At 41.8% G+C, this 111,161-nt stretch carries 105 protein-coding genes and 5 tRNA genes; 41 read left to right on the top strand and 69 right to left on the bottom strand.

Translation table 11 applies throughout. From position 1 onward, the window contains the following. The 20 genes from LS71_RS07155 to LS71_RS07060 form a co-directional block, all read right to left on the bottom strand. The coding region (locus LS71_RS07155) for a PDC sensor domain-containing protein (RefSeq protein ID WP_138109877.1) at window positions 1-1,521 on the bottom strand (1,521 nt) is incomplete at its 3' end. A gap of 174 nt (window positions 1,522-1,695) precedes the next feature. Then, on the bottom strand, window positions 1,696-2,364 hold the full coding sequence (locus LS71_RS07150; protein WP_052058160.1) for an RBBP9/YdeN family alpha/beta hydrolase: 669 nt from the start codon (window positions 2,362-2,364) through the stop codon (window positions 1,696-1,698). Between the two features lie 53 nt (window positions 2,365-2,417). Then, window positions 2,418-3,344, bottom strand: a complete 927-nt coding sequence (locus LS71_RS07145) for a PLP-dependent cysteine synthase family protein (protein WP_034356379.1) — start codon at window positions 3,342-3,344, stop codon at window positions 2,418-2,420. Window position 3,345: 1 nt separating this feature from the next. Beyond that, a complete protein-coding gene (locus LS71_RS07140) occupies window positions 3,346-4,497 on the bottom strand; it encodes a trans-sulfuration enzyme family protein (protein ID WP_034356382.1) in 1,152 nt (383 codons plus the stop codon). A gap of 9 nt (window positions 4,498-4,506) precedes the next feature. Beyond that, window positions 4,507-5,280, bottom strand: a complete 774-nt coding sequence (locus LS71_RS07135) for a hypothetical protein (RefSeq protein WP_034356385.1) — start codon at window positions 5,278-5,280, stop codon at window positions 4,507-4,509. 41 nt (window positions 5,281-5,321) lie between these two features. Next, complete coding sequence (locus tag LS71_RS07130; RefSeq protein ID WP_034356388.1) at window positions 5,322-7,073, bottom strand: hypothetical protein; 1,752 nt, start codon at window positions 7,071-7,073, stop codon at window positions 5,322-5,324. Continuing rightward, window positions 7,070-7,609 carry a HyaD/HybD family hydrogenase maturation endopeptidase gene (locus LS71_RS07125; protein ID WP_034356391.1) on the bottom strand — a complete coding sequence of 180 codons (540 nt, stop codon included), beginning with the start codon at window positions 7,607-7,609 and terminating at the stop codon, window positions 7,070-7,072. The genes LS71_RS07130 and LS71_RS07125 overlap by 4 nt, the downstream gene beginning before the upstream one ends. A 4-nt stretch (window positions 7,610-7,613) precedes the next feature. Next, window positions 7,614-8,372, bottom strand: a complete 759-nt coding sequence (gene cybH / locus LS71_RS07120) for a Ni/Fe-hydrogenase, b-type cytochrome subunit (protein ID WP_034356394.1) — start codon at window positions 8,370-8,372, stop codon at window positions 7,614-7,616. Between the two features lie 12 nt (window positions 8,373-8,384). After that, window positions 8,385-10,115, bottom strand: a complete 1,731-nt coding sequence (locus tag LS71_RS07115) for a nickel-dependent hydrogenase large subunit (RefSeq protein ID WP_034356397.1) — start codon at window positions 10,113-10,115, stop codon at window positions 8,385-8,387. Between the two features lie 9 nt (window positions 10,116-10,124). Continuing rightward, a complete protein-coding gene (locus LS71_RS07110; RefSeq protein WP_034356399.1) occupies window positions 10,125-11,291 on the bottom strand; it encodes a hydrogenase small subunit in 1,167 nt (388 codons plus the stop codon). A gap of 336 nt (window positions 11,292-11,627) precedes the next feature. Beyond that, on the bottom strand, window positions 11,628-13,232 hold the full coding sequence (locus LS71_RS07105) for a phosphoethanolamine transferase (protein ID WP_052058110.1): 1,605 nt from the start codon (window positions 13,230-13,232) through the stop codon (window positions 11,628-11,630). Between the two features lie 59 nt (window positions 13,233-13,291). After that, window positions 13,292-13,609 (bottom strand): thioredoxin, encoded by a 318-nt coding sequence (gene trxA, locus LS71_RS07100; RefSeq protein WP_034355846.1) that lies wholly within the window; start codon window positions 13,607-13,609, stop codon window positions 13,292-13,294. 232 nt (window positions 13,610-13,841) lie between these two features. Next, entirely contained in the window at window positions 13,842-14,135 is a 294-nt protein-coding gene (locus LS71_RS07095; RefSeq protein WP_034355852.1) for a DMT family transporter, read from the bottom strand. A gap of 67 nt (window positions 14,136-14,202) precedes the next feature. Beyond that, entirely contained in the window at window positions 14,203-14,559 is a 357-nt protein-coding gene (locus LS71_RS07090) for a DMT family transporter (protein WP_034355843.1), read from the bottom strand. Beyond that, complete coding sequence (gene lgt, locus LS71_RS07085; RefSeq protein ID WP_081946282.1) at window positions 14,559-15,482, bottom strand: prolipoprotein diacylglyceryl transferase; 924 nt, start codon at window positions 15,480-15,482, stop codon at window positions 14,559-14,561. The genes LS71_RS07090 and lgt overlap by 1 nt, the downstream gene beginning before the upstream one ends. Next, complete coding sequence (locus tag LS71_RS07080; RefSeq protein WP_034355840.1) at window positions 15,483-15,803, bottom strand: hypothetical protein; 321 nt, start codon at window positions 15,801-15,803, stop codon at window positions 15,483-15,485. A 107-nt stretch (window positions 15,804-15,910) separates the two neighbouring features. Beyond that, complete coding sequence (locus LS71_RS07075; RefSeq protein ID WP_034355837.1) at window positions 15,911-16,408, bottom strand: hypothetical protein; 498 nt, start codon at window positions 16,406-16,408, stop codon at window positions 15,911-15,913. Then, complete coding sequence (locus LS71_RS07070; RefSeq protein WP_034355833.1) at window positions 16,383-17,981, bottom strand: methyl-accepting chemotaxis protein; 1,599 nt, start codon at window positions 17,979-17,981, stop codon at window positions 16,383-16,385. Before LS71_RS07070 ends, LS71_RS07075 begins: the two co-directional genes overlap by 26 nt. Before the next feature lie 34 nt (window positions 17,982-18,015). After that, window positions 18,016-18,606, bottom strand: a complete 591-nt coding sequence (ruvA, locus tag LS71_RS07065; RefSeq protein WP_034355830.1) for a Holliday junction branch migration protein RuvA — start codon at window positions 18,604-18,606, stop codon at window positions 18,016-18,018. An 85-nt stretch (window positions 18,607-18,691) separates the two neighbouring features. Then, a complete protein-coding gene (locus LS71_RS07060) occupies window positions 18,692-20,536 on the bottom strand; it encodes a hypothetical protein (protein WP_034355828.1) in 1,845 nt (614 codons plus the stop codon). Between the two features lie 73 nt (window positions 20,537-20,609). Between LS71_RS07060 and murJ the strand changes: the two genes are divergently transcribed. Both murJ and cysS read left to right on the top strand, forming a co-directional pair. Beyond that, a complete protein-coding gene (gene murJ, locus LS71_RS07055) occupies window positions 20,610-22,094 on the top strand; it encodes a murein biosynthesis integral membrane protein MurJ (RefSeq protein WP_034355826.1) in 1,485 nt (494 codons plus the stop codon). Continuing rightward, on the top strand, window positions 22,094-23,560 hold the full coding sequence (gene cysS, locus LS71_RS07050; RefSeq protein ID WP_194145678.1) for a cysteine--tRNA ligase: 1,467 nt from the start codon (window positions 22,094-22,096) through the stop codon (window positions 23,558-23,560). The genes murJ and cysS overlap by 1 nt, the downstream gene beginning before the upstream one ends. 168 nt (window positions 23,561-23,728) lie before the next feature. Here the strand turns inward: cysS and LS71_RS07045 are convergent, their stop codons facing one another. The 8 genes from LS71_RS07045 to LS71_RS07010 form a co-directional block, all read right to left on the bottom strand. Then, a complete protein-coding gene (locus LS71_RS07045; RefSeq protein WP_034355822.1) occupies window positions 23,729-25,066 on the bottom strand; it encodes an outer membrane family protein in 1,338 nt (445 codons plus the stop codon). 173 nt (window positions 25,067-25,239) lie between these two features. Next, the gene (locus LS71_RS07040; RefSeq protein ID WP_034355818.1) at window positions 25,240-26,481 is read right to left on the bottom strand and encodes an Opr family porin; all 1,242 of its coding nucleotides are present in this window, start codon (window positions 26,479-26,481) and stop codon (window positions 25,240-25,242) included. A gap of 2 nt (window positions 26,482-26,483) precedes the next feature. Next, window positions 26,484-27,311 carry a pantoate--beta-alanine ligase gene (panC, locus tag LS71_RS07035; protein ID WP_034355816.1) on the bottom strand — a complete coding sequence of 276 codons (828 nt, stop codon included), beginning with the start codon at window positions 27,309-27,311 and terminating at the stop codon, window positions 26,484-26,486. Next, window positions 27,312-28,010: an orotidine-5'-phosphate decarboxylase gene (gene pyrF / locus LS71_RS07030; RefSeq protein WP_034355813.1), complete on the bottom strand. Its 699-nt coding sequence runs from the start codon at window positions 28,008-28,010 to the stop codon at window positions 27,312-27,314. Continuing rightward, window positions 28,011-28,451 (bottom strand): transcription antitermination factor NusB, encoded by a 441-nt coding sequence (nusB, locus tag LS71_RS07025; RefSeq protein ID WP_034355809.1) that lies wholly within the window; start codon window positions 28,449-28,451, stop codon window positions 28,011-28,013. 6 nt (window positions 28,452-28,457) lie between these two features. After that, on the bottom strand, window positions 28,458-28,928 hold the full coding sequence (ribH, locus tag LS71_RS07020; RefSeq protein WP_034355807.1) for a 6,7-dimethyl-8-ribityllumazine synthase: 471 nt from the start codon (window positions 28,926-28,928) through the stop codon (window positions 28,458-28,460). A gap of 169 nt (window positions 28,929-29,097) precedes the next feature. Next, on the bottom strand, window positions 29,098-29,901 hold the full coding sequence (gene kdsA, locus LS71_RS07015) for a 3-deoxy-8-phosphooctulonate synthase (RefSeq protein ID WP_034355804.1): 804 nt from the start codon (window positions 29,899-29,901) through the stop codon (window positions 29,098-29,100). A 9-nt stretch (window positions 29,902-29,910) separates the two neighbouring features. Then, entirely contained in the window at window positions 29,911-30,555 is a 645-nt protein-coding gene (locus LS71_RS07010) for a carbonic anhydrase (protein ID WP_034355801.1), read from the bottom strand. A 148-nt stretch (window positions 30,556-30,703) separates the two neighbouring features. Here LS71_RS07010 and LS71_RS07005 point away from each other — a divergent pair, with 148 nt between their 5' ends. Further along, a complete protein-coding gene (locus tag LS71_RS07005) occupies window positions 30,704-31,387 on the top strand; it encodes a DedA family protein (protein ID WP_034355798.1) in 684 nt (227 codons plus the stop codon). Between the two features lie 39 nt (window positions 31,388-31,426). Here the strand turns inward: LS71_RS07005 and LS71_RS07000 are convergent, their stop codons facing one another. Together LS71_RS07000 and LS71_RS06995 are read right to left on the bottom strand one after the other, a co-directional pair. Continuing rightward, window positions 31,427-32,041 carry an ankyrin repeat domain-containing protein gene (locus LS71_RS07000; protein ID WP_238700374.1) on the bottom strand — a complete coding sequence of 205 codons (615 nt, stop codon included), beginning with the start codon at window positions 32,039-32,041 and terminating at the stop codon, window positions 31,427-31,429. Between the two features lie 73 nt (window positions 32,042-32,114). Then, entirely contained in the window at window positions 32,115-33,599 is a 1,485-nt protein-coding gene (locus LS71_RS06995) for a catalase (protein ID WP_138109875.1), read from the bottom strand. Between the two features lie 189 nt (window positions 33,600-33,788). On the opposite strand from LS71_RS06995, the gene ribA reads away from it, so the two are divergent. The 8 genes from ribA (at window position 33,789) to LS71_RS06955 (ending at window position 39,378) form a co-directional block, all read left to right on the top strand. Beyond that, the gene (gene ribA, locus LS71_RS06990) at window positions 33,789-34,373 is read left to right on the top strand and encodes a GTP cyclohydrolase II (protein ID WP_034355486.1); all 585 of its coding nucleotides are present in this window, start codon (window positions 33,789-33,791) and stop codon (window positions 34,371-34,373) included. A 97-nt stretch (window positions 34,374-34,470) separates the two neighbouring features. Continuing rightward, window positions 34,471-35,709 (top strand): molybdopterin molybdotransferase MoeA, encoded by a 1,239-nt coding sequence (locus LS71_RS06985; RefSeq protein ID WP_034355489.1) that lies wholly within the window; start codon window positions 34,471-34,473, stop codon window positions 35,707-35,709. Between the two features lie 43 nt (window positions 35,710-35,752). Further along, window positions 35,753-35,977, top strand: coding sequence for a MoaD/ThiS family protein (locus LS71_RS06980; protein WP_034355492.1), 225 nt, complete (start codon window positions 35,753-35,755; stop codon window positions 35,975-35,977). Then, window positions 35,977-36,426 carry a molybdopterin synthase catalytic subunit gene (locus tag LS71_RS06975; protein WP_034355496.1) on the top strand — a complete coding sequence of 150 codons (450 nt, stop codon included), beginning with the start codon at window positions 35,977-35,979 and terminating at the stop codon, window positions 36,424-36,426. The genes LS71_RS06980 and LS71_RS06975 overlap by 1 nt, the downstream gene beginning before the upstream one ends. Beyond that, entirely contained in the window at window positions 36,413-36,964 is a 552-nt protein-coding gene (gene mobB / locus LS71_RS06970) for a molybdopterin-guanine dinucleotide biosynthesis protein B (protein ID WP_034355500.1), read from the top strand. Before LS71_RS06975 ends, mobB begins: the two co-directional genes overlap by 14 nt. Before the next feature lie 11 nt (window positions 36,965-36,975). After that, a complete protein-coding gene (mog, locus tag LS71_RS06965; protein ID WP_034355503.1) occupies window positions 36,976-37,506 on the top strand; it encodes a molybdopterin adenylyltransferase in 531 nt (176 codons plus the stop codon). Between the two features lie 38 nt (window positions 37,507-37,544). Beyond that, the gene (gene moaC, locus LS71_RS06960; protein ID WP_034355506.1) at window positions 37,545-38,039 is read left to right on the top strand and encodes a cyclic pyranopterin monophosphate synthase MoaC; all 495 of its coding nucleotides are present in this window, start codon (window positions 37,545-37,547) and stop codon (window positions 38,037-38,039) included. Beyond that, complete coding sequence (locus LS71_RS06955; RefSeq protein ID WP_138109873.1) at window positions 38,032-39,378, top strand: DNA recombination protein RmuC; 1,347 nt, start codon at window positions 38,032-38,034, stop codon at window positions 39,376-39,378. Before moaC ends, LS71_RS06955 begins: the two co-directional genes overlap by 8 nt. 24 nt (window positions 39,379-39,402) lie before the next feature. Here LS71_RS06955 and LS71_RS06950 read toward each other — a convergent pair whose 3' ends face one another. After that, window positions 39,403-39,864, bottom strand: a complete 462-nt coding sequence (locus LS71_RS06950) for an acyl-CoA thioesterase (protein WP_034355510.1) — start codon at window positions 39,862-39,864, stop codon at window positions 39,403-39,405. 258 nt (window positions 39,865-40,122) lie between these two features. On the opposite strand from LS71_RS06950, the gene LS71_RS06945 reads away from it, so the two are divergent. The 12 genes from LS71_RS06945 to LS71_RS06890 all read left to right on the top strand — a co-directional run bounded on the left by LS71_RS06945 (window position 40,123) and on the right by LS71_RS06890 (window position 53,735). After that, a complete protein-coding gene (locus tag LS71_RS06945) occupies window positions 40,123-41,646 on the top strand; it encodes a flagellin A (protein WP_034355513.1) in 1,524 nt (507 codons plus the stop codon). A gap of 243 nt (window positions 41,647-41,889) precedes the next feature. Further along, window positions 41,890-44,100: a ferrous iron transport protein B gene (gene feoB / locus LS71_RS06940; RefSeq protein ID WP_034355515.1), complete on the top strand. Its 2,211-nt coding sequence runs from the start codon at window positions 41,890-41,892 to the stop codon at window positions 44,098-44,100. Window positions 44,101-44,457: 357 nt separating this feature from the next. Further along, window positions 44,458-45,963, top strand: coding sequence for a Na+/H+ antiporter NhaA (gene nhaA, locus LS71_RS06935; RefSeq protein ID WP_034355518.1), 1,506 nt, complete (start codon window positions 44,458-44,460; stop codon window positions 45,961-45,963). Between the two features lie 16 nt (window positions 45,964-45,979). Then, a complete protein-coding gene (nhaA, locus tag LS71_RS06930) occupies window positions 45,980-47,299 on the top strand; it encodes a sodium/proton antiporter NhaA (protein WP_052058089.1) in 1,320 nt (439 codons plus the stop codon). A gap of 48 nt (window positions 47,300-47,347) precedes the next feature. Beyond that, window positions 47,348-47,656 (top strand): preprotein translocase subunit YajC, encoded by a 309-nt coding sequence (gene yajC / locus LS71_RS06925; RefSeq protein ID WP_034355522.1) that lies wholly within the window; start codon window positions 47,348-47,350, stop codon window positions 47,654-47,656. Between the two features lie 2 nt (window positions 47,657-47,658). Continuing rightward, window positions 47,659-49,425: a protein translocase subunit SecD gene (gene secD, locus LS71_RS06920; protein WP_034355524.1), complete on the top strand. Its 1,767-nt coding sequence runs from the start codon at window positions 47,659-47,661 to the stop codon at window positions 49,423-49,425. A gap of 11 nt (window positions 49,426-49,436) precedes the next feature. Further along, entirely contained in the window at window positions 49,437-50,408 is a 972-nt protein-coding gene (gene secF / locus LS71_RS06915; protein ID WP_034355527.1) for a protein translocase subunit SecF, read from the top strand. A gap of 11 nt (window positions 50,409-50,419) precedes the next feature. Beyond that, window positions 50,420-50,761 carry a DUF6394 family protein gene (locus tag LS71_RS06910; protein WP_034355530.1) on the top strand — a complete coding sequence of 114 codons (342 nt, stop codon included), beginning with the start codon at window positions 50,420-50,422 and terminating at the stop codon, window positions 50,759-50,761. Between the two features lie 10 nt (window positions 50,762-50,771). Continuing rightward, complete coding sequence (locus LS71_RS06905; RefSeq protein WP_034355533.1) at window positions 50,772-51,458, top strand: hypothetical protein; 687 nt, start codon at window positions 50,772-50,774, stop codon at window positions 51,456-51,458. A gap of 19 nt (window positions 51,459-51,477) precedes the next feature. Further along, complete coding sequence (locus LS71_RS06900; RefSeq protein ID WP_034355537.1) at window positions 51,478-53,520, top strand: hypothetical protein; 2,043 nt, start codon at window positions 51,478-51,480, stop codon at window positions 53,518-53,520. Between the two features lie 52 nt (window positions 53,521-53,572). After that, window positions 53,573-53,650: transfer RNA gene (locus LS71_RS06895), tRNA-Pro, on the top strand. Between the two features lie 8 nt (window positions 53,651-53,658). After that, a tRNA-His gene (locus LS71_RS06890) sits at window positions 53,659-53,735 on the top strand. 1 nt (window position 53,736) lies between these two features. On the opposite strand, the gene LS71_RS06885 is transcribed toward LS71_RS06890, so the two are convergent. Together LS71_RS06885 and thiC are read right to left on the bottom strand one after the other, a co-directional pair. Then, entirely contained in the window at window positions 53,737-54,036 is a 300-nt protein-coding gene (locus LS71_RS06885; RefSeq protein WP_034355540.1) for a YciI family protein, read from the bottom strand. Window positions 54,037-54,337: 301 nt separating this feature from the next. Next, window positions 54,338-55,702 (bottom strand): phosphomethylpyrimidine synthase ThiC, encoded by a 1,365-nt coding sequence (thiC, locus tag LS71_RS06880; protein ID WP_034355967.1) that lies wholly within the window; start codon window positions 55,700-55,702, stop codon window positions 54,338-54,340. Between the two features lie 182 nt (window positions 55,703-55,884). Here thiC and LS71_RS06875 point away from each other — a divergent pair, with 182 nt between their 5' ends. The 3 genes from LS71_RS06875 to LS71_RS06865 are packed head-to-tail and all read left to right on the top strand — an operon-like array spanning window position 55,885 to window position 58,534. Further along, window positions 55,885-57,117 (top strand): bifunctional 2-C-methyl-D-erythritol 4-phosphate cytidylyltransferase/2-C-methyl-D-erythritol 2,4-cyclodiphosphate synthase, encoded by a 1,233-nt coding sequence (locus tag LS71_RS06875; RefSeq protein WP_275050994.1) that lies wholly within the window; start codon window positions 55,885-55,887, stop codon window positions 57,115-57,117. Window positions 57,118-57,147: 30 nt separating this feature from the next. Continuing rightward, the gene (locus LS71_RS06870) at window positions 57,148-58,053 is read left to right on the top strand and encodes a response regulator (protein WP_034355964.1); all 906 of its coding nucleotides are present in this window, start codon (window positions 57,148-57,150) and stop codon (window positions 58,051-58,053) included. 1 nt (window position 58,054) lies between these two features. Beyond that, window positions 58,055-58,534, top strand: a complete 480-nt coding sequence (locus tag LS71_RS06865; RefSeq protein WP_034355961.1) for a phosphatidylglycerophosphatase A family protein — start codon at window positions 58,055-58,057, stop codon at window positions 58,532-58,534. 163 nt (window positions 58,535-58,697) lie between these two features. Here LS71_RS06865 and LS71_RS06860 read toward each other — a convergent pair whose 3' ends face one another. The 15 genes from LS71_RS06860 to LS71_RS06790 all read right to left on the bottom strand — a co-directional run bounded on the left by LS71_RS06860 (window position 58,698) and on the right by LS71_RS06790 (window position 70,154). Then, window positions 58,698-59,648 (bottom strand): class I SAM-dependent methyltransferase, encoded by a 951-nt coding sequence (locus LS71_RS06860; protein ID WP_081946287.1) that lies wholly within the window; start codon window positions 59,646-59,648, stop codon window positions 58,698-58,700. A 46-nt stretch (window positions 59,649-59,694) separates the two neighbouring features. After that, the gene (locus LS71_RS06855; RefSeq protein ID WP_238700373.1) at window positions 59,695-60,534 is read right to left on the bottom strand and encodes a class I SAM-dependent methyltransferase; all 840 of its coding nucleotides are present in this window, start codon (window positions 60,532-60,534) and stop codon (window positions 59,695-59,697) included. A 124-nt stretch (window positions 60,535-60,658) separates the two neighbouring features. Further along, window positions 60,659-61,663, bottom strand: a complete 1,005-nt coding sequence (locus LS71_RS06850) for a polysaccharide deacetylase family protein (RefSeq protein ID WP_034355958.1) — start codon at window positions 61,661-61,663, stop codon at window positions 60,659-60,661. A 123-nt stretch (window positions 61,664-61,786) separates the two neighbouring features. After that, window positions 61,787-62,557, bottom strand: a complete 771-nt coding sequence (locus LS71_RS09715) for a hypothetical protein (RefSeq protein ID WP_034355955.1) — start codon at window positions 62,555-62,557, stop codon at window positions 61,787-61,789. Between the two features lie 66 nt (window positions 62,558-62,623). Next, a complete protein-coding gene (locus LS71_RS06840) occupies window positions 62,624-63,124 on the bottom strand; it encodes a methyltransferase type 11 (protein WP_238700372.1) in 501 nt (166 codons plus the stop codon). A 25-nt stretch (window positions 63,125-63,149) separates the two neighbouring features. Then, window positions 63,150-63,491, bottom strand: a complete 342-nt coding sequence (locus LS71_RS06835; RefSeq protein ID WP_052058123.1) for a class I SAM-dependent methyltransferase — start codon at window positions 63,489-63,491, stop codon at window positions 63,150-63,152. 17 nt (window positions 63,492-63,508) lie between these two features. Beyond that, window positions 63,509-64,492 carry a dTDP-glucose 4,6-dehydratase gene (gene rfbB / locus LS71_RS06830; protein WP_034355950.1) on the bottom strand — a complete coding sequence of 328 codons (984 nt, stop codon included), beginning with the start codon at window positions 64,490-64,492 and terminating at the stop codon, window positions 63,509-63,511. Continuing rightward, window positions 64,489-65,364, bottom strand: coding sequence for a glucose-1-phosphate thymidylyltransferase RfbA (rfbA, locus tag LS71_RS06825; RefSeq protein WP_034355947.1), 876 nt, complete (start codon window positions 65,362-65,364; stop codon window positions 64,489-64,491). The genes rfbB and rfbA overlap by 4 nt, the downstream gene beginning before the upstream one ends. Continuing rightward, complete coding sequence (locus LS71_RS06820; RefSeq protein ID WP_034355976.1) at window positions 65,361-66,452, bottom strand: DegT/DnrJ/EryC1/StrS family aminotransferase; 1,092 nt, start codon at window positions 66,450-66,452, stop codon at window positions 65,361-65,363. The genes rfbA and LS71_RS06820 overlap by 4 nt, the downstream gene beginning before the upstream one ends. 5 nt (window positions 66,453-66,457) lie before the next feature. Continuing rightward, window positions 66,458-66,820: a sugar 3,4-ketoisomerase gene (locus LS71_RS06815; protein WP_034355944.1), complete on the bottom strand. Its 363-nt coding sequence runs from the start codon at window positions 66,818-66,820 to the stop codon at window positions 66,458-66,460. Then, window positions 66,820-67,737, bottom strand: a complete 918-nt coding sequence (locus LS71_RS06810) for a hypothetical protein (RefSeq protein ID WP_034355941.1) — start codon at window positions 67,735-67,737, stop codon at window positions 66,820-66,822. Before LS71_RS06810 ends, LS71_RS06815 begins: the two co-directional genes overlap by 1 nt. Then, window positions 67,738-69,732, bottom strand: coding sequence for a glycosyltransferase (locus LS71_RS06805; protein ID WP_069723519.1), 1,995 nt, complete (start codon window positions 69,730-69,732; stop codon window positions 67,738-67,740). It abuts the gene before it with no gap. 53 nt (window positions 69,733-69,785) lie between these two features. Further along, a tRNA-Arg gene (locus LS71_RS06800) sits at window positions 69,786-69,862 on the bottom strand. Between the two features lie 111 nt (window positions 69,863-69,973). Next, window positions 69,974-70,051: transfer RNA gene (locus LS71_RS06795), tRNA-Met, on the bottom strand. Window positions 70,052-70,079: 28 nt separating this feature from the next. Further along, a tRNA-Gln gene (locus LS71_RS06790) sits at window positions 70,080-70,154 on the bottom strand. Window positions 70,155-70,442: 288 nt separating this feature from the next. On the opposite strand from LS71_RS06790, the gene LS71_RS06785 reads away from it, so the two are divergent. From LS71_RS06785 to glf, 8 genes are all read left to right on the top strand, one after another. Beyond that, window positions 70,443-70,883: a Dps family protein gene (locus tag LS71_RS06785; protein WP_034355936.1), complete on the top strand. Its 441-nt coding sequence runs from the start codon at window positions 70,443-70,445 to the stop codon at window positions 70,881-70,883. A 191-nt stretch (window positions 70,884-71,074) separates the two neighbouring features. Beyond that, window positions 71,075-72,196: a bifunctional 3,4-dihydroxy-2-butanone 4-phosphate synthase/GTP cyclohydrolase II gene (locus LS71_RS06780; RefSeq protein ID WP_034355932.1), complete on the top strand. Its 1,122-nt coding sequence runs from the start codon at window positions 71,075-71,077 to the stop codon at window positions 72,194-72,196. Window positions 72,197-72,303: 107 nt separating this feature from the next. Beyond that, a complete protein-coding gene (locus tag LS71_RS06775; protein WP_034355929.1) occupies window positions 72,304-72,495 on the top strand; it encodes a hypothetical protein in 192 nt (63 codons plus the stop codon). After that, on the top strand, window positions 72,464-73,594 hold the full coding sequence (locus LS71_RS06770; RefSeq protein WP_238700376.1) for a DUF4422 domain-containing protein: 1,131 nt from the start codon (window positions 72,464-72,466) through the stop codon (window positions 73,592-73,594). Before LS71_RS06775 ends, LS71_RS06770 begins: the two co-directional genes overlap by 32 nt. Continuing rightward, on the top strand, window positions 73,494-74,414 hold the full coding sequence (locus LS71_RS06765; protein WP_034356493.1) for a DUF4422 domain-containing protein: 921 nt from the start codon (window positions 73,494-73,496) through the stop codon (window positions 74,412-74,414). Before LS71_RS06770 ends, LS71_RS06765 begins: the two co-directional genes overlap by 101 nt. Continuing rightward, window positions 74,415-75,914 (top strand): O-antigen ligase family protein, encoded by a 1,500-nt coding sequence (locus LS71_RS06760; protein ID WP_034356490.1) that lies wholly within the window; start codon window positions 74,415-74,417, stop codon window positions 75,912-75,914. After that, on the top strand, window positions 75,911-77,059 hold the full coding sequence (locus LS71_RS06755) for a glycosyltransferase family 2 protein (protein ID WP_052058174.1): 1,149 nt from the start codon (window positions 75,911-75,913) through the stop codon (window positions 77,057-77,059). Before LS71_RS06760 ends, LS71_RS06755 begins: the two co-directional genes overlap by 4 nt. A 181-nt stretch (window positions 77,060-77,240) precedes the next feature. Then, window positions 77,241-78,341, top strand: coding sequence for a UDP-galactopyranose mutase (gene glf, locus LS71_RS06750; protein WP_034356488.1), 1,101 nt, complete (start codon window positions 77,241-77,243; stop codon window positions 78,339-78,341). 336 nt (window positions 78,342-78,677) lie between these two features. Here the strand turns inward: glf and LS71_RS06745 are convergent, their stop codons facing one another. The 10 genes from LS71_RS06745 to LS71_RS06705 form a co-directional block, all read right to left on the bottom strand. Next, window positions 78,678-79,481 carry a HesA/MoeB/ThiF family protein gene (locus LS71_RS06745; protein ID WP_034356496.1) on the bottom strand — a complete coding sequence of 268 codons (804 nt, stop codon included), beginning with the start codon at window positions 79,479-79,481 and terminating at the stop codon, window positions 78,678-78,680. A gap of 67 nt (window positions 79,482-79,548) precedes the next feature. After that, window positions 79,549-81,912, bottom strand: coding sequence for a DUF7494 domain-containing protein (locus LS71_RS06740; protein ID WP_238700371.1), 2,364 nt, complete (start codon window positions 81,910-81,912; stop codon window positions 79,549-79,551). A 145-nt stretch (window positions 81,913-82,057) separates the two neighbouring features. After that, window positions 82,058-82,912, bottom strand: a complete 855-nt coding sequence (locus tag LS71_RS06735) for a hypothetical protein (protein WP_034356482.1) — start codon at window positions 82,910-82,912, stop codon at window positions 82,058-82,060. 48 nt (window positions 82,913-82,960) lie between these two features. Then, the gene (locus tag LS71_RS06730) at window positions 82,961-83,677 is read right to left on the bottom strand and encodes a YebC/PmpR family DNA-binding transcriptional regulator (RefSeq protein WP_034356479.1); all 717 of its coding nucleotides are present in this window, start codon (window positions 83,675-83,677) and stop codon (window positions 82,961-82,963) included. A 437-nt stretch (window positions 83,678-84,114) separates the two neighbouring features. Further along, complete coding sequence (locus LS71_RS06725; RefSeq protein WP_275050995.1) at window positions 84,115-86,262, bottom strand: TonB-dependent receptor domain-containing protein; 2,148 nt, start codon at window positions 86,260-86,262, stop codon at window positions 84,115-84,117. Between the two features lie 103 nt (window positions 86,263-86,365). Continuing rightward, complete coding sequence (locus tag LS71_RS09825) at window positions 86,366-86,488, bottom strand: hypothetical protein (protein ID WP_275050993.1); 123 nt, start codon at window positions 86,486-86,488, stop codon at window positions 86,366-86,368. Between the two features lie 260 nt (window positions 86,489-86,748). Continuing rightward, a complete protein-coding gene (locus tag LS71_RS06720; RefSeq protein WP_034355365.1) occupies window positions 86,749-88,986 on the bottom strand; it encodes a flagellar hook-basal body complex protein in 2,238 nt (745 codons plus the stop codon). Next, window positions 88,983-89,804: a flagellar hook assembly protein FlgD gene (flgD, locus tag LS71_RS06715; protein ID WP_034355370.1), complete on the bottom strand. Its 822-nt coding sequence runs from the start codon at window positions 89,802-89,804 to the stop codon at window positions 88,983-88,985. Before flgD ends, LS71_RS06720 begins: the two co-directional genes overlap by 4 nt. A gap of 27 nt (window positions 89,805-89,831) precedes the next feature. Beyond that, entirely contained in the window at window positions 89,832-90,584 is a 753-nt protein-coding gene (gene fliK, locus LS71_RS06710; protein ID WP_052058073.1) for a flagellar hook-length control protein FliK, read from the bottom strand. A 493-nt stretch (window positions 90,585-91,077) separates the two neighbouring features. After that, on the bottom strand, window positions 91,078-92,040 hold the full coding sequence (locus tag LS71_RS06705; protein ID WP_034355372.1) for a hypothetical protein: 963 nt from the start codon (window positions 92,038-92,040) through the stop codon (window positions 91,078-91,080). A gap of 137 nt (window positions 92,041-92,177) precedes the next feature. Between LS71_RS06705 and LS71_RS06700 the strand changes: the two genes are divergently transcribed. Next, window positions 92,178-92,750: a phosphatase PAP2 family protein gene (locus LS71_RS06700; RefSeq protein ID WP_138109869.1), complete on the top strand. Its 573-nt coding sequence runs from the start codon at window positions 92,178-92,180 to the stop codon at window positions 92,748-92,750. Between the two features lie 42 nt (window positions 92,751-92,792). Here LS71_RS06700 and LS71_RS06695 read toward each other — a convergent pair whose 3' ends face one another. From LS71_RS06695 to LS71_RS06650, 10 genes are all read right to left on the bottom strand, one after another. Then, window positions 92,793-94,130, bottom strand: a complete 1,338-nt coding sequence (locus LS71_RS06695) for a 2-hydroxyacyl-CoA dehydratase (RefSeq protein ID WP_081946278.1) — start codon at window positions 94,128-94,130, stop codon at window positions 92,793-92,795. 21 nt (window positions 94,131-94,151) lie between these two features. Further along, window positions 94,152-97,181 (bottom strand): acyl-CoA dehydratase activase, encoded by a 3,030-nt coding sequence (locus LS71_RS06690; RefSeq protein WP_034355378.1) that lies wholly within the window; start codon window positions 97,179-97,181, stop codon window positions 94,152-94,154. A 92-nt stretch (window positions 97,182-97,273) separates the two neighbouring features. Further along, window positions 97,274-97,924, bottom strand: coding sequence for a hypothetical protein (locus LS71_RS06685; protein WP_034355381.1), 651 nt, complete (start codon window positions 97,922-97,924; stop codon window positions 97,274-97,276). 14 nt (window positions 97,925-97,938) lie between these two features. After that, window positions 97,939-98,511, bottom strand: coding sequence for a D-sedoheptulose 7-phosphate isomerase (gmhA, locus tag LS71_RS06680; protein WP_034355384.1), 573 nt, complete (start codon window positions 98,509-98,511; stop codon window positions 97,939-97,941). Continuing rightward, entirely contained in the window at window positions 98,508-99,959 is a 1,452-nt protein-coding gene (rfaE1, locus tag LS71_RS06675; protein WP_034355386.1) for a D-glycero-beta-D-manno-heptose-7-phosphate kinase, read from the bottom strand. The genes gmhA and rfaE1 overlap by 4 nt, the downstream gene beginning before the upstream one ends. Continuing rightward, window positions 99,947-100,954 (bottom strand): ADP-glyceromanno-heptose 6-epimerase, encoded by a 1,008-nt coding sequence (gene rfaD, locus LS71_RS06670; RefSeq protein ID WP_034355392.1) that lies wholly within the window; start codon window positions 100,952-100,954, stop codon window positions 99,947-99,949. The genes rfaE1 and rfaD overlap by 13 nt, the downstream gene beginning before the upstream one ends. 20 nt (window positions 100,955-100,974) lie before the next feature. Beyond that, on the bottom strand, window positions 100,975-101,511 hold the full coding sequence (gene gmhB / locus LS71_RS06665) for a D-glycero-beta-D-manno-heptose 1,7-bisphosphate 7-phosphatase (protein WP_034355395.1): 537 nt from the start codon (window positions 101,509-101,511) through the stop codon (window positions 100,975-100,977). Between the two features lie 10 nt (window positions 101,512-101,521). After that, window positions 101,522-102,268 (bottom strand): sulfite exporter TauE/SafE family protein, encoded by a 747-nt coding sequence (locus LS71_RS06660; RefSeq protein ID WP_034355398.1) that lies wholly within the window; start codon window positions 102,266-102,268, stop codon window positions 101,522-101,524. Beyond that, a complete protein-coding gene (locus LS71_RS06655; RefSeq protein ID WP_034355401.1) occupies window positions 102,268-103,197 on the bottom strand; it encodes a ribose-phosphate pyrophosphokinase in 930 nt (309 codons plus the stop codon). Before LS71_RS06655 ends, LS71_RS06660 begins: the two co-directional genes overlap by 1 nt. Before the next feature lie 92 nt (window positions 103,198-103,289). Continuing rightward, window positions 103,290-104,081 (bottom strand): hypothetical protein, encoded by a 792-nt coding sequence (locus LS71_RS06650; protein WP_138109867.1) that lies wholly within the window; start codon window positions 104,079-104,081, stop codon window positions 103,290-103,292. A 91-nt stretch (window positions 104,082-104,172) separates the two neighbouring features. Between LS71_RS06650 and der the strand changes: the two genes are divergently transcribed. After that, the gene (gene der, locus LS71_RS06645) at window positions 104,173-105,576 is read left to right on the top strand and encodes a ribosome biogenesis GTPase Der (protein WP_034355404.1); all 1,404 of its coding nucleotides are present in this window, start codon (window positions 104,173-104,175) and stop codon (window positions 105,574-105,576) included. 50 nt (window positions 105,577-105,626) lie between these two features. Here der and dcd read toward each other — a convergent pair whose 3' ends face one another. Continuing rightward, window positions 105,627-106,193, bottom strand: a complete 567-nt coding sequence (gene dcd, locus LS71_RS06640) for a dCTP deaminase (protein WP_034355407.1) — start codon at window positions 106,191-106,193, stop codon at window positions 105,627-105,629. 88 nt (window positions 106,194-106,281) lie between these two features. On the opposite strand from dcd, the gene accB reads away from it, so the two are divergent. From accB to LS71_RS06615, 5 genes are all read left to right on the top strand, one after another. Then, window positions 106,282-106,755 (top strand): acetyl-CoA carboxylase biotin carboxyl carrier protein, encoded by a 474-nt coding sequence (accB, locus tag LS71_RS06635; RefSeq protein WP_034355410.1) that lies wholly within the window; start codon window positions 106,282-106,284, stop codon window positions 106,753-106,755. 9 nt (window positions 106,756-106,764) lie between these two features. Beyond that, window positions 106,765-108,129: an acetyl-CoA carboxylase biotin carboxylase subunit gene (locus tag LS71_RS06630; protein ID WP_034355413.1), complete on the top strand. Its 1,365-nt coding sequence runs from the start codon at window positions 106,765-106,767 to the stop codon at window positions 108,127-108,129. Between the two features lie 51 nt (window positions 108,130-108,180). Continuing rightward, window positions 108,181-108,945 carry a flagellin N-terminal helical domain-containing protein gene (locus tag LS71_RS06625; protein WP_034355416.1) on the top strand — a complete coding sequence of 255 codons (765 nt, stop codon included), beginning with the start codon at window positions 108,181-108,183 and terminating at the stop codon, window positions 108,943-108,945. A 23-nt stretch (window positions 108,946-108,968) separates the two neighbouring features. Next, complete coding sequence (pseC, locus tag LS71_RS06620) at window positions 108,969-110,150, top strand: UDP-4-amino-4,6-dideoxy-N-acetyl-beta-L-altrosamine transaminase (protein WP_034355419.1); 1,182 nt, start codon at window positions 108,969-108,971, stop codon at window positions 110,148-110,150. Window positions 110,151-110,225: 75 nt separating this feature from the next. Next, window positions 110,226-111,161, top strand: a 936-nt coding sequence (locus tag LS71_RS06615) for a cache domain-containing protein (RefSeq protein ID WP_194145677.1), incomplete at its 3' end; no start/stop codon positions are given.

Below are 111,161 nucleotides of genomic sequence, written 5' to 3'. Positions count from 1 at the left end.
TTCTAAGCTACTGGCTTGTGCATTAGTTAAGTTAGTGAGATTATTTACAGCTTCTTGGAGTGTTTTTGCTTCAGTGCTTAAAGTATTAGCAAAGCTAGCGGAAGTCTTTAGCATTTCGCGGATTTCTTTACCTAGCGAGTTTGTGACCTCTTCTACGCGCCCGCTAGCATTTTTCACCGATGTGCTAAAATCAAGCTTTATATAGCTATCAAACACACGATTAAGCTCATGCAAGTCCCTGCCTATCGCAGTGCAAAGTAGCTCTAGCAATTCATTTACAGAATCTTTTAAGCGATTTAGGCTTGGATTGCTCCCAGTTAGCTCGATACGCAGTGTCGCACTCCCAGCCTTTGCCGCATCGATTGCTTTTAGAGAATCTGCTACCAGCGCATTATCCTGCTCTATATGCTTTTTAGTGCGCTCAATATTGCGATTTATCGCATCTGCCATATCGCCGATTTCATCTTTGCTATTTATGATTAGCGCCTTTGGGGCGTCTTTTACTTCATAGTTTAGATACTTAAAAAAGCCCAAAAGCAGCGTCTTTATCTGCCCCACCGGCGAAATTAGCTTTTTGATAAATAAATATAGCACCGCCGCACCAATGATTAGCGCGATAATCGCCACAAATGACGCACTCAAAAGATTATCATCTAGCGCGTCAGTGTAGTCGTGCGTCTCCGCAGTAGCCACTATCGTCCAGCCAAAAGGCATTTGCTTATAGTAGCCTATTTTTGGCACGCCATTCATCTCATACTCGACCTTGCCCTCTTTTGACTTCGCAAGTGCGGCATTTATCGCCTGCTCGATAGGCGTCGTATTTGTGCCATCGATATTTACTAGCTTTTTATCCTCATGTGAAAAAATATGCCCTTTTTCATCAGTGATGAAGATTCCCATACTTGGCAGCTGCTTTCGCTTATTCGCATTTAGGCGGCTTTGAAACTCATCTACATCAATGTCAAACGCCAGCACGCCCACAAATTTCCCATTTTCTATTAGCGGCATAGTCGCAGTACTCACCGCCATACCATCTGTTGCCCCGCCCACAGCCTTATACACGCTAACCACGATTTCACCAGCTTTGCCACTTTGCTTTGTTTTCACATACCATTCGCGCGTGCGAAAATCTACACTTGGCTTATCCCATTCATTTAGTTTTTCATTATTATTGCCTGGCATTATGACGCCGCCATCTTCGTAAGCCACGAAAATTAGCGGATAATTAGTGATTTCCATCGCAGTCTTTAGCAGGGCGCGCTGTGCTAGGATATTATCATGCGAAATGTTTAAAAGATTTTTTGCGATTGCTTGCAGGTGCGATTTTGCCTCGATATTCATAGTGATATTTATCGTATTGTAAGAAGCATCAAGCCCACCTTGCTGAATGCCGGTATAAAGGTCGTTTATCTCATGGCTATTTTGCCTGTAATTGAAGTAGCTAACAGAGCCTATGATTATCACAAATATCGCCGTTACACACGCCACGAGCTTGCTGCCAAGTGAAAGCGACTTAAACATATTTTCTCCTTCCCTTTGTGTTTCAAAGATTTGATTTGCATTTCCCCAACGCGAATTTTACACCAATTAAACTTTTATTATGTTTATTTGGTATAAAAATTTATTACTTTTTGATTATAGTGAAACACTAAGCGCGTAAGAAGGAGTGCGGCTTATATAGAATCTAGCCAGATTCTATATAAGCTTGTCTTTAGTAAATAAATGTTGTAGTATAAAAAGCACCAAGGGCATTTGTGTTATGCCATCTTTATCCATAAAATGCTTACCATTTGGTGTTTGTATAAAAGTGGCATTTAATATTTTAGCTAGATTCTCACTTAAATTGGTAGGCACGATTTCATCATCTCTTGCAGAGATTACAAGCCTGTTTTGCACTATGTGGGTAAGCTTTTTCATATCAAGTTTAGGCTTTGTAAAGCTATCAAGCTGCGGCAAGATACGTAAAGATTCATAAAAGCCGCTCACCAGTATCACACCGCCGACTTTCGCATTTTTAGAATCTAGACTTGCCAAATATCTTAAAATACTAATACAGCCCAAAGAATGCCCCACAAAATAGGTATTTTCGCCCACCACATTAGCCTCATTTCTAAGCGTTTCTAGCCATTGCTCTAGGCTTGGATTCTCGCTATTTGGCATATTAAGAATTTTAACGCTCACATTTTTATCTTTTTGCAATGCATTTTTAAGCCAATTAAACCAATGCTTATCCGCACTTGCACCAAAACCATGCACAATATATACTTGCTTTGTCATATTCGCTCCTTGCTTATGTGGCACATCTTTAGCATAAATATGCGCAAACAACACACAGACTCCCAAAAATGCTAGTATCCCTCTCATTACCCCTCCTTTTAAGATATTAAAGCGCCATTATATAAAAATTTGCCTCTACATTAAATTAAGTTGCGGCTAAAATAGCGGCTTAAGCTATCGGCAAATAGTGTAACAATTAGGCTATTTTGCGTTGTTTGGGCTAGTTTGAGGCAGGCTTGCAGGCATGCTCCTGATGAAATGCCACATAGCAATCCCTCTTTGCGCGCCAAGATTCTCACACCCTCATAAGCCTCCTCATCGCTTATTTTTTGCACGCTACTAACTAGCGACATATCCATAGTGTGTGGGATAAAGTTATTGCCAATCCCCTCAATATGCGCACAGCCCTCTATACCTCCGCCGATGATTGAACCAACAGGGTCGCATAGCACGCCTTGAATAGCACTATCTTGCTCTTTTAAATAATGCATAATGCCGCTAAAGCTCCCTCCACTACCCGCACCGCACACAAAAAAATCAAAAATATGCTCCCTATGCCCTTTGAGCGTTTGCATATCATTATAAATCTCCACTGCTGTGGTGAGATAATGCGCGTTTGGATTTTGTGGATTCTCAAATTGATTAAGGCTTAAAGCATTTGGCGTGCGTGCTAATAGCTCCTTTGCTTTATCAATCGCGCCTTGCATACCTAGCTCTTTAGGCGTGTGGATAATCTCCGCACCAAGCGCGCGCATAAGCACTTGCTTTTCGATTGAGAATTTATCTGGCACCACGAGCAAAGCCTTGCAGCCAAAGTGTTGAGCGACAAAGGCAATGCCTAGTCCCATATTTCCGGCAGTAGCTTCAATGATTATAGAATCTGGCGTGAGTTTGCCCGCACTTTTAAGCGTTTCAAGAATATGCAGAGCCACTCTGTCTTTAACGCCACCAGCGGGATTAAAGCTTTCAAGTTTAGCAAAAATGCGATTATTGTTTGGGATTACAATGTGAGAAAGCTCTACAAGCGGTGTGTGTCCAATAAGCTCAAGGCTTGAATGGTAGAGCATATCATACCTTTGCGCGCTCTATTGCCTGATTTAAATCATCAAGCAAATCTTTGGCATATTCAATGCCCACAGATAAGCGAATGAGATTTTCATTTATGCCCATAGCCTCGCGCGTTTGCTTGGGGATTGAAGCATGTGTCATAGACGCAGGGTGGCAAAGTAGCGATTCTACACCGCCTAGACTTTCGGCTAAAACGATGAGCTTAGTGGATTTAAAAAAGATTCTATAATCATAATTTGCCTTAAGCTCAAAGCTTAGCATTCCCCCTCCACCGCGTGCTTGGCTGCTATGAAGGGTATAATTTTTATCATCTTTTAATCCCGGGTAATGCACCTTTGCTATGGCATTGTGCTCACTTAGCGCTTGAGCTAAAAACAATGCATTTTCACAATGCCGCTCTAAGCGCACACCAAGCGTTTTTATCCCGCGTATGAGTAGGAAGCTATCAAAGGGCGCAAGCACACCGCCAATGCTATTTTGCAAAAATCCCACTCGCTCGCCCAAATCATCATCATTTACCACCACAAGCCCAGCTACAAGGTCGCTATGCCCGCCTAAATACTTAGTGGCTGAATGGACAACAATATCGATGCCAAAGCTCAAGGGCTTTTGCAGATATGGCGTCATAAAGGTATTATCCACTATGCTTAAAATGCCTTTTTGCTTGCAGATGCGAGCTACTTCTGCTAGTGGCGTAACGCTTAAAAGCGGATTTGCCGGCGTTTCTACAAATACAGCCTTAACTTCTTTCGTGATAGCCTGCTCTAGGGCGTTTAAATCGCTTGTATCCACAATTTTATAGCTAATATTAAAATGCGAAAACACTTTGTCTAAGATTCTAAAAGTGCCGCCATAGACATTATTTGAGATAATAATGCAATCCCCACTCTTAAAAAGGCTCAAAATCGTGCCAATAGCTGCCATACCAGAGGCAAAGGCAAAGCCATATTTGCCCCCCTCACATTGTGCGATAAGGCTCTCAATCCCATCTCGTGTGGGATTTTTCGTGCGGGAATATTCATAGCCCAAATGTTCGCCCAAGCCTTTTTGTGCGTAGGTGGAGGTTTGATAAATAGGCACATTCACAGCGCCTGTGCGCGCATCTGTAGTATCGCCGCCGTGTATGAGGAGCGTATCAAAAGAGCTTTTCATCATCTTTCCTTATTTACAAATATATTTTGTTTCTAAGGTAAGTGTGAGATTCTGTGCAGCGGGGATTGGTAGCTGTGAGCTTTCAGCTAGGCTATTAAGCGCACGCGCGTCTTTAGCATACAGAGGTGGTCTTAGGCTTGGCGTGTCTTTGATTTGCGCAATGGAGCATTTTTTCCTAAGCATTTTGCTGTATTGTATGCTTGCTTCTTGAATATCTTTTAGTGCATCTTGAAATGCTAGATTTTGTGCTTCTTTGAGGGCTTCTGGTGAAATAACATTTTGAACTTGAGGGATAAGAAAGGCAAGATAAGTGTTTTTATTCACCTTTTTTTCAATGGCTGCAATGAGGTTATCATAGTCTTTTTTGCGCTCATCTTGCACATTGCAGCGAATATCAAAATGCAAAGTATAGCCCAGTGTATCGCCCTGTGCGCCCTCTTTGTATTGAGATACGGGATTTAGCCCATACTCACCACCCTCACAGAATCCACTCTTTTTAGCTAGCAGCACAATATCATTAAGCGTATCTTTAATATCTTCTTTCACGCTAGATTCTATCTCGCCAATTTTGCGCAAGGCATTGCTTTCTTGAATGCGAATGGCACTTTTGTAAGCATTTGGCATAACACTTTGAGAGGTGGAAAACTGCTTATAAAGGCAGGTTGCAGATTCTGGACATTGCTCATTATTTAGTGCTACTGCCTCATCACTCCCACAAGCACTCATTATTAACGCCGCAGCCACACATACCGCGCCATTTTTTATAAAATGTAAAGCTTTCATCGCACAATCCTTTCAAAAAACTTGATTATAATCATTTTAAGTTAGTAATCAATAAACCCATCTTTTGGCAAAATAAGGTGAATATCTTTTGGCAAATAGCCCAAGGTTCTATCCAAAAAAATATGCGAAGAGAGCATATCGCCTAGTAAAAGCACATTGGTAAGGCTAAGATTTGTCTTTGTGTCCCTAATGAGCGTGGCAACAAACTCACTAAGAGAATCTAAAATGCCATAGGCTAGTATTTCATCTTCCATATCCGCGCATTTAAAGCTAAGGCAGGAGCGAAAAATACGATTATAATCAAGCATAATAGCATTATCTTTCCTCAAAAGTTTATAATCAATGCGCGGTCCTCTCTCGCGTACAAAAGCATTAGCACGGGCAAAAAGTGCGTTTTTATCCTGTATAGGGCTAAAACCTAGCACAAAAGAGGCTACATCAAGCACATCTGTAAGATTATGCGAAATATGCGATGTCAAAGGCAAAGCAAGGATAGATTCTAAAAGTTTGGGAGAATGCTTGCTAAAGCTCTCTATAAGGTCGCTACCGCTTTTATAGGAATGCTTAATATCCTGCACAATAAGATGGGCATTACGCTCAAAAGTAATATCTAGTAGCGCGCGCAATGTTTGGTTATGGCTAATGGCGAACACACTAGGGTGGCGCGTGCTAAGATAAATAAGCAAATATCGCTCTAGTCCTTGCGTGTGAGCTTCAAGCAGGGATTGCAGAGTATTATTTGGGCTGATATATGTATCAATAATTGTGCCATTTTGAGAGATATTTAGAATCTGCGTGCTAGGTGCGGAAGAGTGGCAAAAGTTAAAATCACTTTGCCCTTGCGTTGGGGAGAGAAAAAAATAGCTTATATCATCTTGTAATAAAAGTGCGCCAATAATGGCAAGGGGCATATCATAGGGCAGCCCAACGCGCACAAGTGCTTGCTCATCTAAGGGAAAATGTTTTTGGAATACTTCCTTTGGCATGAGTTTTGCGTAAGGCTTCTCAAAGGTGGCAAGCACATCAACTTGGCTTTGATGAGTGCGAAAAAATGTCTTTAAAGAGGCAATATCACAAAGCAGCGTGGTATGTGTGTTTTCAAGCGGAGCAAGAGAGAGCAAAAATGTGCCGCGCTGTGTGCAAAAAGGGACAGATTCTGTATTTTTTAACCTTTGCACAATGCGGGTAAAATAATCTTTCTCTGGCAAAGCAAGTGGCTTATGCGGGCTAAAATTTGGGGGATTGAGCGCGCTAAAAGACGCACTTTTAGGATTTAGAATCTGGCGCGTTTGCATAGCGGTGTAGTAGTAAGTTTTTGGTGTCTCAAATGATGAAAGTGTGGTCTTAGAATCTACCAAAGTAGCATTGTGAGGCACATTTAGATGAGTAAGAGATAGGGCAAATATGTCTTTTAAAGTTAGTCTATGGAGTGAAGGCATTTGAGATAGGGCAGTAAAAAATGCCTGTGGGAGCGTGATAGGCGATAAATCACGGAAGCAAAAATACAGCGAAAGTGGTAGATTCTGTGCGAGTGTGTTGGCAAATTTGACAATCACTTCTGTTTGGGTGGGTGTATCTTTATATACTGCAAATGCGCTAGGAATGGTAGCTTGCTGGCAATAATTTTCATAAGAAGCAAGCAAGGAGGGCATATCAGGGACAAAGCAATGCGTGTAATCCTCATAAGTGCAGAAAAACACCTCCAAATCAAGCGTTTTTGCCTCTAGGGCTAAGATATAGAGAAAAAATGGCGCATCTTCACTGGTGTTTGAGAATTTAAAATCATAAATCATTCATATCCTCTAAAAGAGCCATTTGCCACCTCTTGCAAGTCCCTATTATCAACCCTTTGGGCGTTAATGCCATTTTCTTGTAAAAATGTTAATGCAAGCCTCTCCATAGTTTTTGCACCCTCTTTCACTGCATCTGATAGCGTAAAAGCAGTATCTTCGCCTATCACTTCAGGGATAATGCCAATGATTTTAACAGGCGGTAAATCGCCATTTATAGCAGCTAAGCGCAGTGTTTGGAGCATTTCAACTTCATGCGCGCTGCCCGCCCAAGTAATAATGCGCGGAACATTATCAAAATCAAAATAATATACTTCGCCAATTTGAGCGTTATCCACGCTCACACAATCTAAAATAAGCACTTTGTCATAGGAGGTAATAAGCGGGATAAGCATCGTAGCAAGCGTGCCTCCATCGACAAACTCTACTTCATTTTCCCCGCTAAAAGTGTAGTTGAGTTTAAGAAAGTTAGACAAATGCACGCCAATGCCCTCATCGCCAAAGAGGATATTGCCAATGCCAAGCACTAAGATTTTCACAATACTAAATTTTCACTTCATCAGTATAGCGCATACCGCTTACGATAGAATCTACGCCGCCATTTGGGTATTTAATCGAATTCCACACTGCGAGATAAATATGCACAGGGATAAAAATGACAAATGCCCAAGTGATGATATGGTGCAGACTGCGCACATTTGAAAGTCCCCCGCACAGCACTTCAAACCAAGTAAAGCAAGCGCGCAAAATCCCGCCTAGCCCATCATCATAGACATTATAATATAGCACAACGCCAGTAAGGGAGATAAGCAGCACCAAAATGCCCAAAAAGAAGTAGGTAACAAACTGCAAAGGATTGTATGCGCCATTAATGTGGGGGTGATTACCCATAAAAATATAGGCTTTCACTTGAGCTATCCATACTTTTGGCTGCAGCACTTGTGCGAAAGAAATGCGCTCTGGCAAGGATTTTTTATCAAAAAAGAAAAGATAGATTCTAAAAAATGAAATAGCAATCAGCACAAAGCCCATAACCACATGCACATTGCGAATATAAGCTTGCAAGTAGGAATTGCTCACAGCCCCCACATCGCGCTCTATCACCACTTCACCTAGAATCTTGCCTTGCAATGTAGTTTGCACCATATCTGGGTTAGCTGTGATGAAAGGATAGGCGATATAAAATCCTGTGGCAATGAGTGTAAAAATACATAGCGCCCTAAGCCAATGAAATAAGCGCGTGAGTCCCGAAAACTCCTCGTGCATATGGAGTTCTTTTTTAAACATCTCAACTTTATTCATAGTTTATGTCCTTTAGCGGATTCTAGCAAATGATGGCTCTACTTTATATTGACTAAGCTCATTGCCCTTTGTGTCCATTACATGCACCGCGCACGCAATGCAAGGGTCAAATGAGTGAATATGGCGAATAATTTCTAAAGGCTGTGTGATGTCTTTTACTTGCGTGCCAATAAGGCTCATCTCATAAGGTCCTCTCTGTCCCTTAGCATCGCGTGGTCCGGCATTCCAAGTGGAGGGTACAACAGCTTGATAATTTTCAACCACACCATTTTTAATGCGTATCCAATGGCTTAGCATACCACGCGGCACATTGCCAATAAAGCGTCCTTTGTATTCTTTGTTTTTATCAATGCTATAAGGCGCGCAGGTGCTTTTATCACCAGAGGCGATGTTATCTTTAAGCGCATTAAAGGCTTTAATACCATTATCAGCCACGACTTTGCATTCAATAGCGCGTGCAGCAGTTCTGCCAAGCGTGCTAAAAAGCGCTTCTTTTGGCAAACCTGTGAGTGAGAGAAATTCATTGACTACTTTCACAATGTAGGGATTTCCGCTCGCATAGCCCACCACCACGCTTGCTAGCGGTCCTACTTCCATAGGCGTGCCATCATATCGCGGAGATTTAATCCACGAATATTTGCCGCTTTCATCAACAATTTTAGAATCTACAGGCTTGCCATCAGGTCCAATGGTTTGTGCGTCTTTGAAGCCTGTGTATTGCGGATTTGTCTTACCATCATAGGGGTGCAATGGCTCATTATCGGCATACCAAGAGTGCGTTGCCTCCTCTGTGATTTTACTTTCATCAATTTCATATACCTTGCTCAAATCGCCATCGCGCACGATGCCGCTGCTAAATAAAAACTCTTCAACCCCCACTTGCATTTCTTTGAAGCTAATAAAATTTTTAACCCCGCAGCCTTTCAATACAGAATCTTCATTTTTATACGCTTCTGCTGCCATGACAATATCTGCCCAATACGCGCGATTAACAAAATCAGCCACCTCTTTATATTTAGTGAGCCACTCGCCTAGTCTGCTCGGGTCTAAAATATCCATAATCGAAGTTACGCCACCGACGGTTAGGCTCTGTGGGTGGGGGTTTTTCGCACCAAAAATAGCCATCATTTGAGCAATAGTGCGCTGCACCTCAAGCAGTTTAAGATAATGCGAAAGCACGATGAGGTTTTGCTCCGCATTAAAGCGATAGGCTTTACTTCCCCAATACGCATTTGCAAATGGTCCAAGCGCACCTTGTTTGACAAAAGTAGCCACTTTATCTTGCACTACTTTTAAATCTGCCTCACCTGCACAAATGGGATTTTTAGTATATTTAAACGCAAGTTTTGCAGCCTTAGCGCAGTCTGCTTGTAGTGCCGAAGTAATATCGCACCAATCAAGCCCGTGCAAAGTATAAAAATGCACAGCGTGGTCATGCAAGAAAAGCGATATATTCATTAAAGTACGCGTGAGAATGGCATTTAAAGGAGGCTTAATGCCTAGTGCGTCCTCCACAGCGACAATACCTGCTTTATAATGCGAATATGTGCAAACGCCGCAGATTCTTTGCACCAAAAACCCCGCATCGCGCGGGTCGCGATTTTTTACAATGACTTCTATCCCACGCCACAGCGTCGAGCTAGAAAAAGCATCAGTAATTACATTATTTTCATCAACAATCACTTCAATGCGCAAATGCCCCTCAATCCTTGTAATTGGGTCTACAATAATTCGCTTTGTCATATTTCCCCCTTATTTTGCTTCTTTTGTAGAGCTAATAATAGCATGCGCGGCAATGCCCACAGCCGCAGCACCAAGCACGACAGCACCGATAGTATCAGCAGTTTTATCTGCACCCATTCCATTAAAGCTTGTGGTAAAAAGTTTATTGCCAATGGGTTCTTCAAAAGGATTCATCGTATCCCAAAAGTTTGGCTCACTGCAGCCTATACAGCCATGCCCTGCTTGAATAGGCCAGCTTGTGTGTTGATTAAATCTTAGTTTTGAGCAGTTATTAAAAGTGTAGGGTCCCTTGCAGCCCACTTTATAGAGGCAATAGCCCTTTTGCGCGTTTTCATCGCCAAAATGCTCCACAAACTGCCCCGCGTCAAATCGCCCTCTACGCTCGCATAAATCGTGGATTCTTAGTCCATAAGCCCATGTGGGGCGATTATAGGCATCAAGTGTGGGAAGTGAGCCAAAAAGGATAAAATGCAGCACATTGCCTACGATATTTTTTTCACTCGGTGGGCAGCCCGGGACATTAATCACATTGCGATTAGTGATTTGGCTTAGAGGCACGGCATTTGTGGGGTTAGGATAGGCTGCTTGTATGCCGCCAAAGCTTGAGCAAGTGCCAATGGCAAAAATGGCTTTTGCGTGCTTTGAGGCAATCCTTGCTTCTTCAGCGCCGGTGCGTCCATGCCCGCCAATGGTGAGATAAAACTCGCTACTACCTTTAGGAATGCCGCCCTCGACTAAAAGGATATATTCGCCTGCGTATTTTTCAATGGCGCTATCAAGGTTGTGTTCAGCTTGCCAGCCTGATGCAGCCATAACGGTTTCATGGTATTCAAGGCTAATATAATCAAAGATAAGAGAATCTATGCTAGGCGCGTCACTGCGCAACAAACTCTCGCTACAGCCTGTGCATTCCGCCATGTGTAACCACACCACTGGCAAGCGGTTTGCTACTTCAGCAGCACGCGCAGTAAGCGGAGCAAAAGTTGCCGGCAAGGCTAGGGCAGTAGTCATCATACCCGACCATTTCATAAAGTCACGGCGCGAAAAGCCCTTAGATTCTAATGCCTCAAAAAGATTTTTGTTTGCGTTGTGTGCGGGGAGCTTCTCTAGCTCATCTAGCCTTTGTGTGGCTTTGCGAAACAACTCTTCATGCGCACCCTCTATATTTATATTCATAATTTTTCCTTTGTTGTCTTTTTGTTTAAGCGTGTGCAATTTTACATAAATTTTGAGAATTTGCTCAAAAAGCAATGTGAAATTTTATAGAAAAGTAAAGTTTCATTAAACAAAAGTTACTAAAAGTTATAAAATACTTAAATATTTTGAGAATCTAATATATTTTTATATATAGCCGGATTTATAGAATCTAACCTTAAAAAACAAGTTGATAAGCTGCGTAAGCAGATTATAACTTTATACTTTAGGCGCAAATGTGAGCTTTGCTTGCATTTGCAAGATGCGCGCGGCTTTTTGTTAAAAAAAGCAACAGCGCGGATTTATAGAATCTAGATTCTATCTTAATATATCAAGTTGGCTATCATAAGCCTGTGTTTGAATGCCTAGCAAATGAAGTAAGGTATGGAACACATAATCATGGCTAAACTCATGCTCGATATTAGCGCGTGCTGTGCGCGGCTCTTGTTCCCATTGGGGGCTAAACCACATAATTGAGGGAATATGCTTTTGGTGCGTGGGCGCAAGCACATAGCCTAGCCCTCCATGCATATACTGCCCTAGCTCGCCTAAACTCTCGCCATGGTCGCTTACATACCATAGCATTGAGCGCATATTTGCCTTTTGCAAAGATTCTATCATTTGAGATAAGACATAATCCCCATACACAAGCGAATTATCATAAGCGTTAGTAATTTCCTCCAACGTGCATTTGGATAGTTCTTTTTGTCGGCACACAGGGGTAAATATTTCAAATGCTAAAGGATAGCGATTAGCATATAATGCCCCATGGCTGCCATATTCGTGAATAACTACAAAAGTAGGGCGCTTATTTCTAGAGGCATCGTGAATAATGCGCTCAATATCAGGGAGCATTGCGCCATCAAGGCTATCAGCAGGATATAAAATCTTATGAGTAATATTTCTATCGCAGCCCCCTACGCACTTCCCGCCGTTATTACCCAAATACCACACATCATAGCCCACACTTTGGGCGATATCTAAAATATTATTCACATAAAGCGAAAGATTGCGGTGTGTGTAGCTCTCACGCGTGTAATGTGTGAGCATACATGGCACAGAAATGGCAGTAATCACGCCGCAAGAATAAAATTCCTTAAAGCTTATTACATCTAAATATTTTGTGTAAGCATTAGTGTCTCTAGTGTAGCCATTTAGCGAGAAATTTGCACTCCTTGCGCTTTCTCCAATCACAAATAGCACAATTTGGGGCTGCGCATTATAAGAGAGATGTGCATCTTGGGCAATGAGTGTATGGGTAAAATGCCTCTCCTTTGAATGCTGCACATACAGGATAAGTGAGCGAATGGGCGCTATGGGATTTGGCATATTTGAGAGGCTTTTTTGCGTCTTAAACACAAAGGTAATATCTTTGCCATAAAGGACATAGCTAGCACCCACAAGTGCGCCTAAAAGCACAAGGGCTATAATTTTTTGGCGAAAAGCCCTAATCAAAGGAGGCTTTGTAAGCTTTATCACGCTAAGTAGCGCGCAGGGTAGCACTCCAAACCCTAGCACATAGCCTACAAGCCCAAAGCCTATCATCTCTAAAGCCTCATTAGTGTGCGTTTCAAACACACTTTGTATAATATCCTCATCTATGACAACACCCATAGAATCCATATAGAATCCACACACGCTGCATACAAGAAATACCGCACCAATCACGAATTTAACGCTTATGCGTAGGCTCAATATCTCAAGAGCTAGTGCGATGATAAATGTATGTATCGCCCAGCCTAGCCCTACAAGGTAAGCAAAGCCCACTTGCACAGCCTGCGCATTAAAGGTCGTAAAAAATGTGTGATTAAATGCAAAGATAATATAAAGGCTGCTAAGGAAAATAACAAAATGATAGTTAAAAGTGGTGTGCTTAAAAAATGCAGAAATACGCCTAAAAGTGGAGGAGAGAAGTAATAGCATAAAATTTATAGAATCTATTTTTTTATAGAATCTGCCCCGCACACGCAAGGCAGAAAGATTTATAAAATGGCATCAAGCTTTTGGCGGATAGCCTGCTCTGGCAATGCACCTGTTACTTGGTCTTTAATCTCACCATCTTTCATAAAAAGGATAGTGGGGATATTTCTAATACCAAATCGCTTTGAGATTTCGCCCTCATTATCGACATTGACTTTGCAAATTTTTGCTTTGCCTTGATACTCCTCTGCAAGCTTATCGATTACTGGAGAAAGCATTTTGCAAGGATTACACCAAGGCGCCCAAAAATCCACCAACGCCACACCGCTAGCAATTTCAGCATCAAAATTATCATTGCTCAATTCTAAGTATTTAGCCATAACAACTCCTTATTCTTAAAATTAGTTTAAATCCTGCCACCCTCCCCAAGCAGAAGCCCTACAGATAGGGACAATCGGAGGTCTTGTAGGCTTGCTAAAGCATTGGTAGCAGAATCTAAAATGTGCCATTATACATTGCATTATTCAACAATAATTTACTTTCTATACTTTTTGCCGTGCGGGATTTGCCCTAAAACTCGCTCATTGCTCCTAAAGCGAGCTTAAAGCGTATCTACCAATTCAGCAAAATAACTGCGCAGACGACCATAGCAATGCCGATGTAGCCCAAAATCCCTAGATTTTCCTTAAATAAAATATAGCCGCCAAGTGTCGTGCCAATAATCCCCACCGCGCCCCAAGTAGCATACGCCACACTTAATGGCAGTGCGTGTAGGGCTAAAGCTAGCGCGCTAAAGGCTATCCATACCATTACCACGCATGCAAGCGCGTAGCCTTTATGCGTAAAGCTATTTGATTTTTTTAGTAATAAATTTGCCACAATATCAAGTAGCGCAGCAAGAAGGATAAAAAAGAGTGCTGCCTCCTTACTATAAAGCCAGTCTGCGCGTAGCCATTGTGTGAGCCAATCCACTTTATGCCTTTGTGTCTTTGGAGTGGTTTTTAAGCTCTGCGACATTAATGAGCATAATGCCACAAAGTGATAGCACAATGCCTAGCTGCTCTTGAATGGAGAGGCTTTCGCCAAAGTAAAATACGCCAATGCCCACCACACAGAGCATACCTAGTACTTCCCAAATGGCGTATGCCACGCTGATTGAAAGCCTCTTTAGCGAAATTGCCATAAAATAATAAGACACCACTAGCAAGGCATACATACACATAAGACCAAAGATTTTATCCCCTCCGCTGCTTGCTTTCATAAAGCTTGTGGCTAGCACTTCTGTTAAAATGGCAAATGTTAAAAATATATAGGCTCTTGTAAGGCTCATCATTTTCTCCTTGCTCTGTGAGATTTGCGCGCGGGCTTTGGGCGGGATTGTTTGATTATAGAATCTGGGTTAGATTCTATAATGCAGGGCTTTTGGCATCTAATGAGTATAAATAAAAGCACACTTATGCCCATCATCACAAGGCTTAAGATTTGCCCCATTGATAATCCAAAGCTAAAATAGCCCATCTGCACATCAGCTTCCCTAAAATACTCACAAATAAAGCGTGCCAAAGCATATAAAAAGCCATAGGCTACAAGCAGGCTTCCTGCACGCTTAGCGTAGCGCATAAGACACATAAGAATGATAAAGACCACTATCCCCTCGCTAAAAGCCTCAAAAAGCTGGCTTGGGTAGCGCAACTGCCCATTAACCAATATACCAATACTATGCGCAAAGCCCTCACCCTCAATGGTGCGCCCAAAAAGCTCGTGGTTAAAAAAATTCCCCAAACGCCCAAAAACATATCCTAGCGGAATAGACACAGCCGATAAATCCATAAAAATCCAAAATGGCTGTTTTTTGATATAGCAAAACAAAATAGCTGCTATCACAAAGCCGCTCACCGCACCATGATAGCTAATCCCGCTAATGCCCACAAACACGCCATCAACATAGGGATTAAACATCTCCCAAGGGCGTGAGAGATACTCAAGGCGCTGGGGTGAATAAATCAGCACATAGCCGATACGCCCGCCCAAAATCACGCCAATTTCTACCCAAATAAAAAAGCTATCAAGTAGCTCCTGCGTGATAGGAAAGCGTTTATTATTGTATTTTACAAAGGCTTTGGCGATTAAAAGCGCAATAATCATCGCACTCACATACATAATCCCATACCAATGCACATTAATGCCAAATATGCTAAAGGCTATGGGGTCAATGTAATCATAGATTCTATTCCATACGCTATAACCCTCCATTTAAGCCTCCATAATCTTAATTTTAAATTCATCAACCATATCAATTTCCTCAAAAAACATAAACAAACGCAAGTCATCAACGACAATTTCTATTTTAATTTTATCCACGCTTCTTAGCTTAAACAAAAAACCTAGCACATACGAATTGATAGGATAGGCTTGCACAAAGTAGATTCTAAGCACGCTATCGGCACTGGATAGAATCTGTGGCAGGAGGTTCTCAAGCTCAAGTTTAAAGCTTAAAAATGAATCATAAGTCTTTAGTTTTCCCGTGCTGCGCACCATTTGTAAATCATTAATCGTTTCAATATTAAGCGCCATTTCAATCCTTAAGAAAAAATAAAGTAATCATTATATAACAAAATTCTTACGCTATAGAATCTAGCCAAACTCGCTTTGTAAAAGGTAGCAGCGTGGTATGATAGAATCTAGCCTCGCATAGGGATTTGCAGTATGAGCGAGGCTTTTTTGCTTCTAGGCTTTATAGAGTGATGTGTGTTTGCGCCCATAAGGCTTATAATAGTTTTACCTCGCCCACCTAGCATAGGCACATAGGGCGAGTAATGATAGCAGGGCTTAAAAGGATAGACAAAGCTTATATACGCCCTTTTTGCGCACAGATGTAGATGACAAGTGATGCTATGCCTCTGCGCGCGCTTAGAGTGGGATTTTATATTAAATTTTGCGCTAGATTCTATATTTGTGCGATGTGTATGCGTGTTTGAGTAAAGCTGCATTTTAGTCATACGCATAAAATTATGCTCAATAATGTTGCTTAAAGCCTCAAAGGCAATAATCCCCACTCTATCGTGCAATGTAGGCGTGAAGTGAGATTCTATCCACGCAATGGCTCTATCAATCTCCCCAAACTCCGCTCTAAAAGTCGCACTATAACGCCTTTTAGGTCTTAAATTTCGTAATGGCATTATCAAGCTCTTGGGCTTTTTGCGACATATTATTCACCGCTTGTTGAATCTTATGCCCAACACTTTGCGTTGATTGCGAGGATTTGGCAATATCATTCATCATCTGCGCTAGCTCTTTGGTGCTTTGGGCTATGGAAGTGCTAATTTGTTTGAGCTGAATAGAATTTTGCTTTGTAAGTGTGAGTTTATCATGCGTATTATGCGCCTCATCAATGAGCGGCGTGGTTTTTTCGGTAATATGCACCATTTCTTGGGCAGTATCTTTAATCGTGCTGCCCATATCCTCAATGCTTTGTGTTACAAGATTGACATTTGCAGCAATTTCGTTGAGGCTTTTTTGCGTGCGTTCAGCTAACTTTCGCACCTCATCTGCCACCACGGCAAAGCCACGCCCATGCTCGCCTGCGCGCGCAGCTTCAATGGCGGCATTGAGCGCTAGCAAATTTGTCTGGTCGGCAATGTCGCTAATAATGGACAGCACAGATTTAATCTGCTCGGCATGCTCGGTAAGCTCGCCCACATGCTCTAAAATATCCTGTTCTTTTTGCGCAGAAGCGGTGATGAGTGCTATTGAATCTTTAAGGTTTTTTACAAACTCATCAAGTGTGGTTTCTGTCTGCTCTATGTCATTTGTAGTCGCATTTGCTGTTTGCTCTGCGGTATCAAGATTTTTACTCACATCTTGCGCGAGTAGATTTACTCTATCAACTAGCTCAAATTGCTCATCAGAATTTTTTGAAAGCACATTTGACATATCTAATAATCCTGTGCAAGTGTGCGTATTCTCCTCACTCACGCGTTTGCTTGTGATAATGGTTTCTTGGATAGTTTGGATAAATTGATTAACATAATTTGAGGTAATGCCCACTTCATCATTGCTTTTAATTGCAATGCGCTTTGTTAAATCCCCACTGCCGCCCTCTGTTAGGTCTCGAGCCATATTACGCAGGCGATTAAGCGGCTTTACTAGCTCTTTTTCAAAAAAGATATAAAGTCCTAAGAGTGCCAAAATCCCCGCTATTAGCATCGTTAAAAGCAAATAATCCTCGCTTTGATTAATCTGCTCATAAAATCCTTCTGTAGAAATTTGCAGCTCTAGCACGCCTAGTGCGTCTCCTACTTTTACTTTACCATCTTGATGACACGCCATACAGCTTTCATCAGCAATTAAGGGCTTGCGGAAAAGCACGCTATGCCCATCTTTGTCATGAAGTTCTGTGAGTTGGGATTGTTTATCATTAAAAATCTGCTGTATTTCTGGTCTTTGACTTACTTTATCTGGCATACTAAATAAATCAATGACACTTTGTGATTTGTGGATTTCTAGTTTTAATACACCTGCTATCTTGCTCGCATCAGCTAGTCCCGCATCAATCATCTCACGCACGCCCATATTCATACTCATACGCACGGTTTGAAATATAGAATCTCCAAGCATTTGCGCGCTTCTCTTACCCTCTTTGACTGCCATATTTTCATAGCCCATGGAGATGATTTGATAGAGTATGCTAAAGCCTATGACGATAAATATGGATAGTGTAAAAAGTACTTTTGAACGAAATGTCTGCAGCATTTGCCCTCCTTGAAGTGAGATTCTAAGCTAGATTCTATGCGAGCTTTTTTAAGGCTTGCTTGACCATATCTGAAACATTTGATGCCTCAATGCCCTCAAGCACCCTTTGAATTTCGCTACCCTTAAAGCCTAATGATTGCAGGGCGAGCGCCGCTTCATCTTTAAGGGTGTTTTGCGCAGATAAATTACCCTCTTGCGTTTGAATGAGCTTAGCAAAAAAGCCCGCGACATCAACCATAATTTTCCCCGCCCCCTTGGCGCCAATGCCCGGTACTTTTTTAAGCGCATCAATATCTTTATCGGCAATGATTTTAGCAAAGTGACTTGGCGTGTATGTGGAGAGAATGGCTAGAGCTACCTTTGGTCCCACACCGCTAATTTTAATGAGCCGCTCAAATGTCTGCTTTTCTATCTCCTCACAGAATCCAAAGAGCAAATGCGCATCTTCGCGCACTATCTGCGCGCAAATGATAGAGATATGCCTTTGAGTATCCCCATTGATTTGGGCTTTAAGATGTGAAGTGGCATTGAGCGACATTTGCACGCCATAGACTACGCCATTTACATCCAGTTCAATATACATTGGCTCTAATTTTTGCACCCTGCCTTTTAGCCCAACTATCATACACTCTCCTTTAATGCTTGGCTTAAATGATTTTGCTCACAGATTCTGCAGATTTTGTGGCTAGATTCTATCATTTGAGATTTTGTCACTCACGCTCCTGCTTTATGAGTTTTAGCTCCTCTTTATCAATGGCGATATCTACCTCCTCGCCATCGCTAAGTAGCATAATATCCCTGCCCTCTGGGAAAAATCGCTCATAAATTACTTCATTATCCTGCTGCCACGCTGTATCTGCAGTGATTTTGGCATCTTGAGTTTGTCTATCTAGCACTTCAAGGTGATTGCTTAAGCCTTTTGTCTGCTCCTGCAAGGCTACTAGAGCTTCTTTAAGATATTTTGTGCGCCGCAGTAAAATGACATATTGCGCCACGCTATCAGTGATATTGCGCTCATTTGGCTTATTATTTTTCTTATTTTCCTCCATAATGATTTTAATTTTTTCCACAACGGGCTTTGTTTTACGCACACGTGCTAAATCTTTATTGAGCGCGGAGAGGAGTTTATTCATTTTTTGTAGATTCTGTTCAACCTGTGCATTGACTAGCTGCACTTCCTCTTGAGCCTTCAAAGAAGCGCGCGATGAGATAAGAAAGCGATTTTCACCCCCGCTCATACTTTTAATGTGCAACAGCTCGGAGAGCGCGATTTTAGTATGAGAATGTAGGGCATTAATATTAATCTGCCTTGCTTTAATGCTCCCTCCATTTGCCTGCTCTACAAACACTTCCTCTCCATCGACATCGCCAAGCTCTAAGCGATTAATGCGAATTTTACTGCCAATAGCTGTGCCTTTATGTATATCGATATTTATCTCATTTGCCCTTACACTCGCACTTTGGTGTGTTTGCCCATTGATTTCAGCCTTATTGGCAATTACTTGCGCGTTTTCAGCCACACTGCCATAGATTTTAACTTCTGCTGCCTCAAGCGTAACGCTCGCTCCTATGGCATCTTGATTTGGGTCAGCGCAAGTTACTTCCACGATAAAGCCTTTTTTATCCCCGCCAAGCAGTGAGCCATTTTTGCGCAAGCTCACTTCAGGGAAATTAAAATCCACAATAGTGCGCAGCTCGCTCTCACTCATCGCCACATAGCCATCTTGCAGCGCGTAATACTCCACACTATCTGCTTTATCCTCTTTTCTAAATTCACTATCTTTAAAGCGTATTTTTATTTCTTCTGGTGCACTTTCTTGCTTTTTGACATGAATGTATTCGCCTTTTAGGTTGCGCCCGCTTTTGCCCGCTTGAGCCTTTAGTTCTAAGCCCACTAAATCCCCGCTTTTTGCCGCATAAGAGGCAAAATCTACTTTGAGTGCGTGAGAGCCATTCCAATCCTCTTGTAAGATAAATTTAAACTTTGCTTGCATTTCAGGGATAAATCCGCTTGCTTTGGCAATAACGATATGTTGGCTAGATTCTATCTTGCCTTGTATATTAAGGTGGGCAAAAAGCTCTTTTAGCGCCTCAATTTCTTGCTTTGTATCCTCGCCAAAGAGGCGTATGATAATATTTTGGCACGCTTTTAGGCGCGTGATTTGCGCATAAAGTTCATTAAAAAATGCCTCATCATTGCGCACTTCCAAGCCTTTTTTGAGTTCCAAACTTAGCTCATAGCATTCTTTGTCCATTTTCAGGGCAAGAAATGGCGCTAAATCATCATCTTTTAGCCCGCGCAGCATAATGTCATAGGCTTGCTTTAATTCAAAATCATTTTTATTGTATTCCGCATCATCGCCTAGAATCTTTATGCACTCCTCATCTGGTAAAAGGCTAAAATCTTTCTTTTTCTCACCGCGATACAGGGTGCTTACCTGCAATATATCAAAGCTTATCATATCCTCAGTGAGCGCATAAATATCAGCTATTTTTCTTATTTCAGTATTTACATCAGTGCAGCCTTTAACGGATATAGGCTCGAAAAACTGCATATAAACCCCCGCAATCAAGTTTGTCTATTCAGGCTATAATTTTACACTTTCAATCTTTAAAAAGGCAAAAAGTTTGATTAAAAAAGCATTTTTAACAAATAGTAGCGGCATTTTACTCTCTCGTATCGCTGGTTTGGTGCGTGATTTATGCACAGCAAAGATTTTAGGCGCTGGAGTGTATAGTGACATTTTCTTTGCCGCTTTTAAGCTGCCAAATCTCTTTCGCCGTGTTTTTGGAGAGGGCGCTTTTACGCAAAGCTTTTTGCCAAATTTTATTCATAGCCGCAGGAAGGGTATGTTTGCGCTTATCACATTTATGATTTTTGCTACATTTATTTTTGTGCTATCTTTGCTGGTTGTGTGCTTTAGTGGGTTTTTTACTAAACTTTTAGCCTATGGCTTTGATGATAAGACAATAGAGTTAGCAAAGCCCATTGTGGTGATTAATTTTTGGTATTTAGAGCTGGTGTTTATTGTCACTTTTCTCTCCTCGCTTTTGCAGTATAAAAATTGCTTTTGGGTGAATGCCTACAACACTGCTTTGCTCAATATAGCCATGATTAGCGCGCTTTTATTAGCCCATGATGCAGATTCTATGCAGGTAGTGTATATGCTAAGCTATGGTGTGATTTGTGGGGGCATAGCACAGATTTTACTGCATTTTTATCCGCTGTATCATTTAGGGCTTTTCAAGCTTTTGTGTGTGGGTGCAATTGAGCTATGGCAGTGGCTTTGCACCAAAGAGCCAGACATAAAATTAAGGCGCAAAATTGCACAAATTAAAGATGATGTAAAATCTTTTTTTAAGCAATTTTTCCCCGCTATGCTCGGTAGCTCCACAGCGCAGCTAGCTACTTTTACGGATACGCTTTTAGCCTCTTTTTTGATTGAGGGAAGCATTAGCGCGCTGTATTATGCAAATAGAATCTTCCAATTCCCGCTAGCCATTTTTGCCATAGCCATTTCTACTGCACTTTTTCCGCTTGTAGCAAAGGCTATTAAGAATAAGCAGCCCGCCCAAGCCCTAAATGCGCTTAAAAAATCATTTTGGTTTTTGCTGCTTATCCTTTGTATGTGCGTGCTTGGCGGTGTTATGCTAAGTGAGGAAATTATTAGCCTTTTATTTGAATGGGGGAATTTTAGCGCGCAAAATACGCTTGTTGTCGCAGGTGTGTTTAGCGCATATATGATTGGGCTTGTACCTTTTGGACTAAGCAAGATTTTTGCCCTGTGGCTGTATTCTCATCAAATGCAGGGCAGGGCGGCAAAGATTTCAGCCATATCGCTGCTATGTGGGATTGGCTTTTCGCTTATTTTAATGCACCCTTTTGGGGCTATGGGATTAGCATTATCTGGGAGTTTGAGCGGCTTTGTTTTATTTATACTCACTATTAAATCATTTGGTTTCAAGCAATTCTTAGATATAATCAATAATAAAAAAGCATGGCTAGCCCTTATACTTATCCTTAGCGTTGAAATCCTGCTGCTATGGTATCTTAAGCCTTATATTAAAGCCTTTGTGAATGCTTTTCATCTTTTTGTAAGGAGCATTGTATGATTACCCTTTTTGATAGTATCAAAAAGCAAAAACTCCCCTTTAGCCCTATATGCGAAAATCAAGTGAGAATCTATGTCTGCGGACCCACAGTGTATGATGATGCGCATCTAGGGCATGCACGCAGCTCCATAGCCTTTGATTTATGGCGGCGACTTTTTTTGTTCTTAGATTTTAAAGTGATTTTTGTGAAAAATTTTACTGACATTGATGATAAAATCATCAAAAAATCACTCCAAACAAACACAGATGTGGAAACTTTGAGCAAGCATTATATAGAATCTTATCTCAAAGATATGCACGCACTTGGCGTGCTGCGCGCTGATATTGAGCCAAAAGCCACAGATAATCTCCCCCAAATTTGCACCATGATAGAATCTTTACTTGACAAAGGCTATGCTTATGCAGGCGAGCATAGCGATATTTATCTTAGCATAGCTAAAGATAGCCTATATGGCAGCATTTCACAGCGCACAGAATCTAGCCCTGCTCATAGCCGCATTCAAAACGCGCAAGATAAGCTTGAGGATAAGGATTTTGCGCTATGGAAAGGATATAAAGGCAAGGAGGATATAGCCTATGATAGCCCATTTGGCAAGGGTCGCCCGGGCTGGCATATTGAGTGTTCTGCGATGATTGAGCAGCATCTTGCCTATAAGGATAAGGATTTTGGCATTGATATTCACGCAGGTGGCGCGGATTTAATATTCCCCCATCATGAGAATGAAGCCTCGCAAACGCGCTGCGCCACTGGGAGGGAGCTTGCAAAATATTGGCTGCACAATGGTTTTGTCAATATCAATGGCGAAAAAATGAGCAAAAGTCTAGGCAATAGTTTTTTCATTAAAGACGCGCTTAAAATATATGATGGAGAGATTTTGCGTAATTACTTGCTAGGCGTGCATTACCGCTTAGCGCTCAATTTTAACGAAGAAGATTTGGTACAGAGTAAAAAAAGGCTTGATAAGATTTATCGCTTAAAAAAGCGCGTGGCAGATGCCCCGCTGCTAGATTCTATACACGATACGCCACCTCATGCGCTCTCTCACTTAGCGCATCTTAAGCAGTTGGCTCTAAAATCTCAACCACACTTTTTGCAGGCTTTTTTGGAGGCATTGAGCGATGATTATAATATTTCAAAGGCTTTAAGTATTGTTGAAGAAATGCTCTCGCACAGTAATGATGCCCTTACCAAAACTCCCAAAGATGAATCCCTAAAAGTCGCCATTAGGGCAAATATTGCGTGTATTGAATTCTTGCTAGGGCTTGGCGTGAAAGACGCGCAGAGTTATTTTCAGCTAGGCTTAAGCGAGCAGGCAAAGCAGGAGATAGAATCTAAGATTTTAGAGCGCCAGAGAGCAAAGGCGAATAAAGATTACGCGCTAGCAGATAGGCTGCGCGATGAACTTAAGGCGGAGGGCATTGAGATTATGGACACTCCGCAAGGCACGACTTGGGAGAAGGTGTAGATTCTATATTTTAAAATTTGCTAGCCTTGCTTTTTAAATTCTATGTATTTACAGAATCTGCGCATGCTTGTTTCTTTAGATTCTACAAATTTATAGAATCTAGAAGCATTACAAGAAACGCAATAGCGAGGCAAAAATAGAAATTATAGAATCTAGATTCTATAACCCCTAAAAGCTATGACTTATGTAAAAGAACACATGTGAGCGGTCGTCTGTGCGATTTTTGGTTAGCCCATTAGTTGCATTTGCGCCTTCGCCTAAAGTATTGCTCCCATAATACCCAGCGAGCGGATTATAGCCTGCCTTAGTGGTATCGCTTAGCCATTCAACCTTGCCACCAACACTCAAGTCACTGCGAACTTTGTAATTAAGCAATAATGCCACGCTTTGCTCATCGCTTCTATCGCTCTTTGTGCCTCTACCAATCACCCTCCAGTCAAACTCCCCATGCTTTCCGCCAAAGAATCCAAAGCCTGTAATGGCATTTTTACCCATCATATCCGAAATAGATTGCCCTATATCCCACGCATTTCCCGTCCAATAATCTAGCATGATAGGATTACCCCAAGTCCCTATGTATGCGTTTGCATTGCCAAAGGTTTGATAATATCCAGCCCCAAAATTAAAGGCATTAAGCTCAAATTTTTGCTCAATTAAAAGTGAGGCGGTATGTTTATCAATCCCCCTCCATTGGTCTTGTCGCACATTTATATTATCACCATAGAATCCACTTGCTGCCACGGGGAAAAGTGAGCGGATTTTACTCACAGAACGCAAGCCACTTCCCTCAAATTGCGGATTACTATCAAATGTAATGCTAAGCCCGGGCGCTGTAACCTTGCCCGGAATGTAGTATGAAAATGCAGAAAGTAAAAGCCCACCGACATTTAGGTCAAGCCCTGCGGCATAGGTATTGCGCGTGGCTTTGCTTGTGTCGTATGTGCCATGCACGCGATAAAAGTCATTAAACCATTGGTCATAGGCAAAGGCGCGGCGATTAGATAAAAATCCCCATATTTTTACGCTACTAAAGCGCACATAGGCTTCTGCGCCTTGATTGTAGCCGCTAAAATACTCTCCCACCTTGCCAGATTCATACCGCCCAGCCTTAAGGTAAAAATGCTCGCCAAAGTTGTATTCCAAAAACGCATTTTGGACAATGTAGTTTTGCACTTTGTTTTTATCCCATGCCACGCCAAAGTATGAGGTTACTACGGGGGAGGCGATGCCTTGCGTGAAGTTTTGTGTAGAATCAAAAGCTAATCCAGCAATAGAGCCGCCAAGCCCAGCTTTAAACCCAGCGCCTAAGTCTGCATCAAGATTGAGCTGCCCTACAATGGTAGTAAAGCTATCTGTGGGCGCGATGCCCTCTGCTTGATTAAGTTTTTGGTTATTAAATCCCCATTTAGTGAAGCTCATAGCCTTGCCATTTACGCCATAATCAAAGGCGCTAACGCCTGTGCCTAGCACTCCTAACACCATACTCGCGCATACTAAATTTCTCATTTTCTTCCCTTTTGTCTAAAAATATCGCGTATTTTTTAGAATACGGTGTATTCTAAAAAGAGTTAGCTTGTATATAACTTAACTTATGATTTTTTAAGTCTTTTTATTCGCTCAACATTACTTTCATATTATTCACACTGCGCGTAACGCAGCCATTACAGAATCTGCAGAATTTAAAATGCTAGTTTTATGCCCATATTGACATTAGTCATATGTGGATAATACATCTGCGCACCACCATGTGTATTTAGCACATTTAAAATCGCGCTCAAATGCTCTGTGAAGCCAAAATCAAGCAGCAAATTTACTTCATTTACTCTATCATATGGGCTTTGCGCGCCATTAATCGCCCGTATTTGGCGGAATTTCGTGCTACCATATACCACCGCAAAGCTCACTCTATCGATTGCAAACATCACTTTCCCATACCACAGGCTTGCATCAGCGCCCTCCAGCAGCGCACGCCCACCCCACATAAAAAATGGGCTTATGCTATTGCCAAGCATATTAAGCGAGCCCCAGCCGATATTTGCGCCACTGCCTATGTAGCCTCCGCTCGCTTCAGCCATATCTTTCACGCCCACATAGACTTTGACATCAGTATTGTAGCCATTGCCATTTTGCCCGCCTTGCTTACCATAAGTTTGCTCAAAGCTTGTGGTAAAATGCCCACTTAAGCCGATGTAGGATTGTGAGCTTTCATAGCGCAGAGCTGCTTTCACCCCTGCGGCGTAAAAAATCTGCGGATTAGCAATTCCATAAAATTTTAAGCTCATGCTCTCGCCAATGTGATATTTAAAGCTAGCTTGCGTCATACCAAAGTCATTGTAGGGATTTAGCGCATAAAATCCTGTCATTTTGTTATACTGCACATATCCATTGTTTTTCGCCCAAATGACTTCAACAAGGGCATTTGGGAGTGAGCGATTACGCACATACACGCCATCAATGAGCCTATCTGCCCATTCAGAATCTGCAAACACCCGCCCAGCCTTAATACTCGTATCACCATCAAAATATTCAATATAAGATTGTCCAAGCATAGTGCGGTCATTCATATAAAAGTCCCTAGACGCATCGCCCTGCCCATAGCGGTTGGGATTATTTGAGAGTGGCGCGGCACTCCATTGCGAATGCTTATCCTCCTCATACATCACAGCAGTAGCGCGGAAGCTCACTGCCACGCGCAAGTATTTCCAAAATGCAGAATGATACGCTAGTCCTACGCTGCCCACCATGTAGCCCGCGTCACTAAAGTCGCCTTTGCTTAGGTTTGGGGACTTGACACCATCGCTATAATTGCCATAAAAGGTAATATCCCCGCTTGATATGCCATTTTCTAGCGCATCATCGATATTATCATAAGCCCATACACACGCACTCGCAAGCCATAAAGCCAAAATATATTTAAACATTCTTATATCCATAAATTATCCAATAATCGCGTTTTGCCCACTTGCGCGGCAAGTAAAAATAAGCTTTTTGCTTTTTGAATGCGCGCAATCGGCTCAAGCGCGTAGTTATAAAACCCTGCATAAAACACCTTTACCCCCTCTTTAGCTAAAATTTCTTGTGCGATATGTTCAAGCACAAGTGTGGATTGCTCGCCTGCTTGAATGCGCGCTTTTATAGATTCTATAGCGCGCGGAATGCATAATGCCTGCTTCCGCTCCTGCGCGCTAAGGTAGATATTGCGCGAGCTTAGGGCTAGCCCGTCTTTATCGCGTTTAATGGGGCAGGGGATAATCTGCACATCAAGAAATAAATCATAAGCCATTTTTTGCAAAATCAACACTTGCTGCGCGTCCTTTTGCCCAAAATACGCGCGATGTGGCTTAGTGAGGCATAAAAGCTTTAATACCACTTGGATAACGCCCGCAAAATGCGTGGGTCTATCAAATCCCTCCAAAATATATCCCATTTTTTTGGGCGGATTAAAGGTAATTTCATCATAATGATACATCTCACTAGCCAAAGGCGCAAACAACACATCTACGCCCGCTTGTTCGCATAGTGCTTTATCAGATTCTAAATTGCGCGGATAGGCATTAAAGTCCTCATTCGCCCCAAATTGTGTGGGATTAACAAAAATAGACACGATAGTGCAGTCATTGTCTTTTTTGGCAGATTCTATAAGGCTTAAATGTCCATCATGCAGCGCGCCCATAGTGGCTACAAAGCCTACTTTTCCTTTTATCTTTGCCCGATGGGCGCGCAGTGAGGTAATATCGCTTATAAGCTGCATTTACAGCACCTCCAGTATGTTTGATACGACTTCAAGGGGATTTTCTGCCTTGTAAATGGGACGCCCTATTACGACAAAATCGCTTTGCGCGTTGAGCGCATCTTGCAGGCTTGCTACGCGCTTTTGGTCTTGTGGATTTTCACCAAAAGGGCGCACACCGGGCGTGATAGTCAAAAAATCCTTAGATGTTACCCTTTTAATGGCTCTGCTTTCTTGCACGGAGCATACCACGCCATCAATGCCCGCTTTATACGCAAGGCTTGAGAGTTTAAGCGTATGGGAGAAAAGTTGGGCGTTATAAATTTGCGCAAAGCCCTCATTGTCAAAGCTTGTTAAAGCGCTCACACCTACAATTAGTGGCGAATTTGCAGCTTTATGTTTAGAATCTGCAATCATTTTCATCGCCTCAAAGCCGCAGCTTGTGTGAATGGTGAGCATATCAATCCCAAGCTTTTGGCACTCTGTAATCGCATCAAGCATGGTGTTAGGAATGTCATATAGCTTTAAATCAAGAAAGATTCTATAATTTCCATATGTTTTCACACGCTCTAGCCCATTTATGCCATCGCGGATAAAGCTGCGCAAGCCAATTTTTAGCCAAATTTTCTCTTTTTTATCATTAGAGATAGAATCTAGTGCCCTAAGTAAGTTGCAATTCTCCTGCAATGTGGGATTATCAAGAGCTATGCATAATTTCATTTATAAATTCCCTTTAGCTACAGAATCTTTTTTGGCTTTTTTGTAAGCCTTGCTTAGCGTATCAAGCACACCATTAATAAAGCGTGGTGCATTCTCCTCTCCACCATAGTGTTTGCCAAGCTCAATGGCTTCATTAATAATCACAGGCGTATCTGTTTGCGTGTAGAGAATTTCATACGCCCCAAGCCGCAGCACAGCGCGCTCTATGCCTCCAAGCCTTGCAAAATCCCATTCCTTAAGATGTGGCATAATATGCTTATCAATCTCGCTTAGATTTGTTATCACGCCTTGTAGCAGCGCATAGGCAAAGTCCTGCTGCTTGTGGCGGATTTTTTTTTCCTCAAGCATACTACGCGCGGCTTGCATGATGTGGTCATTACCCAAATCATAGGCATAAAGCATGCCAATAACCGCTTCTCGTGCTTGTGTGCGTGTCGCCATAGGGGTTTAAGCCCCAAGATGCGCATAAAGGTTAATTAGCTCAATAAGCCCAGCCATTGCCTCAAAGCCTTTATTTCCGGCCTTTGTGCCTGCGCGCTCAATGGCTTGCTCGATGTTATCTGTTGTAAGCACGCCAAAAGTAACAGGCGCGCCGTATTTAAGCGTTACATTAGCTATGCCTTTTGTTGCTTCAGCAGAGACATAATCAAAATGCGGCGTTGAGCCTCGTATCACCGCACCTAAGCAGCAAATGCCATCATACTCGCCTTGAGATAAAATCTTTTGCAACGCAAAGGGGATTTCATAAGCTCCTGGCACTAGCACCAAATCAAGCAAATCATCTCTCCCGCCATGCCTTAAAAAGCAATCTTTTGCGCCCTCCACCAATCTATCGGTGATTAGGTGATTAAATCGCGCGCAGATAATGGCAATTTTTTCATCGCCACTGAGTTGTAATTTCCCTTCAATAACATTCATCGCTATACTCCTTAAAAATTTGTATTTTATAGAATCTAACCTAAAATATAAAGTCATAGATGCTTAAAGCAGCTATAACTTTATACTTTAGGCGCGTAAATGGGCTTTGCTCATTTTACGTAAGATGCGCGCGGCTTTTACAAAAGCAATAGCGCAGAATTTATAGAATCTAGGCATTTTCGCAGAGCGTTTGTATATCATAAAGCTTCTGCACAAGCGGTATGAGCGCATCTGTCTGCACCATATTTGGACCATCGCTTAAAGCCTCCTTTGGATTTAAGTGCGTCTCCATAAAAAATCCATCTACACCAACAGCCGCTGCTGCGCGCGCAAGATAGGGGACAAAAGAGCTATCGCCCCCGCTTTTTCCTCCCGCGCCACCGGGCATTTGCACGCTGTGTGTCGCGTCAAAAATCACCGGCGCAAAGGCGCGCATTATCACAAGCGAGCGCATATCCACCACTAAGTTTCCATAGCCAAAACTACTTCCGCGCTCTGTGAGCCACACGCCATATTTTTTTGCCTGCTCATAAGTAGCTTGTGTGCCTCCACGCGTTTTAATCACCTTTAAAACGCTGTATTGCATATCTGCTGGATTCATAAACTGCCCTTTTTTGATATTCACAATTCTATCTGTGTGCGCCACAGCTAGGATTAAATCTGTCTGACGGCACAAAAAAGCAGGGATTTGTATCACATCAGCCACCTCCGCTATGGGCTTGGCTTGATAACTCTCATGAATATCAGTAATAATTTTATATCCAAATTCCTCTTTAATGCGCGCTAGCATTTCTAAGCCTTTCTCTAAGCCCGGTCCGCGATAGCTATCAAGGCTCGTGCGATTTGCCTTATCAAAGCTAGCTTTAAAATAAAAATCAATATGTGGATTTTCGCTCAAAGGCTTTAGCGCGCTAGCTACCGCGCTTAGCGCCTCATAGCTTTCAATCACGCAAGGTCCGCTCATTAAAATCATACTTCCTCCTTATTTAACTTTATTAATAGGCTTAAATTCACGCTGAATCATATTATAGTTTAGAATTTCACCCGTTTCAATGATGTAATACCACCCATAAATGTTAAGCTCACCCCTATCAAACCGCTCCTCTACAAAGGGATAAGTCATAAGATTTTCTAGCTGCTGCTCGATATTGACTTGCTCCATAAGCCAAGTGCGTTTTGCCTTAGAATTAGGCTTTAGCGCATCAACTTTTGCCCTAACTGGCTCTAGCAGCTCAATCCACTTTTTTACATAAGGGGCTTTTTCAAGCTTTTGGGCATCATCAAAAATTGCAGAGCAAGCCCCACAATCGCTATGTCCGCAAATAATCACATTTTTAATATCTAAAATACTTAGCGCATACTCAACAGCCGAAGTAGTTGATAAATATCCGCCGCGTATGCCTTTATCGCGCCCAAGGTAAGGTGGGACGATATTGCCCATATTGCGTATGACAAACAAATCGCCCGGAAGTGCATTGGTGATGAGATTAGGCACTACGCGAGAATCTGTGCAGGTGATAAATAGCGTGTGAGGCTCTTGGTGTTTTTTGAGGCTTTCATAGAGCTTTTTATGCTCATTAAAGTCTTCTTCACGAAACTTGATAGCGCCTTCAAATAATTCTTTCATCTATGCTCCATTGTCGTTATTTACGCATTTTGTTTGAAATAAGATTCTATAATTTAAGCAAATGAGGCAAATATAAAATTCTGCTATTATAGCGAACTCAAAATAATCGAAAGCATAGCAAATTATTTTCTTTACAAAGGAGCAGTCAATGGGAGAGTTACTTGGAAATGCCATTAGCGCGATTGTTGAAGTCGTAGGGGCTTTGGGCTATACGGGGATTTTTGTGATGATGTTTTTAGAATCTAGCTTTGTCCCCTTTCCTTCAGAAGTGGTGATGATACCGGCTGGGTATTTGGTTTCTCAAGGCGAGATGAATGCCATAATCGCCGTGCTTTGCGGTATTTGTGGCTCTTTGGCGGGTGCGCTATTAAATTATTATCTTGCTTTAAAGCTTGGTCGTGCATTCCTTGTGCGCTATGGCAAGTATGTGTTTTTTACAGAATCTACCATGCAAAAAATGGAAGATTTCTTTGTAAAACATGGACCTATTAGCACATTTATTGGGCGGCTTATCACGGTGGTTAGGCAATACATTTCTTTGCCTGCTGGGCTTGCAAGAATGAATTTAGCTAAATTTTGTTTCTATACTTCGCTGGGTGCAGGCATTTGGGTGATTATCCTTACCTTTATAGGCTACTACATAGGCGAGCTGCTTCATGTGGGTATGAGTGTAGATTCTATCGTGCATGCCTTTACTTCAAGTGCGCCAACCGCTGCAGAAATCGAGCTTAAAAATATCGTAAAACAAGCAGGTTTTTATACGCTAGGCTTTGTGGCTGTGTGTTTGGTGGGCTACATCATTTATTGGCAATACAAAAAACGCAAAGCATAGAATCTGGCATAGATTTTGTGGCTTTCCTTAGGAGCGCGATTATGCTCTCACTATTAAGCTCCGCACGCCATAAAGGCGTGCGCAAATCCTCTGCCATAGGCTAAGTGGCGCAGCGTTGTGGGTGAGTAAAAGTGTAAGAATCTTTTTGCGTCTAAACATTAGGGCGCAGTTTAGTGCGCTAAGGCGACCGGCGTGTATGTCTGCGTCATGCTCTAAAAGCATTTTTACTATCTCATCATAGCCTTTAAAGCACGCACCACTAAGCACGCTCAAACGCTTATCATTTAGCCTTTCGATGTCCGCACCACGCTTTAATAAGATTCTAGTCGCATTCACGTTGCCATTATACGCCGCTAGCATTAGCAGCGTGTCACCCTTTTCATTTGTCAAATTCACATTCAGCCCGTAATTTAGCAGCCTCTCTAAATCGCTTGCATTATCGTGTCTTGCGCACTCAAAGGCATATCTGCAAAGCTCCTCTAGCTTTTGTGTAGTTTCAATATCCATTTTGCACTTCCTTTTAGAATCTAGATTCTGTAAATTCCATAAATTCGCTAATTTCTTAGAATCTACTTTAGCCCTGCATTTCGCAGGGGGGACAAGGGGGGCTTGAATTGCGAAGTCGCTCCCCCTTATCCCCCCTGCACCCCCCAAACCCCCCGACGACGCCTTAAGAGGTTTGCGCTTCGCGCGATTAAAGAATGTTGCTTCGCAACGAATTTAGAATCTAAACCCCCAAAAGGGCTTTAACTCTCGCGCCATAGGCACTATCTGCCTTGCTAAAATGCTCTATTTGTCGCAGTTTGATTTCACGCGGGACGCCCTCCATAGCCGCTGCGATATTCTTACATAGCACTTCTTTTTGAGAATCGCTCATAAGCCGATACAAATCGCCCGCCTGTGTGTAATAGTCGCTATCATCATCGCGGTGATTGTAGTGCCACGCCACGCCGTTATCCACGCCGCCCGCACACTCCAAAGGCGGCTCTAGCGCGTCGCTAGATTCTATGTAGCCACCAGAGAGGCTGCTTGGATTATAGTTTTTCTCCACCGCATACGCTCCATTTTGCATAAAGCCGTCGCGATGCGTGCTAGCCACAGGCGCAAGTGGCGCATTCACGCTAAGCTGGGCGTGATTAATGCCTAAGCGATAGCGTTGCGTATCGCCATAAGAGAAAAGTCGCCCTTGCAGCATTTTATCAGGGCTGTAGCCAACGCCTGGCACGATATTTGCTGGATTGAATGCGGCTTGCTCGACCTCTGCAAAATAATTTTTAGGATTTTCATTTAGCTCCAAGACTCCCACCTCAATAAGTGGAAACTCGCGATGATGCCACACTTTTGTTAGGTCAAAGGGGTTGAATCTATGCGTTCTAGCCTGCTTTTCAGTCATAATTTGAATGCAAAATGTCCATTTTGGGAAGTTGCCTTTTGCGATATTTTCAAACAAATCGCGTTGATGAGATTCCCTATCTTGCGCGATAATGGCGGCTGCCTCCTCATTTGTCAAATTCGCAATGCCCTGCTGTGATTTGAAATGAAATTTCACCCAAAATCGCTCATTTTTCGCATTTATGAAGCTGTAAGTATGACTGCCAAAGCCGTGCATCTCGCGGTAACTGCGAGGAATGCCCCTATCGCTCATTAGGATTGTCACTTGATGAAGGCTTTCAGGGTGCAAACTCCAAAAGTCCCAAGCCGCCGTAGCATTACGCAGATTCGTGTGCGGGTCGCGCTTTTGCGTGTGGATAAAATCGGGGAATTTTATGGCGTCTTTGATGAAAAAAACGGGCGTGTTATTTCCCACGATGTCCCAATTTCCTTGCTGCGTGTAAAGTTTGAGCGCAAAGCCTCTCACATCGCGCTCCGCATCTGCTGCGCCCCTTTCACCTGCCACGGTTGAGAATCTTAGCAAGGCGCGTGTTTTCTTGCCAATTTCGCTAAAAATATCCGCCTTGCAGTATTTCGTAATGTCCTGCGTAATCGTAAGCGTGCCAAACGCCGCGCTGCCCTTTGCATGCACGACGCGCTCTGGGATTCTTTCGCGGTCAAAATGCGCTAGTTTCTCAAGTAGCCAAGTATCTTGCAAAAGTGTGGCGGCACGGCTGCCATAAGTTAGCGAGTTTTGATTATCGCCTATGGGCTTGCCTACGCTGTTTGTTAAGGTACTATTTGCTGGAGCTTGTGTGTTTGAGTGTAATTTTTCCTTCATTATTTTTCCTTTTTTGGGATTCCTCCCTGTTTGATTTAAGGCAATGTAAATTTAGCAAATAATAATTAATAAATAATAATTATCAATTAGTAATAAGCATAAATTTAATAGCATAGGATTTAATAAAATATTTTAGAATGCCGCTGCTCAAATATTTTTCACATACCAGACAACATAAAAGGATAATAAATGAAATATGAAATATCACAGCAAGCCAAGCTTCCTACGCGCTTTGGGGACTTTTTCACTATAAGCTTTAAGGAATATATGGCTGATAATACCGCGCGCGAACACCTTGTGGTTTTCACACCGCATTTGGGTCAAACACCCCTTGTGAGAATCCACTCTGAATGCCTAACTGGCGATGTTTTTGGCTCAAAAAAATGCGATTGTGGCAATGAGTTAGCTCTAGCTATGGAGCGTATAGAATCTAGCCCGCAAGGCGGAATGCTTATCTACTTGCGTCAAGAGGGGCGCGGCATAGGGCTATTTAATAAAATTAATGCCTATGCCCTGCAAGATAAAGGCTATGATACAGTAGAGGCAAATGAGGCGCTAGGCTTTAAAGATGATATGAGGAGCTATGAGATTGTGGGCGAGATTTTTAAGCACTTTAACATCACACATATTCATCTGCTCACTAATAATCCGCGCAAAATTACTGCTATAGAGCCTTATGCTAATGTCGTGCGCCAAAGTATTATTGTGCCTAGTAATCCGCACAATAAGGATTATTTGCATATTAAAAAGCAGAAATTAGGACATTTGCTTTAGCTAGATTCTATAGCTGCGCCTTTTATAAAGCCGCATAGTCTTAGTATTTTATATCTTTAAGGTTAGATTCTATAAATTCCACTCACAAGGACATATCATGGCAGATTACCCCACGCTTATAAGCTATAAAGAGGCTTTGGAGATTTTGCATACCATTGAGATAGCACCGCTTGGCACACAGCAGGTGCATTTCAAAAACGCGCTTAATAGAATCTGCGCAGAGGACATTGTTGCTGCGCAAAATATCCCTGCCTATCCCACAGCGGCAATGGACGGCTATGCGATAAGATATGATGATATTGATTTATTAGCATCTAGCGGTTTGGCGGTGCTGCCTCCCAACAAAGCGGGCAATCCTACACGCCCCACATTGGACGCTGGATATGCGATTAAGACATTTACTGGCTCGCTTATGCCTCATAATGCCGATACACTAGTGATTGTAGAGCATATCATGCTTAAAAATGATAGAATCTTTTTAGATACTACGCGTGATAGTGTGAAAAAATCTCAATGGATTCGCCAAGTGGGTGATAACTACAAGCAAGGCGATGTGCTGCTTAGAAAGGGCGATAAAATTGGCGCATTTGAAGTGGGCTTGCTGGCTGAACTTAATCATAATTTTATTCAAGTGTATCAAAGGGCGCGCGTGGGCGTGATGTGCATAGGTGATGAAATTGTTGAAGTAGGCGAGCAAAGCCCGTCGCAAAGTGCGGTAAGAAGTGTAAATACGCATCTTTTAGAATCTTTGCTTACCCAAATGGGGCAAGAGCCTATCATTTATCCTATTTTAAAAGATGATAAAGCGCTCATTAGAGCCACCTATGAGCGCGCGCTAAAGGAGTGCGATATGCTGCTTACCACAGGTGGTATGAGTAAGGGCGATTATGATTACACGCAAGAGATTATGCAAGAGCTTACGCATATTCACTTTAAAGGCGTGCGATTAAAGCCCGGTAAGCCTGTGGCATTTGGCACAGCTGGCAAAACACTTGTGCTTGGTCTGCCCGGTTTTCCTAATTCTAGTGCGGTTACCTTTCTGCTCTTTGGCTCTATTTTGCTCGCGCGCTTGCAGCATAGAATCTACACGCCTATGCTCTTTAATGCTACTTTGTTAGAGAATGTTAAGCGCGCAGATTCTCGTATGGAATTTCGTGCATGTGAGCTAGTGCAGCATAATGGCGAACTTGGCGTGAAATTTAGCGCTAAAAAGTCCTTGCAAAGCTCTATGATTAATAATCTCACTCACAACACCGCTTTGGCGCTTTTAGCAGAGAATGGCGCGGATTTAAGTGCTGGCAGTGTAGTGCAGATTATGCTTTTAAATCACTTTTAAGCTTTGCTTTATTAATTTTATTAATTAATTTAAAGGAGTGCTAATGATTAGCGTTGAATTTCTAGGACCCATGAGCCATTTTCCCGCGCGCGAGGTGGAGGCTAGCACATTGCAGGAGTTAAAGGATATTCTTAGCAAAGATGAAAGCTTGCAATCTTGGCTTGATATTAGTGCCGTAGCAGTCAATGATGAAATTATTAAAGAACTTTCCTATCCCCTGCACAATGGAGATAAAGTGCTTTTACTTCCGCCGGTGTGTGGTGGCTAATGCTTGAGCTTTTTAAAGGAGCGCTGCCCACACATAGAATCTACGCCAAATGGGAGGACTACGCGCGGGAGCGCAATGCAGGGGCGCTGTGTATTTTTACGGGCATTGTGCGCGCAGAGCATAATATAAGCGCGCTTAGTTTTGATATATATGAGCCGCTTTTGCAAAAATGGTTTGACACTTGGCAGGAGCGTGCAAATAAGGATAATGTAGAGCTTTATATGGCGCATAGCATAGGCGATGTGCTATGTGGGCAAAGCTCATATATGTGTGGGATACTCTCGCCTAATCGCAGGGGTGCGCTAGGGCTGTATGAGGAGTTTATAGAGGATTTTAAGGCAAATGCACCTATTTGGAAATATGATGTAATAAATAATCATAGAATCTACGCCAAAGAGCGAAGCAAGGCTTTAAGCGGCAGTGGGATTTTAGGCAATGGCGCAAAATAAGGCACATAGCCCGATTGTTATGGCATTTAGCGGGAGAAGTAATAGCGGCAAAACAACGCTTATTTGCAAACTCTGTGAATATATCAGCGCGCAAAAGCACACGGCGCGAATTGCTGTGATTAAGCACGACCCAAAGGATAAAGCAGTCTTTGATACGCAAGGCAAGGATAGCTATAAATTTTTTCAGCGCGCAAACGCCGTGGCAGTCATTTCTCCCACGCGCATAACTATGCAAGCAAAGATAGAATCTAGCAATGCCACACTCACGCAAAAAAACGCGCTTAATGCGCTGCTTGCGGATTTTAAGGATTATGATTATATTTTTATTGAAGGACTTAGGGATTTAAGCGGAGATATTGCGCATCTTAGGCGCATTGTAGTGGCGCGCGGGGAGGTAGATTCTATATATATTCCCTATGCAAGCGCGTTTGCTATTGATGAGAGTGTAAAAAATGCGCATATCATTCCCTCGCATATAAAAATTTTAGATATAAATCATATTGCTCACATTGCGCGCTATATTGATGTGAATTTATAAAAGGAGTATGTATGCAGCTTATAAAAATTGGTATTTTAGTATCTAGCGATAGAGCCTCTCAAGGCGTGTATGAGGATATTTCAGGCAAGGCTATACAGGAGGTTTTGGGGGAGTTTATCCTCAATCCTTGCGAGTATTTTTATCATATTATAAGCGATGAGCAAAAGCTTATAGAATCTTATTTGAAGGAGCTTAGCGATGTGCAGGGTTGTGATTTGATTGTAACCACAGGCGGCACAGGACCGGCAAAGCGCGATGTAACGCCAGAAGCTACACAAAATGTATGCCAAAAAATGTTACCCGGCTTTGGCGAGCTTATGCGCAGTGTAAGCTTGCAATATGTGCCAACAGCCATTTTGTCCCGCCAAAGTGCGGGCATTAGGGGTAAATCGCTTATCATCAATCTCCCGGGCAAACCAAAGAGTATTAGAGAATGCCTTGAGGCGGTATTCCCCGCTGTGCCTTATTGCATTGATTTAATCGAGGGGAGTTATATTTATGCCAATGAGGAGCATATCAAAGCCTTTCGCCCTAAGGGCTAGGATTTTGCTCTAGATTCTATGAAACATAAGGAGATTATATGCAGCTCACGCATCTTAATAGCCAACATAATCCCACAATGGTTGATGTAAGCCATAAGCACATCACGCAGCGGGAGGCATACGCAAGCGGTATTATCACTATGAGCGCACAGGCTTTTGAGGCAGCTCTAAATCATAGCGGCAAAAAGGGCTCAATCACCCAAACTGCCATTGTTGCTGCTATTATGGGCAGTAAAAAGACAAGCGAGCTTATTCCCATGTGCCACCCGCTTATCATTAATAAAATTGATGTGGATATAAGCCTAGATTCTAAACATCATAGCATTAAGCTTGGTGTGCTTGTGAAGTGTGAGGGCAAAACAGGCGTGGAGATGGAGGCGCTAAGTGGTGTGAGTGTAGGGCTACTTACCATCTATGATATGCTTAAAGCCATTGATAAAACTATGGAGATAAGCTCTATTCGCTTAGAGCGCAAGAGCGGAGGCAAGAGCGGGGATTTTGTGCGTGAAGATATAAAGGTGAGTGATGATTAGTGTTTTATGCGCTATTTGTGGGGTGTTGTGCGGGGCGTTAGGCGCGTATGTGTGGCAGGCATATTGTGCAAAAAAAGTGCAAGCAAAACTGCAAGAGCATATCCAGCAGCTAAGCATTGAACTCACGCAAGCCAAAACTATGCTCCATGCTTTAGAATCTGCTCACACGCAGCGCATAAATGATTTGAGCCAATCTTATGAAGCGCGCTTGCAAGAGGAGAGGCAAAATGCGCAAAATATGCTTGCAAACTTGCAGACTAGATTTACTCACACGCAGGCGGAGCAAGACAAATACAAAGAGGAGCTAAAAAATGCCTTTAAAGCCTTGAGCGCGGATATTTTGCGCCAAAATACACAAAGCTTTAACCAAACCCAACTCCTCTCTTTAAAGCCCTTGCAAGATGAAATCACGCGCTTTACAAAGCAGCTCCAAGATAATCATCTCTATGCCTTAAAGCAGCATTCTACGCTTAGTGCGCAGATTGAGCAGTTAAATAAGCTCAATGTCCAGCTCTCAAGTGATGCACATAATCTCACAAATGCGCTTAAGGGCGAAAATAAGATACAGGGGAATTGGGGGGAGATTATTCTGCAGAGGGTGTTTGAAAATAGTGGCTTGCAAGAAGGGCGAGAGTATGAGCTGCAAAGCAGTGTGCGCGATGATTGGGCTAATATTTTGCGCCCCGATGCGATTATTAGGCTGCCCAAAAGCGGTGGAGAGGAGCGGTGCGTGGTGGTAGATTCTAAAACTTCGCTCATTGCGTATGAAAAAATTTGCAATGCTCAAAATGAGATAGAGAGACAAAATGCCCAAAAAGAGCTAGCCGCCTCCATGCAGGCGCATTTTAATGGGCTAAGTGCAAAGAATTATCAACAATACCTAAAAGGGCAGAAGTTAGATTTTGTGCTGATGTTTATCCCCATTGAGGGCGCGTTTTTGGAGGCTATGCAGTATGATATGAATTTGTATGATAAGGCGTATAAAAAAGGCGTGGTGCTTGTTTCGCCAACCACTATTATGGCGGTGTTGCGCATTATTCATAATCTATGGCAGTTTGAGTATCGCAACAAGAATGTAGATAGAATCTTCACAGAAATTCAAAAGCTGTTTGTGCGCATTACGCGCTTTGAAAATGTGCTAGAGAAGTTAGGGGGCAATCTTAACACATTGCAAAAAACTTATGATGATGTGATGACTAAATATAATGGGCGGCAGGGCATTGCCAACAAGAGCGATGAGATTAATGGGCTGCTTAAGGGCGCTGGCCTTCACAATAACGAGTTAGAAAATATGCCAAAAACAGACAATGACCCTGCAGATGGTGAAACTATAGGGTGATTTATAGAATCTAGATTCTATAAACTAAGGCTTAATGCCAACTCTAAATTCTTTGCGTTTTTTGGCAGCCTCAAATCGCCTTTTTTCAATCTCTGTAGTGGGAGTGAGCGGGGGGATTTTCACCTTTTTACCATGCTTATCAATAGCCACCATAGTGAAATAGCAGCTATTGCAGTGAGATACAAAGCGATTTTGAATATCCTCGCTTATCACTTTTATGCCCACTTCGCAACTGGTAGTGCCTACATAATTCACAGAGGCTAGAAAAATCACTAAAGAGCCTATAGGAATGGGGTTTTTAAACACCATTCCATCAACGCCAATAGTTACCACACCGCAGCCACAATATCGTGTAGCGCATGCATACGCTACTTGGTCAAGCAGCTTCATAAGCTCTCCGCCGTGCATAACGCCGCTAAAATTTGCCATATTTGGCGAGGCAAGCACGCTCATTGTTAAAGATTTAGGGTCAAATATATCTTCCATAGAATCCTCCTTAAGGCATAAATGCAAATTTGTTTTAAACTTTAAATTATGCGCTTTAGTACCTAATAAATGGCGTAGATTCTATCACTTTAATCCCCAAAAATCCATAAAAGTAACCTCCTAGCCTATATTTGCGGATAGATAAGCTCTAAAAATAATACAAAATCTAAAAAATACATTAAAAAAAATTTTTCATAGTCGATATGTATTTCAACCAAAGGCAAGGACGCCTAAGGAAAATACAAAAAAGGAGTTACCATGGCTTTTCAGGTAAATACTAACATCAACGCGCTCAATGCGCATGCTCAATCTACCTTTACTCAATACAACCTCAAAAATTCAATGGAGAAATTGAGTTCAGGTCTTCGCATTAACAAGGCTGCAGACGATGCTTCAGGTATGGCAATCGCCGATAGTTTGCGCTCTCAAGCAAGCTCTCTAGGACAAGCGATTAGAAATACAAACGATGGTATGGGGATTATCCAAATTGCGGATAAGGCAATGGATGAGCAAATCAAAATCCTTGATACAATCAAAACTAAAGCGGTTCAAGCGGCTCAAGATGGGCAATCTACACAATCTCGCTCAATGATTCAAATGGACATTAAGCGTTTGATTGAAGGTTTGGACAATATCGGTAATACGACTACCTATAACGGTATGGCACTACTTTCTGGTGCGCTCTCAAACAAAGAATTCCAAGTGGGTGCGTATTCTAACCAATCTATTAAAGCTTCTATCGGTGCGACTACAAGCGATAAAATCGGACAAGTGCGTATTGAAACTGGAGCTTTGGTTACAGCTTCTGGCGAAGTAACTGTAACTTTTAAAAATGTAGATGGTGTAAATGATGTAACTTTAGAATCTGTGAAAGTTTCATCATCTGCTGGCACAGGGCTAGGCGTTTTGGCAGAAGTAATTAACAAAAACTCTGATAAAACAGGTATTCGCGCTCAAGCTAATGCCATTACTACTTCAGATGGCTTTATTGCTTCAGGAAGTTTGGCTGGCGTTATGATTAATGGTATCTCTATTGGAGATGTGATTGGCATTAAGAAAAACGATAGCGATGGTCGTTTGGTGCAAGCATTTAACGCTGCGACAATGCACACAGGCGTTGAGGCTTATACAGACAATCTTGGGCGCTTGATGCTACGCAGCACAGATGGACGTGGTATTGACTTAAAGGCTGGCGGCGCAGTGGCTGGGCAAGGACCACAAGCGATTACAACGCTTAATGGCGGACAAAATATCACAAATGGTTCAACTAACTATGGACGCTTATCACTAGTAAGAACAGATGCGCGCGATATTGTGATTTCTGGGACAAATATTAGCTCAACAGGCTATCTAGATAACACAAAAGTGGCTCAAACTACAGCAAACCTCCGTGATGTAACAGGTGTGTTTAACGCTGATGTGAAGTCTGCTTCTGGTGCAAACTACAATGCTGTAATCGCTAGCGGTGGCGCGGACTTAGGTGCTGGTGTAACAAGCCTACGCGGTGCTATGGTAACTATGGACATTGCAGAATCTGCTCAAAAAATGCTTGATAAAATTAGAGCTGACTTAGGTTCTGTGCAAGGGCAAATGGTAAGCACTGTAAATAACATCACTATCACTCAAGTGAATGTTAAGGCTGCTGAATCTGGTATTCGCGAAGTGGATTTTGCTGCTGAAAGCTCTGAATTTAGCAAGCTTAATATCCTTGCTCAATCTGGTAGCTACGCGCTTTCTCAAGCTAATGCTATTCAGCAAAATATCTTAAGATTGCTTAACTAATTTAAGCCTTTACTCCTTTCCCTCCTTGCTTTCAAGGAGGGTTACTTCAAATCTTCTCTTTTATAGAATCTGCTTCAAATTCATTTTATATTTTACATTTGGCTTACAATTTTTAGCGTATTTTGCGCCATTACGCCGCAATTATAGAATCTAGATTCTATAATTAAGAGTAGATACTAATTTTATGCACTATTAATTTTTTAAAATAAGCTACAATGCCAGATAAAGAAATGAGGGTGCATAATGAAATCAATTACCATAGTATGCGTGGGGCAGCCCAATGTAGGCAAAAGTTCGCTCATTAATGAAATTTGTGGCGCACACTTAAAAGTGGGGAATTTTAGCGGTGTAACCATTGAAAAAGCTGAAGCGAGGATAGAGCATAAGGGCTATATCTTGCGCATCATCGACCTGCCCGGGACTTATTCGCTTAATGATTATTCTCTTGAAGAGCGCGTAACAAAGCAATTTTTAGAAAATGAAGCCTATGATGTGATTTTAAATGTGCTAGATTCTACCAACTTAGAGCGGTGTTTATTCCTTACCACGCAGCTTTTGGAGCTTAATACGCGTATGTGTTTAGCGCTTAATATGAGCGATGAGGCGGAGAATGAGGGCATTAAGATTGATAGTGCGTTTTTGGGCAATGTGCTGGGCGTGGATTGCGTGAGTGTATCGGCGTTCCGCAAGCAAAATCTTAATATTTTGCTTGATAAGCTTATTGAAGTTGCCCTAAATGCGCCAAAGCCTAGCAAGCGCGTGTATGCTGATTTTTTGGAGCAAGAAATTCACAATCTGCAGACATTTCTTACCCAAAAGCATTATGAGGACATAGAGTGGCTTCTTGCTCAAAAACACGCAGGATTACAGAATCTGCGCGATGTAGCCATTAAACTTTTAAAACAAGATAGCTATGTGAGCGGTGCATTGCATAATAAAGGCTGCTGGGTGGAGCTAAGTGGCTTTGTGCAGAAGTGCATTGAGCGGCTTTATGCCCAAAGTGGCGAAAAAAATGTGCGCGATATTTTTAATAATGATATTTTAAGCTTTGCAAAGGGTGCAAGTATAGAATCTACGCGCAAAGCCCCGCCCAAAAAGCCCTCTATCACGCAAAGGCTGGATAATATTTTCCTAAATAAATATTTGGGCATTCCTATCTTTTTACTCTCCATGTGGCTGCTTTTTCAACTTACCTTTTATCTAGGCGAATTCCCTAAGGTGTGGATAGAAGATAGTATGGCAGCGCTTGGCTCGTGGGTAGAGGAGTATTTGCCTAATGAATTTTTAGCCTCTTTGCTTTCAGGGGGGATTATAGCTGGTGTGGGCGCGGTACTAAGCTTTTTGCCTCATATTTTAATCCTATTTTGCGGCATTGTGCTGCTTGAGGGGACTGGATATATGGCGCGCGTGGCGTTTTTGCTCGATGGCTTTTTTCATAAATTTGGCTTGCATGGTAAGAGTTTTATTCCGCTTGTAACGGGCTTTGGCTGCTCTGTGCCTGCATATATGAGCACACGCATGCTGAAAAATCGCAATGATAGAATGCTCACACTCTTTATTATTAATTTCATGAGCTGTGGCGCGCGCTTACCTGTTTATACGCTTTTTACCGCAGCTTTTTTTTCTCCGCAAATTGCTGGGAATGTGCTGTATGGAATCTATATCTTTGGCGCATTTGTGGGCTTGTGTATGGCTAAGATTCTAAAACTTACCGCATTTAGGGGTGATGATGAACCATTTGTTATGGAGATGCCAAAATATCGCTGCCCAAGCCTGCGCCTTGTGGTGTTTAGCGTGTGGCAAAAAGCTGTGGGATATATTAAAAAGGCAGGGACATTTATTCTGCTCGCTTCGGTGATTATTTGGGCAGGCACGCAGTTTCCTAAAAATGAGGCATTAGAAGAGCAAATGCAGGAGGCAAACAAGCCGCTTTTAGCTAAACAGCAGGATTTAGAGGAGCAATTAAAGCAGCAAGATTTAAAAGCATTGCAAGATGAGCTAGATGAGGTGAATGCGCAAATGGCTGATAATGAGCATAAATACCAAGCAGCTTTTGTTGAGCAAAGCTATTTGGGGCGTGTGGGGGAATTTATACAACCTATTTTTGCTCCATTTCATTTTGATTGGAAAATGTCCGTATCCTTGCTCAATGGGCTTTTGGCAAAGGAGACTATTATTTCAAGCATGGGCGTGCTTTACGCGCTGGGCGATGAGGTCGATGAGAATAATGATGCGCCACTGCGCGATGTGCTGCAAGAGCATATAAGCCTGCCAAGTGCGGTGGCATTTATTTTGTTTATTATGTTTTACAATCCCTGCTTTGCCGCAAGTATTGTCTTTGGTAAAGAGGCTGGAGGGAAAAGATTTATCGTGTATTTGTTTATTTTTACTAGCGTAGTTTCATATGTTTTTGCCCTCATGGGCTATTATTTGACATTATTTTTAATGGGTTAGATTCTATAATTAAGCAAAATATAGAATCTAAGGTATTGCAGCGCGATTTATAGAATCTAGATTCTATAAATTTAAAAATTTTATTGAATATTAAGTTAAAAACGCGTGAAAAGTGCTTGACTAGCCTATGACAAATAAGTATAATGCGCTTTGTGTTGCAGCCCTAAAGTCCTGCAAAAATCTTAGAAAATTTCACAATCATTTCATCATAATCTGAATTATAGAATCTAGCGTTTAAGACCCAATCAAAAGCGCCCAAATACGACAGGTGGGCTAAAAGTTTGCTTAATATATTCAAAGCTTTACAGGCATTTATAGAATCCTAAATATTCACATTTTCTTAAGGAGCTAAATATTATGGCAGAGACTGCGACAAGCGGACATTCTTATGTAAAAGACAAATTGCAAGAAAACCTCAATCGCTTTATCACGCACGAATCATTTGGCGGTATCTTGCTTGCGCTATGTGTCGCTTCAGCCATGCTCACGGCAAACTCCTCGTATGCGGATTTGTATTTTGGCTTTTTTCATAGTGAATTTGGAGCGTTTTTTGATGATTCCACGCTTAAGATGAGTTTGCTTGAGTTTATTAATGATGTTTTGATGTCGTTTTTCTTTTTGCTTGTGGGTTTGGAAATGAAGCGAGAAATGCTATATGGCGAGCTTGCGGGCTTTAAGAAGGTTGGATTCTCCTTTCTTGCAGCTTTTGGCGGTATAGTATGCCCTGTTATGATTTATCTCTACTTTAATGTTGGTACAGCCTATGAGCATGGCTTTGGCGTGGCGATGAGCACAGATACAGCTTTTGCGCTAGGGCTTATTATGCTCCTTGGCGATAGAGTGCCTAAGATTCTAAAAATCTTTCTTGTAACGCTTGCTGTAGCAGATGATTTGGGCGCGATTTCTGTGATTGCTATTTTTTATAGTGAGAATATTAATATGCAGTGGATTTATGCTTCTTTGGTGCTTATTGCGCTGCTTATTTATCTTAACTATCGTGATACCAAACATCTCTCATTATATTTTTTAGTGGGGATTTTGCTTTGGATTTGTGTGCATCATAGTGGGATACATGTAACTATCGCTGCTGTGATTTTGGCTATGGCAATTCCGGGGCGCACGCGCGTAAATAAAAGATATTTTATCAATATGCTTAAAGAATTTGATAAAATGAAAGTGGCTACGAATGATTGGAACGATGTTATCGCCACGCGCGAGATTGAGAAAGTGGGATTTTGGAAAGGGAGTTTTAAAAATATCAAAAACTTTATGCTTGGCAATCAAGATGTAGAAAAAAAGATTGATATGGCTAAAACTTCCCAACTGGTGCATATGCTTGATACCATAGGCACATATTCACGCTATGCGCAAAATCCGCTTATCCGACTGGAGATAGCGCTACAGCCTTTGTGTGCATACTTTTTTGTCCCACTTTTTGCATTTGCAAATGCTGGTGTTTCGCTTAGTAGCGGCGTTGATATAAGTCTAAATAGCGTTATGCTAGGCACGACTTTGGGCTTAGTGTTGGGCAAGCCCATAGGCGTGCTACTCTTTTGCTTTGTTGGCGAGAAGCTTAATCTTGCCACGCGCCCAAAGGATTTAAGCTATGGGCATATTTTATCAGTAGGTATGATTTCAGGCATTGGCTTTACGATGTCTATGTTTGTGGCAAATCTTGCTTACAAAGATGATACAATGAGCATTGATATGTCAAAAATTTCTATTCTTGTGGCGTCATCAATTGCCGCTTTACTTGGAATCTTGGCTGTATATCTAAGCACAAGTAAGCAAAGTGAGCAAATAGAGACCCTAAATGAAGAAGATGAAATTGAAAAACTCAAAAACACACAAAGTGTGATTTAATTTTAAAGGAGCAAAAGTGGCAAAGCAAAGAATTTCAGAAGCTCTAAGCAATTTTATCCGCGCAGAATCTTTTAGCGGTATTTTTTTATTTTTCTGCGCACTTAGCGCGATGATTGTGGCAAATTCACCGCTTGGCGATATGTATAAAAGCTTTTGGGAGCAAGACTTTGGCTTTAGTATTGCGGGGCATTTTTATGGCTTTAGCATTCATGATTGGATTAATGATGTATTGATGTCAGTCTTTTTTCTTATGGTGGGGCTTGAGATTAAGCGCGAAGTGCTATTTGGGGATTTATCCGGCTTTCAAAAGGCAGCTTTCCCTGTTATTGGTGCGCTAGGAGGTATGATTGCGCCGGGCATTATTTATTACGCACTTAATATGAATACACCTTCATATCATGGCTTTGGTATTCCTATGGCGACAGATATTGCTTTTGTTTTGGGCGTGATTTTACTGCTTGGTAAATGCGTGCCTTTAGCGCTAAAAGTATTTCTTGTAACGCTTGCTGTAGCAGATGATTTGGGTGCGATTATTGTGATTGCGGTGTTTTATCCATCAGAGGAGGGGTTACATTTTTCATTTTTAGGTATGGCAGCATTGCTTATTGTTGCGCTTATTATCCTTAATCGCTTAGGAGTGCGATATTTGGGCGCGTATATGGGCGTTGGTATTTTGCTATGGTTTTGTGTGCATCATGGTGGGATTCACGCTACAATCGCAGCAGTAGCGCTGGCATTTTGTATCCCCGTAAAGCCAAAAATTGAAAGCAAAGAATTTATTAGCATTGTCCAACAAATGATAAATATTTTTGCAAATAATGATAAAGAGCGCAAAAATATGCTTCTCTCTTCACAGCAAATGGAGGCTATTGATGAGGCAAGGCGAGATTTTATCAAAGTGCAAAATCCACTTTTGCGCCTAGAGCATGCTTTGCACCCTATATGTGGCTTTATTATTATGCCACTTTTTGCTTTTGCTAATGCTGGGGTTGAGATTTCTGCGCAAGTGGATTTTCATATGGATTATATTATGCTAGGCGTTATGCTTGGGCTTATAGTGGGCAAACCGCTAGGAATATTTGGGCTTACATTTTTATGCGAAAAGTGCAAAATCGCCGCGCGCCCGCAGGGTGTGAGCTGGAGTCATATCGTTGGTGCTGGAATGCTCGCAGGCATCGGCTTTACAATGTCTATGTTTGTGGCAAATATTGCCTTTAATAATCCTTTGGCAAAAGATGTAGCAAAAGTGGCAATCTTGCTTGCTTCAAGTATTGCAGGGATTGTGGGAAGCGTGTATTTAATTATTAACCACAAAATGAGCAAAGCTAAATCTTAGCTATTCTAAGATAGAATCCTGGCTTTAACTTTACCATAAAGGACTGCTATGCAAGAAACTGCTGCACAAGGTGGCGTGCAAGGAACGCTCATATCTTTACTGCCTATCGTATTTTTTATCGCTATTTTTTATCTGCTCCTTATTCGTCCTGCCAATGTCAAGCGCAAAAAGCATCAAGAAATGATAAACGCATTGCAAAAGGGAGACAAGATTATTACCACAGGCGGGCTTATCTGCGAGATTGTTAAACCTGAAAAGACCTTTTTTAGCGTGCGGCTTAATGATGATACCATTGCTAAACTTTCCAAAGAATTTATCGCCTATAAACTTGATGAAAATGATGACACACAAGCATAACAATGGCAGTACAACGCACTCCCTCCCCTGCTAGGGGCTTTAATTATAAGCTTTTGGCACTCATTTTTGCAGCAATTTTTGGCATTGCCTTAAGCCTGCCTTCTTTTATTAAAACTGATATTGGCTGGCGCAAGATTTCTTTGGGACTTGACCTGCAGGGGGGCTTAAATTTGCTCTTAGGCGTTAAAACACAAGAGGCCATCAAGGCACGCTTTTCTTCGCTGGCTTCTCAAATTGTTTTTGATACTAAGAAAGAAAATATCCTTATTGATAATCTCAAAATTTTTGATGATAGCATAAATCTCGAGCTAGTTGATAGTGATGAAAAGCCTATGCTTGATAAGATTCTATCCCAAATTAATGGCTTACAAATCACGCAAAATAACAATAACTACTCCATTAGATTTACAGCAGAATACACAGAGGAAATACGCGATGGCGCGCTTAAGCAAGCGATTGCAACTATACGCAATCGGCTTGATGAATTTGGTTTGAGAGAGCCTAGCGTAACACAGCAAGGAAAGGATAATATCCTCGTGCAGCTGCCGGGCATTACAAGCGTTGAGGAAGAGCAGAGAGTGAGGGATTTAATCGCTAAGCCCGCACATTTGCAAATGATGGCAGTAGATGAGGAGCGAAATGCGCGTGTCAATACAATGAGCGAGCTTGAGGCTCAAAAGTATAATGATGTGATTTTGCCTTTTATGAAATCTCCACAAATACAGAATCTAGAGAGCAGCATTAAGATTTTAAATGAGCAACTTCATGCGCTAGATTCTACAAATCCCAAATATGCAGACATTCAAGCACAAATTGCCACGCTCACAGAAAAGTTACAAAAGCAAAGCACACAAAGCGAGCAAGTCATCTTGCTTAAAGCCGTGCCTATCCTTGATGGCTCTATGCTTACAGATGCGCGCACTGGCTATGACCAAAATAATCAACCCATTGTAAATTTTAGTCTAGATTCTAAGGGGGCTAAGATTTTGGGGGAATTTTCAGGAGCGAATGTCGGCAAGCGTATGGCGATTGTCCTTGATGGCAAGGTGCATTCTGCACCTGTTATCCGCGAGCGCATTGGTGGAGGAAGTGGGCAAATTAGTGGAGGCTTTACGGTGGATAAAGCAGGCGATTTAGCTATCGCGCTTAAAAGTGGGGCATTGCCAGCACCTATGGAAGTGCTTGAAAAGCGTAGCGTAGGACCAAGCTTAGGAGAAGATTCTATAAAGTCCTCGCTTATTGCTCTTGTGAGCGGCTTTGCGCTAGTGGTGCTTTTTATGATGCTTTATTATTCGCTTGCAGGTGTTATTGCAGTGATTGCGCTACTTGTGAATATTGTGCTTATCATCGCTGTTATGGCACTTTTTGGCGCGACACTCACCCTTCCGGGTATGGCAGGTATCGTGCTAACGGTGGGTATGGCAGTTGATGCAAATATTATTATTAATGAGAGAATCCGCGAGGCGCTGCGTGCGGGCTTTAGCATACCAAAGTCCATTGAAATGGGCTATGCGAATGCCTCAAGGGCTATTTTTGATTCTAATCTCACCACGCTTATTGCCGCAGTATTGCTTTATGCTTTTGGCACAGGCGCAATTAAGGGCTTTGCAATCACTATGAGCATTGGTATCACGGCTTCGATTTTAACCGCAATTGTTGGCACACATGGCATTTATCAAGCCATTATGAAATGGATTACAAAAAGTGGCAATGTGCAGCTGTGGTTTGGCATTAAGCTTGAGCACGATAAACAAGCGATTAAAGGATAAAAGGGATAGATATGGAAATTTTTAAGAAAGTTAAAATTTATGATTTTGTGAAATATAGCTCCTATGGGCTTGCTTTATCCATTCTTTTAATCATTGCTTCTTTTGGGCTTTTGTTTGTTAAGGGCTTTAATTTGGGTATTGACTTTGCAGGCGGCACTATTATGCAGCTGCAATATACGCAAAGTCCATCACTTGCGCAAATTAGAGAGTTACTCGCGCAAGATGAGCGCTTTAAAAACTCTCAAGTAAGCGAGTTTGGCTCTAAAGAGGAAGTGCTTTTAAAAATCCCCTACACTACGACAGGCGTAAATGAGAATCTAGCTGCTGATATTACAATGCTTTTAGAGCCAAGCGGTGCATTTGAGGTGCGCAGGCTAGATTCTGTAGGACCAAAAGTAGGAGATGAACTAAAGAAAAATGGCATCATTTCGCTTGTGTTAGCGGTTGTGGCGATGATGATTTATATTTCTTTTCGCTATGAGTGGAGATTCTCACTCGCTGGGATTTTTGCCCTTGTGCATGATGTGATTATTGCATCTGGGGCTGTGATACTTGCGGGTGTGGATTTTAATCTTGATGTGCTAGCGGCATTGCTTACTATCATTGGCTATTCTATCAATGATACGATTATTATTTTTGATAGAATCCGCGAGCAAATGATGATAAAGCGCCAAAAAGATATGAAATATGTGATTAATGAAGCCGTATCTTGCACGCTTTCAAGGACATTGCTCACATCTTTGACTGTATTTTTTGTGGTGCTTACCTTATATATTTTTGGAGGTGAAATCATTGTTGGATTCTCACTCCCTATGCTTGTGGGCGTTGTGGTGGCTACTTTTAGCTCAATGTTTGTCGCCCCAAGAGTTGCACTCATCTTTGGCTTTAACCTTGAAGAGTATTATCAAAAGGAAACTAATAAGCTCAAAAAACAAGAGGAGAAAAAGCGTTTGCGCGCCATGTATGAGCAAGGTCGCCTCTAAAAGGAGTAAAAATGGATTGGGGTAAAGTCTTTTTTGTATTTTTTAGCTTGATGAGCCTTACCTTTACGCTTGGCTTTTTGTATGAGAGCAATATCGTTATACTTTTTATTGCCACAGCGATTAATTTTATTGCTACCACTTTGCGCATAGGGGTGAAAAACAACCTCTCTGCTGAACTTTTTGCAAGCTCGCTTGTAGCGGACTTTCACCTTATCCCTGCTTTTGTTTTTTTGCAGGTTTTTGGTGATATTGAAATCGCTACTGCATTGGTTTTAGGCGCGGTGGTGGCTAATCTTTTCTCCATGATATTGCTTTGCATTGGAGGGGCAAAGGCAAAGGAGAGCGATTATTAAAGGATAGAGTATGAGGACTTATCACATATTACTTGCGTGTTTTGTGGCTATATGGTGGAGCGGGTGCGCTACATATAAGCTTGAAGTGGGGCAAGTGAGCCTCTATCATGAGGGCGTGCAGATAGTAGATTCTAGCAAGCCTCAAAGCAAAGTGCGCCTAGAAGTGGGGCAAAGTCGTGTGGGCAGCTCAAATATCATTCCTCTAGCACTTTTTATCTCCGCGCGCAATCTTTCAAAAGAAGCAGTGATTTTTGACACATCTTACGTGCAGTTGTATCAAAATGGTAAGCTCATTCCCCCACTTCATCAAGATGAGCTAAAGACGGAGAGCTTTGATTATGGGTATATTATAGAATCTTATCATCTCTACATACCGCCACAGCCCAATATCGAGCCTTATACTTTAGGTATACCTTTTGTGTATGGTGGCTATATGGGAGGATTTTATATGTATCCTCAAATGTTTATTATTTCCGCGCGTGAGCGAATGCAGCAGCAAATTAGGCTTGATGAGCAGAGGGCAAAAAGGGCAATTATTGTCTCAAGTGCTATGCAGAAAAATACCCTTGAGCCAAATGGCGCGCCTCGCGGTGGCTTTATACTCTATGCTCCCTCAAAACTCCAGGCAGGCACACTAGAGCTAAGAGTAAAAGTTGGGTATGATGAGCATACTTTTACTTTGCAGCTCAGAAAATAGAATCTAAAAAAGGATTTATATGAATAAATGCTATTTACTGCTGTGTTATGTCCTTTTAAGCACTCTCTTTCTATCCTGTAGCGATACTAAAGACATAGAGCAGCCAGTAGAAGCACCACCTATAAGCCTATCTCTTACAGGCGATGAGAACCTTGAAGGTTTGATGGACAAAATAGTCGCCTATATGACTTATGAATCTAATATAGAAGCAAAAATCAATACATTATTGCCAAAAGAAGTGCGCAAGATGCCAAAAGATGATGAATTTGCGCCAGTTATGTATAAAACCTATGAGATTTCACAAATGTTTGCACAAGCTTATAGGGAGAATAAAACCCACACCATTCAAGGTGCGACACTTGAAAAAGCCTTTGCTTTAGCTAAAGAATGGGAAATGCTCTGCGCCTCTGCTAAGCCTTATATGCAGCTCTCAACGCTTGCAAAGCTTGATAATATGCTTAAAATTTATTTGAGCCTTTTATTTCTTAACTACAATAATGGCGACACAAGCTATATTGATGCCCTCCTTAATCAGCAATATGAGAGCGCTAAAGGCACAGGCGAGCTTAATGCAGTTATAGAATCTCACATACAAATGCGCCTTTTAATACTTTTTGCCCTTTATCACTTAGATTCTATGCAGCAAAATACGCAAGAGCATTTGGCTAGCCGAGATTTGCGCACGGCACTGGAGGCAGATTTGGCAAGGTATAAGGACTTTTTGCCAAAGGAGCATTATGAGCTATATGACAGAACTTTTGTGCTGCTTAATCAAGAGGCATTAAAAGAGCAAGCCCCTATGGATAGAATTTTCAATAAACTCCTTGCGTATTTGCAGCAAGTTGATATATCTTTAGAAAAAAATGTAGATAGGTATTTGCATATTGAGCGTGCAAAAAATGCTTATGAACTTTCAAAAACAAAAGATTTTAATAACCCAACAGCTCAAGAGATTATCCAAATATCCCATAATCCGCTAAAAAATATTTATGATAGCCAGATAGTGGCAAATTACCTCTATGGGCTTGATTATTTAAGCCTTGCTTTGCTTAATGATAATCTTATTGCCAATCTCCCCTTAGCACTTGATTTTTTGCAAAAAGATTTTAAATTTTATCAAATCACGCAGCACCGCTTTGAGCAATCCACTTTTCAAAACTATATCGCCTCACTTTTTCTTGGGGCGTATATCTTATCAAATACGGCTCAAAATCAAGAATATTTTGATGAGTTATTGCGTCTTATTAAGGCTGAATTATCCCAGTACAGCGATATGATTGCGCCTAACGATATGGATTTATATAATGATGCGCTCACTATCCTAGAGCAAACTGATAGAGCGATATTTTCGCGCATTAATCTAGCAGAGAGCAAGCCCAAAGATGAGCCAGGCTACATTAAAGTGCTGCTTAATCTCTCCCCTCAAGAAATGCAGCAAATTGATATGTTACTCACGCAAGAGGTGAATATGGAGGGGGAATTATGCCTAAGCCCACTTGAGGTTGATTTTCTTTTATCTCTAGCTTATCAAGCCTATAAGGCGCAGGGCTTTAAGGGTGTAGCGCCTGAAATGTTTAAAATTAGGCTTGATGAAGTGCTAAATATTGAGAATCTGCCTGATAATCTTAAAAAACATCTCATTGATTTTGATAACTTCTTGCTGGTGGGCGCGACTAATAAAAGATGCTTTGTGCAAGAATTAGTGAGCGATGAGGCATTAAGCCTTTTGAGAGAAAGGCAAAAGATTTGCGGCGAAAATCTTTATTTGAGTAAAGAAAATGGCTTTATCCTCTCGCATATTTTGCCCTCACTCACGCTAGAGCGCGTGGCTAATGGGAATATATATTTTCGCTTAAAAGAAGCAGATTTAAACTTAAATAAATTTATGTTTCATAATGATGAAAATGCCTTGCAAGCCTTAATACGCGCGCAAGATACGGGGGATATTTTGTCTATTTTGCTTGCATTTTTTCCCGATATGAAAAGCTATCTTAATACGCGTCTATCCCCGCAAGATGCTCAAATACTCATATCAAAATCGCAACCAAAGCCCTGTGAGTGAGCATTCTTGACAAAAGCGCACTCTTATATTATAATAACGCCTTTTGCTTAGTCGGGGTGTAGCGCAGTCTGGTTAGCGCACTTGGTTTGGGACCAAGGGGTCGAAGGTTCGAATCCTTTCGCCCCGACCATTTTTGCGGTGGGTGTAGCTCAGCTGGTTAGAGCATCAGGTTGTGGCTCTGAGGGTCGTGGGTTCGAACCCCATCACCCACCCCACTTACTCACTTAAAAAATCATTCAACATTTCTGCGTGTAACACAGGCTCAAAAGTGAGAATCTCATATTTTGCGAGATTGTGCTGCACAAAAGGGTCGCCGCAAGAAAAGTCAAATGCGGCGTCTTTATCCTCAAATGCGCCAATAATAATCCCCCCATCTTTTGGAATCCTAGGACCAGAGGCGAGCAAAATCCCTTTTTCATAGCCTTTTTTGAGGTATTCTCTATGCTCTTGAAGTTTAGTTTGCACTTCTTCGTAAGGCTTTGTATAATGCACAAGGCACACAAATAATGCTTTCATTTTCACTCCTTTGTTAGATTAAACACATGCTAGATTCTATACTTTGCTTAATTTATAGAATCTAGCCTTATAACTTTAGGCACAAATGCGCGGCTTTGGCGCGAAATTGTAAGACCACGCAAAAAGCAACAGCGTGGAAATTATAGAATCTAACCTTAAAGACCAAGTTGATAGATTAGCTAAAGCTTAAGCTATAACTTTATACTTTAGGCGCACAGATGAGCTTTGCTCATTTGGGCAAGACCACGCGGCTTTTTATAAAAAAGCAACAGCGTGGGAAATTATAGAATCTATCTAAGCACTAGGCTAAAGCTGGCTTAGATTCTGTATTTTGGGGCGCGTGAGCTTTAAAAATATCTTGTGAAATTTTATAGCTGCAAAACTTTGGTCCGCACATAGAGCAGAACTCCGCATCTTTAAACACTTCTTGTGGCAGCGCTTCATCGTGGTATTCGCGCGCCCTATCAGGGTCGAGCGCTAGCTCAAATTGCCTATTCCAGTCAAATGCATACCTCGCATCGCTCATCTCATCATCTCTATCGCGCGCACCCACGCGCCCACGTGCAATATCAGCCGCATGCGCCGCAATTTTATAAGCCAAAATACCCTCTCGCACATCTTTTGCATTTGGCAATCCCAAATGCTCCTTTGGCGTTACATAGCAGAGCATTGCCACACCTTTCCACGCCGCCACACATGCACCTATGGCACTTGCGATATGGTCATATCCCGCCGCAATATCCGTAACAAGCGGTCCTAGCACATAAAAGGGCGCTTCATTGCAGTATTGTTTTTGCAACTGCACATTGCGTTCAATTTGATTAAGCGGCACATGCCCGGGTCCTTCTATCATCACCTGCACATCTGCTTCAAAGGCTCTTTGAGCTAACTCGCCCAAAACTTTTAATTCCGCAAACTGCGCCTCATCGCTCGCATCTGCCAAACAGCCCGGACGCAAAGAATCTCCCAAACTTAAAGACACATCATATTCTTGACATATTTTTAGAATCTCATCAAAATATTCATAAAATGGATTTTCTTTATGATAGTGCATCATCCAGCTTGCCATAAGGCTGCCCCCACGCGAGACAATACCCATTTTGCGCTTGGCTACAAAAGGCATATGGGCGAGCAAAAAGCCACAATGGATAGTAAAATAGCTCACCCCTTGCTTAGCCTGCTTGCGCAACACAGCAAGCATAGTGTCAATATCAAGCTTTAAGACATCATTTTTTACATCATATAGAATCTGATACATAGGCACAGTGCCAATAGGCACGCTTGAAGCCCTAATCACAGCGGTGCGTATTTCATCTAAATCTCCGCCCGTGCTTAAATCCATAATCGTGTCCGCGCCATATTTGATAGAGACTTGAACTTTTTCTACTTCTTCATCAATAGAGCTTGCAAGCGAGGAGCTACCGATGTTTGAATTAATTTTTGTGCGCGTAGCCACGCCAATGCCCATAGGTTCTAAGTTGGTGTGATGAATATTTGCAGGGATAATAAGCCTCCCGCGCGCCACTTCTTGGCGTATAAGCTCTGGGCTTAGGCTCTCAATATTAGCCACATACGCCATTTCCTGCGTGATAATGCCTTTTTTTGCATAATGCAATTGTGTGCGAATCTTGTCATTTGCCCGCTCTTTAAGCCAATGTGTTCTCATTATATATCCTTTATTGTGTGCAGATTCAATGCTTACGCTATCCAAACTTGTCCAATATACCCCGTTTATTTAAAAAAAGGTTAAATATATTGAGTATTTAAGTAACAATTTTTAGTTTATTTTTTGTTTTTTAGTGATAGAATAGGCGCAAAATTTGATACGCACTCTCACAGGATAGAAATTTGCAAGATAAAAATTTGCTCTTAGATGATGTTTCGCTCATTATGATGGCAGCTGGGGATTCTACAAGGTTTTGTGCTGGGCATTCTTATAAAAAACAATGGCTACGCATAGGTGAAGAGCCGCTATGGCTTGTGGCGACAAATAATATTTTAAAACATTTTGCTTTCAAAAAAGTGCTTATTACTGCTTCAAAAACAGATTTATCCTATATGCAATCTATAAGCCCCTATAAAGTCGTGCAGGGCGGTGATACACGCGCTAAATCTTTGCGTAATGCCCTAGAGTATGTCGATACGCCGCTTGTGCTTGTAAGCGATGTAGCAAGGTGGAATAGTATAGAATCTGTCATACGCGCTATGTTTGGGGCGTTAAGTGAAAATGTGGCATGTGTCGTGCCATATATGAATGTCGCAGATACGACCTTTTATGAGGGTGCATATCTTAAGCGAGAAGCCATTAAACTTATCCAAACGCCCCAGCTTAGTAGGACGCAGATTCTTAGGCAAGCTTTGCAAAATACATATGATTTTAGTGATGAGAGTTCGGCTATACACGCATTTGGCGGAAATGTAGGCTTTGTGCAGGGCAGTGAGCTTTTAAATAAACTCACATTCACGCAAGATGTAAATTGGCATTTGCCTCTTTTGAGCCCACCTGCTAAACGCACCTTTGTAGGGCATGGGATAGATATACATTCTTTTGAAGTGGGCAAAGATATGTATCTTGGGGGTGTAAAGATAGAATCTAGCTTTGGGTTTAAAGCCCATAGCGATGGTGATGTCGTGCTGCACGCGCTAAGTGATGCGATTTTAGGCGCTATGGGCGGGGGCGATATAGGCGAGTGGTTTCCTGACACAGATGCAGCCTATCATAATGCAGATTCTAAAATACTGCTTGATAGAATCTACGCTTTTGCGCAAAGTGTGGGCTATGAGCTGTATAATGCAGATATTACTATTATGGCGCAAACACCTAAAATTACGCCCTATAAAAGGGCTATGCGCGAGTGTATAGCCCATATTTTGCGCATTCCTCTATCGCAGGTGAATATCAAAGCCACCACGACAGAATCTCTAGGCTTCGTTGGGCGTAAAGAGGGCGTGTGCGTGGAGGCGTGCGTGAGTATGGGCTTTATTGATTGGCGCAAAATGTGCCAAAATAGTGAGTGGCGTCAAAAGAGTGAGCTATATCAAAAAAGTGCATTGTCTCAAAATAGCGCGCAAGGAGGCTAAAATGAATGATTGCAGCAAGAAGGAGCAGATATGAAAGTCTTAATTATTGAAAATGAAATTTATTTGGCGCAGAGTATTGCTAATAAATTAAGTGATTCTCGCTTGGAATGCGTGATTGCGCATTCACTCAAAGATGTGCAAAAAGATAATTATGATGTGATTCTTGCCTCATTTGGCACGATTAATGAGGGCTATATCGAATTAAGCAAAGCCTATCCACAAGCAATTATTATTTTAATGATTGCCTACATTAGCGATGATACAGTGATTAAGCCCCTGCGCAATGGCGTTACAGATTATATTGTGAAGCCCTTTATTGTTGATGAGCTTATACGCAAAATCACGCATTACAAAACTTGCTGCGAAATTAATGAGGAAATTAAATTTTATAGGAGCTATTTTAGCTTTATTGAGCGTGAGTTAGGCACACCAGAGCCATTTTTGTATAATCCACCTTTTGTGATTAAGACTAATACCCAGCGCAGCGCGGATATTTACGCTATGCGCTATGCACGCGAGAAGCGCATACGCTTTCAATTCTACTCCCTCAAAGAAGAGACTTGGAAGAGTATTTTTAGAATTCCCCCAAAGAAAAATGAAATTTATTACATCACTAATCTTGAGGAGCTTAAAAAAAGCGATAGGAAGGACTTCCTTGAAGCCGCACTAAAGCATCAGGTGATTATTTCTGTGGTATTGAATGAAAAAATTGCTTTCCCACAGGTGATTGATATTTCTTGTCAAAGCAATAGCGTAGAGCTAAGCGGGGAGATTCTATCTGTGAAAGAGTATGAAAAAATTATTATCACTAAATATGAGAGTCGCTATCCAGACATCGAGCTAGCTAAAAAGCTTGGTATGAGCCGCAAAAGTCTGTGGGAGAAGCGCAAAAAATATGGCATTATTCGTAAAAATAAGACCATTCCACAAGCATAATATGCGCAAAGCACAATTAATTAAAGATTTATTCCTTAGTCTTTTTTATAGTGGCTATTCGCCTAAGGCGCCCGGCACAGCAGGCAGTGCGCTAGCAGCGATAATAGGCGCGCCCATTGTGTATTTTTCACAAGAAACACTTTTTTTGCTAGGCGTGTTTATCGCGCTTGTAGCCATTAAGCAGATTAATCTCTATGAGCAGCGCACGCAAACCCATGATGATAAAAGCATAGTCATTGATGAGTTAGTGGGAATGTGGCTAGCTATGAGTATTGTGGGCTTTGGCGCACTCGAAATTGGGCTAGCGTTTATTTTATTTAGAATCTTTGATGTGTATAAGCCCTCTTTTATCGGCAGGATTGATAGGGAGGTCAAAGGAGGTTTGGGCGTGGTGGGCGATGATGCGCTCGCTGGCGCACTTGCAGGCATTACAGGATTACTCATCGTGCAAGGCTATCATTATGCTTTGAGGTTTGTGTAGATTCTGTAGTTTTCTAATTTCTTTTTTCGCAAGGCTTTTAGATTCTATAAAATTACAGAATCTAGCAAAGTGAAAATCAAAAAGTGTTAGAAAAGCAAAAATGCATGGATTCTATAAATGCTCGCGTCTGTGGACTGGGGTGTTATCACAAAAATGCGCGCTTTTAAGCCTTAAGCGCGTAGATGCCAATCATCGTATGCCCATAGGCATTTGGCGGGATTTTTATGAAATGCTTGCCAATTTTGCCTAGTTTATTAATCACTTTGCGCGCTATGCCCCTATCTACAAGCGGCGTGGGGAGAAAGAGCTTTGCCCACATTGTATATTTATAAAATTCAATATGTTCGGGCTGGACTTGCTCGTGGTGGATTTCTAATAACTTAAGATTAAAAATATCAGCTATTTTGTGTAGCGTGGTGTCGCTAAAGCGTGAGATGTGGTGCGGAGGCATATTGAGGATACCATTGACGCAATATTGGATAAAGCTATTTTCACAAGGCACGGCAATGATAAGCAAAGAAGTTTCATTCTGCCCCCCCCCCGTTAAAATACCGCTTTTTAAGCACTCAATTTGGGCTTGCAAAAAATCATGCGGATTACTCACATGTTCTAATACTTGAAAACTGCAGGTTACATCAAAGCTTTGCGCGTGGGTCTTGGCGTATTCCTCAACAGCGATATTTTCAATATAAATGCCATCTTTTGCCGCCATTTGCTTTGCTTGCGTGCTAAATTCTAATCCCACATACTGCTCCCGCGCCTTTTGTGGCAGAAAATGTGCAAATGCTGCCTTGCCGCAGCCCACTTCAAGCACTCTAGATTCTGAATGGATAAATTTTTTAGCATAATGATATTCATGCTTTTGGGCAAAATAATACCAATCAAGGCTATTTAGCGTATTGTAAAAGTCATTATCTCCTGTGGGAATGCTGCCATCTTCGCACACAAAAAAGCGCAAATCGCAATCTGGGCAATGATGATAGAGCAAATCGCTTTTAATGAGATGAGAAATATCCATTTGAAACGCGCGCGCATAAAGTGCGCAAATATCGGCTTTATCGACCACTTGAGTGATGGTAGTTTTATCACTTTTGCATAAAATACATGCTGTCATTTCTGCTCCTTTTTATATTTTTTTCACTAAAACTTTGAGCCATTGTTTAAGCGGCTTCAAAATGGGCTTTACAATAGGTTTCACAATGCAAATGAGGGCATATAAACACTTGCTCCCCCCCCCCCGTTAATTTCGTTATAAAGCTCACACGAGTGGGTTTTACCTTGGTATAAATTTCCACATAGCTCGCCCCGCTCACCACGCCTTCAAACTTAAGTCCCATAGTTTTGGCAATAAGCTTAAAAGTATAGCGGAAGTGAAAGTGCTTTGGCAAGTGGCAGGCAATCACAGGATAAAAACAATTGCCAATAAGCACGCTAGAGCCCACTTTTACAGAATCTAGCATACCTTTAAAGCAGCCTATCACATCATCAACATGCTCTAACACATCAGTGCATACAAGGCAATCATAAGTCTCATTTTGTAACTTATCCACAAAAGTAATATTGCTAAATGCCGCTATACACGCCTTTCCATATTGGCTAGGAAATGGCTCATAAATATCAATATGCGCCTGCGGGCAGAGCCTTGCAATTTCGCGTGATAGCGTGCCAAATCCCCCGCCATAATCGCAGATTCTAAGCTTTCTATCCCCCACAATGTGCGTAGCAATGTAGTGCGCGATACTATCGCGTATGTGCATAGATAGCGCGTGCTGCTCGATGAAAAGCCCATTTAAAAGCCACACAGGGTGGGCATAAAATAAGCCAATCTTTTCCCAATCAAGCTCTTTATTATCACAGCCCATGTCATTCCACGCTTTGTCTATCAAATACCAAATCTGCTCCAAATCATCAGTGATTCGCGGATTTACAGAATCTAAGAGGAGGGTAAGCTCTTGCTTTTCTTTGGGGGTTAAGCCTTTGTTTTCTAAATCAATTTGCATGATTACTCCTTGTATATAAAGTGTGTTTGTATGCGTCCTTTGTGCTTTTGGGGCAGATTCTATCTTAAAATTTGCGCGCTAGCATTTTATCATAAAGCAAGATAGCTTAAAACTGATATTAAGGCTAGCTTGTAACCACACGCTTTTTACGGATTTTATACGCAGATTCTATATTGAAATGTTGGCTAAAAAATACGCGCGGCAGGGCGTGCAAATGTGCTTTATGCGAGGGGTAAATGCACCCATGTCGCGTGGTTGTAGCCGTTTTAAAGCCAAGTGTTGCCATAAGGGGAAAATATGAAGAATCTACTTCAATTCTCCCGCCAAAAGGATAGGCAAAATGCTTAGGAATTTCGCCCAAATGTGCCTTAAAAAGGGCATTTGCCTTTTGTATATCTGCTGTAACTTGCTTGTGTGAAAGGTTATTAAAAATAGGGTGCGAATGCGTGTGGCAGCCAATAGTGCAGATTCTATCTATACCCCCCCCCCCGTTAGCTGTAGATAAAAAATCTATATCCTCCCAAGTAAGCGTGAGATTATCATAATCGCGTGGATTATAGGCTATGCCAAGACTTTGCATAGTTTCTGCGCAATCCTCATAGCTTGATACTTTTTGAATGATAATTTCGCGCAGCGCCATAAAAGCGGCTTCTTTAGATTCTATACTTGAAATATCCCACATGTTGCCATTAATGTTTATGGCATTTTCTTTTAGTAAATAATCCTCCAAGCCAAACCACCACATATTATGCGTCCCTTGCGGGAATGAAGTGCAGACATATATGCAAAAAGGCACATTATGCTTACTAAAAATAGGATAGCCATAGGTGAGATTATCCTTATAGCCATCATCAATAGTTATGCAGATAAACTTATCTACTAATCGCTGCTCGCATAGCCCTCTATACACTTCATCAATGCTTATAAAAGTGTAGCCCTGCGCCTTTGCTTGCAGGATAAAAGATTCTAAAAATACAGGCGAGACTTTCATATTTTCATTAGGAGCGAGCCTATGCTCAAAGGGTGCTATGCGATGCAGCATAAGAATAACGCCCTTGCCCTTATATAATCCCTGCACACACGCATATTGCGAGAGGTTATGAATGGCTTTATGGATAAATGATTTCATATATTCCTTAAATTTTGGATTTTGCTTGCATTTTTTTGTAATTTTATAGAATCTAGCAAGACTATCATTTCCACGCTGTTGCCATCTAAGCTGCCTTTGCTAGATTCTATAATGCGGCGTATTCTAGCATTTTTTAGCCACAAGGCAAATAAGCACAGGATAGCGTGCATCGTGTGTAAAAAGCTCTGTGTGGGTAAGCTCCTGCGCGGCTATGCCCTGCAGTTCGGCTGTGGCAGCTAGCACATTGCCATAGCTCACCACCTCTACATTGCCCTTGCCAAAGACCTCCTCAAAGTCCCTCTTAATCCCCATATCCGTAAATCGCCAGAAATCCCCCCAACGCTCATAATCATATTGCGAAATCTGCACAAGGGCTGCTACGCTCACAAGTGCCACGCTAGGCAGTGTATCTGCTTGCGCTGATGTTTGGGCTTGTGAAGGGCTTTTAAGCATAGCGTAAATACCTCTTATAGCGGCTTTGTAATCATAAATAAAATTAAGCGTAACTGTGCAGATAAAGCAGTCTAAAATCCCATGCGGCAGAGAATCTACCTGCGTCAAATCACCCACAATGCTCGCTTGAGGGTTATCGTGGTTAAAGTGGAAAATCTCGCTTTGCTCTACATTTGTGCCAAAGGCTTTGGTATAGGTATTTTCAGCGATTTCACACACTCTGCCGCGGATAAAATGTGCATTTTTGCTTAAAAAATCATCAGTATAGATTCTATCAATAGGCGTGCCTCTATCAAAGCCAAATACGCTTGATATGGGCTTCAAAGAGCGGAGATTGTGCCAATTTGGGCGGTGCAGCGTGCGTGTATAAATCTTTTTGCATGCAAGCCAAAAGCCACGCACAGCCCTAAGTGGGACTTTAAGCAGAGATGTTACAGACATAGTTTTCCTTCAGGGTAAAATTTGAAGGCGCATTATAAGATATTTAAGCTAAAAGTAGATGTGTATTTAAGGCTTTATACATTCCACATAGAGGCTTGATACGCCTTTGTATGGGGTATTATCGGCATTTATATCAAGTAAATATGTATTAAAGTGCGGGATTTGCGATTGTGCGTAGTCTTGCTGTGTGATATGTGTAAAGCCGCTTTTATGCAGTAAGCGCGCGAGAGAAAATCTATCATAACTCCATTTGTGCCGCTCGCCAATGCTTGTGCTGATAAAAATCTCATCTCTTAAACTCTTTGGCACGCACAGGCGCAGGGCTTTTAGGTAGAGATTTAAGCATTTATTTATAATTTTATCAAGCGTAAGTTTTGCGCGCAGTGGGATTTTAGCCTGTGTGTGAGGGTGGGGCGTGAGTAAATCCTCGCCCACGCGGTGCTTAATAATCTCATTAAAGGCTTTATTTTGCGTCTCTTGCACTAAATCAAAGCATCTTTGCATTTCCCCTCCGCTTTGCATTCTTACCATTTGGTCAAAGATTTCAAGCATTATCCAATCATACAAAAATATATTTTCTGCATTTTTACCCTCATAATCGTGTATTGCCCCCCCCCCCGTTAGATTCTATAGAATCTACACTTTGAAGTGCGCTTAAATATGCCTTTGCCATATTTTCTAAATCAGGCACAACAATGCGCAGCACGCCATTTGGCTTTAAAACACGCTTAATCTCGCCTAGCACCTCATAGGCTTTTTTAGGCGTGATATGCTCTAAAAAATGGCTGCTATACGCCACATTAAAGCTATTATCACTAAAAGGCAGTCGCCCAAGCAGATTGACTTTCTGCACGCGATTATCAATGGGGCTAAAGTCGATATTTACCCAATCCTTATGAAATCTAGCCCCACAGCCAAAATTTAGCATATTCATATTTGCTCCTTAGGATTTTATAAGATTGTAGCATATTTTTTAAGATACCAATTTATGGTGATTGCTAAGCCCTCGCTAAAAGGCATTGTAGGCTTCCAAGCAAGTTTAGCAGCAATTTTATTAGCATTAATGGCATAGCGTTTATCATGCCCTAATCTGTCTTTGACAAAAGTGATTTGTTGGCTGTAAGAGCCATTTTTGAGCGGTTTTAATCTATCAAGCATAGCGCAGATTCTATGTGCTAGCTTAAGGTTTGAGCATTCATTATGCCCGCCTATATTAAAGCTTTCTCCAAAATAAGTAGAGTGAAAGACTTTATCAAGCCCATAGCAATGCTCCAGCACAAAGAGCCAATCGCGCACATTTGAGCCATCGCCATAAATGGGTATAGGCTCGCCTTTGAGGGCATTTCTAATGATAGTGGGGATAAGCTTTTCATCATGTTGATTTGGTCCATAATTATTTGAACAATTAGTGATAAAGGTATTTAGCCCATAAGTGTGATGATAGCTTCTCACAAGCATATCGCTAGCAGCCTTTGAGGCGGAGTAGGGGGAGTTTGGCGCATAGGGGCTAGATTCACTAAATGAGCCATTTTTGCCCAAAGTGCCAAAGACTTCATCAGTGCTAATATGCAAAAACACGCCATTATTAGCTCCCCACGCCCTGTATGCTACATCAAGCAGCACAAAAGTGCCTTGTATATTGGTGGTGATAAAATCTTGTGGCGTTTGGATAGAGTTATCCACATGGCTTTGAGCGGCAAAGTGTATGATAGAATCTATGTTGTGCGTGGTAAAAATTTCCTCCACCAAAGCACGATTGCAAATATCGCCATGGATAAAAGTATGATTTGGTAGATTCTCCACATAGGCTAAATTGCTCGCATAATTAAGCACATCAAGATTAAAAAGATGATAGTTTGGGTATTTTTTTGCAAAATAATTAATAAAATTACTACCGATAAATCCCGCCCCACCTGTGATTAAGATATGTTTCATAACGCAGCCACCTTTAAGAGATACTGCCCATATTGATTTTTAGCCATAGATTCTCCTAATGCGCGCAACTGCTCTTTGCTAATAAAGCCCATTTTGTAGGCAATTTCCTCAATACAGGCAATCTTTAACCCCACGCGCTTTTCTATAATCTCTATAAATTTTCCAGCCTCAAGCAAATGCTCATGTGTGCCTGTATCTAGCCACGCATAGCCCCTGCCTAGAATCTCAACGCTTAGCTTAGCATCTTGCAAATAGAGTTCATTAATGGAGGTAATCTCAAGCTCCCCGCGCATTGAAGGGCGAATAAGTGCGGCTTTTTGCAGCACATCATTGGGGTAAAAATATAAGCCAATGACTGCATAATGGCTTTTTGGATATGCGGGCTTTTCCTCTAAAGAAATGGCTTGCATTTTATCATTAAACTCAATCACGCCATAATCTTTAGGATTTGAGACATAGTATCCAAAAACTACCGCATTGCGCGATTTTTGCACAATTTTTACGCTTTTATTGAGAATCTGCACAAGCCCCTCGCCATAAATGAGATTATCGCCTAAAACTAAGCACACATCATCTTTGCCTACAAACTCCCTGCCGATTATAAAGCTCTCCGCTAGCCCATTTGGCTGCTCTTGAATAGCATAACTGATAGATAATCCCAAATGCGAGCCGTCTTTAAAAATATCTTGAAAGCGCGCTAAATCCTTTGGCGTGGAGATGATGAGAATCTCTCTAATGGAGGCTAGCATAAGGATTGAAAGCGGATAGTAAATCATAGGTTTATCATAAATAGGCAAAAGCTGCTTGACAATGCTTTTTGTGAGCGGATAGAGCCTTGTGCCAGAGCCACCTGCTAAAATAATGCCTTTCATTTGCCACTCCATGCATTTATAGAATCTATCACGCGTAAAATATCTTTTTGCGTGTGAAAAAGCGCGATAGGCAGGCTTAGCGTAGTGGCGTGGATTTCCTCGCTTATGGGGTAATTTCCGCTAAGATAGGGCTGCATGGCTTTTTGTTTATGCGGTGGGATAGGGTAGTGAATGTCTGTCATAATGCCCTGCTCAAGCAGATAGGCTTTTAGCGCATCACGCCTTTTGTGGCGGATATTAAAGATATGATACACATCAAAGCATGCCTCCTCCACCTGCGGCAGGATAAAAGCCTTAGCATCTAAATGCTGCAAGTAGAGCGAGGCAAGCATTCTTTTATGCTCTGTGATAAAGGCAAGCTTTTGTAATTTAATAGTGAGCATAGCGGCTTGAATTTCATCAAGGCGGGAGTTATAGCCGATGTAATCATTCACATATTTTTGATGTGAGCCATAATTGCGTAAGGCTCTAAGTGTTTGCGCTAGATTATCATCGCTAGTAGTAATCGCCCCGCTATCGCCTAGCGCGCCTAGATTCTTAGTAGGATAGAAGCTAAAGCAGCCAATGCCAAAGCTACCTACTTTTTGATTATCATACATCGCTCCATGCGCCTGTGCGCAATCCTCGATAATGTAGAGATTATGCTTTTTGGCAAGGGCTATGATTTGTGGCATATGGCAGGGCTTGCCATAGAGATGCACAAGCAAAATCGCCTTTGTGTGCGGTGTGATAAGTTTTTCAATCTGTGCAGATTCTATATTGTAGGTATGTGTATTAGGCTCGCATAAAATGGGCTTTAAGCCATTATTAATAATAGCTAAAATAGTGGCGATATAGGTGTTTGAAGGCACGATGATTTCGCTATTTTTGGGCAAATTAAGCGCCTTTATGGCTAAAAAAAGCGCATCAAGCCCAGAGGCTAGCCCTATGCAGTGTTTGCTCCCTACACTTTTGGCAAAGGCTTCCTCAAAGTCTTGCAGCCTTTTACCTAGTATAAACCACCCACTTTGCAGCACTGCTTGAAATGCGTGGCAATACTCATCATAAAACATCGCATTACTTTTGGCAAGATTTTCATACTCAATAATGTCTTTCATTGTGGTTTCTCCATAATGTAATCACTTGCGCTATAAGGCTCTGACGCAAGGGCTAAGAGCAAGGCGTGGGGCGTGAAATGCTCCATTGTATGCCATTCACTAGGCTCTAAAATAAGGCAAATACGCGGAGAATCTAAAACATAGGTGGTGATAGAATCTAGCGTGTGGATTTTGACTTCGCAGCTACCATTTAGGCAGATAAGGGCTAGTTTTGTTTTATGGTGCGCATGCCCGCCGCGCGGGGCTTTGACATTATAGATATAAAATACGCGTTTAATCTCAAAGCCAAGTTCGCCATCAATCACGCTCAAATCCCCTCGCTCATCACACAGCGTTTTAATATATAGAATCTGTGCCATTAGAGCAGCCTTTTTAGCGGATAAATGTTGTAAATGCCTTTTAGGTATCTTTTAAGCAGAGTAAAGGGCGTTTTAATATGCCATTTAAGATGTTTGCGCCCATCAAAGTTATGCGGCATAAAAGTGCGCCTTAGGCTTAAAAGGTGAGCCAAATAAGGCTTATAAATACGCTCAATGCTTACTTTTGGCAGTGTGTAATTGCCTAAATCCACTTTTGTTTGTCCAATGAAGCTAAGGTTATGAAAATGATAAAAAATAGGCTTTAGATGAGAAAATTGCTGAATATTCCAAGGTGCGAGCGCGGCGCGCATTTCCTTTACTATATGCACTTTTTCAAAGCGCGTATCCCAATCATCAAGGTATTTTTGGTCACCAAACTTGCCATCTTCATAATACGCATAGCACCACTTAAGGCACTGCTCCCTCCACCATACGAGGGCTTTAAGCCCATAACTATCAGCCTTAAAGGTCATAAACTGCACGCAGTAAATGCCGCTCGTGGCTTCTTGATTGTATTGTGGTGTGTAGTTGTGTTTGGTAAGCAGTATAGAATCTGTTTGCATTTCATCAATAAGCACATTTGGATTTTCAAAAAAATACACATCAGCATCGACATAAGTGCAATGAGGGAGATTAAAAGTATGTATGCAATAGGCTATGAGTGAGGGCGTGCAAGTCCAGCAGTATTCCCCAAGCGTGCGCGTAGGCTTAATAGCAAGCAGGGCAGTATCCTCAAAATCCTGCAAGCTAATTATTTTTACTTGATGAAATTGCAAGCTTTCTAGCACATCATAAGTAGTTTTATCAAAAGCTAGCACGAAAATAGTGGCATTTTTGGCATATTTTTGCAGGCTTTCTATCATCGCAATGCCGCGAGTTAGGTAGTTTTGATTAAATAGCGTGCAGTAATAATACACTTACGCCGCCTTTTGCGCGTGGTTTATCACGCAGGGTGCGGATATAGGAGAAATTATAAATATAGGAAGTGTGGGAGTGGTGGAGAATGCGGGATTTAGCTTAAGTTTTGTATCTACCCCCCCCCCGTTAGATTCTATAAGCGTGCTGTATGTGTGTAAATATTTTTTAGCAATGTGTGAAGATTGGAACTTATCCATAACGCTTTGGCGCGCGTTGTTAGCGAGCATATTATAATCTGCGTGGGTTAAAATCCACTCTATCCCGCGCGCTAAATCTTTTGTATCGAGCGCTTGAGCGAGGTAGCCATTTACTTTATGGCTTATCATATCGGCATTACCGCCTATATCAAAGGCAACCACAGGCGTGCCGCAGGCTAAAGATTCCATAATCACATTGCTTAGATTTTCTGCAAGTGAGGGCTGAATAAACACATCACAGGCATTATACACCAGTGCGAGCGATGTATCATCATGGAGTAAGCCAAGATTTTTTGTCTCTATGTGGGCGATAGATTCTGTATATCCACCGCACACAAGCAGCGTGCAGCGCTCTTTTATAGAATCTGATAAGTTTTGCAAGGCAGCCTTTAGCTCCTTAAAGCCTTTTCTTGCGACACTGCCTCCGCCTAATGCCCCAAATCCTATATAAAAATGCTCTTTTTTCTGCGCCAACATCGCTATAAGCAACGCTTTAGCACTCCATTTATCTACTGCCCCCCCCCCAGTTAATTGCGCATAAGTATGCATATATTTGTGAGCTATGCTAGAAGCGCTAAATCGCTTTTGCGCACTTTGGCGCGCATTTTGCGCCATTGTCTCATACGCGCTTTTATTAAGGCTTAAAATCCACTCTATCCCGCGTGCTAAGTCTTTTATATCGAGCATTTTTGCTAAATAGCCATTTTGCCTATGCAGCACAATATCTTTAAGCCCGCTTGTATCAAAGCTTACCACAGGCGTGCCGCAGGCGAGCGCTTCAAGCGCAGTTTGCCCAAAGCTCTCCGCGTGGCTTGGCGTTACAAACACATCACTTGCGCTATAGAGCAGCACGAGGCTTATATCATCGTTTAAAACACCCAAATAGCGTGTTTTTATCCCGCATAGATTATCGCTTGGATTTTCACTCTCATCGCAACTTGCGCCAAAAATAAGTAGCTCGCATTGCTGTTTTATAGAATCTGGGAGGATTTGCAGGGCAGATTTTAACTCACTAAAGCCTTTTCTTGGCGTAGAAGTAGCATTGAGCGCGCCAAAGCTAATAAATTTTGTCTTTTTTTCAATCTTTAGAATCTCGCGTGCGGTGTGTTTATTGATAGGATAAAAAATCTTTGTATCAATGGGATTTGGGAGATTGATAATAGGCTTTGAGCCTAGCAGCATAGAATCTTTAGCGCATTGCGTAATCCAGCGCGATAAGCCATTAATGGTAAGGTGTTTAAGCCTTGCATAGACTTTTGCCTTATGTTTGAAAGTTAAAAAGCTAATGTCAAAGGCGGATTGGGATTTAAGTAAGGGGCATTTTTTACAAGCGACGCTAACCCCTATACAGGCGGCTGCCACATAGTGGCAGCCGCCTGTATAGGGGTTAGCGTCGTGTAAGCTCCACAAAAGCGGGGCTTGAATATAAGCTAAATCTTTTACATTTAAAAATCCTCCTTCAATCCAGTGCAAATGCACTACATCGGGTTTTAGCGCGTTGATTTGTCGCACAAGCGCCCTGTTGCGCGGAGGAAAAAGGGTAAAATGCGGTGAGAAAATATCTTTTTCACGCTTAGGATAGAGCATGAGGGGGAGTTGGGTGAGAAATGAGCGGAGCTTTACGCGGAGTTTTTGTAATTTTGTATGCGCAAATTGTTGTATGCTTGGCAAATCTAGCGTTTTATGCTGCGTGAGAATAATAGAATCTGCTCCTATTTCAAGCAGGGCTTTATGCAGTCGCACGCACGCTCTGCCCGCGCCACCATTATCTTGGGTAACAAGATGAAGTATCCTCATATTGTGCGTAATCCTTAATCTTTAAAAGTGATTTATGCGTTTTATGATTGCTATGGCGCGCCCAAGAGGATTCGAACCTCTGACCTACGGCTTAGAAGGCCGTTGCTCTATCCAGCTGAGCTATGAGCGCAAAAAGTAATCCATTTAAGGAAATGTAAGCCTAATATTATGGTCCATAAAAAGCAAAGCGTGCATTCTAACACATTGTAATGTAATTTGCAAGAAAGCTTTTTTGTAAAATTGGTTGCGGGAGAGGGATTTGAACCCCCGACCTTTGGGTTATGAGCCCAACGAGCTACCGGACTGCTACTATCCCGCGCTAATGATGAAAAAGGATTGTAAAGAAGTGGCTGGGGTAAAAGGATTCGAACCTCTGAATGCCTGGACCAAAACCAGGTGCCTTACCGCTTGGCGATACCCCAATAAAATGAGGCGTAATTATAATGAGTTTGCAAGGCTTTGTCAAGTTGCATCACCGCATAGAATCTGCACTAACGCAAGCAAGCAGGCACTCAAAAACGCTCATTTAAAACGAAAAAGTAAAGATAAAGTTAATTTAAGCAAACACAAATTTATTACAAACGATAATTTTTATTTTTTATTTGCTTAAATATTACTCCACTCATTTACAATGCCGACATTCTCTTTTATAAAGATTGTTGCAGGATTTTGCACATTCTAGGGGGAAAATTTATCTTAAAGGACAGGTTATGAGCAAGAAGGTTATTGACATCTTAAAGCAGATTCAAGCGGATTCATCAGTGTTTTACATCAAAACACATAATTTTCACTGGAATGTAAAGGGTTTGGATTTTCACCCTACACACAAGGCGACACAGGAGATTTATGAGCATTTTGCAGATGTGTTTGATGATGTGGCAGAGCGTTTATTGCAAATTGGTGGAATGCCCTATGTTACGCTAGCAGATATGCTAAAGGCTGCAAAAATCAAAGAAGAACCAAAGACAAGCTTTCACTCAAAGCAAGTGGCTCAAGCGATTTTAAGCGATTATGAATATTTCTTAAAAATCTTTAGTGAGCTATCAAGCGAAGCAGATAAAGCAGGCGATAAAGTAAGCGCGGCGTATGCAGATGATAAAGTAGGCGAGCTGCAAAAAGCCATTTGGATGCTTAAAGCTCAACTTGGGTAAGCCCTTTTTAGAGAATCTGCACTCATAGAATCTGTGCATAGAATCTAGGGCAGATTCTCTCCTCTTACCTCCGCTCATTCCCTTAATTTCCCCCTTTTTCATTCATCGTGCCACCCTTATAAAAGTTATGAAAAATTTATATTCTTTTTATACAATGCTTGCTTTTACTTTACAAAATTTAAAGGCAAAAAATGTATAAAAAACGCGTGACAGACGCCATTTCAGCGATTAAAAATGGCGAAATGATAATAATTATGGACGATGAGGATAGGGAAAATGAGGGCGATTTGGTGTTTGCTGGCATTTTTTCCACACCGCAAAAAATCAATTTTATGGCACAGGAAGCCTGCGGGCTAATCTGCGTGTGCGTGACTGATGATGTGGCGCGCAAACTTGATTTACCCCCGATGGTGCGGCACAATAGCAGCAATCATGAGACCGCTTTCACCATTTCAATTGATGCGCGCGAGGCGAAAACTGGCATTTCTGCTTACGAGCGTGATATGACGATACGGCTAATGTGTGAGCCAAACGCCACGCCACAGGACTTTGTGCGCCCTGGGCATATTTTCCCGCTTATAGCAAAAGAGGGCGGAGTGCTTGTGCGCACTGGGCATACTGAGGCTGGGGTGGATATTTGTCGTCTGGCTGGGGTGCTGCCTATTGCTGTGATTTGCGAGATTATGAAAAAAGACGGCAGCATGGCGCGGCGGGGCGATAAATTCCTGCTTGATTTCTCAAAAAAGCACAATATTAAGATTCTATATGTGAGCGATATTATTCAATATAGGCTTAATTTTGAGAATCTAGTGAGTGAAAAAAGCCGCGAAAATGTAGAATTTATGGGCTGTGAGTGCGAAAAATTAAGCTTTTTTGACCATTTGCAGCGCGAACATATTGTGTTTAGCTTTAGCCCAAAGCACGCCGATTGCGCAGATTCTAAACATACTATAGAATCTAAAAAAGTTAAAGATTTTAAACAATCTAAGCGCTCTAAGCACGCATATAAGCCCGCGATTAGATTCCATAATGTGCAGAGCGATTTGGCGTTATTGCAAAATAATGAGGAGTTTAGCGCGCTATTGCGCAGTATTGAGCATTTAAAGGCAAAGGGCGGATATTTGATTTTTCTTAACACCCAGCTAAGCAGCGCGCCTAAGGGCGAGGGGATAAAGGATTTTGGCATAGGCGCGCAGATTCTAAAGCGGCTTGGCGTGGAGGATTTTATTTTATTAAGTGCTTCATCGAGTAAAAGCGCATACAGCGCGCTTAGCGGCTTTAATTTGCATTTGGTAGAAACCATTGAAGTATGAAACTTTAAGCAAAAGATTCTATAATGCCAACTTTTGTTTGCGTAAAAATTTCATCGCACATTATGTCGATGTTGCAAAAATCTCTACACATTTAAAAGGCTTAATCTTTGAATATTAAAATTTTTGTTTGCTATCATAAAAGTGCGCCGCTGCTTACAAATGAAGTGCTGCAGCCCATTGTCGTGGGCGCGCAGGATATGGATAAAAATACAAAAGCCGCTCTACTATCCCGCGCGGAGGCTAGCCACACGCCGCTAATTTTTGATAATGATGTGCGGGGGGGGGGGGCAGCCTCATAGTATAGAATCTAGCGCCATAAAACCCACGCGCGATACAGAATCTAGTGCGAAATCTACAAGCGCAGAAGTTATAGAATCTACCACAGCATCTCCTAACGACACAAAATCCAATATTATGCAATCTTGCACGAAATCCACGCAATCTAAGCGCCTAGATTCTATAACTGTGCCGCTTTCGCACCAAGAAGTTTCACCTCAAGACATTTCACGCCGAGAAATTTCATCTCTCAATCCCTACTTTTGCGAGCTTACGGCGATGTATTGGGCATGGAAAAATATCGATGCAGATTATTATGGATTATTTCATTATCGGCGTGTGCTAGATTTTAGCGCGCAAAATATTTTGAGTAAAATCTGGCATTTTTTTATCCCACAAAGCGCACCCTTTGCCAAATACGCCCTAAGAAGCGCGCAAATTATAGAATCTATAAAAGCCCATAAAGCAGATATTTATATCCCCACGCGCAAAATCATTAAGCAAAGCGCGCATTATAATCTTTATGAAGCCTACTGCCTGCAGCATTTTCAAGCAGACTTAGATATCGCGCTGCAGTTTATACAGGAGCAAAATCCGGCTATGTCAGATTCTATCATGCGCGTGTTTTTTGATAAAGGCATAGGCGTGAGTTATTGGAATATCGCCATTTGGCGCAAGGAGCTGTTTTTTGAGTATTGTGAGTGGCTCTTTTCTGTGCTATTTGGCATTATGGGACGCATTGATTATACGCATTATGATGCGCGTCAAAGGCGCGTATTTGGGTATCTAAGTGAGCGGCTTTTTAATGTATGGTTAGATTTTAAGATAAAAAGCGGCATTAAGGTCGTGGAGCTGCCCTCGCACCTGCTGTATGAGAAAAATAAAAAGTTTTTTGGCGTGGTGAGAAGTTTAGAATATGAGCGCTATTACTTTGCCTTTATCCGCGTGTATAAAAGGCGTGTTTCACCCCCCCCCCCCCCCTTGCTGGCGAGCAAAATCATCTTAAAACTAAAGGAGCAGTATGAATATCAAAATCCTTGTGTGCTATCACAAACCCCAGCCCATCATCGCAAATCAAATCCTGCAGCCCATACTTTTAGGCGCAAAGCAAGCAAGCAGTGAGGTTAAGCAAAGTTTGCATTCACTCTGCCAAAAGGCAGGCGCAAAGCTTTTATATGATGATAGCGGGGAGCATATTAGCCATTTAAATCCCTACTTTTGCGAGCTTACGGCGATGTATTGGGCGTGGAAAAATATGCAAGCTGATGTGTATGGGCTGTTTCACTATCGGCGCGCGTTGGATTTGAGTGGCACGATTAAGCCTAAAAAAATTTGTGATGTAAATTTTATGCGCATTACTCCGCATAAAATGATGAAAAAATTTGCCCTAACGCAGCAAAATATAGAATCTAGACTAAAAAATGCAGATATTATTTCAGCCGATAGAATTGTTGTAGGCGGTGGCTGGCATACTTCGCGCTATTTAAATCAATACGAAATTTACGCGCGCGACCATCATCAAAAAGACTTAGATATATTACTCGAAGTGATTAGAGAGATGTATCCGCATTATGAGGAGGCGATACAAAAGGTATTTTTCACGCGCGGACAGAGTCTTAGCTGGTGGAATTTGTTTATTATGAAAAAGGATTTGTATTTTGAGTATTGTGAGTTTTTATTCTCTGTATTGTTTGAAACACAAAAACGCACAGATATAATATTTCATACACCATATCAACAAAGAATCTATGGCTTTATGGCAGAGCGGCTGCTTAATGTGTTTATTGTCTATAAAGTTACTACTTCATTTACGCGCAAAACCACCTATCGCGCATGGCAGTTTAAAGATAATCGCCCATGGTTTGGCTGGGTGCCTGATGGTAACATCAAGCGCTTTTATGTTGGCAAACTAAGAATCCTAAAAAAGCCGCTATATCAATAAATGCAGCCTATAGAATCTAAATCTATTTCTACACTTTACATTATTACAGGTGCGCTATTTCTTGGAGGTATTGCGCTGCTTTGCACAGGCGAGCCGACTTTAAAGCCAAATATCTATCATAAATATGGCATTAATCTTTTATATGCAGCCTTTCTTTCTACTTGCATTTTATGCTTTGTGAAAAAAATACATCTTACATTTTTGGCGCTAGATTCTAAATATGCGCTTTTTATGCTTTGTGGGATTATCGCTTTTGGCTTTGTGTCTTTATATTTTAGTGCTGATAGGGGGTTAAGCCTGCTTTATATGAGGCGATTTTTGCTTGAGCCTTTTATATTTATGTGCGCAGTGGCGATGTATTTTTATGCGCTAGATTCTAAGGCGCGCGCTATTTTTTTGTATCTTTTAGCCATACTTATAATGCTTCAACCTATTTTAACTATCATAGATTTTGTGCTGTATGCAGATTCTAAAGCTGGAAATGTTAAGCATACGAGTTTATGGGATTTTATAGGCGTGTATCGCGCTATGCCTAAGTTTTTTAGCGAGGCGCAAACAGGATATGCGTTTTTCTTAATATTATCTTTTAGCGTGAGTTTGGCTATATTTGCACAATATAGGCTTGTGGGCGTTATTTTGCTTATAATCAATATAGCCGCTTGCGTGTGCCTAAGCACAAGATTTCTATATGTGGCTTATGCTGCAATGTGTGTAGCAGCGGCGTGCTTGGCTCATTATAAATATAAGCGCGTGATTTTACCCTGCGTGCTGTGTGGCACTATAGCCTTGGCGTGTGGATTTTACTTTTTTAGCGCGCATTTAAGCGATAGATTTAACATATATGGCAAACTGCATGTATTGCTTAAAGTATGGGAGCTATCGCCTGCTGAAATGGGGAAGTTTGACCCAAATTGCATTGTGTGGAATACCCCGTATGGAGAGCGGCGATGTATGCCACAATCTTTCCCTAAAGATAGTCATATTGTGTGGGAGCATAGCTCGCTTAATCGCATTGCTATGAGCAAATCAACTTATCTTGGCATTATGGATAATCCTTTGCGCCCAAATGGCTATGGATTGGTGCTTTTTGCTAAGAATATTGTGCGCATTTTTGGGCAAGATTCTAAAAATTTGCCTTATTATATTTCTATCTTTGAGGACGGGAGCATTTTGCCATTTTATTGGACAAATCATAATGGCTTTTTGTATGCGTGGTTTGAGCTGGGGTTAGTTGGCTTTATGCTTATGGGCTGGCTTTTTGCGTGGATTTTGCTAAGAGGGTATAAAATTTATTTTGCAGCTACACGCCCACGCGGCGTAGATTCTGTGCGCTATATAGAATCTAGGCGCATTTTTGTGCTGGGCTTTGCTATTTTTAGCATAGGGCTTATTGTGGGCAATTTCTTTGATGCATTGCCAAATCGCGCAGGACAGAATCTAGGCTTTATGCTACTTGGTATGTTTCTTGCGATAAATACAAGTGCGAGGCGTAAAAAATGAAGCAAGAGGGCAAAGTCTCAATCATTGTGCCAATTTATAATGTGCAAGATTATTTGCGCGAGTGCTTAGATTCTATAATTAATCAAAGTCATACAAATTTAGAGATTATTTTAGTAAATGATGGCAGCACCGATGAAAGTGGCGCAATCGCGCAGGATTATGCGCGTAAAGATGGGCGCATTTGCTACTTTGAGCAGGCAAATAAAGGCGCGGCGTATGCGAGGAATGTAGGGTTAGAGAAAGCAAGCGGAGCGTATATTTATTTTATTGACCCTGATGATTTTTTCCCAAACGCTTATATTATTGAATTACTCTACACTAAGGCGAATGAAAATCGTGCGCTTATTTGTGGAGGGTGCTTTAGCGAGTATAGAAAGGGAGAGATTATTACGCAATTTGGCAGAGAATTTTTTGGCTATACTTTTGCGCAAGAGGGATTTATAGCCTATCGAGATTGGCAATTTGATTTTGGATTTACGCGATTTATTTATAAGCGCAGTTTGCTACGAGATAGTGGAATTACTTTTCCGCATTACAAAAAATATGAAGACCCTGTATTTTTTGTAAAAGTAATGTTAGCCGCGCAGAGATTCTATGCACTTACAGATATTACTTACTGCTATCGTGTGGGACATCAAAGGATTGAAAAATGGGACAAAAAAGCGTGGAATGACCAAACAAGAGGCTTAATGGATATATTAATTATGGCGCAAAATAATCATTTACCCATACTTTATGATTTAACTTATGAGCGCGTTAAGGTTGCTGCACATAGGCTAAATGATGTATTGCTAAAAGAGGGCAGGGGGTTGGTGCAGTCCTTTATCATACTTAATAATGTATTAAATTTTATGCGCGATAAAAATCAATTAGATAAAACACCACTTATATGTAATGAATTAGGCTTTGAAGCGACTTTTGAAAGTATAAATCAAGCGATAATGAACAATGCGGACTTAAAAAAGATTTCACAAACTGCTTTTGGGCGAGTGCTTATAGCATTGGGCAGAATAATTATAGGGGGTTATATGTTTCTTAGGCAGTGCGTGTGTATTCGTATCCGCCCACTAAAGCACGAATATAAAATGGTGCTTTTTGGGTGGGTTGTGATAGATAAAAAATATAGCAAAAGGGAAGTGCAGTAAAAATCTTATAGAATCTGTTTAAGCGTAATTGGGCAAAGGAGGCGTTTTTCAAAGTGTTGTATGATTACAAAATTTACTATAAGGATTGGCAATGACTTTAATTTTAGAACATTTAAGCGACAAGGAGCTAAAGGCTCTTAAGAATGGCGAAATTTAGTTACCACTAAAACAAGGAGCAAAGGTGAGAAATCTAATCGTTGGAGCGGGGTTAAGCGGGCTGACATTAGCCGAGCGGCTAGCAAATGTAAAGGGCGAGCGCGTGGTGGTTATCGATAGGCGTAATCACATCGGTGGGAATGTGTATGATTATGATGAGGGCGGCATTTTGGTGCATAAGTATGGCACGCATATCTTTCACACAAATGATTTAAGGGTATGGCAGTATGTCAATGGCTTTGCGCGCTTTTATCCTTATATGCACCAAGTCAAAGCCCTAATTGATGGGCAGTTCGTGCCTGTGCCTTTTAATCTTAACTCCTTATATATGCTTTTCCCCACACAAATGGCGCAAAATATAGAATCTAGCCTGCTTAAACACTACCAATATGGGCAAAAAGTGTCAATTTTAGAGCTTAAAAAAGTCAAAGAATTAGCATTTTTGAGCGAGTTTATTTATGAAAAAGTCTTTTTGCATTACACGCTTAAGCAGTGGCAATGCACGCCTGAAGAGTTGAGTGAAAGCGTATTCAAGCGCGTCCCTATTTATGTGAGCAAAGATAATAGCTATTTTCAAGATAGATTTCAGGGCATTCCGCTTGAGGGCTATAGCAAGATGTGCCAAAATATGTGCGCGAGCGAGCTTATAGAGCTGGAGCTAGGCTGTGATTTTAAGGATTTAGAATCTAGCTTTGTAAAAGGCTTTGATAGGATTTTTTATAGTGGTGGGATTGATGAGTATTTTGACTATGCGTTGGGCGAGCTGCCCTATCGAAGCTTGGAATTTGACTTTGTGCGCTTTGAAAGGGAGTATTTCCAAAGTGGGGCGGTGATTAATTATCCAAACAACTACGACTACACGCGCATAGGCGAATATAAATATTTTTTAGACGCTAAAACGCCTCATACGATTGTAAGCTTTGAGTATCCTAAGGCGTGGGCTAGGGGATTAGAGCGATACTATCCTGTGCCAAACGCTCACACTAGCGCGCTGTATGAGGCATACACCAAAAAGGCGCGCGAGCAAGATGCTAGGGTGCATTTTATTGGGCGGCTAGGGGAGTATGCTTACTATGATATGGATAAGGTTATCGCTAGGGCGCTAGATATTTTTGCGCAACTTTAGCACCTTTTGGGGAGTAGATTCTGTAAATTAGGTAGGGTTTGGGCTTATTTAATCTGCGTTAGTAGCCTTGGCATAGCAGGATAAATCCTTACTTATGAAATTTAATATTTCATATATGCATAATTTTCATATTTATAAAGTTTATGCTCATTTTAGCATAATTTATGTTAGAATGCCGCCGAAATCCCTCCGTAAGCCTTCATACTAGATATGATGCTGGGGGTATGGAACTTCTTCACTGTTTGTAACTTTCTCCTTTTATGATTGTGTATTTTTAAGTTTTTATCGTAGATATTTTGTTGCCAATGCCGCAAGTGTCGCACTAATTGCATAATCCTACAGCATCGCGCAGTGTGTGGGCGTGTAATCTTGCAAAGTCGTAATGCCATTTTTGCCACAAACGCGGCATTGCGGATTTTGCTTTAAGGCAATTTTGCGAAAATTCATCTCCAACGCATCAAAGCTTAAAAGCTCATTATACAAAGGCGTGCCAATGCCGGTAATAATTTTTAGCACTTCAGCGGCTTGAATAGTGCCTAGCATACCAGCCACCGCGCCAAAAACCCCCGCTTGCGCGCAGTTTGGCACACTTCCTTCAGGCGGAGGAGCATTAAAAACGCACGCATAGCACGCGCTTTGCTTTGGCTTAATGCTCATGCTCTGCCCTGCAAAGCGCAAAATCCCCCCATAACTATAAGGCTTCTCAAGCAGTACGCACGCGTCGTTTATGAGAAACTTTGTGGCAAAATTATCCACCCCATCGACAATTACATCATATCGCGCAAAAATCTCTAGCGCATTACTCGCAGTTAGCCTCGTGTGGTAGGGCGTTATGGTGATATGTGGATTGAGTGCACTTAGTTTTTTATGCGCAGATTCTATCTTTGGCGTGCCAATTTCTTGCGTAGTGTGCAGGATTTGGCGCTGCAAATTGCTTAAATCTATGCTATCATCATCAATAATGCCAATCTCCCCCACGCCAGCCGCTGCCAAATAAAGCGCCACAGGTGAGCCAAGCCCACCTGCACCGATGACAAGCACTTTAGATTCTATAATTTTCTCCTGCCCCTTAAAGCCACATTCTTTTAGGCTAAAATGCCGCGCGTATCGCCTTAACTGCTCTTGAGTGAAGTTATACATATTTGCTTCCTTAACTTTGCTTTTTAGCGCCGTAATTTGCGCGCTTTTATTTTTACTATTTGCGCGCCTATTGATTGCCCTGAATAATGCCCAAAGCCTGCACGCAAAGATTTTTCCACGCCCCCTCATGTGCGATTAATCGGCATTGCTCAAAGGCAGGCGTGGCGTCTTGCTGCGTGCTTTTAAGCAGCGAGCCTTTGAGATAGAGGGCTTTTTGCTTATTATCATCATTTATATCTTTTTGCAATAAATCATCAAGTAGGCTCAAAGCCTCATTAGTGCGCTGTGTGCGAATGTAGCTTTGAATGAGCGCAAAATCCACATATGGAGAATCCGCGCTATTGCCTGTAATGCCCTGCAGGCGCAAAATATCTTTAGCATAGATTTCAATGCCTAGTTCATCTTTTTGTAATTCAGCACTTTTTAAAAGCGTGAGATTAACGCTTAGCATTTGGGGATTATTTGGCTCATTCTCCTTTAAAAATGCATAGGCTTTGAGCGTGCCCTCTTTGTCATCAAGTTGATTAAGCGCATTAAAGAGTGTAAAGCCCACATCATAGTGCGAGCGGCTTTTTAGGCTTTTAGCCAGCTCCAGCGCGTCCCTCCCTGCGCGTGCAGCACCTTTGTTATCGCCAAGTTTGGCGGCATTTAGGCTATCGCGGTAGAGCCACTCAAGCTTTTGGGGCAAATCTTTGGCATTTTCAGCCATATTCTGCGAGACCTGTGCGGCTTGCGAGTTTAGCGCTAGAGAATAGAGGCAGTCAAAAAGGGGCATTTTATCATTTGCCTCTACTTCTACTTGTGTGTAAGCAAGATAAGTGCTTGAAGCTGCCTTGCAGTCTTTATCTATGATATTTTTATGCAAAGCCGCAGCATAGGCTTTGGGGATAATAGGCGAGTGCTTAAGGTAGTCTTTTAGGGCTATGACTTCTGTGTATTTGCCTTCATCAAAGAGCGTTTGTGCCTTTAGCTCAAGGGCTTTTTCCTGCTCTGGCGAGTTGGTGTAATGCTCAATGATATAATCATATTTTTGGATTTTAGAATCTGCGCTCTCATCTTGAGCTAGGGCAAAAAGCAGTTTATCATCTCTATCTTTTATCTCATCAGCCTTTGGGCGATGCTCAAAATCTTGCAAAAATACTTTATTAATCCTATGCGCATCGTGCGGTGCGTTAGCGGCTTGATACCATAGACTTACATTATTGAGCAAATCCTCCTTAGAAATATCATCGCTTAAAAGGTTATTGTAAAGATACTCACCAAGCTGCGCGGCGATGAGGTAAAGCCCCTCTTCTGCTAGAAGCTTTAAAAAATCATAATTTTTAATAGGATATTTGGTAATGTAGCTAGGATTTACCTTAAACATCGTCTCCATAAGCTTTTGGGCTTGTGCTTTATCGTGGTTTTGTAGCCTTACCTTGCTCCACTCAATGGCAATAGCACTCGCACTATCTAAATCCGGAGCTTCTTGATAGGCTTGCGCAAAGAGCTTTGAGGCGACACTCGCGTCCGCACCGGTGTGGAAATTTTTGGCTAATGCCATTTTGGCAAGCGGCATATAGCGCGATTTAGGATATTCGCTAATAGTTCTATCAAAATAATATTTTGCCTCCTCTGGAATGCGCATATCCGCATAGGCGTTGCCAAGATAGTAAAGCACCTCTGGCACATTAGAATCTGTGGGATATTTTTTAATCCACTTAGTCCCCATATCCACTATCATATCGCTATTCTCTACAGAATCAAAATGCTCTAGCGCGCGCAGTCTAAATAGCAGCAAATCTTTAGTAAAAATACTCTTAGGATAGGCAATAAGCGTCTCATCAATGGCTTTAACCGCCTCGATATAAGCTTGATTTTGCATAAGTGTCTTAATCTGCGTATATACCGCAAAGTCCTCGCCCTCCTCATAATGCAGCGGTCCTCGATTAATATCTAAATCATTAAAAAATAAATCCTTATTTTTGATGATTTTTATGGGGAAATTAATGCCATTTGGCTTGTTTTGATAGGCGTGTTCATTAAGGAAAGGGATTTCATTTTTATAGCCAATGACTTGCCATGAAAGGCTTTGCTTTGGCTGTTCTTTGGTAATGGTAGTCGTGCCTTTTAAATCATGCGGCGTGGAAAAAAGCTTAATTTTATGCTTTGGTTCGATATAAAGATAGAATCTGCCATCAATTACACGACTCCAAAAGCGAAAAAATAGTGTTTCTGTAGGCGAAAAGCTCGCAATAGGCGTGCGCTCAATGGAGCAAACCACATATTTGACTACATTTTGCGTGTCGCGGTTTTCAGCGCATTCTAGTGGCTCTTTGTGGGCGATATTTAGCACAGAAAAATGCTCTTTTAACTCTTTGCCATAGTTTATAGTTACATCAAGGGCAAAGGCATAAAAAGGCAAGCACAGGGCTATAATCAATGTTCGCACGCACACTCCTAAGCTAAAAAGCCATAATTTTTAATACGCTAAAGCAAATTTTGAGCCATAAAATATAGAATCTAGGATTTTATCACACTTGCACACAATGATGGCACACAATGCAAACTAAGCACCTGCAAGAGCTACAATGACATCATACTTTTACTTCCACTTGCCTATACGGATAGCCCTTTATTTGCGCTTGCGGCAGGTATAAAAGCGCAATAGTCCCCTTTAACTGCGGCGCACGCATACAGAGCGCCTCTATTTGCTTACCCTCAAAACAGAGCCTAACGCGCTTATTATCTTGCAGTTTAAGTGCTGGGGCAAAAAGCGGTGGGCATTGCAAAAGTGGCAGTTGTGCGGCTTGCGGCAAGTCTTGCTGTGCGGCGGCGTGTGCGCTAAAAGGGCGCATATACACATAATGCCCATTAGATTCTGGCAGCTCCTCGCACGCTGTAAGTTGAGAGCGCACGCTAGATTCTATAATTTGTGGCGTTATAGAATCTGTAAGCTCTGGCATGATGAAATGCACAGCCTCGCACTTGCCAAGCGTGCCTAAAATTTGAGCTATTTCTGACGCGTTTAAATGCGCGGCTAGCTCGCTACCTAGCACTATGCCAAAGGATTGCATATGAAGGTGCGCACTTATCTCCTCTAGCTCCTCTTCGGCGATATTAGATTCTGAAGCCAAATAGCCAATATCTAGCGTTTTTAGCACATCTTTAAGTGCGCTTGAAGTATTTTCTAAAAGGGGAGTGAGCATATAGGCTAAAAGCCACGCCACGCCAAATTCTGTGCCAATCTCATAGCGCAAGTCCTCCGCGCAGAGGTGTTTATCCACAAAAAGCGGGTGCAGGATAAATATCTCGCGCCCTAAATCTTGTAAATACTCCAAATCTTGCGCCTGCCAGTAATAACCAAAACTAAGCAGTGATTTAAAAGAGCCAAAATCTTTTGTAATGGGTTTGTTTGCGATATTTGCAATACTTTGCGCAAAGTCTAGCATAGCGCGCTCGCTTTTAACATAAACATAATGCGCATAAAACCCACGCGCTTACTCGATGTTTGTATAAACAGCTTGCACATCATCATCATCTTCGATTCTATCAAGGAGCTTTTCAATATCTTGCATTTGCTCTTCGCTAAGCGTTATAGGGGAAGTTGGGATTCTCTGCAGGGCTGCTTTTAAAAGCGGAATTTGCAGCGCCTCAAAGCCCTCATTTAATCGCCCAAAGTCCTTATAATCCCCATAGGCTATATGATACACGCCCTCATCATCTTGCGCGCTTTGCATCTCCTCTAGCCCATAATCAATAAGTGTGAGCTCTAGCTCCTCTAAATCGCCATCAGTGCGGAACTCAAACACGCTTTTGCGCATAAACATAAAATCAATGGAACCATTGGTGAGAATGCTAGCATTAGGCGTTTTATTAAAATAGCTTTTGATATTGGCAATGGTGCGCGTGGGGTTGTCTGTGGTGCATTCAATAAAAATAAGCACGCCATTTGCTGCCTTGCCCTCATAAGTTACTTCGCTAAAAGTGCCATCTTTGCCGCTTGCGCGCTTAATGGCGGCATCGATATTATCCTTTGGCATATTTTGCGCTTTGGCATTAGCAATGGCTGTGCGCAGTTTGGCATTCATATTGGGGTCGCTGCCACCCTCTTTGGCTGCTACAGTGATACTTTTAGCAAGCTTTGGGAAAACCTTGCTCATTTTGTCCCATCGTTTTTCTTTGGCGGCACGGCGATACTCAAATGCTCGTCCCATAATGCTCCTTTCATCTCCGCGCTCATTTGGAGTGCAGCGCGGGGCTTATAGAATCTAACTTTGCTTATTTCACATAAGACCACGCGGCTTTTTTACAAAAAGCAACAGCGTGGCATTATAGAATCTCACCTTAAAAAACAAAGTTGATGAGTGCGCAAGCAATCATAACTTTATACTTTAGGCGCAAATATGGGCTTTGCTCATATTTGTAAGACCACGCGGCTTTTTTACAAAAAGCAACAGCGTGGCATTATAGAATCTCACCTTAAAAAACAAAGTTGATGAGTGCGCAAGCAATCATAACTTTATACTTTAGGCGCAAATATGGGCTTTGCTCATATTTGTAAGACCACGCGGCTTTTTTACAAAAAGCAACAGCGTGGCATTATAGCAAACTAAGATAATTTCGCGCTAGCCTACTTACAATGGATTCTATCTTAAAACTCCATTTGGATAGACATATAGTAGCGGCGCCCCTCGCGGATATAGTTATAAGCATTTGCATAGTCATACCCTAAAGCATTATTCGTAGTGTAGCGCTGATAATCTACAAAATCTACATCAAAAAGATTATATATTGCTAGATTAAGCCTTAAATGCTCCAAAGGTTTAAAGTATGCGCCAAGATGCGTGAGATAAATTGGCTTATAAAATTCTCCAAGCGTTGCAGCCATGGTATTTGGCACACTTGGGTCACCTCTATAAATGCCCGCTTTATATTCTTCTCTAATATAGAATCCAAAAGAGCGCGTATCATAATTAAGCGAGGCATTAAGATTGTGTAGCGGCACATTTGTAAGTCTTGTGCCTACATTTGCTACATTACCTGATTTTGTAATTTCTGTTTTTGTATAGGTATAAGCAGCATTTAAACCTACATCACCATAGCCTACTGATATAGGCTTAATCCCTAAAGCCACCTCCGCACCATAGCTTTTTGCCTTATCTACATTCACATACGCAGAGCATGTAGTGCCACCACATATAAAGCCATTTATAGTTTGTCCATTTTGCACACTGCCGGTGTTATCAATTTTATTTGTAAAATCCGTATAGAACCCGGTAAGAGATATATTAAGATATTCATTATCACTTATTGCGGAGAATTCATAATTAATGCTAGATTCTGGCTTTAGGTTTGGATTACCATAAGTGTGTGTCGTACCTTGTCCGCTTAAATTTGCCACGCCACTAACAAGGCGTGAGAGAGAGGGAGTTTTATACCCTGTAGATACACCTCCCTTAAAAGTGAGCCACTCATCAATAGCATTATATGCTAGATAGATTCTAGGAGAGGCATTTGCGCCAAATATGGAGTTAAAATTCCCTCTTAAGCCTGTGGTAAGAAAGATTTTATCAATAAACATAAACTCCGCTTCACCAAAAAGTGCGCCGATGTGCTGCTCTTGGGTAGCTTTGCCACCTGCTGCTTGAAAAAGTTTATCATGAAAAGTATTATACCAATAGCGCGCGCCAAGCGTAGTATTTACCCCAAACCACGAAGCTACATTAAAAAGCATATTGCTTTTTGCATCAAGGATAATATCCTCCCCTCTTAATTCACGGCTATCACCCGCTTTTACGCCATTTCCTGTCCTTAGTCCATCAATAGTAGGCGCAGAGGCCGAAAAAGTGCCTGTTGGCACATATCTGTGCGGATTAGCGGTGATATTATATTGCAGGCTTGTATCAAATTTAAGGCGTGAGAGTAGGGCATTTGGATTATCAATATATGTGCCATTGTAGGCGAGTATCGTATTAAGGCGTGATATATCCATACTTGCTCCATAGCCATTTCTTGCTTGTTTTAGCTCCTCTGTCGTATCGGCTGCATTATTCCCATAGTTACCAAGCAGGGCTTGTGAATTATCATAGTTTTGCTGAGCATAGTCTATGTCAAAATATGCGTTATGTTTTGGTTGATTGCCAATATTTGCAAGTGAATGCCAAGTGAGCCTTGAGCCGATATTAAAGATATTTGCAGGAGCTAGCCCTACTAGGTTACTCCGTCCCGCTGTTGCAGTGATAGATTGTCCTTGATTATTAACATCTGGATACTTGGCAAGACTTGTGCTAGGGACAAAATCACGCGTATAGATTCTACCCCTTAGCGCAAGCCCAATATTTTTTGCCTCATTTAATGGACCTGTGGTATAGAAATTAAAGCCTTGCGTATTTCCAAAGGATTTATTTTCTTGCATGGTGTAATCATAACCTATACTCGCGCCCCATTTATCAAAGCTTTTTTTAGTGATAATATTTACCACGCCACCAATCGCATCACTTCCATAGAGCGTAGAGGCAGGACCGCGTATGACTTCTATTCGCTCAATGGCACTCATAGGCGGCATAAAGCTAGTAACACTATCACTAAAGGCATTTGGGAACAGCTCAGAGTCGCCATTAATGCGTTTGCCATCGACAAGGATAAGCGTATAGCCACTGCCCATACCGCGGATAGAAATACCATAGCCGCCTGTCTTTGTCACGCCACTATCGATACTTACGCCCGGCACATTGCTAAGGGCTTCAGCTAGGTCTCGCACAGGGCGAGTTTGGATTTCTTGCGGAGAGACGACAGAGATAGAAGCGGGAGCTAGCGTATGGTCTTGCTCAAACCCAGAGGCAGTAACGACAGAGCGTCCTAAATTTACATTTTTTACTTTAGAATCACTTTCATTTTTGGAGTTAGTTTGTATCTGCCCCCCCCCCCGTTATATTGCTGCTTGTTTGTGTTTCATCAGCATGCAACGCAGACGCCGCCACAATACTGCTACAAAGCACAAACGCGCGAAAACTTGAAAAACGCATAATCAAATCCTTTCAACAAAAAATATTTTACAACTTAATATTAATAATAAATCTCGAGTTGTAATGCTTTTCATTGTAGCTTTTTAAGCTGAAATTAAAATAAATTTATAGAATCTAACCTTAAAGACCAAGTTGATAGATTAGCTAAAGCTTAAGCTATAACTTTATACTTTAGGCGCACAGATGAGCTTTGCTCATTTGGGCAAGACCACGCGGCTTTTTATAAAAAAGCAACAGCGTGGGAAATTATAGAATCTAGCCTAGCGTTTAAGGTTTAGCGCTTCTTTTACTAGCTCATCGCCTGTGGTGAAAGCCTTTGCATTCATTGAGTAGCCGCGCTGCATCACGATTAGTTCAGTGAGAGCATTGCCCACATCGACATTGCTTGTCTCAAGGTGTTTATACAGCACAGAGCCAAATTTGAGATTTAAGCCCTCCCAGCCCAAAATTGGACGCCCGCTAATGGTGCTTGCATCACCATTTACTACCATTTCGGTCATCTCAAAGAGATTGCCTCCCACTTTCCTTAAGCCTTGGTCATTCACAAACGCCGCAATCCCCACGCGCCCCATAGGCTCATACGCACCATTATCAAAAGCAAGAAAAATAATGCCATCTTTATCGATGCGCACATCGCGCAAATGTCCCTCCGCTCTGCCATCTTGCTCTTTATTCAAAATCCCAGAATCTCGATAGACAAAATTTGAACTTTGCGTATCTTTGGCACCTGCTAGGTTATACTGCACTTTGTTATTGCCAAATTCAAGCGTTACTGGCTCTGCTGTGGGCTTGCCCTGCTCATCAAAAGATATATTATGCACCACATAATCAGGGCTTATCATAATCTCCCCGTGCTGGTCAAACACCGCAGAGCGCACCTCCCACACTTCGTTTGTGGGGGGATTAGATTCTGTATTGCCAGATGAAACCATAAAATAATGGCTTTGGATAAGGAATTTTTTGCCGCTTTCATCATAAATTTCGGCATTAGTTTGATAGCTTGGCATTTGTATAAAGCCGCTGTGAAAACTATCGCCGCGTATGGGCTTCCAGCCTACAGAATCTGCTTTAGGATTACTTGAGCCGCTACCGACTATTTTACGATACAAATTCCCCTCATAACTCACAATATCATCAACTTGATAAGTCGTGCCTTGCGTGAATGCAGGCGGTAGAGCAGATTCTATATTCCCTAGCTCCTCCCAATTACCCTCTGCTATGGGATTATTCCCCGCTTGAGTGGTGCGGCGATAGATTTTGCCATTATCAGCCACCACATCGCCCTCTAAATATGTCGCATTATCGCTCCACTGCGCGATAGCGCCTGTGTCCAAAATACGCCAATTCTCTTTATCATTAAAGGGGTCTTCGCTTTTGCCTAGCTCGCCTGTGCGGATAAACACCACGCCTTTATACTGCACAATGGCATTTTTCTCATACGCTCTATTGGCATTAAAGTTTGCGCCCACACCGCTGCTAAAGCTATCATTTTTACCCTTTAAGCCTAGCTTTTCAAATAAGCTCCCGCCAAGCTCAAGATTTAGATTTTTATATGAATTATTTTTTAGCTCTAAGCTTACTTTTTCCCCCACCTTGCCATCTGCGGCTTTATTTACTTCTAAATCTAATCCCACTTTATCGCGCAAAAGATTTTTTAAATCATTAAATGTGCGGAATTCTCCCGCTTCAGCCCCACCTTGCCCATATTTAAAAGTAAGCGTTTCTTTCTTGCCATCTTTATCAAGAATTAAGCGCACTTCATTGTAGCTTGGCGCATTAAGCGGCACATCATCGGTTGCAAAGGCATTAATATCTGTATTCATAAATCGCTCAATATCAAACTCGCCATTATTGTCATTAAAAAACGCGCGCACCGAAGTGGCATTCTCATTTTTATTAAGATTTACGCTCATATCAAGCTTTGTGGTAAGCACAGGGCGATAATAGAGATTTTGCGGGATTTGCATGGGTTGTAATTTACCAGTAGCTAGCGCTTCAAAGTCTGCCTCCTCGCTTTTACTTGAAGTGTAAATGCCATTTTCAATTTTGCCCAAATCCACGCCATACATATAATATCCACTTGTATTAACGATATAGCCCTCGCCATCGCGCAAAAACGAGCCATCGCGCGTGAAATAATTCCTCTGCTTTTTTTCATAGCCATCATCTTTAATCTCAAAAGAGCCGCTTTTTTGCTCGCCTACAATAAACCAGCCCTTGCCCTCATAGGCGACATTAAATTCCCCATCGCTTGCTTTGTAGCTCCCGCTGCGTGTGGATATGGCATTACTTGATTTAGTCGCGCCATAATTCATATCATTATTAATAGGCGAATCGGCATTAAGCGAATCCATGTTGGTGCTAAAGAGGCTTTCAAATTGTGGGATATTCTCTCTATAGCCGATAGTATTGACATTGGCAATATTATTTGAGATAGAATCTAGCCCAAATTGATGTGTTTTAATGCCGCTGTATGAATTAATCAAAGTATCATTCATTGCCCCGCGTCCTTATTGTAAAACTCAATAGCACTATCAAGGGGCAAAATCATATCGCCCATTCTTAGCATAGGATTGCCTTTATCAAAAATAATGCTCTGCACCTCGCCACGCCCAACGCGCGCTGTGTGATATTGCTTTGTATCTTCATTTAAATTATATTCTGCGCGAATGTTATATGTGCCATCATCGACCTGCCGCCCTTGATTATCAAGCGTATCCCAGTTAAATTCCAAATACCCGCGCTCATTTGCCCTATCTTTTAGCGATATACTCTTTACCATTTCATTATTGCTATTAAAAATATAAATGGTAGGTTCGCCCTTTTTGGGGTCTATTTTTTCATCAAAATAGATAGAGAATTTTACTGCCTTGCCCTTCTGCACATTCACACCAAAAACATCTGTTTCAGCCACTTTGCCTATCATGGACACCGTATTTAGCGCATTAAGTTGCGCAGTGGCGACATTAGATTTAGCTGTATCTTGCATACCTTGATTGAGTGCTTCAAGTGATTCTTTCATTTGGGCTTGAAATTCTTTAAGCTCTTTATTGGTTTCTTGCGTGCTTTTCATCGCTTCAGCCACTTCAACCATAGTCTTTTTATTTTGCTCTTGCATTTCTACTTGCGTGAGTTGAGCAGTTTGGGTAATGATTTTATCCGTCTCCATAGGCGCGGTGGGGTCTTGATTTTTGAGCTGCTCCAAAAATAGGCGCATAAACGCGTCATTATCTAGCTCATTTATGTTGCGCACTTTTTCTTTTTCCTTAGCGATTTTTGCCGCGCTGCCTGTTACTTCTGCTAAATCAATTGCCATTTTTTATCCTTTTATAGAATCTAGGTTTTAAGCGTATTTGGGAAGTGTGATATTCATCACCTGCATTTCATTACTTTGCAAATCCTCCAAGCTATTTTTGTTCCCTTCTTCTTGTTCTGCTGCTTGATTATTTTGCCTTTGCGTGCCTGAACCACCGCCACCGCCCTCATTTGAAGCAAAACTCAAATCCACATTATTAAAGCCTACTTGTGTGAGATTTGCCTTGAAATCTGCTTGATTTTGCAGGAATAATCCAATGGCTGTGGCGTTTGATAGCACTTGAATGTGCAAATCTTTGCCCTTTTTGGTGATAGTAAGCTCCAAGGTGCCTAGATTCTGTGGATTAAGCTCAAGGCTAAGCTTAGTGATGGGTGGCTTGTAGTTTAGCACCTCTTCACGCAGGCTTTGTGCGAAATTCCTTAGGCTTTGCTTTGCCTGTGCGGAGCGGTATAGAATCTGCGTGCGCTGTGCTTGCGCACTTTGAGCTGTCTCAAGACTTTGTTTATTTGCACTAGCCTTTGGCTTAGATTCTATATCTGGCTCATCTTTGGCTTTTTCGCCCTTTTTTTTGCCCCCATTCATGAGCATTTCAGCAAAGCTTGGCGCCTCCTCCTGCTCTTGTGCGGCTAGATTCTGTGCTGGCTCATCAAGGCTTAGCGCTTGACTTTGCGCACTTTGGCTCTGAGCAGGCTTAGCGCTTGACTCTGCGTTTTGAGGCTTTTGCGTCTTTTGTTTTTTCTCCTCTTTAGAATCTTTAGCATTTTTCGCACCCGTCTCCAAAGCTGCTAGCGCAGGTGCTTGGACTTTGGCATTATCTTTTGGCGCTATATTTTGTTTTTGTGAGCCTTTGGCGCTTTGCTCCTGCAGGGGTGCTGGGAGGATTTCATCTATAGCATTTTCACTTGATTGTAAATCCTCACTATTTGATGCAGCAAGCGCGCTTGCTAATTTTGGCTCATGGATAACCTCGCCTTTGGGATTTTGCGCACTTTGGGCTGGGAGGGAATCTTGCTTTTTATTTTTTGCGCTCTTAGCGCCTTTTTTCTTATCTCCCTTAGCTTGCAGCTCCTCTTGAGCGGCTTTTTGAGCAGTTTTGGGCTTAGATTCTATATTTTTGCCCTTTTTTGCGTCTAGTATTTGGCTAGTTTTGCTTGCAGGCTCATCTAAAGCCTCGCTAAGCGGGCTTTCTTTGGGTGCATTATCAGCTAGAGCCTGTTTTAAAAGATTTGGCTTTGTTTTTTGAGATTGTGCCTCTGCTAGCTCTTGTGTGTTTTTACCGGGCTATGTCCTTTAGAGGAAGTGCGCTGCTCGCCTCATTGTCAGCCTTTTTTACGGGATATTCATTATTAATTTTGCTTGTGATATTTTTAGGCTTTTTCGTGCCGCGCTGCACAATGGCTATTCTGTCTGTGTTATTTTCATATTCGTAATTAATGCGCTCTTTAGCCGAGCTAGGCACGCCCTTTGGCTTTTGTGGCACAAGCTTGGCTAATTCTGCCTCAGGCTCTTGTGCGCTCTGCGCTAGTGGCGCATTTTGTGCAGGGGTGCTTTGCACGCTAAGCTTGCTAGGATTAAGATTTTTAGCTTTGGCTAGATTCTCAACATCTTTCAAAGTCTTATCCGCAGACTCCTCTATGGCTTTTGAAGCTTGTGGAGCGGGCATTGGCGCAAGCTTTTGGGCAAGCTCCTGCTTAGCCTTAGCTTGTGCGTTGTTCGTTTGGCTAAGTGGCGCGCTTAGGGCTTCTACAAGCGGATTGTGCTCCTTTGGCTTTGCCTCTTTGGAGGATTTAGCAATTTTCTCCTGCAAACCAATTTTAGAATCCTCACTCGCACTATCTTTAAAATCAAACGCACTAGGAGCGGCTTTAGCATTGCTTTGCGTCTTATTTGATTGCAGGCTTTGTGCGAGTAAATCGCCCTCTTTTTGCGCATTTACACTTTGCGCCACATTTTGGGCATTATTTGGCTGCTTTGCTTTATTTACTTGCGCACCCTCAACGCCCTTAGCTTTTGCCTCCACTTTTTTTTCGGTGGATTTGAGCGGCTTTGTTTTAGCATCTTTTACCTCTTTAGCGTCCTTTGGTGACTTGTCTGCTTGGGCTTCTTGCGCCTTTTTAGCAAACATATTTTCAAATTTACTCTCTAGCTTGCTAACCTCGCTCATAGGCGAGTTTGGGCGTTTCTCTATTATAGAATCTGGCTTGTTTAAAATTGTGTTTTGCATAGAATCTAACATAACAACTCCTTGCTCAAAAATATATGAAAGCATAAGCAAAATGCATTCCTAAAATATATAAAAACTATGGCAGCCTTAAAGCAAGATTCTATACAATGGCGTATTTATAGAATCTACCTCATTTTAAAGGCGATGTGATGAAATATAGCGCGATTTTGCTCCTCTCTTGCGTGCTTAGCTGCCCTTTTGTGAAAGCTAAGAGTGGCTTTGCGCTCTATAGCGATGTGATGCAGATTTTGCCCTTTGTGATGATGGCATATAGCTATAGCATTGATGATGTGCAGGGTGTGAAAGAGCAAGCCATAGGCGCTGGTGGCACACTGCTTAGTATGTTTGCTATTAAGCAGAGCTTTGCCTATATTGCGCGCGATAATCCTGCTAAAGCGCGCATTTCACAGCGCCCAAGCCCTTATGATAAGCACTTTGATGGCTTTCCCTCCGGGCATACAGCGTTTGTGTTTTCAAGTGTGGGCTTTGCGCAAAAGCGCTATGGGTGGAAATTCTCCCTGCCATTAGGCATTATTGCCACTTCTGTTGGATTTTCTAGAATCTATGCGGATAAACACGACGCCCTGCAGGTGCTAAGCGGTGCGCTACTAGGCTTTGGCATATCTTATCTATGTGCTTCAAAATATCCGCTAAGCGCGTGGGTAGATAGTGCGCACGATGGTAGCGTGAGCTATCATTTGGGATACCTTATGAGGTTTTAGATTCTATAAAAACTACAGAATCTAGATTCTGTATATCATTATTTAGGCTAGGCTCGCTTGGGCTTTTTTAGCATTGCTTAGCATAAGTTTTATGCGATTTTCTTGATTGACTTTTGTCGCGCCGGGGTCGTAATCAATAGATACGATGTTGCTTTGAGGATTGCGCTCTTTAATGGTTTTCATCATACCGCGCCCTACGATGTGATTAGGCAAGCAGCCAAATGGTTGTGTGCAGACGATATTTTGCACATCTTGATTGATAAGCTCAAGCATTTCAGCAGTGAGCAGCCAGCCCTCTCCCATATTCATCGCCTCGCTCACATAGCCATCAACAAGCTTTTTAGTGTGCTTAAAGGGCGTTGGCGCTCTAAAGGCGCCATGTTTTTTAATAATTTTAATCATATCTGATTGCTTGTTGGCAAAATACCAATACACCACGCGGTAAATGAGGCTTTGTGCGAGCGTGCCGCCATACATTTTATTCCCAACAATAGTATCATTTATGCAGTAAAGACAAAAGTCCAAAAAGCCCGGTATCACTACTTCGCAATTTTCGCCTAAAAGGAAATCCTCCAAATTATTATTGCCAAGGGGCGAGAATTTGATATAGATTTCACCCACGATACCCACGCGGATTTTAGGTTCGCTCTCCCGCTCAATGCTTGCAAAATCATCTAAAATAAGCCATAAATCTTTCTTAAGCGCGCTGTATTTTTGCAATCCCTCATCTGTGCCTTTTGTGGTAATGCGAGTAACCCACTTATCCACCATTTTATCTGTATCGCCCTTATGTTTCTCATACGCGCGGCATTGATTAGCAATATGCATAACCAAATCACCATAAATGATAGCATTTAAGAAATTTTGCAGCATAGGGCGCGTAACGCTAAAGCCTTGATTAGATTCTAAGCCGCTAAAGTTAAGTGAAATTACAGGGATAGCGCCAAAGCCAGCTTTATTTAACGCCTTGCGCAAAAGATAAATGTAATTACTCGCGCGGCAGCCTCCGCCTGTTTGCGTGATTAAAAGCGCGACTTTATTTAAATCCCACTTGCCGCTTTTTAGCGCATCAATCATCTGCCCAATCACAAGTAACGCAGGATAGCAAGTATCATTATGCACATTTCTTAATCCCTCATCTACCACGCCTTTGCCATCATTATGGAGTAATTCAGCCTTGTAGCCATGCAGGTGCAAAATATTTACAAGTAATTGAAAATGTATAGGCAGCATCATAGGCACTAAAATTGTATGCGTTTGCTTCATCTCTGCTGTGAATGGCACGCGTTTAAGCTCGCGCTTGTTTTCAGGCTTCATAATCAGCGATGAAGTATTTGCATTCTGCCAAGATTTGATGTGTGGGGTCATTTTTTGCGTCATAGTAATCCTTTCCCTTTGAAGTTAGACATTTTCTAGTATGGGCTGTGAGCCAAGTATGTGTTTTGCTCGATTTTGGGCTTGTTTTTCCTCCATAGCGCCAAGTAGGCTGCGGATTCTAATTTTTACCGCGCCAAGATTGCTAATCTCATCAATTTTAAGCTGCGTGTAGAATTTGCCATTTGCCTCCAAAATCTCGCGCACTTCATCACTTGTGATAGAATCTATCCCACAGCCAAAGCTAACTAACTGCACAAGCTCGACATTATCATACTTGCTAGCAAGCGCAGCGGCATTATATAGGCGTGAATGATAGCTCCATTGATTAAGAATATGCAGCTCACCCGCCTCTGCTAAATGCTCAATAGAATCCTCGCTTAGCACCACAAGCCCTAAAGAATTAATAAGCTTATCAATGCCGTGATTAATCTCTGGGTCGATGTGGTATGGGCGTCCGCACAGCACGATGGCTTTAAGTTTATTGCTGCGGGCAAATGCGAGCGCTTTCTCTCCTTGCTCTTTTACATCACTTAGCCACTCATCGCGCACTTCATAGGCTTTCTGCACGGCATTAAGGAATGATTTTTTATCCGCACCAAGCTCTTTTTTGAAAAATGCAAAGCCTTTCTTTTTGAAATCTTCTTTTTTATGTAAGCCAAAATATGGGTAGAAAAATCGCACCGCGCGCAGTTTATCGACATTAGCATTGAGTAATTCTGGATAGTATGCTACTACAGGGCAATTGTAGTTATTTGTGCTAGAATCTTTATGCTTTTCATCACCTGCAAAGCTGTAACTCATACAAGGATAAAAGATTTTATCCACGCCTTTATTGAGTAGATTCTCAATATGCCCATGTAGCAGTTTAGCAGGATAGCACACCGTATCGCTAGGGATTGAATATTGCCCAAGTGCAAAGGTCTTGCGCGTAGTGACATCTGATACTACCACTTCATAGCCTAGCTCGCTTAAAAGCGTGTGCCAAAAAGGCAAATTCTCATACATATTAAGCCCTAGAGGAATGCCGATTTTGCCCTTTGTGAGCTTAGATTTGTCCATATTTTCATACGCGCAGAGGGCTTTAAGTTTATTAAGCTTGTAATCATACAAATTAGGCAAGAAAAGTAGCTTTTTAATGCCAAGGGGTTTATCACAGCGATTGCCTGAAATAAATTTTTTCCCCTCACCAAAGCGATTAATAGTAAGCTGACAATTATTGCCGCAGATTCTGCACACGCTAGCTGTAGCAGTGTGTGTGAAAGTGCTTAAATCATTTTGGCTCATAGTGCTTGACTGCTCTAATCCTAGTGCCTTTGCGTAAAGTGCCGCGCCAAAAGCCCCCATAAGTCCGCTGATTTTGGGGCGTATAACTTCCCTACCAATTTCTTTTTCAAAGCTTCTTAGCACAGCATTATTTAAAAATGTCCCGCCTTGCACGACAATTTGTTTGCCCAAATCATCTGCATCGCGCGCGCGTATAACCTTATAAATAGCATTTTTTACCACACTCATCGAAAGTCCAGCGCTAATATCCTCAATGCTAGCGCCCTCTTTTTGTGCCTCTTTTACAGAGCTATTCATAAACACTGTGCAGCGTGAGCCTAGCTCAACAGGGTGCTTAGATTCTAATCCTAACTTTGAGAAAGTTTGTATATCATATCCCATAGAGCGCGCAAAGGTTTCTATAAAGCTCCCACAGCCGCTTGAACAGGCTTCATTGAGCATTATAGAATCTATGGTTTGATTTTTGATATAAAAGCATTTCATATCCTGCCCACCGATGTCTATGATAAAATCAACTTTGGGATTAAAGTATTTTGCCGCTTTGAGATGTGCCATAGTCTCCACAAGCCCCGCATCAAGGCTAAATCCTGCCTTAATAAGCTCCTCGCCATAGCCTGTAACGGCTGAACCTTTGATATTAATCTTATCGCCAAAATGCTCATAAATATATTTAAGCTGCGTGGAGATGACTTCTACGGGATTACCTTTATTAGAATTATAGTATTGATATAAAATTGCATTATGGCTATCTAGCATAGCTAGCTTTGTAGTCGTGCTGCCGCAATCTATGCCGATATAGACATCAACTTTTTGATAATTATTAGCTTTATACGCAGATTCTATATCCACTTCATTGACATTGGCGCTTTCATGCCGCGCGATAAAGGCATCATAATCATCTTGTGAGGCAAAAAGCGGCTCGAGATATTTATTTGTAGAAGCTGCGTTTTTGCTTGCCTCCAAAGTGGCTATGAGGGATTTACAAGTAAAGGTTTTCTCAACTTCGCGCGCCTGTAGTGAAACACCAATAGCCACAGCATATTGGGCAAAGTCTGGGAAAATGGCATGCTTTTCATCAAGGTTTAAAGTCTGTGCAAAGCGCTCTTGCAAGCCTTTGTAATAAAAAAGCGGACCCCCTAGAAATAAAATCTTACCCTCAATCTTGCGCCCTTGCGCTAACCCGGTGATAGTTTGATTGACCACTGCTTGAAAGATACTTGCAGCAATGTCCTCTTTATTTACCCCTTGATTTAAAAGCGGCTGCACATCAGTTTTGGCAAACACGCCACAGCGCGAAGCGACAGGATATATCTTTTTATGCTCGAGCGAGATTCTATCAAACTCTTCAGCACTTATGGCAAGCAGCGTTACCATTTGGTCGATAAATGCTCCCGTGCCACCTGCGCATGAGCCATTCATACGCTCTTCAGTCCCACCTGTGAGAAAGATAATCTTTGCGTCCTCCCCACCTAGCTCGATAACAGCATCAGCATCAGGCACGAGATGCTTTACCGCGCCCGCTGTAGCAAAGACTTCTTGCACAAAGTCAATGCCCGTTGCCTTGCAGATTCCAAAGCCTGCGGAACCAGAAATAGCTACTTTAAGCTCTGTATCGCCGATAGTCTGCGCTATGCGCTGCACAATCTCAATGCTTTTTTCTCTTACCTTTGAGTAATGTCGCTCATAGTGTTGGAAAATAATCTCATCGCCGTCCATAAGCGCGACTTTTGCTGTGGTGCTGCCTATATCAATGCCTAGTGTCAAAGCCATGTAACCCCCTATTTAAGCAATTAGCAAATACTTACAAATGTTGTGGATTGTTGCGCATAAAATAGCATTCTATCACAAAATAAATGCAATAATCAACAGCAATAAATTTTAAGGATATTGTGGTGGATTTGTATCCAAATTTGAGAATCTAGCGTGATTTCTTTTTTGCATTTACAGCATCTAAGGTGCGCTACTTGCAGGGCTGTGAGTTCTTTTTGGCGCAAGGTGGGGTTAGATTCTAACAAATGCAAATATTGGTTATTAAACACATACACATTAAGCGTGCTATCAATGGTCTGTCCCTCGCGCATATGAGTTAGAATATCGCTGCACATAGGGCATAGCTCAAGCGGATAGTCATTATATAATCCCACTTCACTTAATCCCTGCCTAATGCTTATGCTAAAGGCGTTTTTATGTGTAATTTTGGCTAGATAATGCCTATGGGAGAGCGTATCTGCCCTATTTTGGAGGCTAAAATCTCTTTCAATCTCGCTGCATAGGCAAAAATGCACTTTAGGCAGCCCACTTGCTTGAGATTGCTTATAGCTAATGCGCCCTTCATACAAAAACACAGGCGTAAGCACGCCATCGCTTAAAAGCACATATAAAAAATAATGCCCAAAGACTAAATCAATGAGCGCGACATTAATGCCATCGCTATTAAGCATATTTGAAAGCGTATCTTTAATCGCTTCTGGCTTGTTTTCTTGCAAGATTTTAAGCGTTTTAGGAAGTAGCATAAGCCTGCCTTAGCCTATGAATGCTCTATGCAGTGCCGCTCAATTAAATCGCATAAAATATGTATAATAAGAATATGCAGCTCTTGGATTCTAGGCGTGTCCTTATCTGGCATAACAAGATTAATATCACACACTTCATTAAGTTTGCCGCCATCTTTGCCGCTTAAGCCGATGATTGCGCACTGCTTTTGGCGTGCGATTTTGGCAGCATTGAGCACATTTGGCGAGTTGCCGCTTGTAGAGATAGCAAATAGCACATCGCCTTTATTGGCTAGGGCTTCAACTTGGCGAGAGAATACAAATTCAAAGCCATAGTCATTTCCAATGGCAGTTAATGCCGAAGTATCCACGCTTAGCGCGATAGCAGCTAGGGCTTTGCGCTCTTTTTTGTAGCGTCCTGTGAGTTCAGCGGCAAAATGCTGCGCATCAGCAGCGCTTCCGCCATTGCCGCAGATGAGAATCTTACCTCCATTATCAAGGCATTGATTGAGCATTAAAGCACTTTTTTCCACAAGTGGCGTGAGTGCAAAAATCTTTTGCGCACTGGCTAAATGCGCGCTAAATTCAGATTCTATAAATGATGTCATTTTTTGCTCCTTTGTGTGGATTGCCCTTTTATGGATTGAATAATATTTGAAGTAGAATAGCCCTCTACAAAATCTAGCAAAACCACCTCTTTGGCATATTCCCTGCCTATAATAATTTTATCTTTATAATCTCCGCCTTTTACAAGCACATCGGGCTTAATGGCTTTAATTAGCTCTAAGGGCGTATCTTGCGAAAAGCTCACCACATAATCCACGCACGCTAAGCCCGCAAGCATAAGTGCGCGATTATGCAGGGGATTAATGGGTCTATGCTCACCCTTTAGCCTTTTTACAGAATCATCGCTATTTAAGCCTATGATGAGCATATCGCCTAAATCTCTTGCGGCATTAAGATAGCTTAAATGCCCAATATGCAGTATATCAAAGCAGCCATTAGTGAAAACAATTTTATTATTAGCACTATTTTTTAGAATTTCTAGTAGATTTTCTAGCGTGATGATTTTAGATTCTGTATGCTGTTGCATATTGGCAGATTGCGCATGGAGGTATTGCATAATTTCTTTATGTGAGGCTACCGCGCTGCCCACTTTGCCCACCACCACAGCAGCAGCGGCATTTGCAAACTCGCAAGCCTGCCAAATATCACACCCACTGCTTAAGCTAAAGCCAAGCGCGGCAATGACCGTATCGCCCGCTCCAGTTACATCATACACCTCTTTTGCTTTTGTAGGAATTACGCGCATAGTGTTATTATCAAAGACGCCAATACCATCTTCGCTAAGCGTAATGAGTGAAATATCTAAATGGCATTGTGTTTTAAGCGCCATTCCTGCGTGTATAAGCGATGGAGTGTCATTAATCTCAATACCTGTGGCGAGCTGGGCTTCTTTTTTATTAGGCGTAAGCAGCGTAGCTCCGCTGTATTTGCTATAATCATTGCCCTTAGGGTCGCATAATACAAGCCTATTTTTACTTCTAGCGTGTTTAATGATAAATTGCGTGAGTTCATAGCTTAAAAGCCCTTTATTATAATCTGAAATAATAATGCAATCCACTTCATCAAGCAGCGCATCAAGGCGTTGCATAATATCTTGCACGATTATAGAATCTATGGGCAGTTTGCTCTCTCTATCCACGCGCAGCACTTGTTGATTAGCAATAATAATGCGCGTTTTTTTAGTCGTAGGGCGCGAAGTATCCACAAATAGATATGAAATATCAACGCCCATAGATTCTAATTTATCCCCAAGCCACAATCCCGCCTCATCATTGCCCACCACGCCGCACACAAATACTTGCGCCTTAAGCGCGATAAGATTATTAGCCACATTGCACGCCCCACCTAAGCGATTGCTCTCATCTTTGACATCAACCACCTGCACGGGCGCTTCAGGCGAAATGCGCTCGCAGCTCCCCCACACATAGTGGTCAATCATCAAATCACCTATGACAAGGATTTTTGGGTGTTTAGATTCTAAGAAAAACATTTTATACGCTCAAAAGTATGTTTGATATCGTTAAGGTAGGCGCTAACACCCTTTTCAAGGCTAAAATGTGGGCTATATGAGAGATGCTCTTGCGTGGAGGTGATATCAGCCTGCGTGTGCGTTTGGAAAAAGCTATAGGGATTATCAAAATACTCTACCTCAAAGTCTCCAAGCCCATCTTTTAGACAAGTGATAATGTCATTAAAGCTTCTAGCCTCGCCGCTGCCGACATTATAAATGCCGCTATGAGCAGATTCTATCGCTTTGACATTGGCTTGAATGACATCTTTTATATACACAAAATCACGCTTTTGCTCGCCGTGTTTAAAAAGCCGCACTTTTTTATCCCTTAACGCCTGCAATCCTAGCTGCAAAATCATCGAGGCGGTTTTGCCCTTATAATATTCGCGCTCTCCATAAACATTAAAGTAGCGCAAGCCAATAATGTGGCGTGTAGGCTCATTATGTAGGATTTTTCTCACACTTTCGTCCATACAAAGCTTAGAAAATCCATATACATTTTCAGGCACTTCGCCGCCGCCTACGATATTTGGCGCGGGTGAATTGCCATAAGTGCCAGCCGATGAGGCATAAATCATTATAGCCCTAGAATCTTTAGCAATCTCAAGCAGGTGCAAAAACGCCTCGTGATTAGTCTTTAACACAAGCTCTTGATTAAGCACGGTGGTATCAGAAATGGCTGCTTGATGAAAAATAATATCAAAATCATACGCGCGCAATGCCTCCAAATCGCCTTTATTGGTAATATCGCCTGTAATAATTTCACCCTTAAAGCCTAAGAGATTCTTAAAATGCCCCAAAGATGTGGGATTGCCGCTAGGGAAGTGCGTATCATCGCGGAATTTATCAAAAATATATACTTGCGCTTGGGGGTGAAACTCTTGAAAATAAAAGGCAAGATTACTGCCGATAAATCCCGCTCCACCGGTGATTAATATCCTTTTATCTGCTAAGTCATCATAAATATACTTCATACTTGCTCCTTAAAGATACTTTAAGATTGTGTTTGGTGTGCTTTTATTATACTATGGAGTTGGCGCAAAGTGGTAATATTCTGCACATTTTTGAGTGAATTATCCGCTAGATTTGTGTTTGATAAGAAAAATTTCTCATTAATATTAGCATTTTGCGCACACTGCATATCTGTAATTTTATCGCCCACAAAAAATGAGCGCGACAAATCAATTTCAAAGTCCTTGCAGGCTTGCTTTATCATACCAATGTTGGGCTTGCGACACTCGCAATGCGCCTCTGGTGCGTGAGGACAGAAGTAGATTCTATCAAAATTAAAGCCTAGCTTATCTTGCAGGCATTGCTGCATATATGTATGAAGCGTGTGCAGGTGAGATTCTGTATAAAGCCCGCGCGCAATGCCAGATTGATTAGTAATAACTAGCAAAAGATAATCTTGTGCTTTAAGCGTTTGCAAAAGCTCAAATAAACCATCGCAAAAGACAAAATCCTCTATCCTATACACATAGCCTAAATCTTTATTTATCACGCCATCTCTATCAAAAAAAGCACATTTCATATTCACTCCTTTACATCATAGCCTTTAAAGATTTATATACTTCATAGCCGCCAAAAGCCACCATAGCCACACCGCCAAGCCGTAAGAAAATAGCGCGTTTATGTTGCAAAAATGAGCTTAAAAGTCCAAGTGTGAGCAGTGAGGGCGCGCAGGCTAAGCCAAAAAGACACATAATAAATGCTCCATTTATCCCACTCCCCGCTACAGCCGCTGTTAGCAAAAAATAATACACAATTCCACAAGGCAGCAAGCCATTACATAAGCCTAGTGCGAAGATTCTATATGTGGAGGGGTATTGCAACAAAGGGCGCATAATGCTTATGAGTTTATGCAAAAATGTAGAGGGCAAGGAACTAAAGGCGCTAAAAAGCCGCTTAAGCGGTGCAAAGCACGCTAAACTTAAGCCAAAGATAATAAGCAAAATGCCAATGATAAGCAAAGCAAAATGTTTAATATGCGCCTCTGGCATAGCAAACTGCCCAATGCTACCGGCAATAAAGCCAAGAAAGCAATAAGTAGTGATTTTGCCACCATGATAGGCAAGATGATAGGGGATTTGGCTAAGAAATGAGGGTTTTGCGATTGTAGATTCTGTGGATTTTATAGAATCTACAGAATCTAGCTTAGAATCTAGCGCATTTTTAGCATTTAAGCAGCTGCTATACGCAAGCACTATGCCCCCGCACATACCTACGCAATGTCCAAGTGAAGTGAAAAAAGCAATACTTACAAGGGTTAAAAGCTCAATATTGTGCATTAGATAAAGAGCGAATTGACACTTTCGCTGTGGTAGATTCTGCGTATGACCTCCGCAAAAAGCGGCGCTACGCTTAAAACCTTTACCTTTGGGTGAGCAAGGCGCAGAGGGATAGAATTTGTTACTACAACTTCATTAAGCGCACTTTTAGCAATGCGCTCAAAAGCAGGACCGCTTAGCACGGGGTGTGTGCCTAAAGCCATGATGCTATTTGCCCCGCGCGCCTTTAGCACATCAGCAGCCTTACACATCGTGCCTGCTGTATCAATCATATCATCAACTAAAATGACATCTTTCCCCTCGACATCGCCAATAATATTCATCACTTCACTTTCATTTGCCCGCTCGCGCTTTTTATCCACGATGACTAAATCCATTCCCATTCTATCAGCAAAATACCTAGCGCGCGCCACTCCACCAATATCGGGCGAAGCGATAATGGGATTTTTAAAAGGTTTAGCGCGTAAATAATCGCGAAACACAATAGAGCCATACAAATTATCCACTGGAATATCAAAAAATCCTTGAATTTGTCCTGCGTGCAAATCCATTGTAATCACGCGATGAACGCCGCTTTGCTCGATGAGATTTGCGACAAGCTTAGCACTAATTGGCACGCGAGGAGCAGCCTTTCTATCCTGCCTTGCGTATCCAAAATAGGGGATTACAGCATTAATGCTATTTGCCCCACTGCGCTTGAGCGCATCTGTCATAATCAATAATTCCATAAGATTGTCATTTGTAGGCGCGCAGGTGGGCTGAATGATAAAAATATCCCTGCCGCGCACGGATTCGCCAATTTGCACATTAATTTCGCCATCACTAAAGCGGTTGATAGTGGCTTTTGAGAGGCTCACATCTAAGTATTTGGCAAGCTCATTGCTAAAAAGTGTGTGGGCAGAGCCACTAAAAATTTTAAAACCTCGCATATGGCACAACCTTTAGAGATAGAATCTAAGTATTCAAGTTTGGGAAGCGTGCATTTTATAGAATCTCATTTTATATTTGGCTTATTTCATCATTAAAAAATCTCTTCATTTTGTGGGAGGCTGCATTCTAAAAATAGCTCGATTTGCCCTTGAGTGAGCAGCTTTGGGTTAATTTTCCTATCTAAATTAATAAGCATTTCGCTGCGCATTCTATCGCGGATAAATTGCCTTGTTTGCACGATAAAGCAGGGAGCGTCTAAAATATCTTTACTAAAATTTTGGATTCTATAAATATGCACTATTTCATGCGGCTCTTTGCTTTCATCATTAAACTCTTCAAGTGTGAGCTTGTAGCGCTTTGGCGCGATTTTAGCATAGAGATTTGAGCCGCCATTGCTTGAGTAATAAAATAAAATTTCTTTGCCTTGATTATAAATTTTCGTGGTGTTATCGCTTGAGCGCAAAGTGCGCGCATCAAGGGCGGATTTTTGCTGATTTAAAAAATTTTTGAGCGCCACAGAGCGGGGCAGGAGCGCATAGGATTGACCATACAGATTAAAATCCGCATCATCTTTATCTAGCATAAAAATTACGCCTTCATCGACATAGACTTCTTGGGATTTATTATCTTTAGCATTTTCTTTGACATCTTCTTTAATATTTTGGGTGTGGTTTATAGAATCTGCATTCACAGAATCCACACTTTGTGCAGATTCTGTATGTTCTGCTAGCGCGCCTGCTTGCGGCTCTATGGCATTTGTTTTTGTTTCAGAATCTGTAGCGGTATGCTCCTCTAAATTTGCTTTTAGAGTATTTTCTTGCAAAGTGTTTGCGTGAGCAACGGCTAAAGATAAACATATAAAAATACCTATGCGCCTCATCATACTCCCCTTTTATAGTAGTGATTTTATGCATAAAACATCTAACTTTAGCTAACATATCGTTTAGAAATACTTTATTTTAAGAGAAGTTAAGATGAAAACTATTGCGATTTTAGGTAAGCCAAATGTGGGCAAAAGCTCTTTATTTAATCGTCTCATCAAGCAACAGCTTGCTATCACTTCTAATGTAAGCGGTACTACGCGCGATGTGAAAAAAGCGCGCTTTGAGCTAAGCGGCGTGGAGGTGGAGATTATTGATACAGGTGGGCTTGAGAAAGCACAAGGGCTATTTGCTAAGGTGAGCGAGCATTCACTCCAAGCGGCACAAGAAGCGGATTTAGTGCTATATATGGTAGATGGAAGTATGATGCCTCAAGATGATGACATAGCTCATTTTCGTAAGATTCAAAAAAGTGGCAAAATGCTTATACTTGTGGTGAATAAAGTTGATAATGATAAAATTAAGCTTAGGGCATGGGATTTTGCGAGCTTTGGCACAGAATCTTTATGCTTTATTTCCGTGCAGCATAATCGCGGCATAAGCATATTGCTTGAAGAAATCTTTGAAATGCTGCATTTAGCCAGCGAACAGCCCTTAAGTGCGCATTTAAGAGGCGAACTTGCAGGGGAGATAGATGAGAGTTTGGAGGAGTTTTTAGCCAGTATAGAATCTCCTATGCAATCACAGCAAGAGTGCATAGCTGTGGGGATTATCGGGCGTGTGAATGTGGGCAAAAGCTCGATTTTAAATGCTCTGCTTGGCAAGGAAAGAAGCGTGGTGAGCGAGGTGGCTGGCACGACCATTGACCCTGTTGATGATGAAGTGCAAATAGAGGACAAAACATTGCGCTTTGTCGATACAGCGGGTATTAGAAGGGCAAGTAAGATTTATGGGATTGAAAAATTTGCCCTTGAGCGCACAAATAGGGTGCTTGCTCAAAGTCACATTGCAATTTTAGTGCTTGATGTGAGTGCGCCATTTGTGGAGCTAGATGAAAAAATTAGCTCTCTTATCCCAAAGCACAGGCTTGGCGTGATTGTGGTGTTTAATAAGTGGGATAAAAAATATGCGGATTTTAAGCAGATTAAGGCGGATTTTGACAAACGCTTTGCATTTTTATCTTTTGCGCCTACAATGAGCCTAAGTGCGCTCAATGGACGCAATATCCATAAACTTAAGCAAGAAGTGCTTAAGGTGTATGAGCGATTTTGCTATAGAATCCCAACAAGTGCGCTAAATGACTGCATCGCACAGGCTACAGCTAGACATCAAATCCCTAGCGACCATGGGAAATTGGTTAAGATTTATTATGCTACGCAGTATGCGAGTAAGCCCCCGCAAATCGCGCTTGTGAGCAATCGCCCCCAAAGCCTGCATTTTAGCTATAAGCGATACTTGATTAATATGCTAAGAAAGCAGTTTGATTTTGAGGGCGTACCAATTCTTTTAAGTGCTAAGGATAAAAACGCCCCCAAAGATGAAACAACGCGGGAATAGAATTTATAAAATCCGTTAATTTGCTCTTAGCTAGATTCTGTAAGAGTGCGTTATTTAAGCACTTTAGGCAAAGTGATGCCTTTTTGTCCTTGATATTTGCCCTTTTTATCCTTATAGCTCACCTCGCAGGGTTCATCGCCCTCCAAGAATAAAACTTGTGCTATGCCCTCATTTGCGTAAATTTTGGCAGGCAAAGGCGTAGTGTTTGAAATCTCAATTGTAATATGTCCCTCAAATTCTGGCTCAAATGGCGTAACATTCACAATAATCCCACATCTGGCATAAGTGCTTTTGCCTAGACAAATAGCTAGCACATTGCGCGGCATTCTAAAATACTCCATTGTGCGCGCTAATGCAAAAGAATTTGGCGGCACGATACAAAAGCCATTTTCTTCTGTAACAATCTCCACCACATTGCGCTCATCAAAGGATTTGGGGTCAACTATGGTTGCGCCAATGTTAGTAAAAATCATAAATTCATTCCCCACGCGAATATCATACCCATAGCTTGAAAGTCCATAACTTACGATATTTTTGCCTATTTGTTTTTCACAAAATGGCTCAATCATACCCTTTTGGCTCATTTGCTTAATCCATAAATCCGATTTTAGCCCCATAATCAAACCTCAAATTCGCTAGATTTTGTTATTTTAAATAAATCGTGTTATTATAGCAGACTAAATTTACAGCAGAGAAAGGCGCAAGATGAATCTACAAGAAATCAAAAAGATTATGGAGTTATTTGATAATAGCGACATAGCAAAATTTAGCATAAAGCAAGAGGGATTTGAGCTAAAACTACAAAAAGCTATCGCTCAAGCGCAAGTCCAAGCTCCCATGCAAGTCATAGATACGCTTTCTTTATCGCCTGCACAGCAAATGCCATTGCCACAAACAGAATCTACCCCCGCTCCAAGCGCGGCTACAAAGGATACAAGCGGACTATTTATCACTTCCCCTATGGTGGGGACATTTTATCGCTCGCCTAGTCCCGGTGCTGCGCCATATGTGAATGTGGGCGATGTGATTAAAAAGGGACAAACCGTTGGTATCATCGAGGCGATGAAAATTATGAATGAAATTGAGGCAGAATTTGACTGCAAAGTGATTGCCATTGAAGTAAATGACGGGCAGCCTGTAGAATTTAGCACTAATCTTATTAAAGTCGAAAAACTCTAAGGCGCGCAAATGGCACATAAAAAACGACATATTCAAAGGATTCTTATTGCAAATCGCGGTGAGATTGCCCTGCGCGCAATCCGCACGATACAAGAAATGGGCAAAGAAGCCATTGCTATTTACTCTACGGCTGATAAGGATACATATTATCTTGATGTGGCTGATATGAAAATTTGCGTAGGCGGGGATAAATCAAGTGAAAGTTATCTTAATATTCCAGCTATTATGAGCGCGGCGGAGTTATTGAAAGCTGATGCGATTTTCCCGGGCTATGGGTTTTTGAGTGAAAATCAAAATTTTGTAGAGATTTGCTCTCATCATAATATAGAGTTTATCGGTCCTACGGCTGATGTAATGGTGCTTATGAGCGATAAATCTAAGGCTAAAGATGTGATGAAAGAAGCGGGCGTGCCTGTAATTTTAGGCAGTGATGGGGCGCTAAAAGATTATAAAGAAGCGCAAAAAATCGCTCAAGAAATTGGCTATCCTGTTATCTTAAAGGCTGCTGCAGGTGGTGGTGGCAGAGGTATGCGCGTGGTTGAAAAGCCTGAAATGCTTAAAAATCTCTATCTCGCTGCAGAATCTGAAGCGGTTAGCGCCTTTGGCGATGGGACTATTTATATGGAGAAATTTATCCGCAATCCTAAGCATATTGAAGTGCAGATTCTAGCGGATAAATATGGTAATGTCGTGCATATTGGTGAGCGTGATTGCTCCGCGCAAAGACGTCAGCAAAAACTCATTGAAGAATCCCCAGCTGTGGTGCTTAAGCCAGAGGTGCGCCAGAGGCTGCTTGATACGGCTGTAAAAGCGGCTCAATACATTAAATATGTGGGCGCGGGGACATTTGAATTCCTCCTTGATGCAAATTATGAGGATTTTTACTTTATGGAGATGAATACGCGCCTACAGGTTGAACACACCGTGAGCGAAATGGTGAGCGGACTTGATTTGGTGGAATGTATGATACGCATAGCAGAGGGTGAGAAGTTACCAAGTCAAGAGAGCATTCACTTTAATGGGCATTCTATTGAGTGCCGTATCACGGCTGAAGACCCTGAAAAATTCTATCCCTGCCCGGGCAAAATTACTAAATGGGTAGCTCCGGGTGGCGCGAATGTGCGGCTTGATACGCATGCTTATGGCGGCTATAGCGTGCCTATGCATTATGATTCTATGATTGGCAAGCTCGTCGTGTGGGGGCAAAATCGCAATCAAGCCATTAATCGTATGCACCGCGCGTTGAGGGAGTTTTGCATTGAGGGGATTAAGACTACGATTCCCTTTCATATGAAAATGATGAGCAATAAGGATTTCCTAGATTCTAAGATTCACACTAAGTATTTGGAACAAAATATGCTTGATTTAGAATAGGTGTGGAATAATGGAGCAAGGGATAGAATCTAAATTACAAGGAGTTGAGCGATGAAAATTAGCACAAGCACCACGCAAAATCTTGCCCAAGAAGAAATAAAGAGGGAAGCAAAAAAAGATATAAATAAAAAAGATTTAAAAGAGACAAAGCAAGCCCAAAACGCTCCCAAGTCCGCTCAAAAAGTAGCGGCTAAAAGTGTTGATACAAGTGAGCTAAAAAATAGTCCGCTCACCCAAGAGATAAAAAATATTAATAGCAATATCGGACGTTTGCAAGTGGCGCAAAAGTCCCTAGACGCTATAGAATCTGATGTAAGAAAAGTAGTAGAGCTCACAGAGCAAAGCAAGCAAACAGCGGATAAAAAGGAGCAAAATGAGATTCAAGATGAAATTAATGCGCTGAAAAAAAATATAGAATCTACCCTTAAAAAAGCCACTTTTGAAAGCAGCAATGTATTTGCTAAGAGCATTATGGATAATGATGAAGTGCTTTTTGATGCACCAAAGCTTAATGTATCCTTGCTCAACTCAAATGCGCAGAAATTTTATGATGTGCTAAAAGAGCAGCAAGTGCAGGTTAAAGACGCGCTTGAAACGCTCAAAGACCAAGCGGAGGAGAATGCAGATAAATTAGCCAAAAATGACAAAGCACTTGCGCGCAATAAAGCAGGTAAGATTCAAAATGAGAATAAAGCAGCAAGCAGGGATATGCAAAACACAGATGGTTCGTTTTTGAAAAAGTTAGGCTCGCTATTCCGCGTTTCTCACGATACAGATAAGTTAAGCAATCAGCGCGTTAAAGAGCTGCTAGCATAGATTTATAGAATCTACTTTGCATAATGATACCCTACAGCACGCAACTCATTGAGCAAGATGATATTGAGTGCGTGAATGCCGCTCTGCACTCTACTCATCTCACACAAGGCGCACTCACAGAGGAGTTTGAAAATGCTCTAGCTGCTAGAGGTGGTGCAAAATATGCCATTAGCTTTAACTCCGCTACTTCAGCGCTCTACGCGCTCTATGGCGCATTTTTATATAAACACTTTCCCTCTTATGTAGATTCTATAAATGCGCGCGCGGCTAAGTCCAATGAAGCAATTTATTTTGTAACCACGCCTATAAGCTTTGTCGCTACTACTAATATGATGCTGCTGTGGGGGATTAAGCCTATTTTTTGCGATGTGAAAAATGATGGCAATATTGATGAAAAAGCCCTCTCCCATATACTTACCTCGCACCCTAAAAAAGCACATATTAAAGCCATAGTGAGTGTGGATTATGGTGGCAAAAGTGTGGAGATAGAATCTTTACGCGCCCTTGCTAGTAAGCATAAAATAGCGTTATTTTCGGATAGCTCGCATAGTTTTGGTGGAAGCTATCATGACAAACCCATAGGCTCGCTAGCTCACGCTACTATTTTTAGCTTTCATGCGCTTAAGCCTATTACGACCGCAGAGGGAGGCGCGCTATTAACCGATGATGAGGAGTTGGCGCATTTTGCAAGGCTTTTGCTTTCACATGGCGTTGAAAAAAAGGCGTTGTGGAATTATGATTGCCTGCTTGCTGGGCTAAACTTTCGTCTTAGTGAGCTAGGTGCGGCACTAGGGTTAAGTCAGCTTAAAAAAGTGGATAGATTTATCGCTCATAGGCATCATATTGCGCTTTTTTATGATGAAATATTTGCCAATAATCCCCATTTTGCCACCATACAAATTCCCTCTTATATCCGCAGCACACATCATCTTTATCCTATTTTGCTCTATCCGCATTTATGGTGTAAAAAAGAGGAGATTTTCCAAGCTTTGCAGGCTCAAGGTTTGGGCGTGCAGGTGCATTATAAACCTATTTATCAATTTAGCCTCTACCAGCAGCTATGCGGTGATATAGCACTGCCTTACGCAAATGATTTTTATTTGAGTGAAATATCTATCCCCTGTCATCAGCATCTTGAGATGGCGCAAGCTGAAAATATTGCAAAGATTGTTACCAAAATATGCAATGAGGCAGAGCATTGCTAAAAAACTTTACTTTTACTTTAATCTTTAATATTGCTTTGAATACAATTTCAGAATCTTATTTTTAAAGGGCGCGTTATGTTTAAGTATCTTTCACTCAAGTATAAAATCATTATCCTTGCACTTGGCTCTGTGGTGAGCTTTATTGTGCTTGTAGCCCTTGTGCTTAGGGGGGAAAATGAAATTGCTATTCACAGCACAGCGCAGATTCAAAAAATGATATCTGAAGAAGTGGAGCAGAAAATCAAGCTTTCCACAGATTCACTAGCAGATTCTCTAGGTGCGCTTATTGAGGGGAAAAGCGAGGCGGAGCAGATTGATATTATTGCCAAAGCCATTGAAAAATTTCGCTTTGAAGATGATAAGTCAGGCTATTATTTTGCCTACAAAGAATATGTGCCAGTGGCGCACCCTACGCGTAAAGACTTGATTGGCAAGTCTTTGGCTGAAACTAAAGATGCTAATGGCGTTTTTTATGTGCGAGAACTTTACCAAACAGCTAAAGAGCAGACAAAAGAGGGCAAATTTGTGCATTTTGTATTTTCTAAACCGCTGCCTGATGGCTCACTTGGTAATGCTCCAAAAGTGGCTTATGCTACGCTCATACCTCATACGCAAAATATTTGGCTTTCTACAGGCGTTTATATCGATACGCTTGAAGTTTATGCACAAAATAATGCAAAAGAAATCATTAATGATATGAGCGCTACTCTTGGTAAGGCGCTAGTGATTGCTTGTGTTGTGTTTTTGATTATTTTTGTGCCTTTGGTTTTGGTGTTTTATCGTGCATTGCTTAAAAGTGTGGGCGTGCTTCAGCATAATATTATGCTTTTCTTTAGGTATCTTAACCACGAAGTCAAAGATATTAAGCTTCTGCCGCTTAACACTCGCGATGAATTTGGTCAAATGGCAGCCGCTATCAACCAAAACATAGAACAAACTAATAAAAACCTAGACCAAGATACTAAAGCTATTGAACAATCAGCACAAACAGCTAAAGAAATAGAATCTGGT

This window comes from Helicobacter jaachi (genome assembly GCF_000763135.2).
GTDB lineage: Bacteria > Campylobacterota > Campylobacteria > Campylobacterales > Helicobacteraceae > Helicobacter_C > Helicobacter_C jaachi.
This window is presented reverse-complemented; position numbering and strand designations above follow the sequence as displayed.

Excerpts from the sequence above, each read along its gene's own strand:
- LS71_RS07150 (WP_052058160.1), bottom strand. The coding sequence starts at position 2,364 with ATGAGAGGGATACTAGCATTTTTGGGAGTCTGTGTGTTGTTTGCGCAT.
- LS71_RS07145 (WP_034356379.1), bottom strand. The coding sequence starts at position 3,344 with ATGCTCTACCATTCAAGCCTTGAGCTTATTGGACACACACCGCTTGTA.
- LS71_RS07140 (WP_034356382.1), bottom strand. The coding sequence starts at position 4,497 with ATGAAAAGCTCTTTTGATACGCTCCTCATACACGGCGGCGATACTACA.
- LS71_RS07135 (WP_034356385.1), bottom strand. The coding sequence starts at position 5,280 with ATGAAAGCTTTACATTTTATAAAAAATGGCGCGGTATGTGTGGCTGCG.
- LS71_RS07130 (WP_034356388.1), bottom strand. The coding sequence starts at position 7,073 with ATGATTTATGATTTTAAATTCTCAAACACCAGTGAAGATGCGCCATTT.
- cybH (WP_034356394.1), bottom strand. The coding sequence starts at position 8,372 with ATGAATAAAGTTGAGATGTTTAAAAAAGAACTCCATATGCACGAGGAG.
- LS71_RS07115 (WP_034356397.1), bottom strand. The coding sequence starts at position 10,115 with ATGACAAAGCGAATTATTGTAGACCCAATTACAAGGATTGAGGGGCAT.
- LS71_RS07110 (WP_034356399.1), bottom strand. The coding sequence starts at position 11,291 with ATGAATATAAATATAGAGGGTGCGCATGAAGAGTTGTTTCGCAAAGCC.
- LS71_RS07105 (WP_052058110.1), bottom strand. The coding sequence starts at position 13,232 with ATGCTATTACTTCTCTCCTCCACTTTTAGGCGTATTTCTGCATTTTTT.
- trxA (WP_034355846.1), bottom strand. The coding sequence starts at position 13,609 with ATGGCTAAATACTTAGAATTGAGCAATGATAATTTTGATGCTGAAATT.
- LS71_RS07090 (WP_034355843.1), bottom strand. The coding sequence starts at position 14,559 with ATGAGCCTTACAAGAGCCTATATATTTTTAACATTTGCCATTTTAACA.
- lgt (WP_081946282.1), bottom strand. The coding sequence starts at position 15,482 with ATGGAGGGTTATAGCGTATGGAATAGAATCTATGATTACATTGACCCC.
- LS71_RS07080 (WP_034355840.1), bottom strand. The coding sequence starts at position 15,803 with ATGGCGCTTAATATTGAAACGATTAATGATTTACAAATGGTGCGCAGC.
- LS71_RS07075 (WP_034355837.1), bottom strand. The coding sequence starts at position 16,408 with ATGCCATTACGAAATTTAAGACCTAAAAGGCGTTATAGTGCGACTTTT.
- LS71_RS07070 (WP_034355833.1), bottom strand. The coding sequence starts at position 17,981 with ATGCTGCAGACATTTCGTTCAAAAGTACTTTTTACACTATCCATATTT.
- ruvA (WP_034355830.1), bottom strand. The coding sequence starts at position 18,606 with ATGATAGTTGGGCTAAAAGGCAGGGTGCAAAAATTAGAGCCAATGTAT.
- LS71_RS07060 (WP_034355828.1), bottom strand. The coding sequence starts at position 20,536 with ATGCAGTTTTTCGAGCCTATATCCGTTAAAGGCTGCACTGATGTAAAT.
- LS71_RS07045 (WP_034355822.1), bottom strand. The coding sequence starts at position 25,066 with ATGAGAAATTTAGTATGCGCGAGTATGGTGTTAGGAGTGCTAGGCACA.
- LS71_RS07040 (WP_034355818.1), bottom strand. The coding sequence starts at position 26,481 with ATGTTTAAATATATTTTGGCTTTATGGCTTGCGAGTGCGTGTGTATGG.
- panC (WP_034355816.1), bottom strand. The coding sequence starts at position 27,311 with ATGCAGCTTATAAGCGATATTACCTCACTGCGCGCCCATCGGGCAAAG.
- pyrF (WP_034355813.1), bottom strand. The coding sequence starts at position 28,010 with ATGAAATTATGCATAGCTCTTGATAATCCCACATTGCAGGAGAATTGC.
- nusB (WP_034355809.1), bottom strand. The coding sequence starts at position 28,451 with ATGGCGACACGCACACAAGCACGAGAAGCGGTTATTGGCATGCTTTAT.
- ribH (WP_034355807.1), bottom strand. The coding sequence starts at position 28,928 with ATGAATGTTATTGAAGGGAAATTACAACTCAGTGGCGATGAAAAAATT.
- kdsA (WP_034355804.1), bottom strand. The coding sequence starts at position 29,901 with ATGATTTTAATGAGCGGACCTTGCGTGATTGAAAGCTATGAGGCGCTA.
- LS71_RS07010 (WP_034355801.1), bottom strand. The coding sequence starts at position 30,555 with ATGAAAGAATTATTTGAAGGCGCTATCAAGTTTCGTGAAGAAGACTTT.
- LS71_RS07005 (WP_034355798.1), top strand. The coding sequence starts at position 30,704 with ATGGGAGAGTTACTTGGAAATGCCATTAGCGCGATTGTTGAAGTCGTA.
- LS71_RS06995 (WP_138109875.1), bottom strand. The coding sequence starts at position 33,599 with ATGAAGGAAAAATTACACTCAAACACACAAGCTCCAGCAAATAGTACC.
- ribA (WP_034355486.1), top strand. The coding sequence starts at position 33,789 with ATGAAATATGAAATATCACAGCAAGCCAAGCTTCCTACGCGCTTTGGG.
- LS71_RS06985 (WP_034355489.1), top strand. The coding sequence starts at position 34,471 with ATGGCAGATTACCCCACGCTTATAAGCTATAAAGAGGCTTTGGAGATT.
- LS71_RS06980 (WP_034355492.1), top strand. The coding sequence starts at position 35,753 with ATGATTAGCGTTGAATTTCTAGGACCCATGAGCCATTTTCCCGCGCGC.
- LS71_RS06975 (WP_034355496.1), top strand. The coding sequence starts at position 35,977 with ATGCTTGAGCTTTTTAAAGGAGCGCTGCCCACACATAGAATCTACGCC.
- mobB (WP_034355500.1), top strand. The coding sequence starts at position 36,413 with ATGGCGCAAAATAAGGCACATAGCCCGATTGTTATGGCATTTAGCGGG.
- mog (WP_034355503.1), top strand. The coding sequence starts at position 36,976 with ATGCAGCTTATAAAAATTGGTATTTTAGTATCTAGCGATAGAGCCTCT.
- moaC (WP_034355506.1), top strand. The coding sequence starts at position 37,545 with ATGCAGCTCACGCATCTTAATAGCCAACATAATCCCACAATGGTTGAT.
- LS71_RS06955 (WP_138109873.1), top strand. The coding sequence starts at position 38,032 with ATGATTAGTGTTTTATGCGCTATTTGTGGGGTGTTGTGCGGGGCGTTA.
- LS71_RS06950 (WP_034355510.1), bottom strand. The coding sequence starts at position 39,864 with ATGGAAGATATATTTGACCCTAAATCTTTAACAATGAGCGTGCTTGCC.
- LS71_RS06945 (WP_034355513.1), top strand. The coding sequence starts at position 40,123 with ATGGCTTTTCAGGTAAATACTAACATCAACGCGCTCAATGCGCATGCT.
- feoB (WP_034355515.1), top strand. The coding sequence starts at position 41,890 with ATGAAATCAATTACCATAGTATGCGTGGGGCAGCCCAATGTAGGCAAA.
- nhaA (WP_034355518.1), top strand. The coding sequence starts at position 44,458 with ATGGCAGAGACTGCGACAAGCGGACATTCTTATGTAAAAGACAAATTG.
- yajC (WP_034355522.1), top strand. The coding sequence starts at position 47,348 with ATGCAAGAAACTGCTGCACAAGGTGGCGTGCAAGGAACGCTCATATCT.
- secD (WP_034355524.1), top strand. The coding sequence starts at position 47,659 with ATGGCAGTACAACGCACTCCCTCCCCTGCTAGGGGCTTTAATTATAAG.
- secF (WP_034355527.1), top strand. The coding sequence starts at position 49,437 with ATGGAAATTTTTAAGAAAGTTAAAATTTATGATTTTGTGAAATATAGC.
- LS71_RS06910 (WP_034355530.1), top strand. The coding sequence starts at position 50,420 with ATGGATTGGGGTAAAGTCTTTTTTGTATTTTTTAGCTTGATGAGCCTT.
- LS71_RS06905 (WP_034355533.1), top strand. The coding sequence starts at position 50,772 with ATGAGGACTTATCACATATTACTTGCGTGTTTTGTGGCTATATGGTGG.
- LS71_RS06900 (WP_034355537.1), top strand. The coding sequence starts at position 51,478 with ATGAATAAATGCTATTTACTGCTGTGTTATGTCCTTTTAAGCACTCTC.
- LS71_RS06885 (WP_034355540.1), bottom strand. The coding sequence starts at position 54,036 with ATGAAAGCATTATTTGTGTGCCTTGTGCATTATACAAAGCCTTACGAA.
- thiC (WP_034355967.1), bottom strand. The coding sequence starts at position 55,702 with ATGAGAACACATTGGCTTAAAGAGCGGGCAAATGACAAGATTCGCACA.
- LS71_RS06870 (WP_034355964.1), top strand. The coding sequence starts at position 57,148 with ATGAAAGTCTTAATTATTGAAAATGAAATTTATTTGGCGCAGAGTATT.
- LS71_RS06865 (WP_034355961.1), top strand. The coding sequence starts at position 58,055 with ATGCGCAAAGCACAATTAATTAAAGATTTATTCCTTAGTCTTTTTTAT.
- LS71_RS06860 (WP_081946287.1), bottom strand. The coding sequence starts at position 59,648 with ATGACAGCATGTATTTTATGCAAAAGTGATAAAACTACCATCACTCAA.
- LS71_RS06855 (WP_238700373.1), bottom strand. The coding sequence starts at position 60,534 with ATGCAAATTGATTTAGAAAACAAAGGCTTAACCCCCAAAGAAAAGCAA.
- LS71_RS06850 (WP_034355958.1), bottom strand. The coding sequence starts at position 61,663 with ATGAAATCATTTATCCATAAAGCCATTCATAACCTCTCGCAATATGCG.
- LS71_RS09715 (WP_034355955.1), bottom strand. The coding sequence starts at position 62,557 with ATGTCTGTAACATCTCTGCTTAAAGTCCCACTTAGGGCTGTGCGTGGC.
- LS71_RS06835 (WP_052058123.1), bottom strand. The coding sequence starts at position 63,491 with ATGAATATGCTAAATTTTGGCTGTGGGGCTAGATTTCATAAGGATTGG.
- rfbB (WP_034355950.1), bottom strand. The coding sequence starts at position 64,492 with ATGAAACATATCTTAATCACAGGTGGGGCGGGATTTATCGGTAGTAAT.
- rfbA (WP_034355947.1), bottom strand. The coding sequence starts at position 65,364 with ATGAAAGGCATTATTTTAGCAGGTGGCTCTGGCACAAGGCTCTATCCG.
- LS71_RS06815 (WP_034355944.1), bottom strand. The coding sequence starts at position 66,820 with ATGGCACAGATTCTATATATTAAAACGCTGTGTGATGAGCGAGGGGAT.
- LS71_RS06805 (WP_069723519.1), bottom strand. The coding sequence starts at position 69,732 with ATGAGGATACTTCATCTTGTTACCCAAGATAATGGTGGCGCGGGCAGA.
- LS71_RS06785 (WP_034355936.1), top strand. The coding sequence starts at position 70,443 with ATGAGCAAGAAGGTTATTGACATCTTAAAGCAGATTCAAGCGGATTCA.
- LS71_RS06780 (WP_034355932.1), top strand. The coding sequence starts at position 71,075 with ATGTATAAAAAACGCGTGACAGACGCCATTTCAGCGATTAAAAATGGC.
- LS71_RS06770 (WP_238700376.1), top strand. The coding sequence starts at position 72,464 with ATGATGTGCGGGGGGGGGGGGCAGCCTCATAGTATAGAATCTAGCGCC.
- LS71_RS06765 (WP_034356493.1), top strand. The coding sequence starts at position 73,494 with ATGAATATCAAAATCCTTGTGTGCTATCACAAACCCCAGCCCATCATC.
- LS71_RS06760 (WP_034356490.1), top strand. The coding sequence starts at position 74,415 with ATGCAGCCTATAGAATCTAAATCTATTTCTACACTTTACATTATTACA.
- LS71_RS06755 (WP_052058174.1), top strand. The coding sequence starts at position 75,911 with ATGAAGCAAGAGGGCAAAGTCTCAATCATTGTGCCAATTTATAATGTG.
- LS71_RS06745 (WP_034356496.1), bottom strand. The coding sequence starts at position 79,481 with ATGTATAACTTCACTCAAGAGCAGTTAAGGCGATACGCGCGGCATTTT.
- LS71_RS06735 (WP_034356482.1), bottom strand. The coding sequence starts at position 82,912 with ATGCTAGACTTTGCGCAAAGTATTGCAAATATCGCAAACAAACCCATT.
- LS71_RS06730 (WP_034356479.1), bottom strand. The coding sequence starts at position 83,677 with ATGGGACGAGCATTTGAGTATCGCCGTGCCGCCAAAGAAAAACGATGG.
- LS71_RS09825 (WP_275050993.1), bottom strand. The coding sequence starts at position 86,488 with ATGCGTTTTTCAAGTTTTCGCGCGTTTGTGCTTTGTAGCAGTATTGTG.
- LS71_RS06720 (WP_034355365.1), bottom strand. The coding sequence starts at position 88,986 with ATGAATGATACTTTGATTAATTCATACAGCGGCATTAAAACACATCAA.
- flgD (WP_034355370.1), bottom strand. The coding sequence starts at position 89,804 with ATGGCAATTGATTTAGCAGAAGTAACAGGCAGCGCGGCAAAAATCGCT.
- LS71_RS06705 (WP_034355372.1), bottom strand. The coding sequence starts at position 92,040 with ATGTTAGATTCTATGCAAAACACAATTTTAAACAAGCCAGATTCTATA.
- LS71_RS06700 (WP_138109869.1), top strand. The coding sequence starts at position 92,178 with ATGAAATATAGCGCGATTTTGCTCCTCTCTTGCGTGCTTAGCTGCCCT.
- LS71_RS06695 (WP_081946278.1), bottom strand. The coding sequence starts at position 94,130 with ATGACGCAAAAAATGACCCCACACATCAAATCTTGGCAGAATGCAAAT.
- LS71_RS06690 (WP_034355378.1), bottom strand. The coding sequence starts at position 97,181 with ATGGCTTTGACACTAGGCATTGATATAGGCAGCACCACAGCAAAAGTC.
- LS71_RS06685 (WP_034355381.1), bottom strand. The coding sequence starts at position 97,924 with ATGCTACTTCCTAAAACGCTTAAAATCTTGCAAGAAAACAAGCCAGAA.
- gmhA (WP_034355384.1), bottom strand. The coding sequence starts at position 98,511 with ATGACATCATTTATAGAATCTGAATTTAGCGCGCATTTAGCCAGTGCG.
- rfaE1 (WP_034355386.1), bottom strand. The coding sequence starts at position 99,959 with ATGTTTTTCTTAGAATCTAAACACCCAAAAATCCTTGTCATAGGTGAT.
- rfaD (WP_034355392.1), bottom strand. The coding sequence starts at position 100,954 with ATGAAGTATATTTATGATGACTTAGCAGATAAAAGGATATTAATCACC.
- gmhB (WP_034355395.1), bottom strand. The coding sequence starts at position 101,511 with ATGAAATGTGCTTTTTTTGATAGAGATGGCGTGATAAATAAAGATTTA.
- LS71_RS06660 (WP_034355398.1), bottom strand. The coding sequence starts at position 102,268 with ATGCACAATATTGAGCTTTTAACCCTTGTAAGTATTGCTTTTTTCACT.
- LS71_RS06655 (WP_034355401.1), bottom strand. The coding sequence starts at position 103,197 with ATGCGAGGTTTTAAAATTTTTAGTGGCTCTGCCCACACACTTTTTAGC.
- LS71_RS06650 (WP_138109867.1), bottom strand. The coding sequence starts at position 104,081 with ATGATGAGGCGCATAGGTATTTTTATATGTTTATCTTTAGCCGTTGCT.
- der (WP_034355404.1), top strand. The coding sequence starts at position 104,173 with ATGAAAACTATTGCGATTTTAGGTAAGCCAAATGTGGGCAAAAGCTCT.
- dcd (WP_034355407.1), bottom strand. The coding sequence starts at position 106,193 with ATGGGGCTAAAATCGGATTTATGGATTAAGCAAATGAGCCAAAAGGGT.
- accB (WP_034355410.1), top strand. The coding sequence starts at position 106,282 with ATGAATCTACAAGAAATCAAAAAGATTATGGAGTTATTTGATAATAGC.
- LS71_RS06630 (WP_034355413.1), top strand. The coding sequence starts at position 106,765 with ATGGCACATAAAAAACGACATATTCAAAGGATTCTTATTGCAAATCGC.
- LS71_RS06625 (WP_034355416.1), top strand. The coding sequence starts at position 108,181 with ATGAAAATTAGCACAAGCACCACGCAAAATCTTGCCCAAGAAGAAATA.
- pseC (WP_034355419.1), top strand. The coding sequence starts at position 108,969 with ATGATACCCTACAGCACGCAACTCATTGAGCAAGATGATATTGAGTGC.